Here is a 111,070-nt window from a genome sequence, read left to right as displayed (position 1 = left end):
CATGTGCCCAGCGCCATGCCGGCCAGCGCCGGCAGCAACATCAGCAGGGACGCGCCGGCGGCTTCGGGCGTGTAGCCGCCGGTGACGCCCAGGCCGATCGCCAACGCCACGGTGGACACCGTGAACGAGATGCCCATGGCCTGGATCAGGCCGTCCTTGCCCAGGTTCAGGGCTTGCAGATAAGGCACCGCGGGGATGACGAACACGCCGGTCGCCGCGGTGATGACCCCGGTAATGGCGCCGACCGATACGCCCACCAGCCCTTGATGGCGCTGCGGCGCCCTGGGCGGCGAGCCGAACAGGCCCCAGGCGGCATAGGCCACCAGGGCCAGCCCCAGGCACACGCTGGCCCAGTGTCCCGAAGGCGGACCCAGCCACAACGCGCCGCCTATCGTGCCCGCGCAGACGCCGGCCTGCATCGCGCCGATGCGGCGCAGCACCTGGGGCAGCGTGACCCAAGGCCGGGCCTGCCAGAGGTTGGTGATGAGGGACGGCACGATCAGCAATGCCGCGGCCTGGGCGGGAGCCATGACCAGCGCCAGCATGGCCATGGAGATGGTGGGCAGTCCCAGCCCTACGACGCCCTTGACCACGCCGGCCAGGATGAATACCGATACGGTGACGGCAAGCAGCACGGGCGTGCCGCCGGGAAACAGGTCCAGGAGGTTCATGCGGGCTCGCAGCGGACGGTGAGGCCGTCGCGCGGACGGCCGAACAGGGCGTAGGCGACGTCGTCCGCGCCCTTGCCGTCCTGGCGCGCGGCGCGCAGCAGCCACCGCCGTCCCTCGCACAGGTCGGCCCGCAGGGACTCACCGTAGAGCGTCGGGCCGCCCAGCAGGGCGATGCCCAGCATGCGCTGCGCGGGCGCGTGGCCGTCACTGGCGGCCGCGCGCAGCCACTGCGTCATGGCGGCATAGTCGCCCAGGGTCTGGGCTTCCAGCGCCAGCGCGTATTTCTGCGCTGGCGTGGTGTGAGGGTCCAGGCTGGCGGCTACGGCCAAACCTGAGCCTTGCAGGCTCAGGGCCAGCAGGGCAAGAGCGGGCCAATGGACCCGGGGGCGCCGCGATATGATGGTTTTCATGGGATTTCCCTGGATTGGAAGGGCGGGAGTTCATTGTCATCCGCAGCGCCTTGGATCTTGTATCGGGATCTCGCGTAGTTATCCTATGGCACAGCCTGAGGCTTGCCGTGCTACGCTTTTCGCATGCGATTCGACCTCACCGATCTGCGGCTGTTCCTCAACGTACAGGAAACCGGCTCCATCACCGCGGGGGCCAAGCGCTCCCACATGACGTTGGCATCGGCCAGCGAACGCATCCGCGGCATGGAGGACACGCTGGGCGTGCCGCTGCTGCTGCGCGAGCCGCGCGGGGTCGAGCCCACGCCGGCGGGCCGCACGCTGGCGCACCATGCGCGCGTGGTGCTGGCGCAGATGGATCGCATGCGCGGCGAGCTGGACCATTACGGCCTGGGGTTGAAAGGGTTGGTGCGCGTGCTGTGCAACACCACGGCCCTGAGCGAATACCTGCCGCCGGTGCTGGGCGCATTTCTCAAGGACCATCCCCGCGTCTCGGTGGACCTGGAAGAACGCTTGAGCCACGAGATCGCCGACGCGTTGCGGGCAGGCGCCTGCGACATCGGCGTGCTGGCCGATTCGGCCGATCTGCACGGCCTGCATACGCAGACCTTCCGGCATGATCCCCTGACGCTGATCGTGCCGCCGGACCACGCGCTGGCCGGCCGCCAGTCGGTGCTGCTGGCCGACGTGGCCGACCAGGAATTCGTCGGGCTGGTCGAGGGCAGCGCCTTGCAGGAACACATCGCCCATCACGCGCGGCGTGGCGGCAAGGCCTTGTCGTACCGCGTGCGGCTGCGCAGTTTCGATGCCGTGTGCCGGATGGTGGGGCAGGGCGTGGGCATTGCCATCGTGCCGCGCGTGGCGGCGGCGCGTTATGGCCGGGCCGCGGGTGTGCGGCGCGTGGCGTTGGCCGACGATTGGGCCGCGCGCGACCTGGTGCTATGCGTGCGCGACACGCTGCCGGCCTACGCGGCAGCGCTGGTGGAATACGCGCTGCGCGACGCGCCTGCGCGCCCGGACCGCTAGGAGCGCGCGAACAGCCGGCGCCAGCCCTGGACCGGGCGGTCGAACCAGGAGCCCGACGCGACGGCGCCCAGGATGACCAGGCCATAGACGCACATCGCCAGCGCCGCGATGGCGAAGAACAGGCTCAGCGATCCCGTCAGGCGCAAGGCAATGGCGCCGGCGCCGATGCCGAGCAGCAGACGCAGGAATCCCGCGATCAGCGGCCATTTCAGGCGGCCGGCGCCCTGCGAAGCGAAGTACATCGAGAAACCCAGGGCGAAGAAGCCGTAGACCGGGCCGACGGTGCGCAGATAGCTGGCGCCGGCTTCCAGCATATGGTCCTGCGCGCCGAACAGGCGCAGCCAGGCCTCGGGGAAGAACGCCGCCGCCAGTCCGATGGCCTCCGCCAGCACAAAGGCCATCGCGCCGCCGGTCAGGGCGATGCGCAGCGCGCGTTCGGGCTGGCCCGCGCCGATGTTGGACCCCACCATTGCCACCATGGGCGCGCCCAAGCCGAAGGCGATGGGCATCAGCAGGTACTCCAGGCGCACGGCGATGCCATAGCCGGCGACCGCTGCGGTGCCGGCATAGGCGCCGACCAGGGCCGCCGTCAGCGCCACCAGGGCGTTGGTCAGGAGGGGATTGATGGTGGCCAGGGCGCCCACGCTGAGGATATTGCGCATCAGGCCCGGATAGAGGCGGCTGGGCACCAGCCGCGCCGCGTTGCGTCCGCTGGCGCAGTACAGGCCCAGGATCAGCGCGCCCAGGGCGTAGTAGATCACCAGCGCCCAGCCGCCGCCGGCCACGCCCAGCGCGGGAAAAGGCCCCCAGCCGAAGATCAGGCACGGAGACAGCGGGATCAGCAGCAGGGCGCCGCCGCAGATCACGGCGCCAGGCACCAGCATGTTGCCCGTGCCGCGGATGGCGCTGGCGCACGCGTTCATCAGCCACATCAGGACGATGCCGCCGAAGATGACGTCGGAATAGGCCAGGGCGGCCTCTAGCGCCTCTCCCTCGGCGCCCAGCGCGCGGTAAAGCCACGGGCCGCCAAGCAGCAGCAGTGCGCAAAACGCCAGGCCCAGCAGGCCGTTGAGCACCACGGCGTGCAGCACCAACTGGTCCGCCTCGCGCTGCCGGCCGCCGCCCAGCGATCTTGCGACCGCGGCCGAGATGCCGCCGCCCATCGCGCCTTGCGACATGTTCTGCATCAGCATCAGCACCGGCACCACCAATGCCACGCCCGCCAGCACCGGCGTGCCCAAGCGCGCCAGGAACCAGGTCTCGATCAAGCCGGTGGAGGACTGCGCCAGCATCATCAGGATGTTCGGCCACGCCAGGCGCGCCAGCGTGGGGGCGATGGGCGCATGCAGCATGGCCTGCAGGCGCGCATTGGCGGGACGGGGCGGCGGTGGCGCGGACATGGGAAGGAACCCTTGGGTGGCGTTCGAATATTTACGTGCATATGCCAATAAAAGTCAAGATTGCGCTAGACTCGATTCCACGCCGGCGGTAGCGTTGAGTCCTCGCCGTCCTCCACTTCTTGCGCCTGCCATGCCCGACGAACAGCCTTCCGTTTCCGCCGCTTCCGTTGCACCCGATCCGCTCATCTGCAACGGCGCGGCGCTGCGCAAGGCGACCCGGCGCGTTTCGCAGCTGTACGACACGGTGCTGGCTCCCTGCGGCCTGAAGGTGTCGCAGCATTCCATCCTGGTGCATATCGCGCGCGCGGGCACGCCGTCGATGACCGACCTGGCGCGCAACATGGTGCTGGACCGCTCGGCGCTGGCGCACAATCTCAAGCCGCTGGAGCGCGACGGCTACGTGCAGATGTCGCGCGACCCGCTGGACGGGCGCAGCCGCCGCGTGGCGTTGACAGACGCGGGACGCGCCAAGCTGGCGGAGTCCAAGCGTCTGTGGAAAGACGCGCAGCGCCGCTTCGAGGCGGCCTACGGCGCCGAACGCGCCGCCGCGTTGCGGCGCTCGCTGGCCGATATTTTTTCCGACGAGTTTGCGCTGGCCTTCAGCCGCGGCTAGGGCCGCTGGGGGCGTCGTCGGCAGCGGCTGCGGGTCTGGCGGGTAGCAGCTGGCCGCGCGAGCGCAGCCCGGACCCGCCCAGCGCCAGCACCGCACCCAGCACGCAAGCCATGCCGGCCAACTGCGCGGGAGCCAAGGATTCGCCCAGCAGCCCGGCGGCCAGCGCTACCGCCGATACCGGCGCCAGCGCGGTGAACAAGGCGGCTTCGGCGCCGTTGACGCGGGCCGCGCCCGCATACCAGAGCAGGAAGCCGCCCACGGTGGGCACCAGCGCGTAGTAGGCCACCGCGGCCATCGCCGAAGCGGGCAAGTTCAGATCCCACGGCGCTTCCGCCACGCATGCCACGGCCGAGAATGCCAGGCCAAAGCCCGTCATGAGCGTCGATAGCGCCAGCGGCGCCACCGGCTGGCGCAGCCGCTTGTTCAACAGGATGAATAATCCTTCGCACAGCACCGCGCCCAGGATCAGCGCGTTGCCCGCCAGCGAGCGCGCGCCGCCTTGACCGGCCGAATGGCGCATCATCAGCCAGACGCCGAAGGCCGCGGCGACGATGGCGGCCAGCGTGGGCTTGCCCGGGCGTTCGCCCAGCAGCAGGATGGCGATGGCAGCCGAGACCAGCGGCAAGGTGCCCAGGATGATGCCGCCGTCCACCGCCGACGCACGCTGCAGCCCGGCGATCAGCAGCGCGGTGTAGCCGACGCTGCCGGCGATGGCCTGGACGGCCAGCAGCAGCCAGTCGCGCGGCGCCAGCCGCGGCAGGCGCGCGCCGGTCAACGCCATCAGCAGGGCGAAGCAGGGCAGTGCGATGGCGAAGCGCAAGGCCGTCGCGGTGAAGGGCGGCAAGCCCGTGCCGATGATCTTGCTGGCGGCTACCGTGCTGCCCACCAGCGCCATGGCGGCCGCCAGATAGCAATAGCCCTGCATCCGATTGTTCATTACCCGACCCACGCCTGTTCAGAGAGAGGCGCCCAGGCTAAGCGGCCGGGCGCGGCCGGGTCTTGAACGAAATTGCAGGGCTCAGCTTGCGGCCAGCGCGTAGCGGCGCGGCGATACGCCGTAGGCGCGCACGAACAGCCGGGTCATGTGGCTCTGGTCGGCAAAGCCGACCGCGGCCGCGGCATCGGCCAGGGCCGAGCCTTGCCGGATCAGGCTGCGCGCCAGCAGCAGGCGCCGCTGCACCTGGTAGGCGTGGGGCGTGAGGCCGGTGTCGCGGGCGAACGCCCGCAGCACCTGGTAGCGGCTCAGGCCGCTGGCCGCGGCCAGGTCGGCCAGCGACAGCGAGGCCGCCGGGTCGTCGTCGATCAGCGCGCGGGCATGGCGGATGGCGTCTGGGGCGGCGCGCGCGGGCCGGGCCAGACGCTCGGCATCGCGGTCGCGCGCCTGCGCCAGGATGCGCAGCAGCAGCGCATCGCAAGCCAGCGGCGCCGCGCCGGCAGTGGCCTGGGCATACAGCGCCAGCACGTCCCGCGCCAGCGCGGGGCGGTCCTGTGCTGGGTGCTCGAATTCGTAGCCGAGGCCGCTTGCGTCCAGTTCGGCTGCGGCCTGTGCCACCACCTCGGGGTCCAGATACAGCATCTGCCAGGCGCGTTCGCCATTGCCGATGGGGGCGCCGTCATGCACTTCGCCGGGGTTCACCGTGATGACGTGGCCGGGGCCGGCCTCGACCTGGCCACGGCCGCTATGCGAGACCTGGGCGCCCTGGCGCATGACGCCGATGCCGAACTGCTCGTGCATGTGGCGCGCGAACGCATGCCGGCTGTGCGCGGCCACGGCCTGCACGCCGGCGAGGGCGCTGCGCTGCATGACGAACTGGCCTGAGTTCATGGGGAGTCTGGGGCAAGGGGCTTGCAGGCAGTATCACCCGCCCGCCCCGGCGCGATCAAGAGGCCAGCGGCCCGGCGCTCAGGCTATTGCAGCCCGTTCCAGCGTGCCACCGCGGGCTCGGCCGCGGCCCACTTCCACTGACCGCCAGGCTGCTGGCAGATCATGCTGGAGTAGGCGGGCGCGGGTGCGTCCTTCTGCTCCACCGTGAACAGCACCTCGCGGCAATGGGTCAGCGGCGTGGCGATGTCGCGCACCACCTGGATGCCGCCGCGCTCGTTGCCTATGGACAGCGGTTGGCGGATTTCCCACTGGCGCACCTGGCCGATGGGCAGGGCGCCCGCCGCGTTGGCCATGACGTTCTGCTGGTCGTTCTTCCACTCGCGCAGCACGTATTTCACCGTGGCATCCACCGCCGCCTGGACCGTGACGCCAATGGCGTAGCCCGCCACCGGATTGGCGGTGGCTGCGCCGCTGACGGTGCCGACCACGGCGCCCGCCGCGCCGCCGATCGAGGAGCTCTGGCAGCCGGCCAGGCCCAGGCAGGCGGCCAGCGCCAGCAGGCTTGCGGCGCGCCTCACTGCAGCGAGCCCCAGCGGGCCGTGGCGGGCTCGGCGCTGGCCCAGCGCCAGTGCTCGCCGTCGCGGCACACGGTGGTGACGTAGAACTCGCGTTGCGGATCGGCGCCAGCCTTGTCGGCCGGCGTGTCTATGGAGAAGACCACTTCCTTGCATTCCAGGTTCACGCCGCCGATCAGCCGGCTGACCGTGACCTGGCCCTGCGCGTCGCTTTCGATGGGCAACTGGTGCTTGACCTGCCAGTTGGCCACCTTGCCCACCGCCAGCGGGCCGGCGGCCATGGCGATGGCGTCCTGTTCTTCGCCGCGCGTCTTGCGCTGGGCGTAGGCCAGCGCGGCCTTGGCGCCGGCCTGCACGCCCAGGCCGATGCCGGTGGCGACGGTGGCGTTGTCAGTGACCTTGTTGGCGATGGCGGTGCCGGCGATACCGGCCGCGGCGCCCGTGCCTTCGTTCAGCAGCGAATTGCAGCCGGACAATCCGGCAAGCGCGGCGATGGTGAGGAGGGCGATTGCGCCGCGGCCCGGGTTGATAGGCGGAAGTGTGAACAAACTGCGTGCCCTCCTGCTTGTTGCTTGGCGCGGGAAGTATAGGAGGGCGCGCCGCCGCGGCGCGAGCGTATTTGCATTTGTTGGCAATTTTCCTGGCGCGCGGATCAGGCGGGCAGGCGCGCGCCCTTGGTGTAGGCCTCGCGCAGCGCGGCGGCGAACAGCGCGTCGACGTTGCGGCGCAGGCCCTCGGCGCGCGTGAACAGCGCGATCGGCGGCAGGGTCCAGTCGAAGGAATACGGCACGATGGCGGCGCCGGCGATGCGCACCAGCTCGTCGGCGATGTCTGCGGGCAGGATGGCGACGGCGCGGTCGCTGGCCACGATCATTTCGCCGATCAGCTTGGACGAATCGCTTTGCACCGACGGAGTCGGGGGCGCCAGCCCGGCGCGCAGGAAGATCTCGGACACCTGTTCGCGGATCGGGCTGTCCGGCGTGCCCAGGATCCAGTCCAGGTCGGCCAGCCGGTTCCATTCCAGCCGCGAGCGGCCCAGGCGGGCCGCCAATCTGCGGCTGGCGATCAGGCGCGGCTGCTGGTGGTACAGCACCTCGAAGCCCAGGTTGTCCATGTCCACCGAGGGAGTGGCCCAGCCCACCACCATGTCCAGCGTATGGTCGCGCAGCTGGCGCAGCAGCGCCGGCCCCTGGCCTTCGTGGATGGTGGCGGTGATGCGGCGGCCTTGGGGCAGGGTGCGGCTGATGGCGGACGACAGCATCTGGCCGGACACGAAGGGGATGACGCCGATGTGCAAATGGGCGGCGTGGCCGGCCGCCACGGCCTCCATTTCCTGGACCAGATGCCCCAGGTCGTGGACCAGGGCGCGGGCGCGGGCCAGCACCACCGCGCCCAGCGGAGTGGGCGTCATGCCGCGCACCGAGCGTTCGAACAGGGGCACGTCGAACATGCTTTCCAGTTCGGCCAGGGCATTGGTCACGGCTGGCTGGCTGGTGGCCATGTGCTCGGCCACCCGGGTCAGCGAGCCGTGCTGCTCGATCTGCAGCAGCAGCACCAGGTGGCGCATCTTCAGCCGCGAGGTCAGTTTCCGGATAACCAGGTCCGGATCAAAGGCTGTCATAGGCGATGCATAAGGTAAAGATTATGGGACGATATTAAAGTTGAATGATCTGCTTATGTATTGGAGCCTAGAATTTTTCCTATATCAAGACTAGGAGGCTCAGCCCCATGAATACGCAATCGGATCGCCAGGCAGCACTGGACTATCACGAGTTCCCCACTCCGGGGAAGATCTCCGTCGTGGCGTCCAAGCCGCTGGTCAACCAGCGCGACCTGGCCCTGGCGTACTCGCCTGGCGTGGCGGCGGCCTGTGAAGAAATCGTGGCCGATCCGGCCAATGTGTACCGGTACACCGGCCGCGGCAACCTGGTGGGCGTGATCACCAACGGCACCGCGGTGCTGGGCCTGGGCAACATCGGCGCGCTGGCCTCCAAGCCGGTGATGGAAGGCAAGGCGGTGCTGTTCAAGAAGTTCGCCGGCCTGGACGTGTACGACATCGAAATCAACGAGACCGACCCGGACAAACTGGTCGAGATCATCGCGGGCCTGGAAGCCACCTTCGGCGGCATCAACCTCGAAGACATCAAGGCGCCGGAGTGCTTTACCGTCGAGCGCAAGCTGCGCGAGCGCATGAAGATCCCCGTCTTCCATGACGACCAGCACGGCACGGCCATCACCGTTTCGGCCGCCTTCATCAACGGCCTGAAGGTCGTGGGCAAGGACATCAAGCAGGTCAAGGTGGTGACCTCGGGCGCAGGCGCGGCCGCGCTGGCCTGCCTGGACCTGATGGTGGACCTGGGCCTGCCGCTGGAAAACGTCTGGGTCACCGACATCGAAGGCGTGGTCTATGAAGGCCGCACGGTGCTGATGGATCCGGACAAGGCGCGCTTCGCGCAAAAGACCGACGCCCGCAAGCTGGCCGAAGTGATCCAGGGCGCCGACGTGTTCCTGGGCCTGTCGGCGGGCGGCGTGCTCAAGCCCGAAATGGTCGCGGCCATGGGTCCGCGTCCGCTGATCCTGGCGCTGGCCAACCCCACGCCCGAGATCCTGCCGGAAGTGGCGCAGTCGGTGCGCGACGACGTGGTCATGGCGACCGGCCGTTCGGACTATCCGAACCAGGTCAACAACGTGCTGTGCTTCCCGTACATTTTCCGCGGCGCGCTGGATGTGGGCGCCACCACCATCACCCGTGAAATGGAAAAGGCGGCGGTGTACGCCATCGCCGAGCTGGCGGAAGAAGAGCAGAACGAAGTCGTGGCCGCGGCCTATGGCACCTACGACATTTCGTTCGGCCCTGAATACCTGATCCCCAAGCCCTTCGATCCGCGCCTGATCGTGCGCATCGCCCCGGCGGTGGCCAAGGCCGCGATGGAAGGCGGCGTGGCGACGCGTCCGCTGGCGGACCTGGAAGCCTACGAAGAGCAGCTGCAGCAGTTCGTGTACCACTCGGGCGCCTTCATGAAGCCGCTGTTCTCGGCGGCCAAGCGCATCGTGCGCGAAGGCGGCAAGTCTCGCATCGTGTTCACGGAAGGCGAAGACGAGCGCGTGCTGCGCGCGGTGCAGGTGATCGTCGATGAAGGCCTGGCCCGTCCCATCCTGGTGGGCCGTCCCGCGGTCCTGCTGTCGCGCATCGAGAAGTTCGGCCTGCGCCTGCGCCTGGGCGAGGACGTCGAAGTCACCAACCCGGAATATGACGAACGCTTCCACCAGTACTGGACCACGTACTGGGAACTGATGTGCCGTCGCGGCATCACCAAGGAAATGGCGCGCGTGGAAATGCGCCGCCGCCTGACCCTGATCGGCGCGATGATGGTGCATCTGGGCGACGCCGACGGCATGGTCTGCGGCACGGTGGGCGCGTACCACGACCACCTGCGCTTCGTGGACGAGGTCATCGGCCGCCGTCCCGGCCACAACGTGTATGCCGCCATGAACATCCTGCTGCTCAACGAGCGCACGGTGGTGCTGGTGGACACGCACGTCAACGATGAACCTTCGGCCGAGCAGATCGCCGAGTTCACGGTGATGGCGGCGCAGGAAATGGCCCGCATGAACCTGGCGCCCAAGGTCGCGCTGCTGTCGCGCTCGAATTTCGGTTCGGGCAGTTCGGCCTCGGGCGCGAAGATGCGCCGCGCGCTGGAACTGGTGCGCCAGGCCGCGCCGGAACTCGAGATCGACGGTGAAATGCACGGCGACTGCGCGCTGGACGAAGCGCTGCGCATGCGCATCCTGCCTTCGTCTTCGCTCAAGGGCGAGGCCAACCTGTTGGTGTGCCCGAACGTGGACTCGGGCAACATCGCATACAACCTGTTGAAGACCGCCGCTGGCGGCAACGTTGCAGTGGGTCCGTTCCTGCTGGGCGCCAACGCGCCGGTGCACATCCTGACCTCCAGCTCCACCGTGCGCCGCATCATCAACATGACCGCGATGACCGTGCTGGACGCCAACCGCGTCGAAGCCTCGGCCTGATCCTGCTTGCGCGCCGTTGCGGCGCGCAGACAAGGCGAGAAAAAACGCGCCGCTCCATCCCGGGATGGAGCGGCGCGTTTTTTATGCGCTCGGGCGCTGGAATCCGGCGCGCTTAGTTGCTGCTGGCCTTCCAGGTGCCGTCCGGCTGCTTGCAGAACCAGAACTGCCATTTTTCCGTGGTGGCGCCGCGGGCGAAATCTCCAACCAGGAAGCGGCAAACGCGGTCGTCCTTGACCTTGCTGGTTTGCGTGGGGGTCAGCTGCACCGTGATGGGAGGCGCCTTGCGCGGCTGGTGCGTGCTGCTCCACTGGGTGCGCTGGCCGTCGGCCGAGCTGTTCAGCGACTGTGCCACGGCTTCATGGAAGGAGGGCTGATCGGCCTTGGGGATCTGCGTGATGATGGCATTGTTCAGCATCACCGGAGGCGCGGCAAAGGCCGGCGCGGCGATGCCGCAAGCCACCAGCAAAGAGGCGAGAACGCGGGTGTGTTTCAAGATGGGCTCCCTGTTGAGTCGTAGTGTTATGCCTGATCTTGGGGCGATAGTACGCGAACGGATGGAACAGTGCTTTGCGGGGGGCGTTGAAACTCGCGGTTTTTACCCTGAGGCCACACTTGAGCCCGGAGCGTCCCGCCATATGAAGCGCGGCCGGCGCTTTCCGCACAGGCGAAAAAAAGCCGCCAGACACTGGCGGCCAAGGTACAACAAGGGGAGGGGTAAATCTGCGTGCGCTTAGTTGCCGTGGTAGACGCCTTGGAAGGGCACGTTGTTCGGTTCCACATCGGCCATCTGGCCGGCGGCGCGGGCGGCGGCCAGTTCGGCGCGCACTTCAGCGCGGGTCTTGCCGGTGTGGGGCGTGCCGTAGACGCCTTGGAAAGGCACGTTGTTCGGTTCCACTTCAGCCATCTGGCCGGCAGCCTTGGCGGCGGCCAGTTCAGCCTGCACCTGGGCGCGGGTCGGGCCTTCATAAGGGGTGCCGTAGACGCCTTGGAACGGGACGTTGTTGGGTTCGATGTTGGGCGAGGCGGCGTAGGCGCCGGCGCTTAGCGCGGCCAGGGACATCATCAAAGCGGTAGCGAGGGTCTTCATGGTAAATCTCCGATTTCAAGAGCTTTGGGAGCGAATCGGCGGCCTATCCGTCTGGTTCGTTGCTGTTTCCCGATGGCTCAATAGTGCGCTGAATCGGACTAGGGATAAACCCGTATATTGGTAAAAGATATTCCCATCAGTGGAAAGATAGCCAATTTCTTAGGATATATTTTCCATTGATGGAACTGGGGACGGACTATCCGGCGTGCGCAAGCCTGGAATCCGGCGATTCCATGCGGTTTGGGGGCTTGGAGAGAAGGGCAGCGTGGATGCGCCGCCAGTACCGCAGGCGCAGCGTCAGTAGTGCGGCGGTATTTCGTCGCGCAGGCTGCGGAAGGGCGCGCCGCCCTCTGGCGCCTGCTGTCGCAGGTCGGCCACTTCGCGCATCAGCCGGTCTATCTGCTGTTGCTGGCGCACGATGATCTGGTTGAGCTGTTCCAGCATGTCGTCCGAGAAGCTGGCCTTGACCTCCAGCTCCAGCAGGCGGCGTTCGATGTCTTGCAAGTTATCCATGGCGGGTATTAGAACCGATTCCCGCCGCGGCCCCTACAGGAGGCGTGTTTGACGCAGCGGCGATGGTGGCGTACGGGCGTGGGGCATTGGGCCGTGCATGGCCTGCTGGCGTCGTTTCCGGCCGGAACTGCCTGGGCCCAGGAGGCTGAGCCGCTCTTGCCTGCGGTAGTGGTGACCGGCACGCGCCTGGGCACCGCGGTGCTGGACACGCCCGCTTCGGTCAATGTGGTGGAGGGCGCGGCCATGCGCCTGCAGCAGCCGGGCATCAACCTGTCGGAGGGCCTGGCCGGCGTGCCCGGCCTGCAGATCCAGAACCGCCAGAACTACGCGCAGGATTTGCAGATCTCCAGCCGCGGCTTTGGCGCGCGTTCCACCTTCGGCGTGCGCGGCGTGCGGCTGTACGTGGACGGCATTCCGGCCACCATGCCGGACGGCCAGGGACAGACCTCGAACATCGACATAGGCTCCATCGGCAGCGTCGAAGTGCTGCGGGGGCCGTTTTCAGCGCTGTACGGCAATTCCTCGGGCGGCGTGATCCAGGTGTCGACCGAGGATGGCGTGGCGCCGCCGTCGCTCACGGCCAGCGGCTGGGGCGCCAGCTATGGCACCTGGCGCTACGGCGCCCGCGCCAATGGCGCCAGCGGCGGACTGGACTACGTGCTGGACCTGACCCGCTTCACCACCGACGGCTACCGCGACCACAGCGCCGCCCGCAAGAACCTGGCCAACGCCAAGCTTGGCCTGCAGCTGGACGACGCCAGCCGGCTGACCCTCGTGGCCAACAGCGTGGACCTCAAGGCGCAGGATCCGCTGGGCCTGACCTATCAACAGTTCCAGGACGACCCGCGCGCGGCGCCGCTGGCCGAGCAGTACGACACCCGCAAGACGGTCAGGCAGACCCAGGGCGGCGCGATCTACGAGCGCCAGGTCGATAGCCGCAATAGCTTGCGGGTGATGGTCTATTACGGCCAGCGCGATACCACGCAGTACCAGGCGATTCCCCCTGCCGCGCAGATGGCGCCCACCCAGGCCGGCGGGGTCATCGACCTGAAGCGCCAGTACGGCGGCGCGGATCTGCGCTGGACCTCCGAGCTGGCGGCGGCAGGCCGGCCGCTGACCCTGATCGGCGGCTTTGCCTACGATTCCATGCGCGAAGACCGCAAGGGCTACCAGAACTACACCGGCACGGGCGCCAGCCGCCAACTGGGCGTGCAGGGGGCGCTGCGGCGCGACGAAACCAATACCGTCTACAACGCTGATCCTTATCTGCAGGCTTCCTGGCAGGTGTCGCAACGCTGGACGCTGGATGCGGGCCTGCGCTATAGCACCGTCAGCTTCGATTCCAGCGACCACTACATCGCGCCGGGCAATGCCGACGACAGCGGCGACGCGCGCTATCGCAAGGCATTGCCGGTGGCGGCCATCCGCTATGCGCCGAACGCCGGCCTGAGCTTCTACGCTTCATATGGCCGGGGCTTCGAGACGCCGACGCTCAACGAGATCTCGTATCGACCCGGCGGCCAGCCCGGCCTGAATTTCGGGCTGGCGCCCGCGCTCAGCACCAACCTGGAAGCCGGCGTAAAGGCGAACCTGGCTGGCGGCCTGCTGACGGCCGCGGTGTTCCATACCGGCACCGACGATGAAATCGTGTCCGCGGGCAGCTCGGGCGGAAGGACCACGTACCAGAACGCCGGCCGCACGCGGCGCGACGGCGTGGAACTGGGTTGGTCCGGCGAATTCGCCCGTCACGGCCGTGCGCAGTTCGCCTATACATGGCTGAATGCGCGTTACGCCGATGACGGACCCGGCGACATCCGCGCCGGCAACAAGATCCCCGGCATCGCAGCCCAGGCCGCCTTCGCCTCGCTGGCCTGGGCGCCGCCCGAGGGCTGGCGGGCCACGGTGGAAGGGCGTTTCCTCAGCAAGATCTACGTGAACGACGCCAACGACGGCGATGCGCCCGCCTACTTCGTGGCCGCATTGAGCGCGGGCTATGTGTTCAAGGCGGGGGCCTGGGAACTGAACGCCTATGGGCGCGTGGACAACCTGTTCGACCGCCGCTACGCCGGCTCCGTGATCGTCAACGAGACCAATGGGCGCTACTACGAACCGGCGGCAGGGCGCAGCCTGGGAGCGGGCCTGGGCGCCACGTACCGGTTCTGAAGCCGGGCTTCAGTCGGGCATTTCCGGATAGCAGAAGCCATGGTCCTCGCAGGCCGGACAGCCCGGTGCGGCGGCCGGCGGCAGGCCCGCCTGTTCACAGGCGGAATAGGCCAGGAACTGCTTCCAGCGCAGGTTGCGCACATTGCGCACCACCAGTCCCGGATAGTGGCGCGCCAGCAGGAAAGTCACGTCCTCGCGGCCGGACAAACCCAGGTCCCGCCACAGATGGTCGGGCCGCAGACAGGCCTGGGTCAGCACGCTGCTGACCCAGGGCGTGGTCCCCGCGCCGGGAGCGGCCCAGGTGTCCAGCAGCGCGCGCAGCAGACGCGTGAATTCGGTTTGAGCCGCATCCATGGCGCGGGCCGGGTAGATGGCGGCTTGCTCGCGCAAGGCGGCGAGCGCGGGGTCATGGCCCGTCAGCGCGCCGGGAAAGAGGCGCGCGATCAGGCCTTCCAGTTCCCGGGATGACAGGCCGCAGCGTCCCAGGTCCCCGCAGGCCAGGCTCTTGCCGATGACCGTGGCGAAGAATCCCGCGTCGGGATGACCGGGCGGCGCATGGCGCAGCAGCGCGCCGGCGAACCGCAAGGTGGGACCGGCGCTGTCGGCCGGGGGGGCTGCGGTGGCGATGGAAACGACGTGCATGGTTGGGCCAGGAGCAGTAATTAAACTGTTAATTAAATCGTTATGGTGTTGAATATATAACGAAATGCCTCCGCAATCCTTGCCTGGCCGCAAGGCTGGCCCCACCGGCCGGCGCACAAAAAAAAACAGGCGCCCGCAGGCGCCTGTCTTTGCTTCAACGGCAAGCCGTCATTACATGGCGTGGCCCATGTTGACGTTCATGTTGTACAGCACCCATGCCGAACCGCCGACGATGATGGCGATGATCATTACGGTGAAGACAAACGTGGCCAGGTTGTCGCGGGCCGACTTCGATGCGCCCATGTGCAGGAAGTACACCAGTTGCACCAGCAACTGGAGCACGCACAGCGCAACCACGCCGGCGATGGTGATGGCGTGGGACAGTCCGCCGTTCATCACCAGGCCGAAGGAGCCGAAGGTGAGAAGCAGCGAAAGCACGAAACCGATGATGTAGGACTTCAGGCTGCCGTGGTCGGCGGCGTGATCGTCGTGGCCGTGTGCGGCCGCAGCGGAGTGCGACATCAGATGGCTCCCATGAGATAGACGAAGGTGAAGACGCAGATCCAGACGATGTCCAGGAAGTGCCAGAACAGGCTCAGGCACGCCAGACGACGCTTGTTGATCGAGTCCAGGCCATGGCGGCGGATCATGTCCAGCAGGACGATGATCCAGATCAGGCCGAAGGTGACGTGCAGGCCGTGCGTGCCGATCAGCGTGAAGAATGCCGACAGGTACGCGCTGCGGCCCGGGCCGGCGCCGATCGAGATCAGGTGATGGAATTCATAGACTTCCATCGCGATGAAGCCCGCGCCGAACAGGAACGTCACCATCAACCAGCCCATTGCGCGGCTCTTGTTGTTGGCGTGCACGTTCAGGTTGGCCATGCCGAAAGTGAAGCTGGAGAACAGCAGCAACAGCGTTTCGACCAGCACGAACTTCAGATCGAACAGTTCCTTGCCCGTCGGGCCGCCCGCGGTGGCGTTGAACAACACCGCGAACGTGGCGAACAGCACCGAGAAGATCAGCAAGTCGCTCATCAGATAGACCCAGAAACCGAATACGGTCTTGGATCCATCGTCATGATGCGCGTGATCGTCGTGACCCGCGTGGGGGTGAGTGGCTACGGCTTGAATCATGGCTCAGGCGGCCTTCTGCATTTTGTCAAAGTGAGCGTTTTCGATGCGTTCGACTTCCGCGGCCGGGACCCAGTAGTCGACGTCGCGGTCATAGGCGCGGACGATGAACGAACCGATCATGCCGACGAAACCGACGATGGACAGCCACCAGATGTGCCAGATCAGCGCGAAGCACATGACCAGGCCAAAGGCGCCGATGAATACGCCGGCGGCGGTGTTCTTCGGCATGTGGATGTCTTCGTACTTGGCCGGGCGCTTGTAGGCCTTGCCGTTCTGCTTGTCTTCCCAGAACTGGTCCAGCGAGTCAACGTGCGGCACGTGGGCGAAGTTGTAGAAAGGAGCGGGCGAAGAGATGGCCCATTCCAGCGTGCGGCCATCCCAGGGGTCGCCCGTGATGTCCTGGTTCTGCTTGCGCTGGCGGATCGAGACGAACACTTGCTGCAGCAGGAACCAGATGCCCAGCATGATCAGCGCGGCGCCAGCCAGGGCGACCAGCAGGTACGGCTGCCATTCGGGGTTGTCGTAGTGGTTCAGGCGACGCGTCATGCCCTTGAAGCCCAGGATGTACAGGGGCATGAAGGCCAGGAAGAAGCCGACGAACCAGCAGTAGAACGAGTAGCGGCCCAGGCGCTCATTCAGCTTGAAGCCGAAAGCCTTGGGGAACCAGTAGGTCATGCCGGCAATGCAGCCGAACACCACGCCACCGATGATGGTGTTGTGGAAGTGGGCGATCAGGAACAGGCTGTTGTGCAGCACGAAGGACACGCCGGGGATGGCCAGCATCACGCCGGTCATGCCGCCGATGACGAACACGATCATGAAGCCCAGCGTCCACAGCACCGGCGTGGTGATGCGCAGGCGGCCGCGGTAGATGGTGAACAGCCAGTTGAAGATCTTCGCGCCCGTCGGGATCGAGATGATCATTGTCGCTATGCCGAAGAAGGCATTGACGTTGGCTCCCGCGCCCATGGTGAAGAAGTGGTGCAGCCAGACCAGGAACGACAGCACGCCAATGGCGGCCGTGGCGTAGACCATGGACTTGTAGCCGAACAGGGTCTTGCGGGCGAAGGTGGCGACGATTTCCGAATACACGCCAAACGCCGGCAGCACCAGGATGTAGACCTCGGGGTGGCCCCAGATCCAGATCAGGTTCACGTACATCATGACGTTGCCGCCCATGTCGTTCGTGAAGAAGTGCGTGCCCAGGTAGCGGTCCATCGTCAGCAGCGCGAGCGTTGCAGCCAGCACGGGGAAGGCGGCGACGATCAGGACGTTGGTGACCAGCGAGGTCCAGGTGAAGATCGGCATCTTCATCAGGCTCATGCCCGGCGCGCGCATGCGCAGGATGGTCACGATGAAGTTGATGCCGCTAAGCGTGGTGCCCAGCCCGGATATCTGCAGTGCCCAGATGTAGTAGTCCACCCCCACGCTCGGGCTGTAGTCCAGTCCGGAGAGCGGCGGATAGGCGAGCCAGCCGGTCGCGGCGAATTCGCCCACGAACAGCGAGATCATCATCAGCGCGACGCCGGCGCCGAACAGCCAGAAGCTCAGCGAGTTCAGGAACGGGTACGCCACGTCGCGGGCGCCGATCTGCAGCGGCACCACGAGGTTCATCAGCCCGGTGATGAAGGGCATCGCCATGAAGAAAATCATGATGACGCCGTGGGCGGTGAAGATCTGGTCGTAGTGGTGCGGCGGCAGGAAGCCGGCCGAGTCGGCGGATGCGACCGCCAGCTGGGTACGCATCATGATGGCGTCGGCGAAGCCACGCAGCAGCATGATCAGGGCGACGATGATGTACATCACGCCAATGCGCTTGTGGTCGACGGTGGTCAGCCATTCCGTCCAGAGGTACTTCCACTTCTGGAAGTAGGTGATGGCGCCGAAGACCGCTAGGCCTCCCAGGCACACGGCGGCCAGCGTAACCATGACGATGGGTTCATGGTACGGAATGGCCTCGAGGGTGAGTTTCCCGAGCATTGTTAGTTAATTCCTGCGATCAGATTGTTCGACGTGGGGGTGCACGTGGCGGAGTCCACGCCGGCCATCTTGGTCATGGTGCTGCCAAGAATGAAATCAAACATGGCGGGGGGCGCCGAGGAGTACTTGACGACCGGGTTGTGCTCGCTGCGCTTGGTCAGCTCTGCATAGACCTCGGGGGTCAGCGCGGTCGGGGCAGCCTTGGCTTCCTTGACCCAGTTGTCGAACCCGTCCTGGGACATCGCGATGGCCTTGAAGCGCATGCCGGAGAAGCCGGCGCCGCTGTAGTTGGCCGAGATGCCGGCGTAGGTGCCGGCTTCGCGCGCGTTCAGGTGCAGCTTGGTCTCCATGCCGGCCATCGAGTAGATCTGGCTGCCCAGCTGGGGGATGAAGAACGAGTTCATGACCGTGGCCGAGGTGATCCGGAAATTGACCGGAACATCGACCGGGAAGGCGATCTCGTTGACCGTGGCGATGTCGTACTCGGGGTAGATGAACAGCCACTTCCAATCCAGCGAAACCACCTCGATGGTCACCGGCTTGTGTTCGGACACGAGCGGCTTGTAGGGATCCAGCGCGTGCGTCGAGCGCCAGGTGATCACGGCCAGGATGGCCACGATGATACAAGGGACGGTCCAGACCACGATTTCGATCGCCGTGGAGTGGGCCCACTTGGGCTGGTAGTCAGCTTTGGTGTTGGATGCGCGGTATTTCCAGGCAAAAACCAGGATCATGACGATGACCGGAATCACGACGATGAGCATGAGCCCGGTCGTCGTGAACAGCAAAGTCCTTTCCTGGATGCCAATATCTCCCTTGGGGGAGAGGATTTCCATGTTGCAGCCGCCAAGCAGCATGACCGCGCCGACGCTGAGAATGCGCGTAAGGGTCGCAAGGAGGGGGTGTTTCACGTACAGCCTTGGATGGAAGGTGGAAAATGCTGCATAGCAGCAGACTGGAATGCTGCTAGGCAGCAACGTCCATCCTATCGGCTTGATATGGGTCAAGCATGCGACGAATGGTCGCATTGCCTGGGAGGATTCCGCCCCAAGGGGAGCAGATACAGGGTTTTCCTAGGGGGGCAGGGGCTTGCTGCAAGGTTCCAGGGTGCGACGATATGTCGCACCCGCACATGCAGGGTATGCGACGATTTGTCGCATCTGCACAAATCAGTCGATGAGGACTTCGCGTTCCGGCCCCGGTTTTTTGGCCAGTTTACGCTGCAGGGAGCGCCGGTGCATGCCCAACAGGCGCGCCGCCGCCGAAACGTTGCCGCCGGTTTCGTGCAGGGCCTGGTGGATGTGCTCCCATTCCAGGCGGTGCAACGGCGTCATGGTGGTTTCGATCGTAACGTTTTCCGGCTTCACCAGGCCGAGGGTGCGCAGGATCATTGGCGCGGTGGCGGGCTTGGGCAGGTAGTCGTCCGCGCCGCGCTTGATGGCCTCGACCGCGGTGGCCACGCTGGCGTAGCCGGTGACCAGCAGGATCCGCATGTCGGCGCGCAGGGCGCGCAGCGGGCGGATCAGGGTCAGGCCGGAGTCTTCGCCCAGGCGCAGGTCCACCAGGGCGAAGGCGGGGCGGATTTCCTCGGCCACGCGCAGCGCCTCGGCGATGCCGGTGGCGGTTCGGGTTTCCAGGCCGCGACGCGACAGGCTGCGCTGCAAGGTGCGCACATACAACTCGTCGTCGTCGATCAGCAGGCCAAGATCGGTTGGGTTCATTGCACTCAAGTCCCGGTACTCCCCAGCGGGAGGTAAAAGCGGATACGCGTGCCGCCGTCTTCGGCGGCGGTCATGGTCATTTCGCCGCCCATCTGTTCCACCGTGGCGTGCGACAGCGCCAGGCCCACGCCCAGCCCTCCCGGCTTGCCGCTGTTGAACAGGCTGGTCGCTGGCAGCAGGGTCTGGTCGGGATCGAAACCCCGTCCGTAGTCCCTGACTTCGCCGCGCAGGGCGCCATAACCGTATTCCAGATGCAGGTCCACGCGCGGGACATCGGCGGCTTCGCCGGCGTCCGCCGCGTTGTTCAGCAGGGCCTGCAGCAGGTGGGCGATGGCCGGATCGACCCGCAGGCTGCCGGGCAGGGTGCCCGAGCGCTGCAGATCGATGGTCGGCCGGATCAGACGCCATTGCCCCACCACGCGGACCAGGTCCACCGCGGTTGGGACCGCCAGATTGCGGATACGTTCCCGGCACAGGGCCAACAGTTGGCTGAGCGTGGAAACGTCGGCGCGCAGGTCTTCGTCCTTGACTTCGGCGGCGATCTCGTCGGCCAGCAGGGTCATGGTCGCCAGCGGGGTGTTCAGTTCATGCGCCATCGCCGCCGCGTGGGTGGCCAGGGCGACGATGCCTTCGTTGCGGGTGAAGCGTTCGCGCAACCGTGCCAATTCGCGCTCGCGGTCGCGCAGGTCCGAGGCCAGGCGGGTCGAAAACACCAGCACCACCACCACCGAAATCAGGAAGTTGGCGCCCATGCCCCACAGCAGCAGGGTATGGGTGTCGACGTCGCCGCGCAGGGGCTGGCCGAAGATCGCGGCCGCCACGTAGCCCGAGATGCCTGCCACGGCCGCGGCCAGCGCCCAGTTGCGCGGCAGCGCCAGGGCCGCCAGCGCGGTCAGGATCAGGAACATCATGCCGAAGGGATTGCTGATGCCGCCGCTCCAGCCCACCATCCAGGCCAGCACCGCCATGTCCACGAACAGGTGGCCGAAGGCGGTGGCGTGGGACAGGTCGCGGCGGTGGCGCAGGCGCAGGCTGGCGTAGACGTTGAAGCCGATCAGGGCGCCTACGCCGATCCACAGCGGCTCCAGCGGCAGGGCCAGGCCCAGGACGCTGCTGGCCAGCAGGATGGTGGCGGCCTGGCCCGCGATGGCGAGCCAGCGCAGGCTGCAGAGGGTACGCAGGAATGAAAAGGCGGAACTACCGGGCATATCCAGACACAGAGGTGCCGGCAGGCTGCCGGCGGGTACGCGCCCGGCTGCGCGGAACGCTGGCATCCGGGGCGCGGCGCTGGGAGGCCGGCTGCCCCGCCGCGCCTTCAGGCTGGCCGGCGGTGGATGTGCAGGCATTGTATGGCGAATCAGGCGCCGCCGCCGGTCGGCGGGGAATTGGTGTGTCCCTGATATTTGGGCGCGACGCCCGGATCCGCCGCGGTTGCAGCCTCTGTATTAATGGATGTCAGAGGTGCCGCTGTGGGCCATCGCGGGAGGAGGGTAGTCTTCCTGGTCGGATGCCATCTGCCCCTGGATCTGCGCCTGCTGCAACTCCTGTTCAACCTGGGCGCGGGTTTCAGACTGGTGCGACATGACGGGGGGTGGATAGTCCTCGTCGCCGAACGTGTACTGGCCGTTGGCCTTGGCCTGGGCCAGTTCGGCGCTGACCTGGTCCGCCGTCTTGGCGGCGGGGGCGGCATAGGTGACGCGCCAGTCGCCATAGAGGTCGTGGGTGTACTGCGTGGTCTGGGCCTGGACGGCCCCGGCGGCTGCAATGCCGGCGCATAGCAATAAGGTCTTGCTGAGGGTCTTCATGAAACGCTCCTGGCAATCAAAGCTTGCGGCCATTGCGGGCCGCGCCTACGCCCGCGATGCTGTCCGCGGGCGATTCCTGGATGCAGGAAAGCCTGGCCCGGCGCGCCGCGATGGCGCGCGCCGGGCCTTTTCCAATTCGACCCGGCGCGCGGCGCGGCGTTGCACGCAGGACGGCCTTGTTGCAAGGAAGCTGTTTCAGGCGTGCAGCACAGCTGTCAAGCCACTTTCATGGGGACGCCGCGGGCTCAGTGGCCGTGGCCGGCGGCCGGGGCGGCTGCCGCGTTCAGCGGACGCGCCACCGCGTCCACCGGCACGCGCCGCTGGCGTTTGTCGGCATCCTCGACGATGAGCGTCAGGGCGACGTGCTCGCCGGGCGAGATCTGGCCGGCCAGGTCGATCAGCATCACGTGATAGCCACCGGGCTTGAGCTCCACGGCCTGGCCCGCGGGCAGGGCGATGCCCGGTACCTGGCGCATCTTCATGACGTTGTCCTGCATCGCCATTTCATGGATTTCCACGTGTTTGGCCGCCTGCGATTCCACGCCGACCAGGCGGCCGCCGGAGACGGAGGTCAGGCGCATGAAGACGCCGGTGGCGTGCTGGCTGGGCACGGTGGAGCGCACCCAGGCGTCGTCCACCTTCAGGGCGGCGTCCTGGGCCAATGCGGCGGGGCTGGCGCCGGCCAGGGCGCAGAAGGCCAAGGCGGCGGCCGCCAGGGATTTGATCGCGGTGTTTTTCATGAGGGTTGCCTCTCTATATATGGATTCAGGTCAGAGCACGGTGCGCAGGTCGTCCACGCATTCCTGCGCGCTTTGCTGATGGCGCAGGGCGATGCGCAGCTTGCCGCTGGCGTCGATGACGTAGGTCAGCGCGGTGTGGTCCATGGTGTAGGACGAACCGGTGGCGACCTTCTGGTAGAAGACCTTGAATGACTGTGCGGCGGCGCGCGTCTGTTCGGCATCGCCGCGCAGGCCGACGAAGTCCGGGTCGAAGGCCTGGGTATAGGCGCGCAGGATTTCCCGCGTGTCTCGCTCAGGATCGACGGTGATGAAAAGGACGCGCAGCTTCTTGGCGTCCGCGCCCAGCAGGCTCTTGATCTCGACGGCGCGGGTGAGCGCCGTGGGGCAGATGTCCGGGCATTGCGTGAAGCCGAAGAACAGCATGATCGGCTGGCCGGCGTAGTCGGCCAGCTTGCGTTCGCGGCCTTCGGTGTCCTGCAGCTGGAAGTCGCCGGACGGCATGCCGGAAAGATCCATGCCGTGCAGCTTGGGCGCATCGGGGCCGCAGCCTGCCAGGGCCAGCAGGGCGAAAGAGGACAGCAGCAGGCGGCGCCGCGGATCGGGCGCATGGGAGCGCGCCGCGCCGGCGGGCGCGCGCAGAAGGGGGGAATGCATGAAAACCTCGTCGCTTGACGGTTCGTCCAGGGGCGCGGCGGAGCCGCGCGTTGTGGCGGAGTCAGACGAGGCGTGGCGGGGCGCGCGAACCCAGCGGCGGACCCGCGGCGGCGGGCGCGGGCGGGGTGGCGCTGGCGGGCGCGGGCAGTGCGTGCCGGCCAGCGGCTAGCAGCAGGGGAGTGAGCGCGGGGGCGGGTGCGGGCGCCACGTGCGCCAGCAGGCCGAAGGGGCAGAGCGCACCGGCATCGGCGGTGTCGTGGCCGGCCTTGCCCTTGTCTTCGGGCGACAACGCCAGTGCCAGCGTCGAGACATCGCCGGCGGCCGAGCAGAACGTGACTTCAAGCCGGCCGTCGTGCAGCGCCCGGGCGTCGGGCATGTAGCCCGCCGGCACCAGCGCGCGCAGCGCCAGGGCCAGAAGCGCCAGCCACAGCACGCCCCGCGCGCGTGCGGCGCTGCCGAGGTGCTGGAGGCGGATCAGGCGGGTCATGGCGGCATTCTATCCCGCGCGACGGGCGCAAGCATCTGACGCCAGCGCCCATGGCGCGCCAAAATCTTGGTACCCTTGAACGCACTCAAATCCCCGACATCCCACTCAGTGCCCCAGGTTTCAGTGCTTTCCTCGTCCGCCCAGACCCTGCCTCTTCCCACGTTGCCCGCCGTCGTCCGCCAGGGCAGGCCGTCCTTCCGCCTGTGGATGTGCGTGCTGGCCGTGGCGCTGCTGGCCCTGCTGTCCGCCTGCGGCACCACCAAGGTCCAGCCCGGCTACTACCGCGTGCAATCGGGCGACACGCTGACCCAGATCGCGCGCAAGCAGGGCACCAGCGTGAGCAATCTGGTGCGCTGGAACAAGCTGTCGAATTCCAATTCCATCGAAGTCGGACAATTGCTGCGGGTCGAGCCGCCGGCCGGGCAGGCCAGCACGTCCACCGCGCCCAGCAAGGCGCGCGGCAAGCCTGCGCCTTCGCCCAAGTCGTCGACCTCGACCGCCAAGCGCCGCACCGCGCCGCCGGGCGCAATCTCGCTGGTCTGGCCCGCCCAGGGCAAGGTCACGCGCGGCTACGACGGATCGGGTTCCAACGGCATCGTCATCAGCAATTCCTCCGGCACGCCGGTGGTGGCCGCGGCACCGGGCACAGTGGCCTATTCCGGCAGCGGCCTGCGCGGCTATGGCCACCTGGTCATCGTCAAGCACAACGCCAGCTTCCTGAGCATCTACGCCCACAACAGCAAGCTGCTGGTCAAGGAAGGGCAGCGCGTCAGCCAGGGGCAGAAGATCGCTGAAATGGGCAATAGCGACAGCAAGCAGGTCGGGCTGTATTTCGAGCTGCGCTATGACGGCCAGGCGGTCGATCCGGCGGGGTCCCTGCCGCCGAAGTAGGCTGATCTACAGCGCGGCTTCCTGCGTCAACGTCGAGATGAACGCCGCCGTGCGCGGGTCGGCCGGCTGGCTGAACAGCGTGCGCGAATCGCCGGATTCGACCACCGTGCCGTCCAGCAGGAATACCACCTCGCGCGACACGCTGGCCGCCAGCCGCAGGTCGTGGGTGGCCATCAGCATGGTCATGCCTTCGGCGGCGAGCTGGCGCAGCACGTCCACCACTTCGGCGGCCAGGCCCGGATCCAGCGCCGAGGTCGGTTCGTCGCACAGCAGCACGCGCGGCGCGGGCGCCAGCGCGCGGGCGATGGCCACGCGCTGCTGCTGTCCGCCCGACAGGTTGGCGGGCCAGGCGTCGCGCTTTTCCAGCATGCCGACCTTGCGCAGCAGTTCCTCGGCGCGGGCGCGCGCGCGGTCCTGCGGCCACTTCTGCACGGTCAGCAGGCCTTCCATGACATTGCCGATCACGGTCTGATGCGGGAACAGCTGGAAGTTCTGGAACACCATGCCGGTCTGCTTGCGCACGCGCTGGACCTGATCGCGCGAGAGCTTGTGGCCGGGTTCGAAATGCACCGTTTCCGGGCCGATCTCCAGCGTGCCGCGGTCCGGCACTTCCAGCAGGTTCACACAGCGCAGCAAGGTGCTCTTGCCGCTGCCGGACGGGCCGATCAGGGCGGTGACGCTGCCTTCGGCGATGCTCACGTCCACCTGCTTGAGCACGGGATTGCCGCCGAACGCCTTTTCTATCTTTTCCAGGCGGATCATCGGTTTTTCTCGGTAAAGACCGCGTGCTGGCCGAAGCGCCGTTCCAGGCGCACCTGCGCGGCGGACAGGACGGAACTGAACACCAGGTAGATCAGCGCCGCCTCGGTGTACAGGATCAGCGGTTCATAGGTCACGGCGGCAATGCGCTGCGCCGCCTGGAATATCTCGGGCACGGTCAGCACCGCCGCCAGCGAAGTGTCCTTGACCAGCGCGATGAAGGAATTGGACAGGGGCGGCACCGCCACCCGCGCCGCTTGCGGCAGGATGGTCCGGCGCAGCGCCTGCGCCCGCGTCATGCTCAGCGAGTACGCCGCTTCCCACTGGCCCTTGGTGATGGACTCGATGGCGCCGCGGATCACTTCCGAGTTGTACGCGCCCACGTTGAGAGTGAAGCCGATGAGCGCGGCCGGCAGCGGATCCAGCACGATGCCGACGCTGGGCAGGCCGTAGAAGATCACGAACAGCTGCACCAGCAGCGGCGTGCCCCGGATCAGCCAGACGTAGAAACGCACCACGGCCACCAGCGGCGCCGGACCGAACAGCCTGATCAGCGCGACCACGAAGGCCAGCGCCAGGCCCAGCGCGAACGACATCAGCGTCAGCGGAACCGTGAACACCAGCCCCGCGTGCAGCAGCGGCCAGAACGAGTCCAGCATCAGCTGCACCCAGGCCGGCACCGCCCAATTGCCAAGTTGCGCCAGCAGCCAGTCGGGCAGGACGGATTGCAGCCAGGGGGGTAGCGTCATGTGCGCTCCGCTCGCTTATTGCGCCGACAGGTCCGTGCCGAAATACTTGACCGAGATGGTCTTGTAGGTGCCGTCCGCCTTGATGTCGGCCAGCGCCTTGTTGATGGCGGCCTGCAGTTCGGGGTTGCCCTTGCGGATCAGCACGCCCGAATTGCTGAACTCGGCGGTCTTGTCGGTGGCGGCAATCTTTACCTTGGCATTGGGCTTCTGCTTCTTGAAGTCCAGGAACGACAGGTTGTCGTTCACCGTGGCTTCGACGCGGCCCGAGGTCAGCAGGTCGATGGCTTCGTTGAAGCCCTGCACAGCAATCACTTCCGCGCCATGCTGTTGCGCCAGCTTGCCGAAGTTGCTGGTCAGCGTGTTGGCGGATTTCTTGCCCTTCAGGTCGTCGAAGGATTTGATGCTGGTGTTGTCGTCGCGCACGATCAGCACGGCGGCCGACGAGATGTAGGGATCCGAGAAGTCGTACTTGGCGCGGCGCGCGTCGGTGATGCCGACCTGGTTGATCACCGCGTCGTAGCGCTTGGCGTCCAGGCCGGCGATCAGGCCGTCCCATTTGCCTTCGACGAATTGCGCCTTGACGCCCAGGCGTTCGGCGATGGCGCGGCCGATGTCCACGTCAAACCCGGTAAGCTGGCCGGATGCGTCATGGAAAGTGAAGGGGGCGTAGGTGCCTTCGGTGCCGATCTTGAACACGCCGGCGGATTTGATCTGGTCCAGTCCGGATTGGGCATGGGCCGCGGACAACGCGGCGACCTGGACGAGGCCGGCGACGAACAGCGTACGGAAGAGTTTCATGGCGGTGCTCCACGGATGGCAGATATCTCGGGTGGAGAGCATCCGTGCCTGCAATGCCCTCCGGCGTAGCCGCACTCTAACAACGCGTCTATTTTTCCACAAAGCATAAGGAATAGTAAAAATATAGCGGCAAGTCATATGGCGATACCCTTGCTCCGGCGCTTGCCGCCGGGGTCCATCCAGGCAGGACTTCAGTGGAGATCGGTGTGGAACAGCAATGGAACAGGCGGGCTTTCATGATGGCGGCCGCCGGCGCGGCAGCAGCAAGTGCAATGCCTGCCCAGGCCGCGGACGGTACGCGGCTGATGCCGGGCAGCGGCAGCATCACGCAGGTGGCGGGCTTGCGGGTGGGGCACTACACCGATACGCGCCGGCCCACGGGCTGTACGGTCATCATCGCCGAGGCTGGCGCGACCGCCGGGGTCGACGTGCGCGGCGCGGCGCCGGGCACGCGCGAGACCGACCTGCTCAATCCCGTCAATATGGTGGAGAAAGTGCATGCCGTGGTGCTGTCCGGCGGCAGCGCCTTCGGCCTGGATGCGGCCTCGGGCGTCATGCGCTATCTGGAGGAAAAGAAGATCGGCTTCGACGTGGGCGTGGCGCACGTGCCCATCGTGCCTTCGGCCATCCTGTTCGACCTGGGCGTGGGCGACGCCTCGATCCGGCCTGACGCGGCCGCGGGCTACCAGGCCTGCAAGTCGGCCACGGACGCCGCGCCACAGGAAGGCAACGTGGGCGCGGGGGCGGGCGCGACGGTGGGCAAGCTGTACGGTCCCAAGCGCGCCATGAAGGGCGGCATCGGCAGCGCCTCGCTGACCGTGGCGGGCGTGACGGTGGGCGCCATCGTCGCGGTCAATGCGGTGGGCGACGTGGTGGACCCGGCCACCGGGCGCGTCCTGGCTGGCGCGCGCACTGCCGACGGCAAGATGTTGCTGGATACCCGCGCGGCGATCCTGGCGGGCGATCTGCCCAAGTCCATGCGCCCGGGCACCGCCACCACCATAGGACTGGTCGCCACCGACGCCAAGCTCACCAAGGCGCAGGCGCAGAAGATCGCCGGCATGGCGCACGATGGCCTGGCACGCACCATCAATCCCATCCACACCATGCTGGATGGCGACACCATCTTTGCGCTGGGCACGGGCACGTCCGGCAAGCCAGGCAACGTCATGCTGCTGGGCGTGATGGCGGCCGAGGCGATGGCGATCGCGGTGCAGCGCGCCATCCTGTCGGCGCGCGCGCTGGAGGGCTATCCGGCGGCGGTGGACTTCGTTTCCTGATGGCCGCGTGTCCTGACCTCGGCCTGTCACACAAGGGCGCCATCATGGATGGCGCCGGCGCGTGGCCGGCTGGCGGAGGGCGTGCATGTACAAGGGCGAACGATTCAACGGCGCGACGCACCTGGCCGGCCTGGCGCTGGCGGTGGCCGCATCGGGCGCCCTGATCGCCCGCGCCGCGGAACTCAAGGTGGATACGCGGCAGGTCATCGCCTGCGCCGTGTTCGCCGCTTCGATGATCGCCGTCTATGCCTCGTCGGTGCTGTTCCATTGCTCGCGCGGCCGCCGCAAGGCCTGGTGGGCCAAGGCCGACCATTGCGCGATCTACCTGCTTATCGCCGGCACCTACACGCCGCTGGCCTACGGGCCGGTGGAGCACGGCTGGGGCGCGGCCATGGGCGTGGCGATCTGGCTGTTGGCGGCGGTGGGCATCAGCCGCGAGCTGTGGTGGGCGCGCGGCGCGGCGCCGGCCCTGCCGTTGTATCTGGCGATGGGCTGGCTGGGCGTGATGTTCGCCGCGCCGATCGCGGGCGCCTTGTCCGCGGCCGGACTGGCCTGGCTGCTGGCGGGCGCGGCGGTCTACACCGCCGGCACGCTGTTCTACGCCAACGACCAGCGCTGGCCGCATGCCCATGGCATCTGGCACCTGTTCGTCATGGGCGGCACCGCCTGCCACTTCGTGACGGTGTTCGGGTTCCTGCGGCTGAGCCCGGCCTGAGCGGGGCTTCAGCGGGCCGCTAGCGCCAGCTTGCCAGCGGCAGCATGCCGCCGCGGTTCTTCACTTTGCGCATGACGATATGCGAGGACAGGTTCCGCACGCCCGGGATCTTGCTGAGCTTGTCTTCGACGAACTGCGAGAACGCCTTCAGGTTGCGCGTGCACACCGTCAGGATGTAGTTGGAGGCGCCAGTCACGATGCTGGCCTCGGTGATCTCGTCATGCAGGGCGATGCCGGCCAGGAATTCTTCATGCCAGCCCGGACGCGACTGGTCCAGCGACACGTGGACGATGGCCTCCAGCTCGAAACCCAGTTTTTCGGCGTCCAGCACGGCGCGATAGTTGCGGATCAGTCCGCTTTCTTCCAGCGCGCGCACCCGCCGCAGGCAGGCCGAGGGCGACAGCGCCACCTGCTCGGCCAGGTCCTGGTTGCTGAGGTGGCCGTTCTCTTGCAGCCGGTAAAGAATTCGCTGGTCTATGGCGTCGATCTGCATGGTGCAATCAAATTCCAAAAAAGTTGATTATGTGCAATTCAATGCGGAAACCTAGGGTAATCCGCGCCTGAATTTGCAATTTATCAGCCTGATCGCGCTGATAGTATGTATCCAGAATATAGCCCCCCGGAGCACAAAATGAACACCCGTGAAGCCTGCGTAAATGCCGACCGCCAGGACCCCCTGGCGCCCCTGAAGGACCGTTTCGACCTGCCGCCCGGCGTCCTCTACATGGACGGCAACTCCCTGGGCGTGCTGCCCAAGGAGGCCGCCGGCCGTGCCGCCGCCGTGATCGGCCAGGAATGGGGCGCGGGCCTGATCCGCAGTTGGAATACCGCGGGCTGGTTCGAACTGCCCACCCGCCTGGGCGACAAGCTGGGCCGCCTGCTGGGCGCGCGCGAAGGCGAACTGGTCGTGACCGACACGACCTCGCTGAACATCTTCAAGGCGCTGGCCGCCGCCCTGCGCATCCAGCAGCACCAGCACCCCAAGCGCCGCGTCATCCTGTCCGAACGCGACAACTTCCCCACCGATCTCTACATGATCCAGGGCATGATCGACCTGCTGCAGCAGGGCTATGAAATGCGCCTGATCGACGATGAACTGCCGCTGGAAAAGGCGCTGGACGAGTCCGTGGCGGTGATGCTGCTGTCGCACGTGAATTACCGCAGCGGCCAGATGCACGACATGGCCGCCGTGACCGCGCTGGCGCACGAGCGCGGCGCGCTGGCGATCTGGGACCTGGCGCACGCCGCGGGCGCGGTGCCGGTGGACCTGAACGGCGCCGACGCCGACTTCGCCGTGGGCTGCACCTATAAGTACCTGAACGGCGGCCCCGGTTCGCCCGCCTTCATCTGGGTGGCGCCGCGCCACACCAAGGACTTCTGGCAGCCGCTATCCGGCTGGTGGGGCCACACGCGGCCATTCGATATGACCGTGGCCTACGAGCCGGCCGGCGGCGTGCGCCGCTATCTGTGCGGCACCCAGCCCATCGTGTCGCTGTCGCTGGTGGAATGCGGCCTGGACGTGGCGCACGCCGCCGACATGGCCGAGGTGCGCAAGAAATCCCTGGCGCTGGGCGACCTGTTCATCGCGCTGGTCGAAGAGCGTTGCGCAGGCCATCCGCTCACGCTGGTGACGCCGCGCAAACACGCCGACCGCGGCAGCCATGTCAGTTTCCGCCACCCCAACGGCTTCGAAGTGATGCAGGCCCTGATCGCGCGCGGCGTGATCGGCGACTATCGCGAACCCGAGGTGCTGCGCTTCGGCCTGACGCCGCTGTACTTCGGCTACGCCGATGTCTGGGATGCCGTGGATATCCTGAAGGACGTGCTGGACACGCGTTCCTGGGACAAGCCGGAATTCAAGCACCGCGCCGCCGTGACCTGAGCGCCGCAACACAACCCCATTGCGCGGGCCAAACCGGCCCTACATCCACAAAGAGAGCGCAGGACCTGGAGGAGACAATGCAACAACAAAAAGGATTCGGCCAGATCGCCGAACGCGAGCAGGGCCTGAAGCGGCGGCTGACGTCGGGGCAGATGAGCATGATCGCCATCGGCGGCGCCATCGGCACGGGCCTGTTCCTGGGCAGCAAGTTCGCCATCGGCTTTGCCGGACCCAGCGTGATCATCAGCTACGCCATCGGCGGCCTGATCACGCTGCTGCTGATGGGCTGCCTGGCGGAAATGACGGTGGCGCATTCCACCTCGGGTTCCTTCGGCGCCTATGCCGAGCACTACGTCGGCCCGCTGGCGGGGTTTCTGGTGCGCTACGCGTACTGGTCCTGCGTGGTGCTGGCGGTAGGCACCGAAGTTACCGCCGTGGCCGAGTACATGAAGTTCTGGTTTCCGGACGTGCCCGGCTGGCAGTGGGTCTGCCTGTTCTCGGCCGTGCTGATCTTCATCAACGCCATGAGCGTCAAGACTTTCGGCACGGTCGAGTACTGGTTCTCCACGATCAAGATCACCGCCATCGTCGCCTTCATCATCCTGGGCGCCTACGTGGTCTGGGGCAATCCGCAGTACGGCACCGCCCTGTACACCTCGCACGGCGGGTTCTTCCCGAACGGCGTCTGGGGCATGTGGATCGCCGTGGTCATTTCGATCTTCAGCTACCTCAGCGTGGAGATGATTGCGGTGGCCGCGGGCGAGGCCGAAGACCCCGAACGCGCGGTCAAGCAGGCGTTCCGCGCCACCATCGTCCGGCTGGTGGTGTTCTACCTGCTGACGCTGGCGCTGATCCTGGCCATCGTGCCCTGGGACGAGGCCGGCAAGGGCGGCAGTCCCTTCGTCAAGGTGATGCAGGCGCTGGAGATTCCGGGGGCGGCGGGCGTCATCAACTTCATCGTGCTGGTGGCGGCGCTGTCGGCCATGAACAGCCAGCTTTACATCACCACGCGCATGATGTTCAGCCTGTCGCGCGCCGGCCATGCGCCGTCCGCGTTCGGCAAGCTGACGCGCAGCGGCACGCCGCTGAACGCGCTGCTGCTGTCGACCAGCGGCATTGCCATCGCCGCGGTGCTGAACGTGCTGTACCCCGAGACCTCGTTCACGCTGATGATGGCGATTTCGATGTTCGGCGCGCTGTTTACGTGGATGATGATCTTCGTCACCCACTACTGCTTCCGCCGCCGCTGGGCGCGCGAAGGGGGCGGCAAGCTGTCGTTCCGCATGCCGGGCTTTCCGGTGCTGACCCTGCTGGGCGCGGGCGCGATGCTGGCGATCCTGGCCACCACCTACTTCACCAGCGTCTTCAAGATGACGCTGGTGTTCGGTGTGCCTTTCCTGCTGGTGCTGGCCGTGCTTTATCAGCTGCTGTTCCGTCGGCGCGGCGAAGCCGTTGCGCTGACCCCGCGCGGCCAGCGTTCCTGACATAGCTGCGCCCGGTTCAGACGCGGGCCTGAGGCGCAAGCCTCAGGCCCGTATTTCATGGCCGGGCTTCAGGCGCTGGCCAAGGCGGGCGCAGGCTGCTGCGCAGCCTGTTCCTGCGGCGCCGGCGCGAACACGCGCAGCCGGTGGCCGTCGGGATCCAGCGCCACGAAGGTGCGACCGAAATCCATATCGGTGGGCGCCTGCAGGATGGGCAGGCCGCGCAGGCTCCAGTCCAGGTGGCGGCGGTCCAGCGCCTGCGCGTCCGAAACGGTAAAGGCGAGTTCGGTCGCGCCGCCGCGGCCGGCAGCGGCCGGCTCCACGGTATAGCGCGACCACAGGCCCAGCATCAGGCCGGAATCCAGCCTGAACAGTGCGAAGGTGGGGGAGCTTTCGAGGGGCGGACGCTGCAGCAGGGCGCTGTAGAACGCGGCGCTGGCGGCGGGCTTTTCGACATAGAAAATCACGAAATTGGTGTCTGACATGATGCGCTCCGGGTGGTAGACGCGCTCATCTTAGACAGGGGTGCTGTCAGTTTTTGGCAGTAGCTTTTATCTGCATTTTCATCCGCATTGCTTGGGCGATCGGTCGATCGCGCGCCACTCCTTCAGCAGCGCATGGCGGCGCTTGGGATAACGCTCACCGGGCGTCAGCGTGGCGATGCGATCGGTGCGGAAATGGCGGAAGTCCTGGCGCAGTTCGCACCAGGCCATGACGATGCGCACGCTGTCGAAAAACCCCAGCGCGAACGGCCAGATCACCCGCGCGGAATCGGCGCCCTTGTCGTCGCGGTACGTGATGTCGATCTTCTGTTCGCAGCGTATGGCGTGGCGGATCAGCGACAGGTCCACGCGGTCCACCACCTGCATCGCGCTGGGCCCGACCAGCAGCGGTATCGCATCCAGCCCGTCGCGCATTTCCGCCGGCAGCACTGCGCCGATCTTGGCCAGCGCGTTGCTCGCGGCCTGCGCCAGGCGCGGGTCGGCCCGGTCCGCGACCCAGCGCGTGCCCAGCACCAGCGCCTCGATCTCCTCGGTGCTGAACATCAGCGGCGGCAGCATGAAACCGGGCCGCAGCACGTAGCCCAGGCCCGGTTCGCCCTCGATCTCGGCGCCCTGCGATTGCAGGGTGGCGATGTCGCGGTAGAGCGTGCGTATGCTGACGCCGAGGTCGGCGGCCAGTTGGCGGCCGCTGACGGGGCGGCGATGGCAGCGCAAGGTCTGCATCAGGCCCAGGAGGCGTTCGGTGCGGGACATGGGGGCGGGCGGGGATGGAGGATCCATAATGCTGCCACGAAATGGCAGCAGGCGGGGCTCCGTCCGCAACGGGATTTCAGGCCGGCGGCAGGGCCATCAGCCACTCGTGCACGCGCGCGGCCAGGTCCAGGCTGTTGCGGTCCATCATCAGCATGTGCGAATTGCCGGCGATGCCCAGCTCGGGCAGCGACAGCAAGGTGACGCAGGGATGCCGCCGCGCGAAATCGCGCACCCGCTCGCGCATGCGCGGCCAGCGCGGGTCCGTGTCCATGTTGTCGCCCATGAGGACCAGCGTGGGCGTGCGGTAGCCGGCGTCCAGTTGCGGGATGCTGGCCGGCTCCAGCGCCACCACGGCGCGCACCAGATCGGGCCGGGCGGCGGCCGCGCGGATGCCGAATACGCCCGCCTGCGAATGGCAGATGACGATCATGCGGCCGACCCGCTCCAGCAAGGCCAGATAGCCGCGCAGGACGGCGGCGTCGGTATGCACCCAGCGCGGCACCATCTGCGCGGCCAGCTCGCCGAAGGCTTGCACCGGGAACTGCGTGTTGCCATAGGCGCTGCCGGGGCCGGGGCGCGTGCCCGGGCGGCCGATGCGAAAGCGCGTGTAGCAGTCTTCCTGCGCCTGCACGATGGGCCCTTCCGGCCAGATCTCGGGGACCGGCGCGTAGCCTGAGCGGCCGCGTTCCACGGCATCGCACAGATAGGCGTCCCAGCCGCGGCGCAGGAAGGCATGGAGCCAGCCCTGGCGGCCATCGGGCGTGGTCTCCCACGCCGCGCCGGTCATGCCGCCGCCATGCCAGAAGGCCAGCGGCGGGCGGCCACTGGCCGGCTCGGCCAGGAAGTACTGCGCATACATCTGCTCGACGCGGTAGGTGCCGTTGGGGTCCAGCGCGACGGGCTGGCCGCCTTCGGCCATCACCACCTCGCGCCGCAGCAGGCCCGACAGGCTGACCTCGCGTCCGCCCACGTGGAAGGCGCCCATGTCGCGCAGCCGGATCGGCGCGAGCGCGTCCGATGCGTCGCGGCCGGGTTCGTCCGTCATCATTCGGCCCGGATGCGGTTGGCCTGGATCACGTCTTTCCAGCGCGCGGTCTCGGCCACCACAAAGTCGCCCAGCGCCTGGCGCGGCCCGGCGGCAGTCTCCACGCCCAATTCGCGCATCTTGGCGGCGACCTCCGGCGCCTGCAAGGCGTCGTTGAAGGCTTGGTGCAGCGCGGCCAGCGTGGCGTCCGGCGTGCCGGCCGGCGCCATGATGCCGAACCAGGGCGTGATCAGGAAATCGGCCACGCCGGCTTCGGCGAAGGTCGGCACGTCTGGAATGGCCGGCGCGCGCTTGGCGCTGGCCACGGCCAGCGCCCGCAGCTTGCCCGCGCGGATGTTCGCCAGCGAAGCCGGCAGGTTGTCGAAATACATGTCGACCTGGCCGCCCAGCAGGTCGGCCGCGACCTGCCCGGCGCCCTTGTAGGGAATGTGCGCCACATCGATGCCGGTGCGCAGCTTCAGCAATTCGGTGGCCAGGTGGGCCGAGCCGCCCACGCCCGACGAGGCCGAGTTCAGCTTGCCCGGATGGGCGCGGGCGTAGGCCAGCAGCTCGGCCACGGTCTGAGCTGGCACCTTGGGATTGACGACCAGCACGCTGGGCACCGTCCCGACCATGGCGACGGGCGCGAAGTCCTTGACGATGTCGTAGGGAGCGGGTTGGTAGAGCGAGGGCGCGACCGTGCAGCCGAAGGCGCACATCAGCAATGTGTAGCCGTCGGGCGCGGCGCGCGCCACCGCCTGCGCGCCGATATTGCCGCCGGCGCCGGCGCGGTTTTCCACGATCAGAGGCTGGCCCAGACGCTTGGCCAGGCTGTCGCTGAGGATGCGGGCCAGGATGTCGGGCGTGCCGCCGGCGGGGAAGGGCACCACCAGCGTCACGGGACGTTCGGGAAAGCCCGCCGCAGCGGCCGGCTGTGCGGCGCCCAGTAGCAGCGCAGCTCCGGTGAGCGCGGCCGCCATCCAGCGGCGGGGGGAAGCGCGCCAGCGCGCGGCGGTCAGGCCCAGGGGGATCATTGCGGCAGTCTCCGGAAAGTCGGGTCGGGTGCGGAAGGCCCCGATCTGCGCGGACTGTAGCCAAGGCTGACCGCCTTGCCCAATGCTGGCTGCGCAAGCTGTATATGTCGAAAACGGTATGGAATTTTCAATGCATGCATTTCAGGCATAGTATGGGCGGCATGAGCGACGCCCAATCCCTGCCCTATCTGCGCCGGCTGGACATGAACCTGCTGCTGACGTTCGACGTCCTGATGCGCACTCGCAGCGCCACCGCCAGTTCAGCCCTGCTGCATAAGACGCAGCCCGCCATCAGCCGTGACCTGGCGCGCCTGCGCCGCCGGCTGGAAGATCCCTTGCTGGTGGTGGTGAAGGGCCGATTCATTCCGACGGAGCGCGCGCTGGAACTGCATTCGGCGGTGCATGACGCGCTGGCGCAGATCGAAGCGGCGCTGCGTCCGGCGGAGGCTTTCGACCCGGCCAAGGCCAGCGGCGTGGTCAATATCGGCACGGGCGCGCATAGCGAGATCCTGCTGGCAGCGCCGCTGATCGAACGTCTGCACCGCGCCGCGCCAGGCATCACACTGCGCTTCCAGTCGGTGCACGGAGACTTCGTGCCGGACGATCTGGACGCGGAGCGGTTGGACATGGCCATCGGCCTGTTCGGCAAGGTGCCGGCGCGTTTTCATCGGGATACGCTGCTGAAGGACCGGCGCGTGTGCGTGGTGTCGGCGCGGCATCCCTGGGCAGGCAAGCGCGCGCTGGCGCTGGCGGATCTGCCGTCCATCAAGTGGTTCGCCTTCGCGCACATGTATGGCCGGGAAACCAACTTCGACCGCGCGCTTAAGCCGGATGCCAGCCGGCTGGAATTTTCGGCCTACCTGTCCGGCTTCGGCATCACGCCCTATGTGCTGCTGGACACTGATTACGCCACCACCATGCCGGCCAGCGTGGCGCAGGTGCATGGCCGGCATTTCCCGCTGGCGACGCTGGAACTGCCTGCCAGCCTGCGCAAGATCGAACTGGTGATGGTGTGGCCGCGGCGCCTGCATACGTCGCCGTTGCAGGCCTGGCTGCGCGGGCAGATCCGCGAGGTGCTGCGGGAACGCGTGGACGCTCCCGCAGCCAGTGCGGCTTAGGAACCGACCTTCTTGCCAGTCGCCACGTCGATGGCCGAGCCGTCTTCCAGGCTGACGCGGTAGATCTCGCGCACCACGTTGCCGGCGAAGCCGATCTCGACGATGGACACGTCCTTGAAGGTGGTGTTGATGCCGTCCGGCAGCACGGCGTTGAACTTGTCGGACTCCTGCTTCATGGCGTCCTGCAGGCGCGTGTCGTACATCGCCATGCTGTAGACCAGGGTGGTGTGCGGATTGTGCGCGCGCACTTCCTTGCCGTCCTGCATGATGTTCACGCCGCTCACGCCCATGGTCTTGACCAGGTCTTTCCCGGCGTCGCCCATCTTGGCGTAGACCGGGCCGGTGACGCGCGGCAAGGGGCCGTCGCGCAGCGGCGCCAGGGCGGCGGTGGCGACGGTGTTGTAGCGCATCATGTCCTCGAAGCCCTGGCCGCTCTTGACCACGCCCAGGTCCAGCCACCACGGATGGCCCGCGCCCTTGGCGGCTTCGGTGGGATAGAAATTCTTCAGCGTGACCTGCAGCGGGGCCGGCGGCTTGGGCAGGGCCTTGAGCATGCGGGCGGGCGTTTGCGGGTCGGCGCTGTGAATGTGCACCACCGTCACGTGCGGCATGTTGGGCGTTTCGGCCTCGGTCTTAAGGCCCAGCTTGAGCAGGTCGGCTTTCAGCGTGCCATTGATCTTGGCGTCCAGGATGGCGTTGACGTCCTGTGGCAGACGGTAGACCACGCCATAAGTTGCCTTGTGTTCTCGAAACCCGGTCTGGTCCAGGGCGCTGTTGTCGATGGGGGCGGCGGCATGCGCGCCCGAGGCGGATACGAACAGGCCGAGGGCGGCCAGCTGGAAGACACGCTTGATCATGGAGATTCCTTTTGTTTGTGTAGGCCCGCGAGAGTCATCCGCAGTGTGGCCAGCGCGGATGTAATGCGTATTGCACCAAGCAAAAGAATTCCGATACCAGCCTGCGCATGCCCGATAGCTGGCGGGCGCCGGCTGATATCCGCCTACGCAAAAAAGACGATGGCCACGATGGCGATGCCCAGCAGCAGGTTGATGCCGACCCAGCGGCGTATGCCGCCCATGGCCTGGCCGCCCTGGGGCCAGTCGGATGCGGCGACCGCCGCTCGCAACTGCGGGTAGAGCACGAAGCGGATGTAGGCGTAGATGGCCGTCATGACCAGGCCGCCCGAGGCCATGAGGGTCCAGCTGCGCGGCATGAAGAAGGAGCCGCCCGTCTGCGCGGCCTGGCTCGCTTCCTGGCCGATCATGAGCGCGCCCGAAAACAGGATCAGCACGATGGCCGCCAGCACGGCATTCAGGAATGGCCCCAGCACCGACGCCATCAGCCGCAGCCGGACCGGCGGTTCCAGTTGCGCGGCCGCCGGCCGCAGGAAACAGTGCGCGAACAGCATGCCCCCGACCCAGAGGATCACGGCCATCAGGTGGATGAATTTGAGCGCGGCATAGAGCATGGGGCAGGCCTGTAGGGAGGAATCCGTCCCCATCATATCGCCGTCAAGCGCGGCGCGCGGACTTGACCGGAATCATGGTTTTGCATTTAGAATGAGATTGATTTCTATTTGTGATTGAAAGTTCAGGGAGCCACCCGTGCCGAATCCCGCGGTCGCCGCCAGCGACAACGTCCAACTGCTGTACCGCGCTCATCACGGATGGCTGCATGGCTGGCTGCGCGCCAAGCTGGGCAACAGCTTCGACGCGGCCGATCTGGCGCAGGACACCTTCGTGCGGGTGCTGCGCCACCGCCATGAACTGGACGCCCTGCGCGAACCGCGCGCCTATCTCACCACCATCGCCAAGCGCCTGCTGCTGAACCACCACCGGCGGCGCTCGGTGGAGCAGGCCTATCTGGAAGCCCTGGCCCTGATGCCAGAGGCGCTGGCGCCCTCGGCCGAACAGCGCCTGATCATCCTGGAAACGCTGCAGGAAATCGACGAGATGCTGGCTGGCCTGTCCCTGCCGGCCCGCCAGGCCTTCCTGATGGCGCAGCTGGAAGGACTGAGCCATGGCGAAATCGCCGCCCGCCTCAACGTGTCGCTGCGCACCGTGCACCGTTACATCGCCAAGGGATTCGAACAATGCATCATGGCGTCGATCTGAGCGCCCAGGCCGAGGCGGCGTCCGAACTGCCCGCCGTCGAACGCAGCGTGGCGCGCGAGGCCGCGCGCTGGCTGCTGCGGCTGAGTTCGGGCCGCGCCACCGACGCCGACCAGCGGGCCTGTGAACTGTGGCGCGCCAGCAAGGCCGAGCACGAGCACGCCTGGCAGCGCGCGCAGCGCGTGAACGAACGCTTCGGCCTGATCCCGGCGGCGCTGGGTATGGCGACCTTGAACCGGCCCGAGCTCAGAAGCCGCCGCGCCGCGCTCAAGACACTGATTGCGCTGGTGGTGGCCGGTCCTGTCGGCTGGGCCGCCTGGCGCGCCGATCCGCTCGACTGGACCGCGGACTACCGCAGCGCGCCGGGCGAGCGGCGCGAAGTGGCGCTGGCGGATGGGTCCACGCTGCTGCTGAACACAGCCAGCGCCGTCGACGTGATGTACAGCTCCACGGCCCGGCTGGTGCGCCTGCGCGCCGGCGAGATCGCGGTGCATGCCGTGGCCGACACGGCGCCTGCGCCGCGGCCCTTCGTGGTGCGCACGAGCCAGGGAGACATCGAGGCGCAGTCCTCGCGTTTCTGCGTGCGCCAGGAAGGCGGCCTGTGCCGCGTCAGCGTGCAGGAAGGGCGGGTCCGCGTCGGCAGCGCCGCGCATCCGCGCAGCCTGATCAGCCTGGAAGCTGGCCAACAGAGCAGCCTGACGGACGAGGGCGCATCGCCGCCATCCCCCGCGGACCCGCATGCCAGCGACTGGCAGCGCGGCGTGCTGTACGCCAACCGCATGCGGTTGGACGCCTTTGCCGCCGAACTGGGCCGCTACCGTTCCGGCATGCTGCGTTGCGATCCCGAGGCGGCGCATTTGCGCATCTCGGGCGCGTTCCAGGTGCGCGACACCGATGCGGTCCTGGCGGCACTGCCCGCGACCTTGCCGGTGCAGGTGCGCTACCGCACGCCGTACTGGGTGACGATCACCTTGCGCGCGGCAGCCGAGGCCTGAACCCGCGCTGTTACAAAAAAGTGGAGGGCCAGCTGTCCGATTCGGATTTCACGAGGGTCATGGTCTGTAGAGGCAAACGAATGCCGACACCTTTTGGATCGAAAGGACGACCATGGCTTATCTCCCCGCCGGCCGCGCAAGCGGCTCCCGACCAGCCCGAGGCCTGCAATGCCGCATGACGCATCTAGCCGCCGCCGTGCAGGCCGCCCTGGCGCTGTCCGCGCTGTCCGCCGCCTTGCTGCCCGCAAGCGCCGCGTGGGCGCAATCCGCGCAGCAGACGCAGGCGCGCGGCTATCGCATTCCCGCGGGCACGCTGGCCGAGGCGTTGCCGCGCTTTGCCGACAGCGCGGGCGTGACGGTGCTGTTCGACGCGGCGCTGGTGGGCCAGCGCCGCACGGCGGGGCTCGATGGGGTCTATTCCGTGAATGAGGGCTTTGCGCGCTTGCTGGCGGGCAGCGGCCTAGGCGTGCAGGAGCGCGGCGCCCGCGTCTACGTGTTGCAGGCATTGCCCGCGGATGTGACGCAGTTGGCGCCCGTCCAGGTGGAAGGCGAGGGCGCGCCGGTCGCGCCGGCCTGGGAAACCAGCACCGACCGCAAGCGCCTGGACGAACTTCAAGTCAAGAACTGGAGCGATTTCGGCAAGCGCGCCGAGCCCGGCGTGAGCTTCAACCGCACGACCAACAGCATCAACATCCGCGGCCTGGATCAGGATCGCGTGCTGACGCGCGTGGACGGCATCCGCCTGCCGTGGCTGGACGACGGCGCGCGCGGCCTGAAGGGCGGGCTGGAAGCGGTGGATTTCAACAGCCTGTCGCGGCTGGACATCGTGCGCGGCGCCGACGCCAGCGGCGGCGGTTCCGGCGCGATTTCCGGCACTGCCGACCTGTACACGCTGCAACCGTCGGACCTGCTGACAGACGGCAAGACCTTCGGCGCGCTGGCCAAGACCGACTACGACACGGCCGACAGCAGCTGGGGCGCCAACGCCGCCCTGGCGGGCCAGATCCACAGCAATACGTTCTGGCTGGTGCAGGCGGGCGTACGCAACGGCCATGCCCTGGACAACCGCGGCGACGTGGGCGGCTACGGACCCAAGCGCAGCGAACCCAGCCCGGAAGACTACGACCAGCGCAGCTTCCTGCTGAAGCTGCAGCAGCGCGTCGAAGGCGGCCACCGCTTCGGCCTGACCGGCGAATACTTCAAGCGCAACGCCGACATCGACAATATGTTCGAGCAGGGCGCGGGCACCAGCTATCTGTACGGCGAGAACAGCACCCGCAAGGAAACCGAGCGCCAACGGGTGTCGCTCGATTACTCGTACAAGGCGCCCGGTGCGGACAGCCTGATCGACACGGCCACCGCGGTCGTCTACTGGCAGCGCCTGCAGCTGGACAGCTCGCTGAGCGGCGTGCGCAGCGTCGATTCCCGGGCCTACGCCATACCGGGCGATCCGTTCCGTTACGGCTATCCCAGCGGGCCTTATGGCCGCAGCAACTCCATCCGGCAGACCATGTTCGGCGCCAATGCCGAAGTCACCAAGCGCCTGGCGGGCGCCTCGGTGTCGCAGTTGTGGACCGTAGGCGGGGAGTGGTATGGCAACAAGACCGAGCAGTATTCCGGGGGCTACGACAATTGTCCCGTGATCCCTCCCGGCGCACCGCGGCCGATTTTCGGCCCGCGCCTGTGCGACATGCTGCACACCAACCAGGCCGATGTGCCGCAATCCAAGGGCAATCAATGGGCCCTGTGGGTGCAGGACGAATTCAGCTTCGCCGACGGCCGCTACACCATCATACCGGCGCTGCGCTACGACCACTACGAACAGAAGCCGCAGTCCACGGCCAGCTACGAAAGCAACCCGAACGCAGGCGCGCTGCCGCCGTCCAACAGCGGCAGCCGTTTCTCGCCCAAGCTGCTGGCCACCTGGAAGGCCGCGGATGAGCTGAGCCTCTACGCGCAATACGCCTACGGCTTCAAGGCGCCCAGCCCGACCCAGCTCTACACCAACTACGGCGGCCCCGGCACCTACCTGCGCGTGGGCAATCCCTATCTGAAGCCCGAAACCAGCAAGGGCTGGGAGCTGGGCGCCAAGATCGGTTCCGATTCCCTGGGCGGCGCGGTATCGTTGTTCGACAACCGTTACCAGAACTTCATCGATGGCGACGTACCGCTGAACGCGTCCTCGCCCCAGTGGCAGCCGGGCTGGGCCGGACAGTATCCCTTGGGCGTGACCGGCAACGTCAACCGCGCCAAGGTGCGCATCTATGGCGCCGAAGCCAGCGCGCACTGGAAGTTTTCGCCAGGCTGGCGCACCTGGGGCTCGCTGGCGTGGGCCGTGGGCAAGGACGAGAGCACGGGGCAGTACCTGAACTCGGTGGCGCCGCTGAAGGCGGTGCTGGGCCTGGGCTACGGCCGCGACGTGTGGGGCGTGGACGCCATGCTGACCACCGCCCTGAAGCGCGACAAGGTCGAGTATCCCGAGGCCACGGCCACGGCGCGCAATCCCGATTTCCAGGCGCCCGGCTACGGCGTGGTGGACCTGATGGGCTATTGGCGTCCGGCCGCGGTGAAGGGGCTGCAGGTGCAGGCAGGCGTTTTCAATCTGTTCGACAAGAAGTATTGGGAGGCCATCAACGTGCCGACCGCCGGCGCCATCGCCATTCCGCGGCCGGTCGATTGGTACACGGAACCGGGACGCAGCCTGCGCGTCTCACTGACATACCAGTATTGATCCTGACCCGCCGCCGGTCCGGGCAATGCCGGGACGGCGGCGGTCTACGCAAACCTTAGCAACGGCCGGAGGGCCCACGATGAGCAACACCGATTTCATGTCCCGCGCCCAGGAACTGCGCGCTCGCAACGAGGCGCTGGCCGCCTCGCAACCCAAGCTGCGCGCCCGCAACCTGGCGCAATCGCTGGGAGTGTCCGAAGCCGAGTGGGTCGCGGCCGAATGCAGCGGCCTGAAGGCCACCGCCCTGCACGGCACGCCCCAGGAGATCTTCCGCGAACTGGGCACGCTGGGCCCGGTCATGGCGCTGACGCGCAACGACTGGTGTGTGCACGAGCGTCACGGCGTGTATGAGGACATCCAGGCCGACGGTCCGGTAGGCCTGGTGCTGGGGCCGGACATCGACCTGCGCGTCTTCTTCACGGCCTGGAAGTCGGCCTGGGCGGTCGAGCAGGACGGCCGCCAGAGCCTGCAGTTCTTCGACGGCGCGGGCGTGGCGGTGCACAAGGTCTACCGTACCGACGCCACCGACGCCACCGCCTACGATGCCCTGGTCGCCAAGTTCGCGGGCGAGGCGCAATGGCCCGAGACCCAGCCCTATGCGCCCGCCGCCGACGCCGACCGGGTCGAGGACGGCGCGCAGTGGCGCGAGGCCTGGCTGGGCATGCAGGACACGCACGAATTCTTCCCCCTGCTGCGCAAGTTCAAGGTGTCGCGCCTGGCCGCCCTGGCGGCCGCGGGCGAGGACCTGGCGCAGCTGGTGCCGGCCGATGCCGTCGAACGCATGCTGGAATCCGCGGCGCAGTCCGGGCTGTCCATCATGTGCTTCGTGGGCAACCGCGGCATGATCCAGATCCATACCGGCCCGGTGCAGCAATTGCGCCGCACCGGCCCCTGGTACAACGTGCTGGACCCCAAGTTCAACCTGCACCTGGACACGACCGCCATCGCGTCCGCCTGGGTGGTGAACAAGCCGACCACGGACGGCTGGGTCACCTCGCTGGAGCTGTATTCCGCCACCGGCGACCTGATCGCGCAGTTCTTCGGCGAGCGCAAGCCCGGCAAGCCGGAGCTGGCGCAATGGCGCGAACTGATGATCAGCCTGTGCAGCGTGCCGCTGGCCGCCTGAGCCCATAAGGACGTAGCGATGAAAAAATGGTTGGCAATGGCGGCGGGCTGGGCAATCGCGCTCGGCGCGTACGCGGCGCCGCCCGCCCGGGTGGTGACCCTGGGCGGCACCGTGACCGAGATCGTGTATCAGCTGGGGCAGGGCGACAAGCTGGTGGGAGACGATCTCTCCAGCCTCTATCCCGAGGCCGCGACCAAGCTGCCGCGCGTCGGCTACTACCGTTCGGTACCGGTGGAAGGCGTCTTGTCGCTCAAGCCCGATCTGGTGCTGGCTTCCGAGCAGGCCGGACCGCCGGACGCGCTCAAGCGCCTGGCGGACGTCGGCGTGCGCGTCGTCACCGTGTCGGACGCGCCGTCGGTGGATTCGCTCAAGTCGCGCATCCGCGGCATTGCCGACGCGCTGGGCGTGGCGCCGGCGGGCGAACGCATGGTGGAAGACGTCACGCGCGAGCTCGCGCGCGCCGAGGCGGTACCCGCGACGCGCGCGCGGGCGCTGCTGCTGATCAATCGCACAGGCTCGCCGCAAGGCGCCGGCCGCGACACCGCCGCCAACGAAGTCATGCACCTGGCGGGGCTGGTGAACGTGCTGCAAGACCAGCATGGCTACAAGCCCTTGTCGGCCGAGGCCATGGGGGCGCTGGCGCCCGACCTGATCATCGTGACGCAGGCATCGCTGGACGCCGGCGGCGGCATGGACGCCCTCCTGCGCATGCCGGGCATCGCATCCACCCAGGCGGCCGCGAAGCGGCGCGTCGTCGTGATGGACGACCTGCTCATCCTGGGCATGGGACCGCGCCTGCCGCTGGCGCTGACCCAGCTCAAGCAGGAGGTTGCGCATGTCATGGCGCGTTAGCGCGCCGCTGGCGTTGGGCCTGCTGGCAGCGGCCCTGATGCTGGCCGTGGTGGCCGCCACCGCCAACGGCGCGGTGGCGATCCCCTTGCGCGAGCTGCCGTCCCTGCTGTGGGGCGCGCCCACGCCGGAGACTGCCCTGTGGCGCAATGTGCTGATCGACATCCGCTTGCCGCGCGTGCTGTTCGCGCTGGTGGCGGGCGCGGGCCTGGCGGTGTCCGGCGCGGCCATGCAGGCGCTGTTCCGCAATCCGCTGGCCGAACCCGGCCTGATCGGCATCTCGGCGGGCGGCGCGCTGGGGGCGGTGGCCGCCATCGTGCTGACGTCCGGCGGCTTCTGGATCACCGCGCCTGCCGCCTTCGCCGGCAGCCTGCTGGCCACGCTTTGCGCCTACGCGGTGGGCCGGCGCGTGCCGGGCGTGGCGGGCCTGTTGCTGGCAGGCGTGGCCATCACGGCCATGGCGTTCAGCCTGATCGGCCTGTTCACCTTCGTCGCCACCGACGCGCAGCTGCGCGACCTGACGTTCTGGAACATGGGCAGCCTGGGCGGCGCGAACTGGAAGGTGCTGGCCTTCCTGGGACCCTGGGTGCTGCTGGTGAGCCTGTGGCTGATGAGCCAGTGGCGCGTCATGAACGCGCTGCTGCTGGGCGAGCGCGAGGCCCAGCATCTGGGCTACACGCTCAAGCGCGTGCGGGCCAGGCTGGTGCTGGCCAGCGCGCTCATCGTCGGGCCCCTGGTCGCCGCCACGGGCACCATTGTCTTCGTCGGCCTGGTGGTGCCGCACCTGGTGCGCATGACACTGGGCGCCAATCACCGCTGGCTGCTGCCTGCGACCATCCTGGCCGGCGGCCTGGCGCTGATCCTCGCGGATTGGCTGGCGCGTACCGTGGTGGTGCCGGCGGAGCTGCCTATCGGCCTGGTGACGGGCCTGGTGGGCGGGCCGTTCTTTCTGTGGCTGCTGGCGCGCGGACGGAGGATAGGATGACGCTAACCGCGCAAAACGTGACGGTGAATCGCGGCGCAGCGCGCATTCTCACCGATGTATCGCTGGACATTCGTCCGGGAGAAGTCGTGGGCCTGCTGGGGGCCAACGGCGCCGGCAAATCCACCTTGCTGGGCGTGTTGTCAGCGGAATTGCCTGCCGATGCGGGCCAGCTGAGTCTGGGCGAAACCTCGCTTGCCGCCATGCCGCACCGGCAGCAGGCGCGCCGCCGCGCCGTGCTGCCGCAAAAGCCGGGGCTGACCTTCGACCTGAGCGTGCGCGAGGTGGTCGCCATGGGCGCCTATCCGTTCCCGGAGTTGGCGCCATCCGTGGTGGACGCGCTGGTGACGCAAACGCTGGGCGAGGCCGACGCCGCGCATCTTGCCGGGCGGCGCTATCCCGAGCTGTCCGGCGGCGAACAGCAGCGCGTCCAGTTCGCCCGCGTACTGGTTCAATGCCATGCCGCGCGCGAACGCGACGAGCCGCGCTACCTCTTGCTGGACGAACCCACCGCCAGCCTGGATCCCAAGCACCAGGGCGACCTGCTGCGGCGCTCCTGGGAGCTGGCCCATGCCGGCAATACGGGTGTACTGGTGATCCTGCACGACATGAATCTGGCCGCCCGCTGGTGCGACCGCCTGCTGCTGCTCAGCGGCGGACGCGGCATCGCCCAGGGGACGCCGGCAGAGGTCCTGACGCCGGCCAATCTGTATCTGGCCTACGGTATCGACGCGCAGGTGATCGCGCATCCCCTGCAGGCCGGCCGCCTGCTGGTGCTGATGGCGTGACTCGGGCTGTGGGGCCGGTAAAATAGGCGTTACGCTGGTATTCGCCTTTTTCAACATTTACCCAACAGGACCCCGTGTCATGCCTACTTTTGACGTCGTCTCCGAAGTCGACAAACACGAACTCTCCAACGCTGTCGATCAAGCCAACCGCGAACTGGCCACCCGCTTCGATTTCAAGGGCACCGACGCCAAGTTCGAGCTCGACGAATTTGTCGTGACCCAGGTCGCTTCCAGCGCCTTCCAGCTCAAGCAGATGCTGGACATCCTGCGCGGCCGCCTGTCGGCCCGCGGCATCGATGTGCGCTGCCTGGACGTGGCCGATCCCCTTGAAAACCTGGGTGGCGCCCGCCAGAAGGTCACCATCAAGCAAGGCATCGAGCAGCCGGTGGCCAAGAAGCTCATCGCCGCCATCAAGAACGCCAAGCTCAAGGTGGAATCGCAGATCAACGGCGACAAGCTGCGCATCAGCGGCAAGAAGCGCGACGACCTGCAGACCGCCATCGCGCTGCTGAAGAAGACCGACGTCGACCTGCCGCTGCAGTTCGAAAACTTCCGCGACTGATCCGCCCCGCGCCAGGGTGCCGCGCACCCTGCGGACCTGGAGGGGCCATGGGACATTCCAACGAGTTGCAGCTGGTCGTCGAACTGGTGCGCGCCGGCGGCATGTCCGCCGCCGCCCGCGAGCTGGGCGTCACGCCGGCCGCGGTCAGCAAGCGGCTGGCCCAGATCGAGGCGCGGCTGGGCGTGCGGCTGGTCAATCGCAGCACGCGACGCCTGAGCCTGACCGCGGAAGGCGAGGTCTACCTGGAGAACGCCCGCCGCATCCTGGGCGAGATCGAAGACCTGGACCAGTTGATCGCCAGCCGCCAGGACAGTCCGCGCGGCCTGCTCAAGATCAACGCGCCGCTGGGTTTCGGCCGCAGCTACATCGCGCCCGCGATTGCGGAGTTCGCTCGGAAATATCCCGAGGTGTCGCTGCAATTGCAACTGACCGACAGCCCGGCCGACTTCGTGCAGGACGCCGTCGATGTGGCCGTGCGCTTCGGCGACCTGCCCGACACCCGCCTCATCGCCCGCAAGATCGCGCCTAACCGGCGCCTGGTCTGCGCGTCGCCGGGCTACCTGAAGGCCCACGGAGTGCCTGCCACGCCGCACGACCTGGCGCGGCACCAGTGCATCGTGCTGCGGCAGAATGAAGCTGCGTACGGCCTGTGGCGTTTCACCAAGGGACGCCGCAGCGAGACCGTGAAGGTGCGCGGCAACCTCAGCAGCAATGACGGCGAAGTGACGCTGACCTGGGGCCTGGCCGGCCTGGGCATCCTGCAGCGCGCCGAATGGGATCTGGCGCGCTATCTGCGCAGCGGCAGGCTGGTGCAGGTGCTGGAAGACTACGCCTTGCCGCAAGCCGACATCTACGCTGTCTTTCCGGAACGGCACCACCTGTCGGCCAAGGTGCGCGTGTTCGTGGACTTCCTGGTGGCGTATTTCCGCAAGGGCGCGGAAGACCAGTGGTGAACCCGGGCCGCGCTCAGGCCGTCCACAGGTGCTGCGCCGCGTAGGCGCGCCAAGGCCGCCAGGTTTCGGCGCGGGCCAGCAATTGCGCCGGGGTATAGGTCCGCGCTTCCAGTCTTTCGAGTCCGCGGATCAGGCCGATGTCGGCGGACGGAAACGCGTCCGGCTCGCGCAACTGGCGCAGCGCGATGTATTGCGCCGTCCATTCGCCCACGCCGCGTATCGTGCGCAGCCGGCGCACTGCGTCTTCCAGGCCGCCGGCGGCATCGAACAGATGCTTGTCCGCCACTGCCGCCGCGGCGACCGCCGACAAGGTGGCCGCGCGGCTGCGCGGCATGCCCAGCGACGCAAGCTCGGCCGCCGCCACGGCTTCAGGCAAGGGGAACACATGCGTCAGCGCGCCTTCGGGACGGGTCATGGCGGCGCCGTGCGCGGCCACCAGCTTGCCGGCCAGGCGTATGGCCGCAGCCACCGTGATCTGCTGCCCGAGCACGGCGCGCATGGCCAGCTCGAAGCCGTCCCAGGCGCCAGGCACGCGCAGGCCGGGCCGCGCGCGGATCAGTTCGGTCATGACGGGATCGCTGGCGAACTGCGCGGCGATGGCGACCGGATCGCTGGCCAGATCGAAGACGCGGCGCAGGCGCGCGATGATGGCCGGCAGCGCTTGCAGCCGGGGAAAGCGCACCGTGGCCTCGAGCGCATCGCCGCGGCCCGGGCGCACCGTCACCGTGCCCTGGCAGCCGTCCAGCAGGACAGTGCGCGCATAGCTGTCGTCCGTGACGTGTTCGATGCCGGGAATAGCGCGCAGCCGCAGGAAAGCCAGCATGGCGTCCCAGTCGTAGGGCGGACGGTAGCGCAGCAGCAACTTGATCTCGCCCTCCTGCGCCGCGGAAACTTCCGGCTTGCCGGAGCGCCGCAGTTCGCCCGGGGCGCGCGCGAACAGGTCATGGAAGATCTCGTTGAAGCGGCGGATGCTGCCAAAGCCCGACGCGAAAGCGATCTCCGCCATCGGCAGCCGGGTTTCGTGGATCAGCTGCTTGGCCAGCAGCACGCGCCGCGTCTGGGCCACGGCCACGGGCGAGGCGCCCAGGTGCTGGCGGAACTGGCGCCGCAACTGGCGTTCGCCCACGCCCAGGCGCTGCGCCAGCGCGTCCACCCCGTCCTCGTCCAGCGCGCCCAGTTCGATCAGTTGCAGCGCGCGCGCCACGCTGTCGGGCAGTTCATGCCCGGGTCCGACTTCCGGCGCGGTCTCCGGTCGGCAGCGCAGGCAGGGGTGATAGCCGGCTTCCTGCGCCGCCGCCGCGGTGGCGTAGAACGTGACGTTCTTCGACAATGGCGTGCGCGCGGGGCAGACCGGGCGGCAATAGATGCGCGTGGTCTTCACTGCCGTGAAGAAGCGGCCGTCGTAACGGGAGTCGCGCACTTGGATGGCGCTGTAGCAGGCGTCGTGGTTCAGGTCCATGGAATCATGCTAACGCCGCGGCGGGCGTCGGATCTAGCGGTTTTCGGACAGTGTTGTGGATGCGGCATTCCTGTCCGAAAACCGCCAGCGCATGGCTCGCTCCCCCGCCTATATTGTTTGCGTCGATCATCGCAGGAGGCCATTCCATGCCAGCCCGTACCCAGACATTTCTGCTTGAACGCGTACCCACGCCCATCGGCCTGATGCTGGTCCTGAGCGACGAGCAGCGGCGCCTGCGGGCGGTCGACTGGGAAGACTACGAAGCGCGCATGCATCTGTTGCTGCGCAGGCAGTACCGCCATCAGAACGTGGCGCTGCGCGATGCGGCCCAGGCCTCGCCCGCGCGGCGCGCGCTGCTGGATTACTTCGACGGCGACGTGCGCGCCATCGACGCGCTGGATGTGGCCACGGGCGGCACGGACTTCCAGCGGGAAGTGTGGCGGGCGTTGCGCGAAGTGTCGGGCGGCCAGTCGATCAGCTATGGCGCGCTGGCGCATCGCATCGCGCGTCCCGCAGCCGTGCGAGCGGTGGGCGCGGCCAATGGGGCGAATCCCATAGGCATCGTCGTGCCTTGCCACCGCATCGTGGGCGCTGACGCCGCCCTGACCGGTTACGGCGGCGGACTGCACCGCAAGCGCTGGCTGCTGGATCACGAGCAGAGATGGCTTGAAAATTCTTGTGACAGGGTTGAATAGATTTGTAGCTTGTTAAGCATCTGATGGGCATATCATGCGTCCCCTTCAGAGCAACCCGCAACAGGAAACAAAGATGTTTATGCCGCGCCCCTTGCGCATGTCCGCAGTTCTGGCCGTCACGCTGGCGCTCGCCGCGTGCGGCGACGATAGCGCCAAGAAGGAAGCGAAAGCGCCCGAGGCGGCCACCGCCCAGGCCGAGATCACCAAGTACAACCAGTACGTCGACACCGCCAACAGCATTTCCACGACTTTCGAGCAGGCGCTGGAACGCTACGAGGCCTATGCCGTCCCGGCGCTGAAGGAAGGCAAGCCGCTCAAGGATTTTGTCATCAGCAATGATTCGACGATCCAGCGCACCAAGGAGAAGCTCGACCGCGCGCTGGCGATGACGACGTCCATCGCCGAGATCGACGGGCCGGCCAAGGAATTCTCGGATGCGTTGGGCAAGCTGGCGCCGCTGAGCCACGAACTGCAGAACTATGCCGCAGCCAAGACCTTCCTGTCCGACAACGGCGCGCTGGCGCGCGAGAAGAGTCCGGCCTATGTCGCGGCGCTGACCGAAGTCGTGAAGGCGGAGAACGGCTTTTACCGCGGCATCTCCATCAAGGACACGGCCAACACCAAGGAAGCCTTCGAGAAAGCCAAGAAGGACACGGTCGCCTACTACCGCGCCGGCATGGTCTATTACGGCAAGGCCACGATGGACAAGGCCTCGGGCGTATTTGAGGGCAAGGGCCTGGGCGCCGACCAGGACGCGTTCAAGCAGGAGCTGGACAAGATGAACGAAATGGCGCTGGGCTTCGACAAGAAGACGCGTGAAGCCGACGCCAAGGGCTGCTCCGGCATGATGATGAACGTCAACGGCTTCCTGGCCTCCGGCCGCAAGATCCTGGAACACACCAACAATGGCCGCTACAAGGAAGACGCCGCGCGCACCGGCGCGTTCAAGATGATGCGTCCCACCATCGAAGACGACGCCAACAGCCTGCGCCAGAACTTCAACAACCTGATCTCCGACCTGAACATCGGCCGCTGCTGATCGCAGCGCGCCCGCGGCTGGTTCATGGCCGCAACCTGACACAGCGCCCCATGCGGGCGCTGTTTTTTCATGTGCGTCCGGTTTCTCCGTCTGCCACCTTCAACTCCAGGTAAAAGATGTTGTGAATTCCACGGCGCCCGCAGGCCGCGGGCCTCAGTACAGTGCCGACAGCATCTCACCAGCAAGGAGCCCAGTCGGCACATGAAGACCTATCGCATCGCAACCATCCCCGGCGACGGCATCGGCAAGGAAGTAATACCCGCCGGACAGCGCATCATGCAGGAACTGGCCCGGGACGGCGGCCTGAGTTTCGAGTTCGAGGATTTCGACTGGGGCGGCGACTACTACCGCAAGCACGGCGTGATGATGCCGGCCGACGGCCTGGATGCGCTGCGCGGCAAGGACGCCATCCTGTTCGGCTCTGCCGGTGATCCGCACATTCCCGACCACATCACCCTGTGGGGCTTGCGGCTGAAGATCTGCCAGGGCTTCGACCAGTACGCCAACGTGCGTCCGACGCGCATCCTGCCCGGCATCGACGCGCCGCTCAAGCGCTGCGCGCCGGGACAGCTGGATTGGGTCATCGTGCGCGAGAACTCCGAAGGCGAATACTCCGGCGTGGGCGGCCGGGTCCACCAGGGCCATCCGCTGGAAGCCGCGACCGACGTGTCCATCATGACCCGCGCGGGCGTCCAACGCATTCTGCGCTTCGCCTTCAAGCTGGCGCAATCCCGTCCGCGCAAGTTGCTGACGGTAGTCACCAAGTCCAATGCGCAGCGCCACGCCATGGTCATGTGGGATGAGATCGCCATGGAGGTGAGCCGCGAGTTTCCGGACGTGACCTGGGACAAGGAGCTGGTCGACGCGGCCACCGCCCGCATGGTGAACCGCCCCGCCTCGCTGGACACCATCGTCGCCACCAACCTGCACGCCGACATCCTGAGCGACCTGGCGGCGGCGCTGGCCGGCAGCCTGGGTATCGCGCCCACCGGCAACATCGACCCGGAACGCCGCTATCCCTCCATGTTCGAACCCATCCACGGATCGGCTTTCGACATCATGGGCAAGGGCCTGGCGAACCCGGTCGGCACCTTCTGGTCCGTGGTCATGCTGCTGGAGCACCTGGGCGAAACGCAGGCCGCCGCGCGGCTGATGCAGGCGATCGAAAGCGTGACTGCCGATCCTTCTCTGCACACGGGCGACCTGGGCGGAACCGCCACCACGGAGCAAGTCACGGCGGCCGTGTGCGCGAAGCTGGCGGCTGCGGACAGGGCCAAGGCCGCATAGGCGAAGCAAACCCGAAGCGGGATCGGGGCGCAAGACCCCAGGCCCGCTGCGGGATCCACGAGAACAAGCGAATTCCATTCGTACCGAGGAGACAAGCATGCACAAGAGAACGATACCTGCGCGCATCCTGGCGCTGGCCTGCCTGGCGGGCCTGTCCTTCGCAGGCGGCGCGCAGGCGCAGGGCTATCCGGTCCGGCCCGTGAACCTGGTCGTGCCGTTTCCGGCCGGCGGCACCACCGACGTGCTGGCGCGCGCGCTGGGCCAGGAGCTGGCCAAGAGCCTGGGCCAGCCGGTGGTGGTGGAGAACAAGCCAGGCGCGGGCTCGACCCTGGGCGCGGACTACGTGGCCAAGGCCGCGCCCGACGGCTACACGCTGCTGATGGGCGCCGTGCACCACACCATCGCGACCAGCGTCTACAAGAGCCTGCATTACGACTTCCAGAAGGATTTCGCGCCGGTGACCACGGTGGCCTTGGTGCCCAACGTGCTGGTGGTCAATCCCAAGCTGCCGGCGCAGGACGTGAAGTCCTTGCTGAAGCTGGCGCAAGGCCAGCCGGGCAAGCTGACCTATGGCTCGAACGGCATGGGCACGGGGCAACACCTGATTGGCGCGCAGTTCGAAAAGGAAGGGCATGTGCAGTTGCTGCACGTGCCCTACAAGGGCAGCGGGCCGCTCACCACCGACCTGCTGGGCGGCCAGATCGACATGTCCTTCGACACGGTGACGCCGGTGCTGGCACACATCCAGAGCGGCAAGCTGCGCGCGCTGGCTGTCACCACCAATCAGCGTTCGGCCGCGTTGCCCGATGTGCCGACCATGGAGGAGGCCGGTCTGAAGCCCTTCAACATGGGGACCTGGTTTGGCGTGCTGGCGCCGGCGGCCACGCCTGCGGACGTGGTCGGGCGCCTGAATGCCGAGATGGTCAAGATCATCCGTTCGCCCGACTTCTCGCGGCGGATGGCCGAGATCGGCGCTGTGCCTATCGGCGATACGCCAGCCGAGATGAAGGCGCGCATCGGCACGGATACCGAGAACTACGCCAAGCTGGTCAAGGACGCCAAGGTCGCGATCAACTGAGCGCGGCGTTCGTTCAGGCGCGGATCCAGCCGCGCGCGATCGGCAGGGCCAGGACCTTGCGGTACAGCCCCTGCGTGAGGCCCGTTAGCGGTTCGCCGCAGCGGCGCCACGCCATTGCGGTCAGCGCGGCGGCCACCGGCGCCAGCAGGAGTCCGCCCAGGATGTCCAGCGGGAAATGCACGCCCAGGTAGACGCGGGAAGCGCCCACCAGCACGGCCGCGGCCAGCGCCAGCCAGCCCCAGCCGGCCCAGCGCCGGTCATAGATCAGCGCGAACGCCAGCGTGGCGATGATGATGGTGTGGTTGCTGGGAAACGACGACGTCGCCTTGTGCGGGAAGAAGGCGTGTCCCAGGCCGATGACGAAGGGCCGCGCATGCGGCCACAGCGCGCCGCACAGGTAGCTTGCGAACAGCGCCACGGCGATGCTGGCCAGCGCCTTCAGCGCGACCTCGCGCTGCGGCCGGCCGCCCCACAGCCACAGGGCGGCCAACACGACCGGCACCAGCAGGATCAGCCGGTTCGCCACCAGCATGGCGGCGTGGATCTGCCAAACCGGAGTGGCCGGGTCGGCGTTGATCGAGAGAAAAAGGGACTGGTTGAGGCTTTCAAGGGAATTCATGACTTGTCATCGCGGCGTAATGAAACGATTGCCGCGATGGTAATGATCCCAGCCGTCAGTCCGCTTACAAAAGGCCGCGGACTGCGTCCTTTTACTTCTGGATGCGTTTGCCCTGCGCGTCGATCACGGCTTCGCCGTCTTCCTTGGCGAAGGCGCCTTGCTGCGGGGCGGGCAGGATGTCCAGCACCAGTTCCGACGGGCGGCACAGGCGCGCGCCCAGCGGCGTAGCGACAAAGGGGCGGTTCAGCAGGATGGGGTGCTGCTCGATCGCGTCCAGCAGCGCGTCGTCCGAGAGGGAAGCGTCGTCCAGGCCCAGTTCCAGGTAAGGCGTGCCTTTCTCGCGCAGGGCCTCGCGCACGCTGACGCCGGCCTTCTTGAAGAGTGCCTTCAAGGTGGCGCGCGAGGGCGGCGTTTCCAGGTAAAGCACGACCTCCGGTTCGATGCCGGCGTTGCGGATCATGGCCAGGGTGTTGCGCGAGGTGCCGCACTTGGGGTTGTGATAGATGGTTACGTCGGACATGGAAGCTCCTCTTTCCGGTAGATCGTCATGCAAGGCTGTGAGCATAGTGCATCCGCGCCGGCGCTTCAGGCCCGCAGCTTCTTGCCCAGCCGCCGCCAGCCTATCACCGCGCCGGTCAGGCTGAGCGCCGCGCCGCCCAGGCTCAGGAACACCAGGAGGGCGTCCCACAGCGGACGGCGCGACAAGAGGCCGGTCCAGTCCCAGCTATGCAGAAAGGCAAACAGCCAGCGGCTGGTGCGCGAACCGCTGTCCTGCCGGCTCACGATCTGTCCCGTGCGCGGGTCCAGATAGACCCAGGTCGCCTGCGGATCGTCATAGGTCAGCCGCCATACGGGTAGCGGCTTCTCGACATGGCCAAGCATCGCGTGCTCGTCGCGGGCGTAGTAATAGAAGTCGTAGGCCTGCAGCGTTTCGGCGCTGGCGAGCCGGGCGCCGGGGACCAGCCGGGCGGCGGCGGCGCGCAGGGCCGCCGGGTCGAACGTGTAGGGCTGCGCGTTGCCGGCCGACAGCACCAGCGGGGCGCCTGCGGCGCTGCGCGCCAGCACCACGTCCTGGCCGTCGGCGCGGGCCCAGCGCAATTCGCGCGGGGCGGCGGGCAGGGCTGCGATCAGTTCCCCGGGCGTGGCCAGCGTGTTCCCCGGCGCGCCGGCATAGGCTCCCTGGGCCAAGGGCGGCGCTCCGCTGCTGAACAGCTTCCACGGATTCATCGACATCAGTCCGCTGAAGATCCAGGTGATGGTGATGGCCGCGAACAGCAGGCCGCTCAGGTGGTGCCAGCGCATCATGTTTTCGCGGTAGGGCGAACGGCTGCCGCTGGCATAGGGCCGCGAAAAGCGCCAGCGCAGGATGCCGACCACCGTGCCCGTCACGGCCAGCAGCACGCCTGCGACCGACAGCCACACCACGATGTCGTGCCACCAACCGTCCAGCGCATTGCCGCGGAACGGATACAGCCAGTGGATCCAGGCGCCCGCGTAGTTCCAGACGCGTTCGGCGCGGGTGGCGTCCAGCACCACCATGCCCGTGGCGGACGAGATGTAGAGCCGCGTATGCGCGGGATCGTCCAGGTCCACCCGGTGCAGCGGCCGGTCGGGGCCGAGCACGCGTGAATGGGTGTAGGCGTCTTCGTCCACGGTACCCAGGTAGCGGGCGGCATACTGGCCTGCCGACCAGGCACGGGCCGTGGCCAGCGCGGTCGCGGCATCGGCCGGGGGCAACAGAGCGCCGCTGGCGGCGTCCACCATCCTGGGCGCGCGGCGCGCCTCGCCGGGAATCACGTAGACCGGCGCGCCGCCGCGGGCGGCGGCCAGCGCCATGCCGGCGGCGTCCTTGGCTCCCGCCGCCGCCAGCGCCTGCGCGGGTGTGACACTGATCGCCCCGGAATCCAGCGCGGGCAAGTGCGTCAGGCGTTCCTGCGGCGTGAGCTTGGGATAGCCCACGTACATCATCACCACGCCGGAGATGAACCACATGGCGAAGAACAGGCACAGCACGATGCCCGCCCAGCGATGGATCAGGTACAGCCAGCGCTTGGCGCGCGCCGACAGCGGCGGCCCGGCGCGATGGCGGGCGGAGGAGGGTAGCGTCGTGTTCATGGCGGTCTGTCCTGGCGCGCCGCTCAGAAGCGGGCCTGCAAGGTGAGCTCGAACGAGCGGGGCGCGCCCAGGTAGTACATGGTCGGCGTTGCGTTCGCGGCATAGACCTTGTCGGTCAGGTTGCGCACGCGCGCCGTCACGCTGAGGTTGCGGTTGATCCGGTGCGACAGCGCCGCGTCGAACACGGTGTAGGACGGCGTCCAGACGCTGTTGGCGGCGTCCGCGTACATGCGGCCCACGTAGCGCGCGGCCATGCTGGCGGTCCAGTCGGGCAGGAAGGCATAGTCCAGCCAGACGTTGGCCAGGCGGCGCGGAGTGTTGGTGGGCACGTTGCCGTTGCGCGAGACCGCCACGCCGCCCACGGACTGCGAGAAGTCGTCGTACTTGGGATCGACGAAGGCGACATTGCCCTGCAGGGATAGCTGGGAGGTCAGCTGCAGGCCGCCGGCCAGCTCGATGCCGCGCGCCGATTGCGCGCCCACGGGCACGCTGACGCCGGGATTGTTAGGGTCCGAGGTCGCCATGTTCTTGCGCTTGATCTCGTAGAGCGCCACGGTGGCTGAACCGCGGCCGTCCCAGAAGTTGAACTTGCCGCCCACCTCGGCCTGCCTGCCGGTGGTGAGCTTGTCATTGTTCAGCACGTCGGCGAACGAGGCGGTGGCCAGGATGCCCGAGGGAGGATCGGCCGCGGTGGCGTACTGCGCGTACAGCGAGGCCTCCGGACTCAGCTCCCAGTTCACGCCCAGCCGTCCGGTCAGCGGCGAGTAGCTGCGCTGCGCGCTGGCGGGCGAGGCGGCGGTGACGGGGCGGCGATTGGTCAGGTCCATGTCGATGAAGTCCTTGCGCAATGCCGACACGATGGCCACGCCCGGCAGCACCGTGGTGCGGTTCTCCATCGTCAGCGCCAGCGTGCGGATGCGGTTGTCGCGGTCGGCGACGTGGCCGCGCTTCATGCCGGGGATGTCGTAGAAATCGCCGGCCGAAAAGTCGTAGGGATCCACTGCGTCGACCTGGCCGGGCAGGCTGGTCGGATAGCGCGTGATCTTGTTCTGGCTGACGTCCACGCCGAAGGACCAGTCGCTGGGCAGGCCGGCCAGGGTGGAGCGGTACAGGCCCTCGACGCGGTTGCCTATCAGGCTTTGTTCGTGCCGTTGCAACAGCGCTCCGGAACGCAGCACCAGGCTGTTGCCCGCGTTCAGGCGGTAGTTCTCCAGATTGCGGTAATCGCGCTCGGCGCGATAGTAGTAGAGCGTGTTCTTGAAGGTCAGATTGGAGCCGGCGCGCCATTCGGTCAGGGACCGCGCCCACAGCACCGACTGCTCGTACAGGCCATCGTTGACGTTGTAGTTCTTGAAGCGCGTGCCATCCAGGATGCGGCCCGTGCCTTGCACCACGCCGTTGGCGTCGGTTTTCAGCGGCGTGCCCCAGTAGGGCCGGTCCACCTGTTCGCGCTGGTACTCGAAGGCAAAGGTCTGGGTCACGTCGGCGCCCAGATCGGACAGTAGCGAGGCGGCCACCTGGCTGGCGCGGGAATGGTTGCCGTCGACCCAGCCGTGGCTGGAGCCGGTGTTGGCATCGATGCGCAGATAGTGGCCGCGGCCGCCGGGCTCGCCCGCCAGTTGCTGGTTCAGCCCCACCGACAGTTGGCGGCTGTCGAACGAACCCACGCGCAGCTGGCCGTCGTAGAAGGTGTCGCGTTCGGGCAGCTTGGTGACGTAGTTGATGGCGCCGCCGACCGCGCCCGCGCCGAACAGGAAGGTGGAGGGACCGCCGATCGCTTCGACCCGGTCGTAGATCCAGCTATCCACCGGCCGCGCCGCGATCGAGTCGTACTGCACGGAAATGCCGTTAAACAGTTGCGAGACCTGGCCGCCGGAGAAGCCGCGGTAGCTGACCGCGCCCGCGTTGCCCGGCGGCGAGGCGTTGTCCACGCCGGGGATGCCGCGGGCGATCTCCTGCGTGTTCAAGGATCCGCGCGCCTCGATCTGTTCGCGCGAGATCACGGTGACGCTGGCTGGCGTTTCACGCAGGGTCAGGCCCAGGCGGCTGCCCGTGCTGTCGCGCACGTTCAGGTCGATGGGGCCGTTGGGCGCGGGCTCTTCGGAGGCGGCGCCGTGCACGGTGGTGGGCGCCAGGGTGGGCACGGCGGGTTCCGTGGTCAGGGCCTGGGCGGAGCCGCTGGCGAGCGCGCCCAGCAGCAGGGTGTAGGTCGTGGTCTTCTTCATGTCTGGAACCGGTGGTCCGGCCCGCGCGCTCGGCGGCCCTCGCAAAGCGGGCGGGGCTGGCCGGGACGCATGAGCCTGAATGACGGCACGCATCCGGGCGCGCCGGGAGGCGCGGACGGAACGTGGCGGCGGGATAACAGCGGTGGACGCAAACCGGCCGCCGTCAGGCGGCGGGGCGCGCCGGCTCAGACCGCGGGCGGTGCGCGCGGCTGGGCCGCGCTCCAGGCATGAAGAGGATGGGCCGCGAGGAAGAACAGCGGCGGATACGTGATGGCGCGGCCGAGAGGGGCTGGCACGACGGGAACGGGCGCGGGCAGAATGCCCACGTCAGCGTTGGGGTTGCGGCAAAGCGGGCAATGATGGCTGTCGCCGTGATCGTCCGCCTGGGTGCCGTCATTGCTGCCGCCCGGCACCTCCAGGGTCAGGGATGCTTGCCCCGCGCCTTCGCTGGTGCAGAAGTCGACGCTGATGCGATGGGCGTTGTGGCTGGCCGGAGACAGGCTCAGTGCATGCGCCAGCGACGGCGCCAACGACGCCCACAGGATCGCGACGAGCGCAATCCACACGGCGGGGCGGGTCAGGTAGGCAGCGGAGCACATGGCGCCCGATTATATCGGAGCAGATGGGGCTGCCGTCCAGCGTTTGCCAGGAATAATCGAGGTCCGGCGCGGACCCTAAACCGACAGATGCCGCCGCACATCCTCGCCGTCGATGGCGTCGCGGTCGCCGCGCGCCACCACGACGCCGCGCGACAGCACCACGAACTGATCCGCCAGTTCGCGAGCGAAGTCGAAGTACTGTTCGCACAGCAGGATGGCGATGTCGCCGCGCTGGCGCAGCATGTGGATGACTCGGGCGATGTCCTTGATGATGGACGGCTGTATGCCTTCGGTGGGCTCGTCCAGGATGATGAGCTTGGGCTCGGCCACCAGAGCGCGGGCGATGGCCAGCTGTTGCTGCTGTCCGCCGGACAGGTCGCCGCCGCGGCGCGACAGCATGGTCCGCAGCACGGGGAACAGCTCGTACACCTCTTCCTTGATGCGGCGCGCGCGCGCCGCCGGCTTGGTCGCCATGCCCATCAGGATGTTCTCTTCCACCGTCAAGCGGGCGAAGATGTCACGGCCCTGGGGTACATAGGCCATGCCGCACGCCGCGCGCTGGTGCGGCGCCAGGCGCGTGACGTCCGCGCCGTCGAAGGCGATGTCGCCGCGCGCCACCGGCAGCACGCCCATCACGCATTTGAGCAATGTGGTCTTGCCCACGCCGTTGCGTCCCAAGAGCGCCAGGCATTCGCCCTGGCGCACGGACAGCGACACGCCGCGCAGCGTATGGCTGCCGCCGTAGTATTGGTCGATCGTGTTTACGTCCAGCATCTCAGCGCCCCAGATAGACTTCGATGACCCGCGGATCGGCCTGCACCTTGCTCATCGGCCCTTCGGCCAGCACCGAGCCTTCGTGCAGCACCGTGACCTTGCCGTCGCCCGCGATCTGATTGACGAAATCCATGTCGTGCTCCACCACCATCAGCGAATGGCGTCCGCGCAATTCGTTGAGCAGCTCGCCGGTGCGTTCGGTCTCGGCATCGGTCATGCCCGCCACCGGCTCGTCCAGCAGCAGCAATTGCGGCTCCTGCATCAGCAGCATGCCGATCTCCAGCCACTGCTTCTGGCCGTGCGACAGCAGCCCCGCGGGCAACGCCGCTTCGGGCCGCAACCGGATCAGGTCCAGCGTCTCGCCGATCTTGTCGGCCTGTTCGCCGCTCAATCGCGCGAACAGCGTGGGCCGCACGCGCTTGTCGGTCTTCATCGCCAGCTCCAGGTTTTCGAACACGCTGTGCTGCTCGAACACCGTGGGCCGCTGGAACTTGCGGCCGATGCCGGCATGCGCGATCTGCGCTTCGTTCAGCGTGGTGAGGTCTATGCTCTGGCCGAAGTAGGCCGTGCCCGAAGTGGGCCGGGTCTTGCCGGTGATGACGTCCATCATGGTGGTCTTGCCAGCGCCGTTGGGGCCGATGATGCAGCGCAGTTCGCCCACGCCTATGTCCAGCGTCAGGTCGTTCAAGGCCTTGAAGCCGTCGAAGCTGACCGTGATGCCTTCCAGGTAAAGGATGGCGCCGTGGCTGGTGTCCAGGCCCTTGGGGCTGACGCGGCCGTAGCCGGCATCGCCGCTGGGGCCGCCGTCGAGCGCGGCGGATTCGATGTGCGTGCTGCTCATGCCTTGTTCCCCTGGATGCGGGCGCAGATGCGGCGCGCCAGGCCGACGATGCCGGTGGGCAGGAACAGCGTCACCAGCACGAAGATCAAGCCCAGCGCGTACAGCCAGAATTCCGGCAGCACGCTGGTGAACCAGGTCTTCAGGCCGTTGACGGCGCCCGCGCCGATGATGGGGCCGACCAGCGTGCCGCGTCCGCCGGTGGCGACCCAGATCACCATTTCAATCGAGGTCTCTGTGGACATCTCGCTGGGGTTGATGATGCCGACCTGCGGCACGTAGAGCGCGCCAGCGATGCCGCAGAGCACCGCGGACAGGGTCCAGACGAAGAGCTTGAAGCCCAGCGGGTCGTAGCCGATGAAGCGCAGGCGGCTCTCGGCATCGCGCACGGCGGTGAGCACGCGGCCCAGTTTGCTCTGCGTGACCGCGCGCGCAAGGACCAGCGCGCCTGCCAGCGCGGCCAGCGTGATCCAGTACAGCGCGGCGCGCGTGCCGGGCGCGGTGATGTCGAAACCCAGGATGCGCTTGAAGTCGGTGAAACCGTTGTTGCCGCCGAAGCCCGTGTCGTTGCGGAAAAAGAGCAGCATCGCGGCGAAGGTCAGCGCCTGCGTGATGATGGAAAAGTACACGCCCTTGATGCGCGAGCGGAAGGCGAAGTAGCCGAACACGAAGGCCAGCACGCCCGGCACCAGCACGACCAGCAGCATGGCGTACCAGAAGTGCTCGGTAAAGGACCAGTACCAGGGGTAGCTCTTCCAGTCCAGGAACACCATGAAGTCGGGCAGGTCGCTCTGGTAGACGCCGTCGCGGCCGATGGCGCGCATCAGGTACATGCCGTGCGCATAGCCGCCCAGCGCGAAGAACAGGCCATGGCCCAAGGACAGGATGCCGGCATAGCCCCACACCAGGTCCAGCGCCAGCGCCGCCATGGCGTAGCACATGAACTTGCCCAGCAGCGCCACGGCATAGGCCGACACATGCAGCGCATGGCCGGGAGGGAAAGCGAGATTCAGCAAGGGCAGCAGCGCCAGGAGCGCCACTGCCGCTGCCAGGGCGGCCCACACCCGCCCCGAGTACAGCGGGCGGCGGGTCAGCAGATTCAGGTCAGTCAGCGCGTTCTGTTTCATTCGACGCTCCGGCCGCGAGGGGCGAACAGGCCTTGCGGCCGCTTTTGGACGAACAGCACGATGAGCGCCAGGATGGTGATCTTGGCCATGACGGCTCCGGCATAGGGCTCCAGGAATTTGTTGACGCCGCCCAGGCCCAGCGCGGCGATGACGGTGCCGGCGAGCTGGCCCACGCCGCCCAGCACCACCACCATGAACGAATCGACGATGTAGCCGCGGCCCAGGTCCGGCCCCACGTTGCCCAGCTGCGACAGCGCCACCCCAGCCAGCCCGGCGATGCCGGAGCCCAGGCCGAAGGCCAGCATGTCGACGCGGCCGGTGGGCACGCCCACGCAGTCGGCCATGCGGCGGTTCTGCGTGATGGCGCGCACGAACAGGCCCAGGCGGGTATGGTTCAGCAGCGCCCAGACCAGGAACACCACGAAGAAGGCGAAGCCGATGATGACCAGGCGGTTGTAGCTCAGCACCAGTCCGCCCAGTACCGTGACGCCGCCGGACATCCAGCCGGGATTGCTCACCTCCACGTTCTGCGCGCCGAACAGCGTGCGCACGCCCTGCATCAGGATCAGGCTGATGCCCCAGGTGGCCAGCAGCGTTTCCAGCGGCCGGCCATAGAGCCAGCGTATGACGGTGCGTTCCAGCGCCATGCCGACCAGCGCCGTCACGGCGAAGGCCAGCGGCAACGCGGCCAGCACATACCAGTCCAGCCAGCCCGGCAGCCAGGCGCGGAACGCCGTCTGCACTACGTAGGTCACATAGGCGCCTATCATCAGCAGTTCGCCATGCGCCATGTTGATGACGCCCATCAGCCCGAAGGTGATGGCCAGGCCCAGCGCCGCCAGCAGCAGCACGCTGCCCAGGCTGATGCCGTAGAACAGGTTGCCGGCCCATTCGATGGTGGCCAGGTGGCGGTCGATCTGCTTGAGCGCGTGGCCCGCGGCCTCACGCACGCCGGCGTCGGGTTCCGCATAGGCGCCGTCGCGCTCCTCGGCCAGCGCGGCCAGGGTGGGACGGAATGCGGCGTTGCGGGTGGCGCCCAGCACCTCGACCGCATGGCGCCGCTTGACGGGATCGCCGCTTTTCAATTCCAGGTTGGCCTGCGCGATCAGCAGCGCGTCGCGCACGGCTTCGTTCTTTTCGGACGCCAATGCCTTTTCCAGCATGGGCAGGCGCGCCGGGTCTCCGGTCTGCTGCAGACGGCGCGCCGCAGCCAGGCGCTCGGCGGGCTGCTCGGAATACAGGCGCGAACCCGCCAGCGCCGCCTCGATGGCGCGCCGCAGGCGGTTATTGATGCCGATGGCGCCTGCGCCTGGGGGCAGCTCGGCGGCGGCGCCCGTCGCCGCATCGATGGCGCGCGCACCGCCGTTGCCGATCAGCACGCGGCCGTCATCGGCGGCGTAGAGCCGGTCCTCGCCCAGCGCCTGCAGCACCGCTGCCGCCTCGGGTTCGGGCAGCTGGCCCAGCGCGGCAATCGCCTGGAGCCTGGCGTCCGTGTCGTCGCCGGCCAGCGGCGCAAGCAAGGCCGGGTCCACGCCGCTTGCCGCCGCCGGGGCGGCCGCGAGCGGCAGGGACACCAGCCATGCCAGCAGGAAACGACGCAAGTAGAGTGCGATTGCCGCGATGCGCATGGCTGCTTGTTCCCGGTGCGTTAGAGACCTTGCTTGCCTTCGTTGCCCGGGATGTACGGGCTCCAGGGCTGGGCGCGGATCGGACCCTTGCTCTTCCACACCACGCTGAACTGGCCATCCGCCTTGATTTCGCCGATGTAGACCGGCTTGTGCAGGTGGTGGTTGGTCTTGTCCATCTCGATGGTGTAGCCGTCGGGCGCGTTGAATTTCTGGCCGCCCATGGCTGCGATCACCTTGTCCACGTCAGTAGTCTTGGCCTGCTCCACCGCCTGCTTCCACATGTGGATGCCGATGTAGGTGGCTTCCATCGGGTCGTTGGTCACCACCGTATTCGCGTTGGGCAGGTTCTTGGCCTTGGCATAGGCCTTCCATTTCTGGATGAAGGCGTCGTTCACCGGGTTCTTGACCGACTGGAAGTAGTTCCACGCGGCCAGGTGGCCCACCAGCGGCTTGGTATCCACGCCGCGCAATTCCTCTTCGCCCACCGAGAACGCCACCACCGGCACGTCGGTGGCCTTCAGGCCGGCATTGCCCAGCTCCTTGTAGAAGGGCACGTTGGAGTCGCCATTGATGGTGGAGATGACGGCTGTCTTGCCGCCCGTGGCGAACTTCTTGATGTTGGCGACGATGGTCTGGTAGTCGGAATGGCCGAAAGGCGTGTAGACCTCGTCGATGTCGCTGTCCTTGACGCCCTTGGAATGCAGGAAGGCGCGCAGGATCTTGTTGGTGGTGCGCGGGTAGACGTAGTCGGTGCCCAGCAGCACGAAGCGCTTGGCGCCGCCGCCGTCTTCGCTCATCAGGTATTCGACGGCGGGTATGGCCTGCTGGTTGGGCGCTGCGCCGGTGTAGAACACGTTCTTCTCGAGCTCCTCGCCCTCGTATTGCACGGGGTAGAAGAGCAGGCCGTTGAGTTCCTTGAACACCGGCAGCACGGACTTGCGCGACACCGAGGTCCAGCAGCCGAAGACAACCGCCACCTTGTCCTGGGACAGCAGCTGGCGCGACTTCTCGGCAAACAGCGGCCAGTTCGACGCCGGGTCCACCACCACGGCTTCGAGCTTCTTGCCCATCACGCCGCCATTGGCGTTGATCTCGTCGATGGTCATCAGGGCCACGTCCTTGAGCGACGTTTCCGAGATCGCCATCGTGCCCGACAGCGAATGCAGGATGCCGACCTTGATGGTCTCCTCGGCGGCGAGTACCTGCGGCATCCATCCGGACATGGCCAACAGGCTCACGGCGGTCAGTTGCTTAAGGGCTAGTCTGCGTTTCATGGTGACTCCTGATTGGAATGTGCCGGCCGTGCCGGCGAGAACGATCTGAAAACACACGACAACGAGGACCTAAAAGCAAAAGGCATGCCAACCGCGCGGGCACGCGCAGTCCGCTATATGAAAGGGGGTAGACGAAGGGCGCGCCACGGATGGCGGCGCGCCAGGCGGCACGGGCCGATCTGGTGCCGCGTGCACAACATGGGTGCGCGCGCCGCCCGCTGGCGGTGCGCGCATGTGGCGCCGCGGCGATGGCTTCGTGCCGCAGGCGGCCCCTTGCCGCAGGGAATCGGGGCAGGCGCGGGGCGGCGTCCGACATGGCACGCCGATTGCTTGGGAATCCGTACTTGTATACAAGAAAGGATTCCAGCATGAACGCCGTAGCAACGCACAAAGGCCCCGTCGCCTGCACGATCGCGCAGTGGCAGGCCGCCTATCGCAATGAGGGCGCCACGCCCGAGACCTTGTTGGCCGCCTGGGCCGAACGCGGCAACGCGCCAGACAATGCCTGGATCAAGCGCGTGGACGGCGCCATGCTGGCGCGGCAGCTCGACGCTCTGCAAGGGCTGCTGGAAGCGGCCAACGGCGACCTGACGCGGCTGCCGCTTTATGGCGTGCCGTTCGCCATCAAGGACAATATCGACGCCGCCGGCTGGCCCACCACGGCGGCCTGCCCGGAATTCGCATATACGCCCGAGGAAGATGCGACCGTGGTCGCCCGCCTGCGCGCGGCCGGCGCCATCCTGGTGGGCAAGACCAACCTGGACCAGTTCGCCACCGGACTGGTGGGCACGCGTTCGCCGCTGGGCGCGGTGCCCAATACGTTCAATCCGGACTACGTCAGCGGCGGCTCCAGTTCGGGTTCGGCTTCCGTGGTGGCGCGCGGCCTGGCCGCTTTCTCGTTGGGCACCGACACGGCGGGCTCGGGCCGCGTGCCGGCGGGGTTCAACAACATCGTGGGCCTCAAGCCCACCAAGGGGCGGCTCAGCGCGGCAGGCGTGGTGCCGGCATGCCGCACGCAGGACTGCGTGTCGGTGTTCGCGCTGACGGTGGACGACGCCGAACTGGTAGCCGACATTGCAGCGGGTTGGGACGCGCGCGACCCCTATTCGCGCGCTCAGCCTGTAGGGAGCGCAAATCCTTGGCCGGCGCAACCCAGGCTGGCGATTCCCGCGCAGCTGGAATTTTTCGGCGATGCGCAGGCCGCGGCGGCGTTCGATCAGGCCGTGAGCGACCTGAAGGCCAGCGGCGCAACGGTCGAACCCATCGACTTCACGCCATTCAGCGAGCTGGCGGCGCTGCTGTACCAAGGGCCCTGGGTGGCCGAGCGCTTTGCCGCCGTGGAAGCGTTGTGGAAGCAGAACCCCGAGGCCATCCATCCGGTGGTGCGCGGCATCGTCGAACAAGCCGCCAACTACAGCGCGCTGGACGCGTTCAAAGCCGAGTACCGGCGCGCCGAGCTGACGCGCGGCATCCATCAGACGTTGGCGGGCTTTGATGCGCTGGTGGTGCCGACTACGCCCACGATCTACACCATCGCCCAGCTCGAAGCCGATCCGGTGACGCTGAACTCGAGATTGGGGATCTACACCAACTTCACGAACCTGGCCGACCTGTCGGCGCTGGCGCTGCCGGCGGGCATGCGCGGCGACGGCCTGCCCGCGGGCATCACGCTGATCGGCATGGCTTGGCAGGACCATGCGCTGGCGCAGTTCGGACGCCAGTGGCAGGCGCGTCTGGCGCTGCCGCTGGGCGCCACCGGTGCGCCGCTGCCCGCAGCCGAGCATGCGGTCCTCCCCGCGCGTGACACGGTGCGCGTGTCGGTCGTGGGGGCGCACCTGCGCGGCATGCCGCTGAACCACCAACTGACCTCGCGCCGCGCCGTGTTCGTCGAAGCGGCGCGCACGGCCGGCGATTACCGCCTGTACGCCCTGGCCAACACCACGCCGCCCAAGCCCGGACTGGTGAAGTCCGCGAGCGGCGCGCCCATCGAGGTCGAACTCTGGGACGTACCGCTGGCCGCCTTCGGCGCCTTCGTGGCCGAGATCCCCGCGCCGCTGGGCATCGGCACGCTGGAGCTGGCGGACGGCCGCCAGGTCAAGGGATTCATCTGCGAGCCGCGCGGCCTGGAGGGCGCGCGCGACATCACGGAGTTCGGCGGCTGGCGCGCCTACCTGGCCAGCCTGGCCTGATCTCCGCTTTCGATAACCCGCAAGACACCAGGGAGTCGCACCGTGTTCGATACCGTTCTGATTGCCAACCGCGGCGAGATCGCCGTCCGCGCCATCCGCACCCTCAAGCGGCTGGGCATCCGCAGCGTGGCCGTTTACTCCGACCCGGACCGCAATGCCGCGCACGTGCGCGCGGCCGACGTGGCCGTAGCTCTGGGCGGCGAAAAGGCCGCCGACAGCTACCTGCGCATGGACCTGCTGCTGGCCGCCGCGCGCGAGCATGGCGCGCAAGCCATCTATCCCGGCTACGGCTTCCTGTCCGAAAGCGCCGAGTTCGCGCAAGCCTGCGAAGACGCGGGCATTGCGTTCGTCGGCCCTACGCCCTTGCAGATCCGCGAGTTCGGCCTGAAGCACCGTTCCCGCGAACTGGCGGCCGAGGCCGGCGTGCCGATGACGCCGGGAACGGGCCTGCTGGACAGTCTGGGCGCCGCGCTGTCGCAGGCCGAGCGCATCGGCTATCCGGTGATGCTAAAGAGCACGGCGGGAGGCGGCGGCATCGGCCTTTCGCGCTGCGACAACGAGGCCGAGCTGACTGCGGCCTTCGATAGCGTACAGCGCATGGGCGAGCACTTCTTCAGCGACGGCGGCGCCTTCATCGAGCGCTACGTCGACAATGCGCGCCATGTCGAGGTGCAGATCTTCGGCGACGGCGCCGGCCGTGTGCTGGCCCTGGGCGAGCGCGATTGCTCGGTGCAGCGCCGCAACCAGAAGGTCATCGAAGAGACGCCCGCGCCGCTTTTGCCCGCCGCCACGCGCCAGGCGCTGCACGCTGCCGCCGTGCGGCTGGGCGAGTCGGTCAACTACCGTTCCGCCGGCACCGTTGAATTCATCTACGACCCGGCGCGCGACAGCTTCTATTTCCTGGAGGTCAATACCCGCTTGCAGGTAGAGCATCCCGTGACGGAAGCCGTCACCGGGCTGGACCTGGTGGAATGCATGCTGCGCGTGGCCGCGGGCGAAGCGCTGGATTACGCCGCCATGTCGCGCGCGCCGCAAGGCGCATCCATCGAGGTGCGCCTGTATGCCGAGGATCCGCTGCGCCAGTTCCAGCCGTCGCCTGGCGTGTTGACCGACGTGTTCTTTCCGGAAGGCCTGCGGGTGGACGGCTGGGTCGCGACCGGCACCGAGGTGCCGGCGTTCTACGACCCCATGCTGGCCAAGCTGATCGTGCATGCCGGCACGCGCGAGGCCGCGCTGGACAAGCTGGCGCACGCGCTGGCCCGCACGCGCCTGCACGGCATCGCCACCAACCTGGACTATCTGCGGCAGATCGTGGACGACGCGCGTTTTCGCGCAGGCGAGCTGTCCACGCGCTTCCTTGAAACCTTTGCCTACCGGCCCGCGGCGATCGAGGTGCTGGCGGCAGGCACCTACACCAGCGTGCAGGACTACCCTGGGCGGGTGGGCTACTGGGACATCGGCGTGCCGCCCTCGGGCCCGATGGACGACTATGCCTTCCGCATGGCCAACCGCATCGTCGGCAACGCGTCCGACGCAGCGGGCATCGAGGCCACGCTGGTCGGCCCGACCTTGCGCTTTCACGGCGATGCCGTCGTGGCGCTGACGGGAGCGGCCTGCGCCGCCACCCTGGATGGCGAGCCCGTGCCCATGTGGACGCCGGTGGCCGTGCGTTCCGGCCAGGTGCTGACGACCGGCCGCGTGCTGTCGGGCTGCCGCAGCTATCTGGCGGTGCGCGGCGGCCTGGACGTGCCGGTCTACCTGGGCAGCCGCTCCACCTTCGTGTTGGGCCAGTTTGGAGGGCATGCCGGCCGCACCTTGCGCGTGGGCGACATGCTGCCGCGGATCCGTCCTGAGCGGGACTGCGGTGCCACCGCACCTGTGTCCGAACCGCAGGCCGCGCCCGCCGGCTTGATTCCGGCCTATGGCAACACCTGGCAAATCGGCGTGCTCTACGGCCCGCACGGCGCGCCGGATTTCTTCCGGCCCGAAGCCATTGAGGCCTTCTTCGCCGCGGACTGGGAAGTGCACTACAACTCCAACCGGCTGGGCGTGCGCCTGATCGGCCCCAAGCCAACTTGGGCGCGCGAGGACGGCGGCGAGGCGGGCCTGCATCCGTCCAATATCCACGATTGCGAATACGCCATCGGCAGTATCAACTTCACCGGCGACAGCCCCGTGATCCTGACGCGCGACGGCCCCAGCCTGGGCGGCTTCGTCTGCCCCGTCACCATCGCCCGCGCCGAACTGTGGAAGGTCGGGCAGGTCAAACCGGGCGACCGGATCCGCTTCGTGCGCATCGACTATCAGCAGGCGGTGGCGCTGGAGGCGGCGCAGGACCGTTGCGTGGCCGAACTGGCGGCGCCCGCGCAGACAGAGCGGGCTGTGGCGCCGGCCACCGTGGCGGAACCCATCATCGCGGCGCTGCCGGCCGAGGGCGCACGCCCTTCGGTTTCCTACCGCCAGGCGGGCGATGGCTACCTGCTGTTGGAGTACGGCGACAACGTGCTGGACCTCGCGCTGCGCATGCGCATCCATCTGCTGATGGAGGCGCTCAACGCCGAGCCCATCGCCGGCGTGCTGGAGCTGTCGCCGGGCGTGCGCTCGCTGCAGATCCGCTACGACAGCCGCGTCATCCTGCAGGGCGCGCTGATAGAACGCCTGTTGCGGATCGAGGCGGGCCTGGCCGACGTGGCCACGCTCAAGGTGCCTACCCGCGTGGTCTACCTGCCCATGGCGTTCGAGGACTCGGCCACGCTGGGCGCGGTGCAGCGCTATCAGGAAACCGTGCGCGCCAGCGCGCCGTGGCTGCCCAACAACGTGGACTTCATCCAGCGCATCAATGGCCTGGCCAGCCGCAGGCAGGTCCGCGACATCGTGTTCGACGCCAGCTATCTGATCATGGGCCTGGGCGACGTTTACCTGGGCGCGCCCTGCGCGGTGCCGATAGATCCGCGCCACCGCCTGCTGACCTCCAAGTACAACCCGGCTCGCACCTACACCGCCGAAGGAACGGTAGGCATAGGCGGGGTCTACATGTGTATCTACGGCATGGATTCGCCCGGCGGCTATCAGCTGGTCGGACGCACCTTGCCCATCTGGAACAAGTTTCTGAAGAACCCTGTGTTCCAGGACGGCAAGCCTTGGTTGCTGCGCTTTTTCGATCAGGTGCGCTTCTATCCGGTGACGGAAGCTGAACTCGATGTGCTGCGCGAAGACTTCCGCGAAGGCCGGGCCACGGTCCGCATCGAGGAAGAGGTGTTCGATTTCGCGGCGCACCAGCGCTTCCTGGAGGAAGAAGCCGACAGCATCGCCGCGTTCCAGACACGCCAGAAGAGCGCCTTCGACGCCGAGGTGGCCTTGTGGAAAACAGAAGATGCCGCGGTGGAGCAAGCGGCGGCCGGACCCGAGCCCGAAGCCGAAGCGGCCTTGCGCGAAGGCGAAAGCCTGGTCAGCGCCGACATGTGCGGCAACGTCTGGAAGATCCCGGTGCAGGTGGGTCAGAGCGTATCGGCGGGGGACACGCTGGTGGTGGTCGAGGCCATGAAGATGGAGCTGTCCGTCATCGCGCCGGCGTCGGGGACCGTGGTCGCGATCCGCTGCGTGCCGGGCAAACCGGTGAACGCGGGCGACCCGCTCATCGTTCTGGTCGAAGACGCGACCTGCCCCGTAGCCTGACCATGCGCCTGGAATCCGCGCTGGCCGCTCCCGCCATCCGCCAGACGCCGGCCTTGGCCGGTTCGCTGGCCGACCAGGTCTATCAGCGGCTGAAAGACGACCTGTTCGACTTCCGCGTGCTGCCGGGCGAGCGCTTCACCGAGGCCGAGGTGGCGGCGCGGCTGGGCGTCAGCCGCACGCCGGTGCGGCTGGGACTGGCGCGGCTGGAGCGCGAAGGCTACGTACTGCCCCGTCCGCGCAGCGGCTGGCAGGTGCGGCCTTTCGACTTCGAACGCTTCGAGGCGCTGTACGACGTGCGCGTGGTGCTGGAGCAGGCCGCGGTGGAACGGCTGTGCGCGCGCGAGCACATGGACGAGGCAGGCATGCTGGGCGCGCTGAAGGACGTGTGGCTGGCGCCGCCGCGCCAGCGCATTCTGGACGGGCGGCTGGTGGCGCAACTGGACGAGGCTTTTCATTGTTCGCTGGTGGCCGCTGCCGGCAATCCCGAAATGGCGCAGATCCATCGCGACGTGACCGAGAAGATACGCATCGTGCGGCGGCTGGACTTCACCAAGGATTTCCGCGTGGACGCCACTTATGATGAGCACGCCGCCATCCTGCGCGCGGTGCTGGCGCGGCGGGCCGACGAGGCCACGCGCATGCTGCGTTCGCATATCGGCATGAGCCGCGCCGAGGTGCGCAAGATTACGCTGCACATGCTGCACCAGGCGCGCGAGCACGCGGGCGGCCGGGGCCTGGCGCTCCCCGACTAGCCCTGCAGCTGCTGGTAGACCTCCTGCGACACGCGCAGCAGCTCGTCGCGGCTGACTGCGCCGGACAGCGCATAGCCGAACTGTCCTTCGACCCAGTAGAACACCCGCACCGGACCTTCCTGGGTGAACTGGAATGCCGTCTGCCCGCCCGCGGCTTCGCGGGTGACGTACAGCGTCAGGCGCTGGCCGTCGGCCGCCCCGTACATGAACAGCGCGACCGGTCCCGCGCCGCCGGGCAGCAGGCGGCCTCCCACCAGTTCATAGCCGGCCTGCGACAGGGACGGCGGGCGCATGGTCGCGCCCATGCGCTTGGTCAGCCAGGTCACCAGGCCTTTTTCGTTATCGGCGCCGACCTCCACGGGCCGTCCCATGTCGGGCGCGTAGACCGCGTGGGCGATGGCGGCGCGCTGGGCATAGCCGCCCGCAATGCGTTCGGGCGCGGCGGTCGCCAGTGCGGCCTGCAGCTGGCGGGCGTCCATGGCGCCGCGCGTGATCCAGGCGGCGCTGGCGCTGATGGCGGCGATCGCCACGCCGGCGGCCAGGGCCCGCCAGGGCCAGGGGTTCGAGGGCCGCGCCAGGGGCAGGCGCAGCGGCAGCGGCTCGTCCAGCACCGGGTCCAGCATGGCGTGCAGCAGGCGCCGTTGGTCGCGCCATTCGTCGACGCGGGCCTGGTCTTGCGGATGGGAGGCCAGGAATGCTTCGACCTCGGCGCGGCGCGTGGGCGGCAACTGGCCGTCCGCATAGGCATGCAGGTCGGCTTCGGTAATCGGGGTGCCCGCGCCGGGCACCGCATGGAGGCGTTTCTCGTTCATGTCATTTCACGCGATGGAGCTTGCTGACGGTGTCGCGCGCCTGCATCAGCGCGCCCAGTTTTTCGCGGGCGCGCGACAGGCGCGACATGACCGTGCCCATCGGCACGTCCAGTATCCGGGCGGTGTCCTGATAGGACAGGTCTTCCACGCATATCAGCAACAGCACTTCCCGCTGTTCGGCGGGCAGGGCTTGCAGGCAGCGGTCCAGGTCGCGCACCTCCAGGTGGTCTGTCTGCGTGGCGCGCACCGGGGCGTCGGGCAGTTCGCCCGGGGCGGTCTGTTCGGCCCGCCGGTTGCTGGCGCGCACGCCGTCGATGAAATGGTTATGCATGATGCCGAACATCCAGGCGCGCAGCTCGCCGCGCCGCTGCCAGCGCGAATAGCGGCTCCATGCGCGCTCCAGCGTGTCCTGGACCAGGTCGTCGGCCCGGTGGGGGTCGCCCGTCAGCCCGCGGGCATAGCGCCGCAGGCTGGGGATGCAGGCCAGGATCAGGGCTTCGTCTTCGGCGCGCATGGGTTGCTGCGTGTGATGGCGGACACCGTATCAGGGCTTGGCAACGTGCCAGACTTCCTTGAAGTTGTCGCCGGTCTTGTCGCCCGCCTTGGCGTCCTTGGCATAGGTGTACAGCGGCTTGCCCTTGCTGGCCCATTGCTTGCTGCCGTCGTCGCGGGTGATGACGGTCAGGTCGCCCATGGGCTTGGCGTCGGCGCTGGCCATGACGGGCGGCCAGATCTTGGCGCACTGGTCGTTGCAGGCGCTCTTGCCGCCGGCATCCTTGTCGAAGGTGTAAAGCGTCATGCCGGCGCTGTTGACCAGCATGCCGTCCTGGGTCTTGACGGCCTGGGCCTGGGCGCCGGCCGAAAACAGGGCGGCGGCGGAGATGGCCAGGGCTGCGGCGATGTGTTTGCGCATGGTGTGCCTCGTACGTAGATAGGGAAAGTGGGAGACTGCCCCCTACAGACGCTGCCGGTCCCGGCTTTATTCCAGCCGGGCTGAAAGAAGTTGCAAAGGGTCAGCCGGCCGGCCGGACCGCGCCGGGTTCGTGACGCATTTCATATTCCAGGTCGGTTTCCTCCACGGGGATGAAGCCCAGCGCTTCATAGAGGCGCCGGGCAGGGTTGCCCTTGAGCACGCTCAGGGTGACGGGGACGCCCTCGGCGTCGGCCTCGTCCAGCACGCCCTCCAGCAGGCGGCGGCCCAGCCCGCGGCCCTGGAAGGCGGGATCGATCTGGATCTGCACGATGCGCCAGCCTGCCGGGTCCCGGCCGTGCTTGAACAGGCCGGCGGGCCGGCCGTCCAGCCAGACGATGCGGGCGTCCTCGAAACGGTAACGGATGCGGGCCAGATGGTGGTCGTCATCCAGGGGCGCGCCCGCGCGCTGCAGGTGTTCCTGCATGGTGGTCTTGCGCAGGGTGAGCAGGAAGGGCAGGTCGTCTTCGGTGGCGGGTTGCAGCGCCAGGGAGCAGGTCTGGGTCATGGATGCGGGGGAAGTGGGGGCGGCCGGCTGACGCGCCGGCGCGATTATCAGGTTATAGAGCGGTTGCGCCGCGGACGCCAGTCCGCCGCCTGGCGCTTTCAGCCCGCTCCTTGACGCCGTTGCGTCAACCCGCGCTGCCGTTGCGCGCGCACTCCCATCCCAGCTCTGCCAGCGGTTCCACCTTGGCGCCCATGGACCGGGCGTCGTCGGCTGTGGCATTGCCGCCCGAGGCGCGCGCGGCAACCCCTTGCAGGATGGCGGCCATGCGGAAGAAGCTGTAGGCGAGATAAAAGCCCCAATCGGACACCCCCGCAAGCCCGCGCGCCCGGCAATACGCGGCCACGACTTCGTCCTCGCTGGGGATGCCCAGCGCGGCGAGGTCGGAGCCGGCCACGCCGCGCCACAGCTGCGGCGATACGCGCCAGCACATGCTGTAGTAGGCCAGGTCCGCCAGCGGGTGCCCCAGCGTCGAAAGCTCCCAGTCCAGCAGGGCCAGCGCGCGGGGTTCGGTGGGATGGAAGATCAGGTTGTCCAGCCTGAAATCGCCATGCACCAGGCGCGTTTCGTCGCTGGCGGGAATGTTGCGCGGCAGCCAGTCGATCAGCGCTTCCATGGCGGGCAGGTCGGCCGCCGGCCGGCTTTCGCGGTATTGCCGCGTCCAGCGTGATATCTGGCGCGCGTAGTAGTTGCCTGGACGGCCATAGCTTTCCAGGCCCAGGGCCGCGTAGTCCAGTTGATGCAGGGCCGCGAGCACGCGGCTGGTTTCCGCGTAGATGGCGGCGCGCTCGGCGGGCGCGAGGCCCGGCAGGGCGGGGTCGACGAAGCTGCGTCCCTGCACGTAGTCCATCAGATAAAAGGGCGTGCCGAGCAGGCTGTCATCGGCGCAATAGTCCAGCATGCGCGGCACGGGCACGTCGCTGCGCTGCAGCGCCCGCATCACCTGGAATTCCCGGTCGATGGCGTGCGCCGAGGGCAGCAGCTTGCCCGCGGGCTGCTTGCGCAGCACGTACTGGCCTTTGTCCGTGGTCACGACGTAGGTCGGATTCGATTGGCCGCCGGCCAGGCGGCGCAGCGCCACTTCCTCCGCCCGTCCCGCATACCCTGCGCGCACCAGGTAGGCGGCCAGCGCGTCCTGGCCGTCGATGGCGTCCGCCGCCGCGCCCGTCACGATTGCGCCCCGGCCGAGTCCTGCGCCTGCCAACGCCAGAAGTCGTCGCCTTCGTCCATCAGGTACCGAGCCAGCACCATCTTGTGCACTTCCGAGGCGCCGTCGACCAGCCGGGCCTGACGCGCGTAGCGGTAGATCCAGGCCAGCGCCGTATCGCGTGAATAGCCGCGCGCGCCGGTCAGCTGGATGGCGGTGTCGACCGCCTTGTGCAGCGTTTCGGAGACGACGATCTTCGCCATCGAGACTTCCTTGCGCGCGTAGCTGCCCTGGTCCAGGGCGACCGCGGCGCGCATCGTCAGCAGGCGGCCGATTTCGATCGCCATGGCGCATTCGCCCAGCATCCATTGCACGCCTTCGCGTTCGGCCAGCGCGGTGCCGAAGCTCTGCCGGGTCGCCACGTACTCGCGCGCGATCGCCAGCGAGCGGCGGGCCAGCCCCAGCCAGCGCATGCAATGCGTCAGCCGCGCGGGCCCCAGGCGGATCTGCGTGACCTTCAGACCGTCGCCCACGCCGAGCAGGCGGTTTTCGTCAGGAATCTCCAGTCCGTCGAATACCAGTTCGCAATGGCCGCCGTGTTCCTCCGGGCCCATGATGGGAATGCGCCGCTCGATGCGCCAGCCGGGCTGGTCCGCGTCGAACAGAAAGGCCGTCAGGCCCTTGCGCGGATCGTCCGAGGTCTTGGCCATCAGGATGAAGTGCTGCGCCACGCCGGCGCCGGTGATGAACCATTTCTTGCCATGCACCCGCCACTTGCCGTCCTGCAGCGTGGCGGTGGTGCGCATCATGGAAGGGTCGGAGCCGCTGCCGGGATGCGGTTCGGTCATGGCGAACGAGGAGCGCACCTTGCCGTCCACGATGGGTTGCAGCCAGCGCGCCTTCTGCGCCTCGGTGGCGACCTTTTCCAGCACCATCATGTTGCCGTCGTCGGGCGCCGCGCTGTTGAACACCACGGGTCCGAAGATCGACACGTTCATTTCCTCGTAGCAGGCCGCCATGCCGACGCGCGACAGGCCCTGGCCGCCGCGTTCGCGCGGCATCTGCAGGGCCCACAGACCGGCTTCGCGCGCGCGGCGGCGCAGCGGCTGCAGGACTTCCTCGCGGATGTTCTCGTGTTCGTCGTAGGAGGACGGATCCGCCTCCACCGGCAGGATGTGCGTCTCGACAAAGTCCTTGATGCGCAGGCGATAGCTTTCGATTTCTGGCGTGAGGCTGAAGTCCATATTGCGTCCCGGAGTCAAAGCGTGGAAATGAGGTGTCCGCCGTCCACCACCAGGACCGATCCGGTCATGAAGGAAGAGGCGTCGGAAGCCAGCAGCAGCAGGGGAGCCGACAGCTCCCGCGCCTGCCCGAGCCGGCGCTGCGGCACGCGCCGGATCAGCGCCTGCCCCGCGTCGCTGGCGAAGAATTCGCGGTTCAGGTCGGTTTCTATGTAGCCTGGCGCCAGCGCATTGACGCGGATGCCGTGGCGCGCCCATTCCAGCGCCAGGGCCTGCGTCAGCTGGATCAGCGCGGCCTTGGAGGCGGCGTAGGCGGGAACCTGCTGGGCCACCCGCAGCCCCAGGATGGAAGCGATGTTGATGATGCTGCCGCCGCCGTGCGCCTGCATGTGGCGTCCGGCTGCCTGCGCCACCCGCCAGGTGCCGTTGAGGTTGACGTCGATCACGTCCATCCAGTCGGCTTCGCTGTGTTCCAGCGCAGGGCGCGCGGTGGTAATGCCGGCGTTGTTGACCAGGATGTCGATGGCGCCGCCCAGGCGCTCGGATGCGGCATCGAACAGACCCGCGACGCTGTCGGGCTGGGTCACGTCCAGCGCGATGGCGCAGGCCTGCCGGTCGGCGGCGGCCAGTTCCGCGGCCAGCTGCTCGCCGGCCTGCAGCCTGCGCCCGGCCAGCGCCACATGCGCGCCCGCGGCGGACAGGGTGCGCGCGAATTCCGCGCCCAGTCCGCCAAAGGCGCCGGTCACCAGGGCCCGCTTGTTGCGTAGGTCCTCGAACATGCTCATCCTCCTTCCGGCGATGCCGCCGCGCGGGTCATGCAGGCTTGTACGCCGACGCTTCCACTTCGATCAGCCACTCGGGCCGCGCCAGGGCGCGCACCACGACCAGCGTCGCGGCGGGACGGGCCTCGCCCAGATAGGCCAGCCTGACGGGGCCGAGCAGCGGCAACTGGCTTTCATCCGTGATGTAGGTCACGACCTTGACCAGATCGCCCGCATTCATCCCCGCAGCCTCCAGCATGGCCTGGATGTTGCGCCAGGCGGCATGGGCCTGGGCTTCGAAGCCTTGGGCGAGCGCGCCCTCCGACGATACTCCCACCTGGCCGGCAATGTGCAGCCAGCGTCCGGGGCCTTCGGTCAGCACGCCCTGGCTGTAGGGGCCCAGCGGAGCGCAGACGCCCGCGGGATTGAGTGGTTGGCCTGCCATAGGGACTCCTCGTGAAAGATCAGGCCCGGCCCGCGCCGGGCAGCAGCAGATCGAGCGTCTTGTTGAACAGCGGATAGCTTCCGCCCGCGAAATCGGTCAGCAGATCGAAATGGTTGCGCTGCGGCACCACCAGGTTCTCCACCTCGTGGCCATGGCTGGCGCAATGCTGCGAGAAATCCCGGCTCTGGCCGCGAAAGCCCTCGGTTTCCAGCGCGCCGGCGGCGAACACCATGGGCACTTCGTACAACGCGACGCGTTGGTACAGCCCCAGGCTGCGGGCTTCGGCCGCGCTCATGTGGAGATCGCGGTTGATGGAAGTGCGCAGCAGCGGCTCCAGATCGAACAGTCCGCTCAAGCCCACGTAGCCGCGTATCCTGCCCGCCAGGGCGGGCACCAGGTCCCGGCACAGCGCGCGGGCGGCCATGTGCCCGCCTGCGGAATGGCCGGACAGCACGATGCGGCTGGCGTCGTAGCCGTGGCGCTCTCCCTGCGCGGTCAGCCAGGAGACGGCCGTACAGGCTTCGTCGACGATCTCGGAGACGCTCGCGTGCGGCGCCAGCGTGTAGTTGGGCAGCGCCACCGCGACGCCGCGCGCCAGGTACTCGTCGGCGATGAACGAAAAGCCGTGCTTGTCCAGGGCGCGCCAATAGCCGCCATGGATGAAGACCAGCAACGGCGGCGCTGGCACGTGGTCGGGAACGAACAGGTCCAGCACGCTCGAGGGCCGCTCGCCGAAGCGCAGGTCCAGGCGCGCCTCGCGCCGGCTGCGCGTGTCGGCGCTGCGGCGCGCATAGGTAAAGTAGATTTCCTCGCGTTCGGGGTGCCGGGCGCGCAGGTTGTACTGCGCTTCCTGCTCCGGATCGATCGCCTGCTCCTGGGAAGAACACGTCATCGCTTCACCTGTCTCCTGTCAGGCGCCCAGATAGGCGGCCTGTACCCGTGTATCGTCGCGCAGCGCCTGGGCGCTGCCCGAATACGCCACCCGGCCTTCCTGCAGCACGTAGCCGTAGTCCGCGGCGCTCAAGGTCAGCCTGGCGTTCTGTTCGGCGATGAACAGCGTCAGTCCTTCCTGCTTGAGCCGCCGCAGCGACAGGAAGATGTCCTTCACGACCAGGGGCGCCAGGCCCATGGACGGTTCGTCCAGCATCAGCAGGCGCGGGCTGCTCATCAGGGCCCGGCCGATCGCGACCATCTGCTGTTCGCCGCCGGACAGCGTTCCCGCAGCCTGGCGGGCGCGCTCGGACAGCCGCGGGAACAGGTCCAGGACGAAGTCGAGGTTGCGGCGGAACTCGGATTGGCGGCGTTGCTTGAGCAGTTTGTAGCCGCCCATTTCCAGGTTTTCGCTGACCGACAGCGGTGCGAAAACGCGCCGGCCTTCGGGCACCAGCACGATGCCGCGGTCGACGATGCGGTCGGCGGGTAGCGCCTCTATCGCTTCGCCCTCGAAGCGCACGCTGCCGCGCAGGGGGCGCAGCAGGCCGCTCAGGCTGCGCATGACCGTGGTCTTGCCGGCGCCGTTGGCGCCTAGCAGGCAGCCTATCTGCCCGGCGGGAATCTCCAGGCTGGTTTCCCGCAGGACGTCGCCGGCCCCATAAGAGGCGCACAGATTGGTGATTTCAAGCATCGGGCATGTCCTCCCCGAGATAGGCCTTCAGGACCAGGGGATCGACGCGCACCGCGTCGGCCTGGCCTTCGGCGATCTTGCGGCCGTAGTTCAGGACCAGGATGTCGTCGCACAGCTGCATGACGAAGCTCATGTTGTGCTCGACCAGCAGCACGGTTACCCCGCTGGCGTTCACTTCGCGTATGACCTGGGCCACCTGCGCCACTTCGGCATGCGGCACGCCCGCGACGGGTTCGTCCAGCAGCAGCAAGGTGGGATCGGCGGCCAGGGCGCGGGCGATTTCCAGGATCTTGGCCTGGCCGAAGCTCAGGTCCGCAGCCAGCACATCAGCCTGGCGGGCCAGATGCAGCTGCTCCAGCCGTTGCATCGCGATGTCGCGCATCTGCCGCTCGTCGCGGCGCTGGCGGGGCGTGCGCAGCATGCAGGCCCACAGGCCGGAGCCGAAGCGCGCATGGCAGCCCACCATGACGTTCTCCAGCACCGTCAGGTTCTTGAAGATCTGCAGGTTCTGGAAGGTCCGGGCGATGCCCAGCCTGACGCGCTGGTGCGGCGGCAGGCCCCGCACCGAGCGGCCGCGAAAGCAAACGTCGCCGTTGCCGGGCTGCAGCAGCCCCGCGACGATGTTGAACAAGGTGCTCTTGCCCGCGCCATTGGGACCGATGAGCCCCTTGATCTGCCCTTGCTTCAGATCGAAGGACAGGTCGGCAAGCGCGGCCAGTCCGCCAAAATTGATGCCCAGGTCCCGCACCGACAGGAAATCGTGATCAGCCATGGCGCACCTTTCCCTTCGTTGCCGCCACCGGGGATGCGGGCAGGCTTGCGGAACGCCGGCACAGCCGCTGCGCCAGTCCCGCCAGCCCGCCCGGGAAGAACATCAGGACCAGGATCATGCCCAGCCCGAACAGCAGCAGCTCCACGTCGTGGAAGGCGCGCAGCAGTTCGGGCGCGGCGGTGTAGACCAGCGCGCCGAACAAGGGCCCCCAGTACTTGCCCCAGCCTCCGACCGCGACCATGACCAGCAGCAGCACCGATGCGGAGAAGCTGAAGGTTTCCGGCGATGCGAACTGGTTGAAGTGGACATAGAACGTACCCGCCAGGGCCGCCACCGCGGCGCAAAGCACGAACACCGCCACCTTGAGCGCATAGGTGTTGATGCCCAGGCTGGCCGCGCCGACCTCGCTGCCGGCCACGCTGATCATGGCGCGGCCGATGCGCGAGCGGGTCAGGTTGAGGAAGCCCCACATCAGCAGGAGGCCCGCGGCCCAGGCCAGGTAGAAGAAGCGCCGGTCGGTATCGAAGGCATAGCCCGCGATGGTGATGGGCTCGACTCCCGACAGGCCGTTGGGGCCGCCGGTGTAGTCCACCAGTTCGACGAACAGCACCGACAGGATGGCGTTGAATCCCAGCGTTGCCATCGCCAGGTAGTGACCGCGCAGCCGCAGCACGGGCAGGGCGATCAATAGCGCCGCCGTGCTTGCGACCGCCAGCGCGGCCGGGATGGAGGCGAGTGCGGGGAGGCCGTACTTGGCCGACAAGGCGCCGCTGACATAGGCGCCCAGGCCGAAGAAGCCGGCCTGGCACATGGATATCTGCCCGCAGTAGCCCATCAGCAGGTTGAGACTGGCGATCAGCATCAGGTTGATGCTGAACGTCACCGCCAGGCCTACGGCATAGCTGTTCGGCGCCACCAGCGGAAACAGGAGGAACAGGCCCCACAGCGCCAGCAGGATGCGCAGGTCGTGGCGCGCGCCGTCCCCGGGCGGATGGATTTCGGATTTCATCGTCACCCCCTTCAGACCTTGTTGATTTCGGCTTTGCCCAGCAAGCCCTGGGGACGGTAGAACAGCACCAGCAACAGCACGATGAAGGACAGCGCGTCCTTGTATTGCGAGGAAATCAAGCCGCCTCCCAGCGCCTCGATCACGCCCAGCAGCACGCCGCCAAGCAAGGCGCCCTGCAAACTGCCCAGCCCGCCCAGCATGGCCGCGCTGAAGCCCTTGAAGCCGAGCATGGTGCCGTGGTCATAGGAGGTGAAGGTCAGCGGCGCGATGATCACGCCCGCGATGCCGCCGGCCAGAGCCGCGAGCACGAAGGCCACCGTCACCGAGCGCCGCACGTTGATGCCGACCAACGCGGCGGCGTCTCGGTCGATGGCGGTCGCGCGCAGGGTCTTGCCCAGCAGGGTGCGCTCGAAGAAGAAATGCGTGCCCAGCATGAAGAGCAGCGCCACCCCCATCACCCAGAAGCTCTGCGGCGGAATCTGCGCGCCCGCCAGCGGCACCGGCGTGTCGCCCGAGAATGCGGGATAGCCCATCGGCGTTTTGCCCAGCCCCAGCATCACCAGGCTTTTGGTACAGATGGCCAGGCCGATGCTGAGCAGCGTCACCAGCAGGGGCGCGGGCTTTTTCAGCGGATGGATCACCAGGCGTTCGGACAGGCCGCCCGCCAAGGCCACCAGGGCCACCGCCGCCAGACAGGACAGCCAGAGCGGCAGTTCGGCGACCGCATAACAGGCGGCCGCCACCATGCCGCCCATCATGACCCATTCGCCCTGGGCGAAGTTGATGGCGTCGGTGCTCTTGAATATGACGTTGAATCCCACCGCCACGATGGCGTAGATGCTGCCGGTGGTGATGCCGGCGACCAGCAGTTGGATGATTTGCGCGGACATGTCCATGGCGAAGCCCCGGCGCCGCTCAGTTGGGACGGCGCGAGGTGAGCGCGATGCCGGGCAGTTCGACGCCGAACTCGGCCAGGCGCCGCGTCACCGTCTCCAGGTACGACCACACGACCTCATACTCCCGGTCTGCGGACGCAGCGCCCAGGCCCGCTTCGGCCGTCAGCGCGTTGGCACGGCTTTCGGCGCCGTCGGGCTCTGCCAGCCAGGGGCAGTGGTAGCCGCGCAGTTCGACCTCGTTCAGATAGCCCGACACGGCCTGCGCCACGGCGGCGCGGTCGGCGTCGGACCAGGCCGCGGCGCGTTCGGCCACATAGAGCCAGCCGAAGGTGGCGTGACGCTCCTTGGCCTGCACGCACTGTTCCAGGATGCGGCGGGCAACGGGTTCCCGGGCGTTCTCCAGGTAGGCCCGGAACAGTTCCAGCTCCAGGCCGTCTTCCACCGCGGCGTGCGTGGTGAAGAAGGCGTCGGCATGGCAGGCGGCATCCAGTACCTGGCGGTGCCGGCATTGGTTGAAGATGGCTTCCTGCTGCGGGCTGGGCGGGCGGTTCAGGTAGCCGCCCAGCAAGGTGGCGTAGCGGTGGAAGCACTCGATCTGCCAGGCTTCCTCGGTGTTGCGCACGGTGAGAAAGTACTTGGGGTCGGACTCGCGGCCGCTCTCCAGGCACAGGCGCACCAGCAGCGCCGGCGTTTCGCTCAAGCCGGCGTATTCCACCCAGGCGCGGCGGCTCCAGGTCAGGCGCGCCGCATCGCGGACTTGCGCGTCGAGGGCGCCTGGATCCAGGCTGGCCCAGGGAATATCGGTCTCCGGCGCCCAGCGCTGCTGCTTGCCGGTTTCGTAAAGTTCGCGGATCGAGGTGATGGACTGCTTGAGCGTCAGCGGGAAGCGGCGCTCAACGGGAATTCTGGTCGTGGCTGCGTTCATGTCGGGTTTCCTCGCGTTCAGAATTCGCCGATCTTCGGGTGGTGCAGCAGGGGCAGATGCACCCCCCAAGGCTCCATCTGGCGGCGCACGCGCTGCACGGTTTCAACGAACAGGGGCTTCTCCAGTTCTTCGACCGTGGAACCCAGGCCGGCTTCCCAGGTGAGCCGGTCCACTTCCATTTCGGCGCGAGAAGCCGGATTGTCGGGCGCCAGCCATGCGCTGTGATAGCCGTTGAGCTCGACCTTTTCCATCATGTTGATCACGGCGTTTTCCACTACCTTGATTTCGGCGGCGGACATCTGCGGAATGCGGTGGTCGAGAAAGCGCCAGCCGAACGCGCAGTGCCGCACCTCGTCGCGCATGATGCGGGCGCAGATCTGCTTGGCGACGGGATCGCGGGTGATTTCGACCAGGTGGCGGAAGACGTCGAATGCGATTTCCTCGGCGGCGCAGACCAGCGCCGCGAGAATGGCCTCGACCGACACCTCGGGATCCAGCGCCATCTTGCGCACGCCATGGGTGGCGACGGAGCCCTGGTAGGCGGCCTGGGCCGGCTGCTCCATGTAGCCGCCCAGCGCCTCGGCCATGCGGTAGCAGGCTTCGGCGTGGCGGCTTTCCTCTTGTGAGCGGATGGTGAAGAACAGCCGCAGGTCGGGTTCGCACTTGTCGTGGCAGAAGCGGATCTGCAGGGCGGGGCTTTCCGAGATGGCGCCGTATTCGCTCCAGGCCCGGCGGCTCCAGTACTGGCGGGCCGCGTAGCGCTGCTCGGGCGTGTACTGCGAGGCGTCGAACAGATGCCAGTCGATGTCGGTGCGCGGGTCCCACTGCTTGACCGTTGCCAGGTGGTAGAGGTCGCGGATCTTGGGGATCCGGGTGTCCAGGTCCAGCGGAAAGATGCTTTCCGGATCGTCCAGGATCGTACGCGGCTCGGCGCTTGCTACGTTCATGACTGCACTCCCTGGTTTGCAGCGCCCGCGGCGCGCGTGAGTGGAGGTTGCGGAGATGGAACTGCTTTACTTGTAGTCGGCCAGCCGGAACTGCCCGTCGCGGTAGCCCAGCATGACGATGTCGTCCTTATCCAGGCCCGAGTGGCGCTGGGGCGAGAAATTGAAGACCCCGCCCACGCCCTGGTAGCCGGTGATGGCGGTCAGCTGTTCACGGGTCTTTTCCTTGTCGCCGCCGCTCTTGTCCAGGGCGGCGCGTGCCAGCATGATGGCGTCGTAGGTCTGGGCCACGAACTGGTTGGGCTTGCGCTTGTAGCGGGCCTCGAAGCGCTTGCTGAGGTCCACGATGCGCGTCTTGATCGGGTCGGCGTCGGGCAGGTCCTGGCCCACCGGGAACTTGACGCTGACCAGCAGCAGGTCCTTGACCGAGTCGCCGGCCAGCTTCATGTAGCGCTGGTCGACGAAACCGTAGCTGTGCACCAGGGTGAGCTTGTCCAGGCCCAGCTGCTGCGCCTGCTTGATGAACACCACGCCAGCCGGGGTGACGGTCCAGCAGATGATGGCCTGCACCGACGCATTCTTGATGCGCGTGAGCTGCGGGGTCAGGTCGGTGTCGGCGGGGTTGAAGGATTCATACGTGATGTCGATGCCGCGCTTGGCGGCAAGCCGCTTCATCTGTTCGACGGCGCTCTGGCCGAAGCCGCTGTTGTCGGCCAGCAGGGCGGCGCGCTTGATGCCTTTCTTGTCGAAGTAGTCCAGCACCCGGTCGATCACCTGGTCGTCGTCCACGGTGCTCTTGAACACGTACTTGCGTTCGGCCACCGGCATCACGATCTGCATCGAGCCTTCGGTGGAAATGAAGGGCGTGGCGGCCTTGTCCACCATCGGCACCATGGCCATGGCGATGCCGCTCATGTTGCCGCCGCCGACGATGATGTCCACCTTGTCCTGGGACAGCAGCCGCTTGGTGGCGTTGATGGCCTTGGCGGTCTGGCTTTCGGCGTCGTAGAACACCCATTCGACTTTCTTGCCGCCGATGCCGCCGGCGGCATTGATGTCGTCGATGGCCATTTCCATGCCGGCCTTCATGTCTTCGCCGAGGAAGGCGGCGGGACCGGTCACGGACAGGATGGATCCTATCCGCACCGTATCCTGCGCGCTGGCGGCGTGCATGCCCAGCATCAGCGCGGCGGCCGGCAGCGCGATGGCCGCGCGGCGCGAGAACTCCAGAAACGTCTTTAAGCAAGTCATGGTGCTACTCCTGTGCCTGATGCGGGATTTAAGGGGGTGCAGCAACTTCCACGAACAGCGAAAACGTAGTCGGCTAGGCCTCCGCCACGCCGGGTGGGTTGCGGAACTCGAGCGAGTCCGACACCTGGTCCGTCTTGCCTGCGCCGTTCTGCAGCGGTACGCGCACCGAGTACCGGACCTGGTCCGCGCGGTAATGCGACAGGCCGGACATGACCGGCCGGTCCTGCTTGTCGAAATACACCAGGTGCCGCGTCAGGACGGGATCGCCGGGCAGGAGGCTGAGGTAATCGGCATGTTCGGCCTGCACCGCGCCGCCCTCGATCTTGAGGTTGCCGTAGGCCAGCTCGACCTGGCGGCCGATCAGCTCCAGCAGGGAGCCCGCCTCGGCCTGGCGGGCGTCGATGTGCGGGATGCGGTCGGTGCGCACATAGCGGTAGTCGATCGAGATCGGCACCTGCTGGACCGTGCGCAGGCGCAGGATGCTCCAGACCGGGGTGCCGGGCGCCACGTCCAGTTCGCGCGCCACGACGGCCGAGGCCGGTTCCTGCGCGCAGTGCAGCACCCGCAGGCTGAGGGGACGGCCGTGTGCGGACCACTGGTCGATGAAGTCCATGGCCGGGCTGAACTGTTCGTCGATCTTGGGGGCGCAGACGAAGGTGCCGGAACCGCGGACCCGCCGCAGATAGCCTTCGTCCACCAGTTCCTGGATGGCCTGGCGCACCGTCATGCGGCTGACGTTGAATTGTTCGCTCAGCTCGTGGTCGGTGTGGAAGCGGTCGCTTTCCTGCTGCCAGTTCAGGATCATCATCAGCACGCGCCGCTTGATCTGCACATAGAGCGGCAGAGGGGAGTCGCGGTCCAGCGCCACGGGGCTGCTGGAGACGGGGGACTCGCTGCGGACGTTCGTAAGAGTGGACATGACAGCTGGTTTCCGGAATATGTATATAGGATTTGTATATTTGTCTAGTTAACTAGACTTTATGATATATTGATTTCGAAAGTCAAGTACGGATTAGCGATATGAATATTTCTACGCTCGACCTTGCGCTGGCGCTCCCGCCCCACAGCCTGGATGCCGTTCTGTCCTTTGATCAGCCCGCCTCGCTGGACCGGGCGGACGTGCTCATATGGAATCCCGCCGGCCTGTACCCCGCGCTGGAGGCGGCCTGCGAACGCACCGATCCGCCGGTGCTGGGGGTGGGCGCGTCGGAATGGCTGCTGGCCACCAGCCGCCATTGGCGCGAACAATTCAAGCGCCTGCTGGCCGCGGGCGGCACCCTGGTGGCGTTGGTGCCCGCGCCGCGCACGGTGGGCGTGCATACCTTGCAGGACATTCTTCCTTACGACTGGTCCGATCCGCTCTGGCCGCGGCGGGTGCGCAGCCAGCCGATCGACGGCGCTGCGCTGCCGCGCCAGGCGGGCGAGCCTTTCCGCACGCTCTTCACCGAAGCCGCGCGCTGTTTCCAGCCCTGCGCGACTCTCGCCGAGGCGCCGGGCGCGGGCATACTCGAGGACGGCCAGGGCATGACGCTGGCAAGCTACGCCAGTGAGCCGCCGGGCCGCCTGCTGCTGCTTCCGGCGCTGGCGCCGGATCTGGCGCAGGACGAAGCGGGCGCGGCGCTGTTTCTGCAGGAGCTGCGCCGCTGCATCGAACGCCTGGGCCAGCGCAGCGGCGTGCGTCTGGCGGGGTGGCTGGATCTGCAGCGCGGCCCGGCAGACGAGCAATTGCACGCCCGTCGCGCGCAATGCCTGCGCGAGCGCCATGCGCTCGACCTGGAATTGCAGGAACTGGACCGCGCCATGGCCGAGCGCGACTTTTTCAAGCAGCTGCTAGCTGGCGAAGGCCTGGGAGCGGGGCTGGCGGCCGCGGAAGTCTTCCGCCGCAAGAGCGCGCCAGTGCATGCGGACTGGGTCGAGAAAGACCTGCACATCGTTGAACTCGATCAACGCAACCTGCTGCTCAAAGTGCGGCTGGCGGATGAACCTCTGGATGCCGCGGCGCTACGCCGGCTGGAAGAGGCCCGCGTGCGGGTGGCGGATTACTTTTCCAGGCCGACTTCCATCCTCGTCGCGGACTGCGCCGACAATGCCTTGCCGCCGTCCGCGCGCGCGCCGCGCCAGCATGCCGTGCTGGAAGGCCTGGACGATGCCTATGTGCTGAACGGGCTGCACCTGTATGGCTGGCATCTGGAGACTCCCGGCGACAGCCCTGACCGCCTGCTGCAGCGTTTGATGCAGGCGGATGCGGACCTGAGCGATTCCCTGCTGCGCGCGACGCTGCGCGGCCTGACCCCGCCAGCCGACGCCTGAAGGGCGTGGTGAGCGTTTCGCTACTGTGAGACTCCGATGCCCGCCGACACCCCCGACCTGCAAGTCCTGGATATCGAACGCAACAGCGCCAACCATCTGGCGCTTTCGCCGCTGACCTTCATCGAGCGCGCGGCGAAGGTCTATCCGGAACGCACTGCCATCGTCCATGGCGCGCTGCGCCAGAGCTGGCGCGAAACCTATGCACGCTGCCGCCGGCTGGCCAGCGGGCTGGCGCGCCTGGGGGTGCGGCCCGGCGATACGGTGGCCGTGATGGCGCCCAATATCCCGGCGCTGTACGAGGCCCATTTCGGGGTCGCCATGGCGGGCGCGGTGCTCAACGCCCTGAACACCCGGCTGGACGCCGAAACACTGTCCTTCATCCTGGATCATGGCGCCGCGGTGGTGCTGCTGACGGACCGGGAGTACGCTCCCGTCATGGCGCAGGCCTTGGCCAAGACCCGCAGGCGCATCCGCGTGGTGGACATCGACGATCCCGAATACGGCGGGCCGGGCGAACTGCTCGGGGAAATGAACTACGAAGCCCTGCTGGAGACGGGCGACGCGGCGGCCGGGTTCCCCTGGCCGGCGGACGAATGGCAGTCGCTGTGCCTGAACTACACCTCCGGCACCACCGGCAGCCCCAAGGGCGTGCTGTACCACCATCGCGGCGCCTATCTGAATGCGATGGGCAACGCCCTGGCCTGCGATATGCGCCAGCATGCGGTGTATCTCTGGACCTTGCCGATGTTCCACTGCAATGGCTGGAGCTTTCCCTGGACCATCGCACTGCTGGCGGGAACCAATGTCTGCCTGCGGCGGGTCGAGGCCGGCGCCATTTTCGACGCCATCCAGGCGAATGGGGTCGATTATTTCTGCGCCGCGCCGGTGGTGCTGGGCATGCTCATCAACAGCCCGCCCGAAATCAAGCGGCGCGCGATCCGGCCGGTGCAGGCGCTCACCGGCGGCTCTCCGCCTCCGGCCGCCGTCATCGCGGCGATGGACGAACTGGGCATAGACGTCACGCATCTGTACGGCCTGACGGAGAGCTACGGTCCGTCGATCAGCTGTGCCTGGCACGAGGCCTGGAGCGATCTGCCGCTGGATGAGCAGGCTGCGCTGAAGGCCCGCATCGGCGTGCGCAAGCACACGATGGAACAGGTCCGCGTGCTGGATCCCGCCACGCTGGCGCCCGTGCCGCCGGACGGCGTCACCGTGGGCGAAATTATGATGCGCGGCAACACGCTCATGAAGGGCTATCTGAAGAACCCGCAGGCCACGGCGGAAGCCTTCGCCGGAGGCTGGTTCCATACCGGCGATCTGGCCGTGGTGCATCCCGACGGCTATCTGCAGGTCAAGGACCGCGCCAAGGACATCGTGATATCAGGCGGAGAGAACATCTCGACCGTCGAGGTCGAGGATGCGTTGTACGGGCATCCCGCCGTATTGGAAGCCGCCGTGGTGGCGCGGCCGGACGCCAAGTGGGGCGAGACGCCTTGCGCCTTCGTCACGCTGAAGGATGGCAGCGCCGCGACGGCGGAAGAACTGACCAGCTTCTGCCGGGGCCGCCTGGCGGGTTTCAAGGTGCCGCGCACTTTCGTGTTCGGCCCGTTGCCCAAAACCGCCACGGGCAAGATCCAGAAGTATCTGCTGCGCGAACAGGCGCGGCAGCTGTGAATTCGCCGCCGCCGGCGCGGCCCTAAGCGCGCGGCAGCAGGTCCAGCGCCTGCGCATCAAAGCGCCGCAGATTGGGGAACACCAGCCCCAGATCCTCGCGGCTGGCGCCGAACCAGCCGCCCAGGGACGCGCCCAGCTGATCCACGGCCAGGGTCGGCAAGAGGCGGCCGTTGTCGACGAAGCCGGGGCCGTCCAGGGCGATTTCCGGATGGCTGCCGTAGTAGCGGCCGCCCTTGACCGCGCCGCCCAGTACAAAGTGATGCGAGCCCCAGCCGTGGTCGGAGCCGTTGCCGTTGGAGCCCAGGGTGCGGCCGAATTCGGATGCCGTGAACGTGGTCACCTGGTCCGCCACGCCTATCGCGGACAGCGCCTGCTGGAACGCGGCCAGCGCCTGGCCCAGTTCCTTGAGCAGGGCGGGGTGGGTGTCGTTCAGTCCGGCGTGGTTGTCATAGCCGTTCTGCGAGACGAAGAAAACCTGGCGGCGTGCGCCCAGCGCCTGGCGCGCCGCGATGATGCGGGCGACGATTTTCAGCTGCTGCGCCAGGGGGGACGAGAACTCGCCCGGCACGGCCACGTCCGCGAGGGCTGCGCGCAGGCGTCCGTCGGCGTCGATGGACTGCGCGGCGATGCGCGACATCTCGCGTTCCATCAGGTGCTCGCGCGGCTGCGTGATGAGCTGGCGCAGCAAGGCCGTGCAGGCGCTGGAGCCATACATGTCGCGGCCCAGCAGGTCTATCTGCGTGGAGCCGTGGATGCCCACGCGGTATCCGGCGATCTTGCGTCCGGCCAGCAGCACGCTGCTGCCGCCCGCAGTGATGCCCGTGAAGGTGCGCTGCGCGTTGGCGTCCGCGAACAGGTCCGTCAGCCTCCCGGCCCAGCCCGACGCCGCGCCTTCCGGCGCCAGCGCCTGCCAGTACGACTGCTGGTCGTTGTGGGAAAACAGCTTGGGCGGCAGTGGCACGCGCGCGCCTATGTATTCCTGCTTGGAGGTGGGCGCAACCAGCGGACCGATGTTCAGCAGCACTGCCATGTCGCCGCTTTCATACAAGGGCTTGAGCGGAGCCAGCGATGGGGCCAGCGCAAACTGGGCGCCGCCGGAGGCGGGTTCCTTGCCGCGCAGCGCCGTGGCCTGCAGGGCGTTGCGCGGCAGGGCGATGTCGGTGCGCGCCTGGGCATAGGCCTTGTAGGCGGCCGTGTCGTAGGGAACCAGCGAGTTGTAGGGGTCGTTGCCGCCGTACAGGAACACGCAGACCAGCGCCTTGTACGAGGAGGCTGGCGCTGATTGCGCCGCGGCCGCGCCCAGGGCCGCCAGGTTCAGCGCCAGTGGCGCGGCGGCGCCCGTGGCGCCCAAAGCGCAGGCGCGCAGCAGGAATTCGCGGCGGCTGGTTTGCGCGGCGTGGCGGGAATTCTTCATTTCTGCACCAGGTATTCGGGGCTGGCGGCCACCAGCATGATGGCGGCGCGCACGCGGTCGCGCGGCCGGCCCGCCGGTATCGTGGCCACGGCGCGCGCGATGCTGCCGGCGGTCTCGGCGGAATAGGCATCGCCCGCCAGCAGCAGCGCCACCCGCGCCACCAGCGCGGACGGATCCTGCGCCAGCGCGATCTCGGCGGCGTAGGGCGTCTGCAGATCCTCCCACCCCCGGTCCACATAGATGGCCAGGAAGTTCAGGTAGCCGGCAATGCTGGTCTCATCGGTGATCTGCAGTTCCGGCGCCACCAGGTTCCTGCGCGCCAGCTCGGTCACCGGCGGCACGTAGCGCGGACGGAAGAAATTGAAGACGCTGGCGGATCGCATCGGGCTCTGGGCCAGCCGGATCGTGTTGTCAGTGGTGTCCGGCATGGCCCAGGCGCCGTTGTTGGAGGTCGCCCCGAAAGCCCGCGCCCAGGCCGCGAAGCGCACGATGGGTTCGCGCACCTTGCCCCAGCCGGGCGCGGCCAGGTCGGGGTTGCGCGCCTCCGGGTCCAGCAGGACGGCGCGCACCACGGCCTTCAGGTTGCCGCGCTTGCCGCTGCCGTCGTCGTTGAAGGCGGCCGACACGCGCGCGACATAGGCGCGGCTGGGATTGCTGGTGACCAGCCGCTGGATCAGCTGCGTGCCGATGAAGGGGCCCACGTTGGGATGGGCGCAGATCACTTCCATGGCGCGCTTGAGCGACAAATGACCGTCGGTGCCTGCCGGCACCACCGCGCCCAGAAAGCGCTTCTCGGCCAGCGAGTGCAGCGCATTGTTCAAGGCCATGGGGCGGCGGTGGAATTCGACGTCGGTTTCGGGGCCGTTGATGTCCCAGCCGGTGAAGACCTTGGCCAGCCCCTGCACGTCCGCGTTGGTATACGTTTCCACGGGCGCGCCGTTGACCATTCTTTTGGCGCCGTCCGGTTCCAGCTCCAACAGTCCGATGCTGAACAATTGCATGACTTCGCGGGCATAGTTCTCGTCGGGATGGCGGCCGGTCTTGGGATCTTCCTTGCGGTTGCCGCGATAGGTCAGCATGCAGCCCATGGACAGGTTGCGCGTGACGGCCGTCAGCAGTTGCTGGTAGTTGCCCAGGGCATGCTCGGCCAGCAGGTCCATGAAACCCGCGGCGCCGAACAATGGCCAGGACGCGGTGATGGACGATACGCCCACCACGAAGATCTCCGACAGGGCAAACGCGACCCGCGTGCGGACCTGATCCGGGGCCGAGATGAACTTGCGCCACAGCGTGGATTCCAGGGGCGCGTTGATGCCGTTGCCCTTGAACTCCTCGGTGTTCTTGCGCTGCTGCAGCAGCCAGTCGAAATGGGTCTGCGACGGCGGCATGGCCAGCTGCGCGTCCAGCCAGGCCGCGTAGCCGTCGCGCACCACGGCGTCGATCTCGGCGGGCGTGGGGCCGAACGTGGCCTGCGCCAGGAAACGCGAGGCCTGGCCCGGGGTCGGTTTTGCGTGGGAAGTATCGGCGGACTGCGGCGCAGCCGCTGACGGCGTAGCGGACATGCGCGGCACCTCGTCGAATGCGAAAACCTACGGTACTGAAGCCCCGGGCAGGCTTCAATACCGTCATTCGGACGAGAGACTAGTCCTAAAGCATGAGCTTCAGACCGAACGCGTGATGCCGCCGTCGATGCGGATGTTCTGGCCGGTGATGTAGGAAGAAGCGTCGGATGCGAGGAATGCGATCAGGTCGGCGACTTCTTCGGCGGTGCCGTAGCGGCCCATCGGAATGCGCGTGCGGCGGTCTTCCTTTTCAGGCAGGCTGTCGATGAAGCCCGGCAGCACGTTGTTCATCCGTACGTTGTGTTCGGCGTACTCGTCGGCGAACACCTTGGTGAAGGCGGCCAGCCCGGCGCGGAACACGCCCGAGGTCGGGAACAGCGCTTCGGGTTCGAAGGTGGCGTAGGTCGAGATATTGACGATGGCGCCGGACTTCTGCTGCTTCATCACCGGCGCGACCAGGCGCGCGATGCGCACCACGTTCAGCAGGTAGAACTCCATGCCCAGGTGCCAGTCCTCGTCGCTGATCTCCAGCAGCGGGCCCTTGGGGCCGTGGCCGGCGCTGTTGACCACGGCATCTATCCTGCCCCATTTTTGCTGCGTGGCGTCCACCAGCCTCGCCAGGTCTTCGGGCGAGCGGTTGGATCCCGTGACGCCCAGGCCGCCCAGTTCCTGCGCCAGCGCCTCGCCCTTGCCGGAGGAGGACAGGATGGCTACGCGCCAGCCGTCAGCCGCCAGTTTGCGCGCCGCCGCCGCGCCCATGCCGCTGCCGCCGGCGGTGACGATTGCCACTTTTTCCGTGCTCATGCTCACTCCTGGTCTTGAATTATTTGGGAGCGGCCATTGTAGAAGCGGGAGCGACCCGCCACACCACATTGCCGACGTCGTCGGCCGTCAGCAGGCCGCCCTGGCGGTCTATCGCCACCCCTACCGGCCGTCCCTGGGCTTCGCCGCTTTCGTTCAGAAAGCCCGTCAGCACGTCGCGCGCCGGCCCGTCGGGCTTGCCGTCGCGAAACGGCACGAAGATGACCTTGTAGCCGCTGCGCGGATCGCGGTTCCACGAACCATGCTGGCCCACGAACATGCCGTCCGTGTAGGGCGCGGGCAGGCGCGACCCGCCCGACCAGGCCAGCCCCAGCGAGGCGGTGTGCGGGCCCAGCGCGTAGTCGGGCACGATGGCGCGCGCTACCAGGTCCGGACGCGGCGGCTGGACCCGGCTGTCGACGTGCTGGCCGAAGTAGCTGTAGGGCCAGCCGTAAAAACCGCCATCCCGCACCGAGGTCATGTAGTCGGGCACCAGGTCGCTGCCCAGTTCGTCGCGCTCGTTGACGGCCGTCCACAGCGTTTTGCCGTCGGGCGCCCAGGCCATGCCCACGGGGTTGCGCAGGCCGGTCGCGTACAGGCGTTTGTTGCCGCTGGCCACGTCGATTTCCCAGATGGCGGCGCGGCCCTCTTCGATGTCCATGCCGTTTTCGCCGACATTGCTGTTGGAGCCGACAGAGGCGTACAGCTTGCTGCCGTCGGGGCTGGCCAGCAGGTTCTTGGTCCAGTGGTGGTTCAGGCCCGCAGGCAGGTCGGTGACCTTCACGCCGGGGGCGGTGATCCGCTCCTGGCCGGTTTCGTAGGGAAAGCGCAGCACGGCGTCGGCGTTGGCGACGTATAACTGATTGCCGATCAAGGCCATGCCGAAGGGCGAGTTCAGGCCGTCGAGCAATACGCTGCGCGTTTCGGCGATGCCGTCGTGGTCGGCATCGCGCAGCAGGGTGATGCGGTTTGCGCTGGGGGTCCTGGCGCCGGCGCGTTTCATCACCAGGCCGGCGACCCAGGCCTTGAAGCCGCCGGAAGCCGACTCGGGCTTGGGCGGCGCGTTGGTCTCGGCCACCAGCACGTCGCCGTTGGGCAGCACGTACAGCCAGCGCGGATGATCCAGGCCGCTGGCGTACGCCGTTACCGACAGCCCGTTGGCTGCGACGGGCTGTGCGCCCGCGGGCCAGCCCACGGCCTTGGCCGTCTTCACGGTGGGTATGGTGGTGGGATTGGGGGCGGGCAGTTGAGGCGACGGGCCCATGCCGGCTTCGACCGGCAAGGTGGCCATTTCGCCGCAGGCGTTGAGAGTGGCGGCGGCCATCACGGCGGCCAGCAGAATGCGGGGGGTGGGCATGACGCATGCTCCGGGGGCGGTGAGGTCCATCATACGCTTGGACCTCCGTAGCCCCGGCGCGCTCAACGCATCTGGAACGCTTCCTGATGCCAGCGCACGGGCTTGGCGCCCAGCTTGCGCAGGCCGCGCCTGAGCGCGTCGGCCAGGCCGGCGGGTCCGCAGAACCAGACGTCGGCGACACGGCCCGCGGCCACCTCGCCCTGCGCCAGTGCTCCAGCCGTCAGCGTATCGCCGTCGTGCGCGCTATGGATGGCGAGCGTCACGCCGTCCAGCGCGGCGCAGCGTTCCTTGAGCAGCGGCACGAAAGGATCTGCCGAGGCATCGCGCACGCAATAGTGCAGCCACACGCGCGGCGTTGGCGCTTGTCCTTCCTGCAGGGCTTCCAGCCATGCGAGGAAAGGGGTGACGCCTATGCCGCCCGCCACCCAGACCTGCGATGCTGCGGCAGCGTCCGGCTCCAGTTGAAAGCGCCCATAGGGGCCTTCGACGGCGACCGGCTGGCCGATGTGCAGCGTGCGCGCCAGGCCGCGGGTGTAGTCGCCCAGCGCCTTGATCTGGAACGTGACGCGAGATTCGCCCGCCACGGGGGCGCTGGCGATGGTGTAGGGATGGGCGCCTTCCTTGCGGTCGAACGTGACGAAGGCGAACTGTCCCGCCTGATGCTCCCGCCAATTGGCGTCGAGTTCGCAGCTGACCTCCAGGATATCGCCTGGCTGGTGCGCCAGCGACACGATCCTGCCTTGCGCGCGGCGGCCGCTGCCCACGCGTCCCAGCAGCGCCACCAGCGCGGCATAAGAACCGGCGGCCAGCAGCGGAATCAACAGCAGGCCGACCGGACCGCTCCAGTAGCGCGCGGGAGCCAGCGCTGCCGTGTGGAACGCCAGCGCCAGGAACAGCACAGGCATCGCGCGGTGCAGGAGACGCCAGCCCCGGTAGGGAAAGCGCCGCCACAAGGTGATTGCGAGCATCGCCAGCAGCAGGTAGATCGACCACTCGCCCAGGTCCTTGGCCAGGCCGCGCGAGCTTTCGAACAGCGTCAGCACGACGTCGCGGGCGGGGCGGTTGCCCGCGTCCGCCAGGCTCTTCAAGGGGCCGCTGGCCAGCTTCAGCAACCAATGGGCGGCGCCGGCTGATACTGCGAGGATTCCGGCCCATTTGTGCAACCGGTATATCTTGTCCATGCCGCCCAGCGGGCGTTCCAGCCACGAGGGCCGCAGCGCCAGCAGCATGATCAATGCCATCAGTCCGATGGACCAGACGCCGGTGAGGTAGAGGCCTTGCTGGCGCGCCACCCAGTACCAGGCGCCGGTGGCCGGCGGCTGCAGGATGAACGCGTCCAGGCCCCAGGCCAGGGTCAGGACTAGCAAAAAGCCGCCTATGGCGGCGCCGGTTCCTATCGGTTTCATGATGGTGTCCATGTCGGGACGCTCGGCCCGCCGGATGCGGGCGGAGCGGGGTAGGCGCGTAGGCGCCGGCGCTTCAGTCCTTGATGCGGCTGCGCAGGACGGCGCCGCTCTGGGCGTCGACCCGCAGCTTCACGCGCTGGCCTTGCGCGTTGTCGGCCTTGACGTCGTAGCGGCCGTGCTCGAGCTCGATCTCGGTGATGTTGCGATAGCCCGCGGCGGTCAGCGTGTCGTAGATCTGGCGCACTGTCAGCGTCGCGTTGGCGGGGGCAGTGGCGGCGGGCTGGGCCGGCGCCGGGGCGGTCGTCTGGGCGTGCACGGCGGCGGTGCCGGTCAGGGTTGCGGCGCCAAGCGCCAGGGCGGCCAGGGTGTTGCGGATTGCGGTCATGGAATGGCTCCTAGGTTGTTGCGGGTTGCCGGAATGGCGACCATGACCGCATTATTCGGGTGTGCGGATGAACCAATTCTGAAGCTGCCGTTCACGTGCCGTTCATTTTTCCGGCGCTATAACTGGGCGGACAATCGCCTCTTATGGCGGACCCCGAATGCGAAAGAAACCATGACCCGAGGAACCCGTACCCGAATCTGGCTGTCCTGCGGCGCGCTGATGCTCGCGCTGGCCGCGGGCCCCAACGCGGGCCTGGCCGATGAAAGCGACCACGAACAAGCGCGCCAGGCCTTGCAGGCCGGCAAGGTGCTGCCCCTGCGTTCGGTGCTGGACATCGTCGAACGCGACTATCCTGGGCAGGTGGTCAAGGTCGAGTTCGAAGAGGACGACGGCGAGTTCATCTACGAGATCCGGCTGCTGCAAAGCGGCGGCCGGCTGGTCAAGCTGAAGATCGACGCGCGCGACGGCAAGGTGCTGGGCGTGAAGGGGCGCGACATCCAATTCCGGGACAAGCACTGATGCGCATACTCGTGGTTGAAGACGAGCCGACCCTGGCCACGCAGTTGGCCGATGCCTTGCGCCAAGCGGGCTATACCGTCGACACCGCCGCGGACGGCGGAACGGCCCAGTACATGGGCGCGGTCGAGACCTACGACGTGGTGGTGCTGGACCTGGGCCTGCCGGTCATGGACGGCCTCACCGTGCTCAAGCAGTGGCGCGCGGGCGGCCAGGGCATGCCGGTGCTGATCCTCACGGCGCGCGACAACTGGCACGAGAAGGTCGCCGGCATCGATGCCGGCGCCGACGATTACCTGACCAAGCCCTTCCACATGGAAGAGCTGCTGGCGCGGGTGCGGGCGCTCTTGCGCCGCTCCAGCAACCACGCCAGCGCGCAATGGCGCTGCGGTCCGCTGATGCTGGACACGCGGCAGGCCAAGGTCACGGTGGACGGCCAGGCGCTGTCCCTGACCAGCCATGAATTCAAGGTGCTGGCCGTGCTGATGCAACGCGCGGGCGAAGTGATTTCGCGCAGCGAGCTGACCGAGCACGTCTACGCCCAGGACAATGACCGTGACTCCAACACCATCGATGTGTTCATCGCGCGGCTGCGCAAGAAACTGCCGCCCGATACCATCGAAACCGTGCGCGGCCTGGGTTACCGCCTGGCCTGCGCCGCATGATGCCGAAGCGCGCGCGCGCGCCGGGCTCGCTGCGCTGGCGCCTGCTGGCCGGCACGCTGGCCTGGATCCTGGTCACGGTGGTGCTGGCCGGCTGGGGCTTGGGCAGCTTGTTCCGCCAGCACATCACCGAGCAGCTGCGCGCCGAGCTGACCCTGCACCTGAACCAGCTGACGGCCGCGGTGAACACGGCTCCGGACGGTCGCCTGGTGGTCTCGCCGCCCCTGAGCGATCCACGCCTGGAGCAACCGCTATCAGGCCTGTATTGGCAAATCGACCGGCTCGACGAACAGGGCCGTCCGGCGGCCGTGGGCGCGGCGCGCTCGCGTTCGCTCTGGGATCAGGTGCTGGAGTTGCCCGCCGCGGACAGCGCCGACGGGGTGTATGAAATCGCGGGGCCGGAAAAGCACAGGCTGACCGCCTTGACGCGCACGCTGGAACCGGCCGAGACCGAGGCAGCGCCGTTGCGCCTGATCGTGGCGGCCGACAGCCAGGTGCTGGCGGAGCCGATCGAGCGCTTCAATCACATGCTGTTGATTTCGCTGGGCGCGCTGGCGGCAGGCTTGACGCTGGCGGCCGTGGTCCAGGTCCTGGTCGGGTTGCGGCCGCTGGCCAGGCTCAGGCGGCAGCTCGCCGGGCAGCACGGGGGCGCCAGCGTGCGCATCGAAGGCCGCTTTCCCAGCGAAATCCAGCCGCTCGTCGACGACTTCAATCGCGTCCTGGACGTCAATGCCGACATGGTGCAGCGCGCGCGCACGCAGGCCGGCAATCTGGCGCATGCGGTGAAGACGCCGCTGACGATTCTGGGCAATGCCGCGGCGCGCGAGGAAGGGCCGCTGGCGGCGCTGGTACAGGAGCAGGTCGGCATGGCGCGCCGCCAGATCGACTATCACCTGGCGCGCGCCCGCGCCGCCGCCGCGTCTGGCGCGGCCGACAGCCGCACACCGCTGCGCAAGCCCATCGAGGGGCTGCTGCGCGTCATGCAGCGCTTGTATGCGCAGCGCGGACTGCTGCTGGAAATGCCGGAATTTGCCGAGGGCCTGGTATTCCGCGGCGAAGAACAGGATCTGCAGGAGATGGTCGGCAACCTGCTGGACAACGCCTGCAAATGGGCCGAGCGCCAGGTGCAGGTCAGCGCAAGCGCCGCCGGCCAGGGCCAGTTGCTCATCCAGATCGACGATGACGGCCCGGGCATCGCCGACGAGGAACGCGAGCGCATCTTCCTGCGCGGCGTGCGCATGGACGAGCAGCGTCCCGGATCGGGCCTGGGCCTGGACATCGTGCGCGACCTGGCCAGCACCTATGGCGGCCAGGCGCAAGCCGAGCGTTCGCCGCTGGGCGGCTTGAGGGTGTCGTTGTGGCTGCCGGCCGCCTGAGGCCGGCGCCCGGGGTTCACTTGACCAGCGTCACCGGCGCTTCGGCCAGTTGCAGCACCTGATTGGCGACCGAGCCGATCAGGATGTTCGTCAGCGAGCCGTTGCCGCGCGTGCCCATGACGATGCGGGCGCAGCCGTGGTCCTGGGCGTAGCCGGCGATTTCCGTGGCCGCGTGGCCAAACGCCACGTGGCTGGTGTAGTCGGCGCCGGTCACGTCCAGCAGTTTGCGCGCCTCGTCCGCGGCCTCCTGGCCTTCGCGCAGGTAGAACTCGTCGATCATGTCCTGCGTGATCAGGCGTGACAGCCCCGCGCGGCCTTGCACGGGCGTCTGGACGTTGAGCAGATGGATGCGGGCGGCGCCGGCGCCTTGGGCGAGCTGGCGGGCGTACAGGACGGCGCGGTTGGCGTTGTCGGAGCCGTCGACAGGGACCAGGATGTTCAGCATGGATGCTCCTTGACGGTTACTTGACCAGGGTGACGGGCAACTCCGTCAGATGCAGGACGCGGGTCGCGACCGAACCCAGGAACCAGGACGACACCGAGCCCAACCCGCGCGAGCCCATGTAGATTTCGTCTGCGCCGGATTCGCCGGCTACGCGCACGATGGTTTCGGCGGCGGCGCCTATTTCGATGTGGGTCTGGAAGGGCACGCCGGCCTGGGTCAGCAGTTCGCTGGCGGCCTGCAGCGCGTTGCGGCCTTCTTCCTCGTGATAGGCGTCGATCTCGGCCTGCGACAGGCCGCGGCCGATCTTGCCGGCTTTCAGGGGGATCTGGACCGTGAGGAGCTCCACGCGTTCGATGGGGTCGTAGCTGCGGGCGTCGAGCAGGGCTTGGACCGCATGGACGGCGGGCTGCGAGCCGTCCACGGGGATCAGGATGCGTTTCATGAGCGTCTCCTTGTGCGCGCCGCGGGCGGCGTTGTAGTCCACTGTATCCGAATTATTCGCCGAATCGGACAGGCGCGTCATGCGCAGGATCAAACCGGGCGCAATCAGCGCGCGCCGCCGGGCGGCGGACTCGGCGCGGGATCAGCGCCAGCGCGGCTCCAGGACGTGCGCGGCCGGTGCCTGCCCGAGCAGCCGTGCGGCGAGAGTGCTCAATGCCTCGGCCGAGCCGCTGGTCTCCAGGCGCAATCCGCCCGGACCGTCGGCGCGCAACAGGCCGCGTTCCTGCAACTGGTGGCGCAGCCGGCGCGCCACGGGCGCGCCCGTCTCCAGCAGCGGCACGTCGGCGCCAGCGGCCGCCTGGATCGCGTCGCGCAGGAAGGGAAAGTGGGTGCAGCCCAGCACCAGCACGTCGGCGCCGGCCTCGCGTAGCTCAGCCACGGGAGCGCGCACCGCGGCTTCGGCCTCGTGGCCGCTGAGCACGCCATGCTCCACCAGCCGTACCCACTCGGGGCAGGGCCTGAACAGGATGCGGACTTCGGGCGCCTCGCGCCGGACCAGCGCGGCGAATTTGGGGCTGGCCAGAGTGCCGGTGGTGGCGAATACGCCGACCACGCCGCTCGTGGTCAGGTGCGCGGCGGGCTTGATGGCCGGCTCCACGCCGATGATGATCAGTTGCGGATGGCGCAGGCGCAGCTGGGCGATGGCGGCCGCGGTGGCGGTATTGCAGGCCACCACCATGGCCTTGGCCTGGCGCGACACGAAGTAATCGGCAATCGTGCTGGCGCGCTGCTCGACGTAGCCCTGCGTTTTTTCGCCATAGGGCACGTGGGCGGAGTCGGCCACGTACAGCAGGAATTCGTGGGGCAGGGCGTCGCGGATGGCGCGCAGCACGCTCAGCCCGCCGACGCCGGAGTCGTAGATGCCTATGGGTGAATCTGGGATCATGGCTGCAATGCGGAGTGCGGGGTGCCAGGCAGTGTAGCGCTGCGCGCTCAGGCCGGCGATTCCTCGCGCTGCCGCCGCGCCTCGCCGATCAGCTTGCGGGCCGCGCCGGAGAGCGCTTCGTCGCGCCAGATCAGGTTCAGCGGCGCGCGCAGTTCCGCGGGCTGGGCCAGGTTGACGTAGACCACGCCTTCGATGTTCACGCGGCGCAGCGACGCCGGCACCAGCGACACGCCCAGGCCGGCGGCCACCAGGCTCAGGGTGGACAGCATGCGCGGCGCTTCCTGGGCCACGCGCGGGCTGAAACCGGCGGCGCCGCAGGCCGCAATGATGGCGTCGTACAGGCCTGGCCCGCTGTGGCGGCGGTAGAGGATCAGCGATTCGTCGGCCAGTTCCGACAGCGCGATGCGCTTGCGCGGCCGGCCCTTGACGGTTGGGTGGTCGGCGGGAAACGCGGCCAGCATGGGCTCTTCCAGCACGGTTTCCACTACCACGCCCGGGCCCAGGCCATAGGGACCGCGGATGAATGCTACGTCCACGCGGCCCGCGCCCACGGCCTCCATGAGTTCGCCGGTGCTGCTTTCCTCCAGCACCAGCCGCACATTGGGCGCCGTTTCGCGGAAGCGGCGGATGACGGACGGCACGAAGGGATGGAACGCCGCGGACCCGGTGAAGCCCACGGTCAGGCGCCCGGCTTCGCCCTGCGACACGCGCCGCACGCCTTCCACGGCCTGGTCCACCAGGGCCACGATATTGCGCGCATCGTCCAGCAGCGCGCGGCCGCTTTCGGTCAGCTCCATGCCGCGCGGCAGGCGGTGGAACAGCGTCACGCCCAGTTCCTGCTCCAGCACGCGGATCTGCTGGCTGAGCGGCGGCTGGCGTATGCCCAGCCGCGCCGCGGCCTTGGTCAGATGGGATTCCTCGGCCACGGCCAGGAAGTAGCGCAACAGCCTCAAGTCTACGGATGCCATATTCAATCGATATGAATATATAGATAGTCATATATTAGACATTATCCAAGGCGAAGAGTAGGCTGCAATCTCGTTGTCCTTCCCTGGTTCCACTCCGCGCCGCTTCGGCGGCGCCGGCATGAAAATGATGAACGCAGCACCTTCCACCGCCGAGGCCGATCTGCGGCCTCCGCCCACGTGCGGGCAATTGTTCTATGGCTTCCTGATGCTCGGCCTGACGGCCTTCGGCGGCGCCTTGCCGCTGGCGCGCCGCATGGTCGTCGAAAAGCACCGCTGGCTCAGCGGCGCCGAGTTCACCGATCTGCTGGGCCTGTGCCAGTTCCTGCCCGGCGGCAACATCATCAACCTGTCGGTGGCGCTGGGCATGAAGTTCCGCGGGCCGCGCGGCGCGTTCGCGGCGCTGATGGGCCTGATCCTGGCGCCGTCCGCCATCGTGGTGCTGCTGGGCATGGTGTACGACCGCTTCCAGAACGATCCGCACATCCAGCACCTGTTTGCCGGTCTGGCGGCCGCGGCCGCGGGTCTGTTGATTTCCATGGCGGTGAAGATCGGGGTGCCGGTGGTGAAGCGCCGCGACTGGCTGGCCGGCGTGGTGGCCACGGCCTGCTTCATTGCCATCGCCGTGCTGCGCATTCCGCTGCTGCCCACCATGGCGGTGCTGACGCCGCTGAGCATCCTGATGGTCTGGAGGCAACGTCGATGATCCACACACTGATCGCCCTGGCCCTGATCTTTTCCGAACTGTCCGTGCTGGCGTTCGGCGGCGGCAACACCATCCTGCCCGAGATGCAGCGGCAGGTGGTGGACGTGCATGGCTGGATGACGGCGGCGGACTTTTCCGCGCTGTTCGCCCTGGGGCAGGCCGCCCCGGGTCCCAATTTGATGGTGGTCACGCTGGTGGGCTGGCATGTGGCGGGCGGCCTGGGCATGCTCGTCACCACCATCGCCAAGTTCGGCCCGTCGTCCATCATCACTGTGATCGCGCTGGGCCTGTGGGAACGCTTCAAGGACCGGCCCTGGCGCGGCGTCATCCAGGCGGGCATCTTCCCGATGACGGTGGGATTGGTCGCGGCCAGCGCGGCGCTCATCACCGAAGCCTCGGTGCATACCTGGCTGTTGGGCGCCATTACCGCTGTGGTGGCGCTGCTGGGCAGCTTCACCCGCATCCATCCGTTGTGGCTGCTGTTTGGCGGCGCGCTGGTCGGTTTGCTCGGCATCGGTTAGCGTTAGGGCTGCTCACACCAAAAGGAGCAGCCGCATGCCGCCGCTCAAGGATTTCGAGCCCGAGGATGACTCCGCCGCTGGCGCCGCCCTGCCGTTTTTCCATGCGCATCGTCGCCTGGTCGGATGCGCTGGTTTGCTGCTGGTGACGGCGGGCGGCCTGTATGCCCTGGGCGTGCCCTGGGTGCTGTCGCTGCTGCTGGGATTCGATGCGGGGGCGCTTGTGTTTCTGTTGATGACGGCGCGGGTGTTCGGCCGCACCAGCGCGGCGGCCATGCGCCAGCATGCGCAGCAGCAGGACGTGGGGCGCACCGGCGTGCTGTGGAGCAGCGTGGCGCTGTCCTGCATGGTGATGATGGCGTTGTGGGTCGAACTGCGGGGGGAAGGCGGCGCGGGCGACGTGCTTGCCATGTTGGCCGCCGCCGTCACCATCATCCTGTCATGGCTCTACATGAACATGATCTTCGCGCTGCACTACGCGCATGGCTATTACGGCCACCGCAACGCCATGCACAAAGGGCTGGATTTCCCGGGTACCGATGAACCCGACTACTGGGACTTCGCCTATTTCGCGCTGGTGCTGGGCATGACGTTCCAGGTGTCGGACGTGCAGATCGTGAACCGGCGAGTGCGCCGCACAGCCCTGACGCACAGCGTCATCGCCTTTTTCTTCAACGTCTTCATCATCGCGATCAGCGTGAACGTCGCGGCGGGGCGGGCCTGAAGCCGCGCCCCGGGGGCTTGCGCCAGGCCGGGCCGCGTCAGGCCGGGCCGCGTCAGGCCGGGCCGCGTCAGGCTGCGCCCAGGCGCCACAAGGACGTGACTTCCTTCGAACGGGCGGCATGCAGCGGGTCGCTCGCGTCCTGCGCGCGGCCGTGCGTGGGACGGGTGTCGATGCGCTCGATCACGCGCAGGCCGGCCTGGCCGATCATTTCCAGCAGCGCTTCGCGGCTGCGCAGGCCCAGGTGTTCGGCCAGGTCCGACAGGATCAGCCAGCCCTCGCCATTGGGCGTCAGATGCGCCGCCAGCCCATTCAGGAAACCGCGCAGCATGCGGCTGTCAGGGTCGTAGACCGCATGCTCGACGGGCGAGCTGGGGCGGGCGGGCAGCCACGGCGGGTTGCACACGATCAGGGAGACCCGGCCTTCGGGGAACAGGTCCGTTTCTTCGACGTCGACCTGCTTGGACAGGCCCAGCCGCTCCAGGTTTTCGCGGGCGCAGGCCAGGGCGCGCGGATCGGTGTCGGTCGCGATGACACGCTTGCCGCCGCGGCGCGCAATCACGGCGGCCAGCACGCCTGTGCCGGTGCCGATGTCGAAGGCCACGCTGCCGCGCGGCATCGGGGTGCGCGCCACCAGGTCGACGTACTCGCCGCGCAGCGGCGAGAACACGCCGTAGTGCGGATGGATGCGGGCATTCAGGGCGGGAATTTCCACGCCCTTCTTGCGCCATTCGAAGGCGCCGATCAGGCCCAGCAGCTCGCGCAGCGACGCGACGTAGGGCTCCTCGGCGGGGCCATGGGCCTCTTCGCAGGCGAGCCGGGCGTCGGGTGCGCGGCGCAGCGGAATGCCGTGGCCGGCGTCGAACGGAATCAGCAGCATGCCCAGGATGCGGGCGCGCTGGGACTGGATCTGGCGGTGCTGGTTGAAGGCGTCCAGCAGGCTGTCCACGGGCTTGCGGGGCCGCTTGTCGACCCGCCGCGTGATGGCCTGCAGCAGTTGCCGCGCGTTCTGGAAGTCGCCGCGCCACAGCAGGCCGACACCTTCGCAGGCCTGGCGGTAGGCCATGTCGGCGGTCATGGTGTCGTCCGCCACCACTACGCGCTTGGGCGGCGCGGCGCCGGATTCGGAGCGCCAGCGGGCGGCGTGCGGGGTCTGGTTTTCTTCCCAGCGGATTTCAGGGACGGTCAACGTGTCGCTCCAGCAAGGCGGGGCGCGCGGGGCAGGGTGGTCATGGATAAAGCAAAAAAGAAGGGGCGCGGGCTGCCAATGTAGCAGCTTCGCGCCCCGTCGCGGCGTCCGCTTGGGCTCAGTGGAACAGCACCACCGCCTTCTGCAGAGTGATCCAGATGCCCCAGGCCAGGGGGATGCCGACGCAAGCCCAGGCAAACACCACCAGCGCCGCCGGCGTGCGGAACGCGGATGTTCCGACCCCGTGCGTTTCCGTGGCGACGGCGCGTTCGTGGGCCAGCGCCTTCTCGCGCGCCAGTTCCTCGTCATTCATGAAGTACTTGGGGTTCACGGGCCGGATCGCCAGGTTGCACAGAAAGCCCAGCACCAGCATCCCGGCCAGGATGTACATGGTGATGTCGTACACCTGGGCGCGCGGCACGCCGATGGACAGCTGGTATTCGCGGATGTAGTTCACCAGCACCGGTCCGAAGATGCCCGCCGCCGACCAGGCCGTCAGCAGCCGTCCATGGATGGCGCCGACCATCTGCGTGCCGAACAGGTCGGCCAGGTACGCCGGCACGGTGGAGAAGCCGCCGCCGTACATGGACAGGATGATGCAGAAGGCGGCCACGAACAGGGCCAGCGCGCCGATGTGCGCGGTCCAGGGGATGGCCGAATACAGCGCGAAGCCCAGCACGAAGAAGATGAAGTAGGTGGTCTTGCGGCCCAGCTTGTCGGACAGGCTGGCCCAGAAGAAGCGGCCGCCGATGTTGAACAGGCTGAGCAGGCCGGTGAAGCCGGCGGCGATGGCGGCGATGGCCGCCAACTGGCTCTTGTCCAGTTGCGAGTAGCCCAGTTCAGGCTGGTTGATCAGGCCGCCGCCGAACACTTCCTGCAGCAGCGGCGAGGCCATGCCCAGGATGCCGATGCCCGCCGTGACGTTCAGGCACAGCGCCCACCACACCAGCCAGAACTGCGGCACGCCCCAGACGCGCTGCACATGGACATGGCCCTTCGTGATCATGGCGTTGCCGGCATGCTTGGCCGGGGCGGTCCAGCCCTCGGGCTTCCAGCCGGTCGGCGGCACGCGGTAGCCCAGCGCACCCGACATCATGAAGACGAAGTACACCGCGGCCATGGTCAGGAAGGTCTGCCAGACGCCCGGCGATTCAGGCGTGGCGAAGTGGCGCATCAGCAGGTCGGCCAGCGGCGCGCCTATCATGGCGCCGCCGCCAAAGCCCATGATGGCCATGCCCGTGGCCATGCCGCGGCGGTCGGGGAACCACTTGATCAGCGTGCTCACGGGCGAGATGTAGCCCAGTCCCAGGCCGATGCCGCCGATGACGCCCGAGCCCAGCCACAGCATCCACATCTGGTGCAGGTACACGCCGATGGCCGAAATGACCAGGCCGCCACACCAGCACAGGGCCGACACCACGCCCGCCTTGCGCGGGCCCGCGCGTTCCAGCCAGCCGCCCCACAGCGCGGCCGAGCAGCCCAGCAGCACGAAGAACAGGGTGTACATCCACCCCATGGTCGAGATCTTCCAGTCGCAGTTGGTGGCGAACAGCTCGGCTGCGAGGCTCATGTCCGCGGGGCAGGCCAGCGGCTTGGCGCCGCCCACGACCTTGGACAACGGCAGCCAGAACACCGAGAAACCGTAGGCCATGCCGATGCACAGGTGGATGGCCAGGGCGGCCGGGGGAACAAGCCAGCGCGAGAAGCCTGGTCCGGCGATGGTGCGTTCCTTATCGAAAAAACCCGGCTTCGAACCGGGCAGGTCCAGCGTGGCAGTGCTTTGCATGTTGTCTCCTCTTTGGGGGCCGCTCGTTGGCGCGCGTGGTCCGGCATCCGGCCGGTCCCGCCGCCTTTTCTTGTGATTGTTCCTGCCGTCTTGCCTGCCGCCGACGCGTTACGCCACGCGGGCCAGCGGTGTGAGGCGCTGGCGGTTCTGGGTGACCGCTTCCAGCACCAGCGGGTGCAGTCGTTCCCCGCCGGCGTCGCCGTCGGGGTTTTGTTCGAGAAAGTTCAGGAGCTCATTGCGCATGCGCGGCTCCCAGAACTTGTGGATATGGTTGGCCACGCCCTCCAGGGCCTCGGGCCGGTCGGGCATGGCTTCGAAGAATTGGCCGATGCGGTTGGCCATGCGGATCAGGTTGCCGATTTCCATGCTTGCGTGAAGTCCGGTTCAGGAGATGATGCGTTGGGGGTGTGAGTACAGTGTGGCGTCGTCGTCGCGTAGAAAACCTAGCAGGCTGACGTTGGCTTCATCGGCCAGGCGGATGGCGAGCGCGGTGGGTGCGGAGACGGATGCCAGCACCGCGACGCCGGCGGCGGCGGTCTTCTGCACCATTTCGAAGCTGGCGCGGCTGGACACCACCACGATGCCGTCGCCAGCATGCATGGCCTGGCGTGCCAGTGCACCTATCAGTTTGTCCAGCGCGTTGTGGCGGCCCACGTCCTCGCGCACCAGCGCGACGGCGCCATCGGCGCCCGCCCAGCCGGCGGCGTGGGTGGCGCCCGTGATGTCGTGCAGCGCCTGGCGCGCCCGCATGTCGCGCATGGCGGCCAGCACGGCCTGGATGCGCACGGGCGAGCCGTTGGTGACGGGCGCGACAGGCCGCAGCACTTCGGGCAGCGTTTCCACGCCGCACAGGCCGCAGCCGGTGCGCCCGGCCATGGCGCGGCGGCGGGACTTCAGCCGCACTTCACAGGCAGTGGAAATTTCCAGCTGGACCACGATGCCGTCGCATTGCGGCAGCAGGTCGATGCCGCGCACGTCGCTGATGCCGTCGATGATGCCTTCGGACAGCGCGAAGCCGACCGCGAAGTCTTCCAGGTCGGCCGGCGTGGCCAGCATGGTGGCGTGGCTGATGCCGTTGAACTCCAGCGCCACCGGGGTTTCCTCGGCCACGGAGTCGGTTTCGATCTTGGGGACCAGGACACCGCCCCGCACGCGGGTGACCTGTACCTGCGTGCAATCGGGGCGGGAAGGCGGTGGCGTGGGCATGTCGGCGTCCTGGCGTTTCGGGCTGGCGGTTATTTCCCGGTCAGCGCCGCCTCGCTTTCTCGCGAACGCTCGCGCAGCAGCTTTTGCTGGATGTCCGCAAAGCGCGACCACTGGCGTTGCCACTCCGAAGGCTGCGACACGCGCGTGACCTGCACGGCCGTCACCTTGTACTCGGGGCAGTTGGTGGCCCAGTCGGAGCTGTCGGTGGTGACGACGTTGGCGCCGGACTCGGGAAAATGGAAGGTGGTGTATACCACGCCCGGCTGCACCCTGTCGGTCAGCGTGGCCCGCAACACGGTCTCGCCCGCGCGGCTCTGGATGCCGACCCAGTCGCCGTCCTTCACGCCGCGGTCCTCGGCGTCCTGCGGATGCAGTTCCAGCAGGTCCTCGCCATGCCACATGACGTTGGGGGTGCGCCGGGTCTGCGCGCCCACGTTGTATTGCGACAGGATGCGGCCCGTGGTCAGCAGCAGCGGGAAGCGGCGCGTGCTGCGCTCGTCCGTGGGCACGTACTTGGTGATCATGAACTTGCCCTTGCCGCGCACGAACTCGTCGATGTGCATGATGGGCGTGCCATCGGGCGCTTCTTCGTTGCAGGGCCATTGCAGGCTGCCCTGCTTGTCCAGCTTTTCGTAGCTGACGCCGGTGAAAGTGGGCGTCAGGCGCGCGATCTCGTCCATGATCTCGCTGGGATGCTTGTAGTTCATGGGGTAGCCCAGCGCGTTGGACAGCGCCACCGTCACTTCCCAGTCGGACTTGCCGTTCTTGGGTTCCATGACCTTGCGCACGCGCGAGATGCGGCGCTCGGCGTTGGTGAAGGTGCCGTCCTTTTCGAGGAACGAGGAGCCGGGCAGGAACACGTGGGCGTACTTGGCCGTCTCGTTCAGGAACAGGTCCTGCACCACGATGCATTCCATGGCAGCGAGGGACGCCGCCACGTGCTGCGTGTTGGGATCCGACTGCACGATGTCCTCGCCCTGGCAATACAGGCCCTTGAACGAACCGCCCAGCGCAGCCTCGAACATGTTGGGGATGCGCAGGCCGGGTTCCGGCTGCAGGGTCACGCCCCAGTCCTGCTCGAACTGCGCGCGTACCGTGTTGTCGGAGATGTGGCGGTAGCCCGGCAGCTCATGCGGGAACGAGCCCATGTCGCACGAACCCTGCACGTTGTTCTGCCCGCGCAGCGGATTCACGCCCACGCCTTCGCGGCCGATGTTGCCGGTGGCCATGGCCAGGTTGGCGATGGCCATGACGGTGGTGGAGCCCTGGCTGTGTTCGGTTACGCCCAGGCCGTAGTAGATCGAGCCGTTGCCGCCGGTGGCGTACAGGCGCGCCGCGCCGCGCACGGCCTGCGCCGGCACGCCGGTGATCTCTTCCATGGCTTCCGGCGAATTCTCTGGCAGCGAGACGAAGTCGCGCCATTCCTTGAAGGCCTTGGCTTCGCAGCGCTCGGCCACGAAGTCCTCGGCGATCAGGTTTTCGGTGGCGATCACGTGGGCCAACGAGGACAGCAGGGCGGTGTTGGTGCCGGGGCGCACCTGCAGGTGGAAGTCGGCCTTGATGTGCGGCGAACTGACCAGTTCGATGCGGCGCGGATCGATCACGATCAGGCGCGCGCCCTGGCGCAGGCGGCGCTTCAGGCGCGAGGCGAACACAGGATGGCCGCTGCTGGGGTTGGCGCCCATCACGATGACCACGTCGGTGTGCATGACGGAATCGAAGGTCTGGGTGCCGGCGGATTCGCCCAGCGTCTGCTTCAGGCCGTAGCCCGTGGGCGAGTGGCAGACCCGCGCGCAGGTGTCGACGTTGTTGGTGCCGAAGGCGGCGCGTACCAGCTTTTGCACCAGCCAGGTTTCTTCGTTGGTGCAGCGCGAGGAGGTGATGCCGCCGACCGCATCGCGGCCGTACTGACCCTGGATGCGGCGGAATTCGGAGGCCGCATAGTTGATCGCCTCGTCCCAGGACACTTCCTTCCAGGAGTCGGTGATGTGCTTGCGGATCATGGGCTTGAGCACGCGTTCCTTGTGCGTGGCATAGCCCCAGGCGAAGCGGCCCTTGACGCAGGAATGGCCGCGGTTGGCCTGGCCGTCCTTCCAGGGCACCATGCGCACCACTTCCTGGCCCTTCATCTCGGCCTTGAAGCCGCAGCCCACGCCGCAATAGGCGCAGGTGGTCACGACCGAGTGCTCGGCCTGGCCCATCATGATGACGGTCTTTTCCTGCAGGGTGGAGGTCGGACAGGCCTGTACGCAGGCGCCGCAGGACACACATTCGCTATCCAGGAAGGGCTGGTCCTGCCCCGGCGACACGCGCGATTCGAAGCCCTTGCCGGAGATCGTCAGGGCGAAGGTGCCCTGGGTTTCCTCGCAGGCGCGCACGCAGCGGTTGCAGACGATGCACTTGGAGGCGTCATAGGTGAAGTACGGATTGGACTCGTCCTTTTCGCTCTTCAGGTGGTTGGCGCCGTCGTAGCCGTAGCGCACGTTGCGCAGGCCCACCACGCCGGCCATGTCCTGCAGTTCGCAGTCGCCGTTGGCCGGGCAGGTCAGGCAGTCCAGCGGGTGGTCGGAGATGTACAGCTCCATCACGCCGCGGCGCAGGTCGTGCAGCTTGGGGGTTTCGGTGTAGACCACCATGCCGTTCTCGGCGGGGGTGGTGCACGAGGCCGGATAGCCGCGGCGGCCTTCGATCTGCACCAGGCACAGCCGGCACGAACCGAAGGGCTCCAGGCTGTCGGTGGCGCACAGCTTGGGAATGTTGATGCCGGCCTCGGCGGCCGCGCGCATCAGCGAGGTGCCTTCGGGCACCGTGATTTCCTGGCCGTCTATGGTCAGGGTGACGGTTACGGCGGACTCGCGCGCCGGCGTGCCCAGGTCGCGATCGCGCTTGATGACGGTTTCTAGCATGTCGGTCTCGGGTTCAGGCCGCGTGCGCGGCAGACTGGGAGGACTCGATGCCGAAGTCCTGCGGGAAGTGGTTCAGCGCCGACAGCACCGGGTAGGGCGCCATGCCCCCCAGGGCGCACAGCGAGCCGCCCAGCATCGTGTCGCACAGGTCGCGCAGCAGATGCACCTGCTGCTCGCGGCCGGGGCCGCCCGCGACGATCTTGTCTATGGTTTCCACGCCGCGGGTGGAGCCGATGCGGCAGGGCGTGCATTTGCCGCAGGATTCGATGGCGCAGAACTCCATCGCATAGCGCGCCATGCGCGCCATGTCGACGGTGTCGTCGAAGGCCACCAAGCCGCCATGGCCGACCATGGCGGATATCTGGATATAGGCCTCGTAGTCCAGCGGCACGTCCCATTGCGATTCCGGCAGGTAGGCGCCCAGCGGGCCGCCCACCTGCACCGCGCGCAGCGGCCGGCCGGAGGCGCTGCCGCCGCCGAAACCGTACAGCAGGTCGCGCAGGCTCAGGCCGAAGGCCTTTTCGACCAGGCCGCCGTGCTTGAGGTTGCCGGCCAGCTGGAACGGCAGCGTGCCGTGCGAGCGGCCCACGCCGTAGTCGCGGTAATAGGCCGCGCCCTTGGCCAGGATGATGGGTACGGTGGCCAGAGAAATCACGTTGTTGATGACCGTGGGCTTGCCGAACAGGCCGGAGATCGCCGGCAGCGGCGGCTTGGCGCGGACCACGCCGCGCTTGCCCTCGATGCTTTCCAGCAGCGAGGTTTCCTCGCCGCAGATGTAGGCGCCCGCGCCCTTGCGCACTTCCATGTCGAAGCGGCGGCCGCTGCCGTGCACGTCATCGCCCAGCCAGCCCACGCTGCGCGCCCGCGCGATGGCGGCTTCCAGCGTGTCGATCGCTTGCGGATATTCCGAACGCACGTAGATGTAGCCGTAGGTGGCGCCCACCGCCAGGCCGGCGATGGTCATGCCTTCGATCAGCACATAGGGGTCGCCTTCCATCAGCAGGCGGTCGGCGAAGGTGCCGGAGTCGCCTTCGTCGGCGTTGCAGACGATGTACTTCTGGTCGCCGGGGGTGCCTGCGACCGTCTTCCATTTGATGCCGGTCGGAAACGCCGCGCCGCCGCGGCCGCGCAGGCCCGAAGCCACCATTTCGTCGACGATCTGCCCGGGCTCCATGGCCAGGGCGCGTTGCAGGCCCTGCAGGCCGCCATGGGCGGCGTAGTCCTGCAGGGACAGCGGATCGGTCACGCCGACGCGGGCGAAGGTCAGGCGTTCCTGGTGCTTCAGATAGGGGATTTCTTCGGTCAGGCCCAGGCGCAGCGGGTGCTCGCCGCCACTTAGCCAGCCGGCGTCGAACAGCGCGGCGACGTCTTCGGGCTGCACCGGCCCGTAGGCGATGCGGCCTTGCGGGGTAGTGATTTCGACCATGGGTTCCAGCCACAGCAGGCCGCGCGAGCCGTTGCGCACGATCTGCACGGACAGACCGCGGGCGTCGGCGGCGCGTTCGATGTCGCGCGCCACCGTGTCGGCGTCCATGGCCAGCGCCG

The 111,070-nt window shown here is 67.7% G+C and carries 110 protein-coding genes (2 of these 110 only partly in view); 34 read left to right on the top strand and 76 right to left on the bottom strand.

Annotation, left to right across the window (positions count from 1 at the left end):
* Together IB259_RS12895 and IB259_RS12890 are read right to left on the bottom strand one after the other, a co-directional pair.
* Window positions 1-671, bottom strand: partial view of a sulfite exporter TauE/SafE family protein gene (locus tag IB259_RS12895; protein WP_192329196.1) — the 5' portion only. It extends 100 nt beyond the left edge of the window; only the first 671 of its 771 coding nucleotides appear in the window; the start codon lies at window positions 669-671; its stop codon lies off the left edge, out of view.
* Complete coding sequence (locus tag IB259_RS12890) at window positions 668-1,081, bottom strand: sel1 repeat family protein (protein ID WP_175160173.1); 414 nt, start codon at window positions 1,079-1,081, stop codon at window positions 668-670. Before IB259_RS12890 ends, IB259_RS12895 begins: the two co-directional genes overlap by 4 nt.
* 123 nt (window positions 1,082-1,204) lie before the next feature.
* Here IB259_RS12890 and IB259_RS12885 point away from each other — a divergent pair, with 123 nt between their 5' ends.
* On the top strand, window positions 1,205-2,104 hold the full coding sequence (locus IB259_RS12885) for a LysR family transcriptional regulator (protein ID WP_054451672.1): 900 nt from the start codon (window positions 1,205-1,207) through the stop codon (window positions 2,102-2,104).
* Here the strand turns inward: IB259_RS12885 and IB259_RS12880 are convergent.
* The gene (locus IB259_RS12880; RefSeq protein ID WP_192329194.1) at window positions 2,101-3,504 is read right to left on the bottom strand and encodes an MATE family efflux transporter; all 1,404 of its coding nucleotides are present in this window, start codon (window positions 3,502-3,504) and stop codon (window positions 2,101-2,103) included. The two genes, IB259_RS12885 and IB259_RS12880, sit on opposite strands and share 4 nt — an antisense overlap.
* Before the next feature lie 130 nt (window positions 3,505-3,634).
* On the opposite strand from IB259_RS12880, the gene IB259_RS12875 reads away from it, so the two are divergent.
* Window positions 3,635-4,117 (top strand): MarR family winged helix-turn-helix transcriptional regulator, encoded by a 483-nt coding sequence (locus tag IB259_RS12875; RefSeq protein ID WP_054451670.1) that lies wholly within the window; start codon window positions 3,635-3,637, stop codon window positions 4,115-4,117.
* Here the strand turns inward: IB259_RS12875 and IB259_RS12870 are convergent.
* The 5 genes from IB259_RS12870 to IB259_RS12850 form a co-directional block, all read right to left on the bottom strand.
* Window positions 4,104-5,054: a DMT family transporter gene (locus IB259_RS12870; RefSeq protein WP_192329192.1), complete on the bottom strand. Its 951-nt coding sequence runs from the start codon at window positions 5,052-5,054 to the stop codon at window positions 4,104-4,106. The two genes, IB259_RS12875 and IB259_RS12870, sit on opposite strands and share 14 nt — an antisense overlap.
* 81 nt (window positions 5,055-5,135) lie before the next feature.
* On the bottom strand, window positions 5,136-5,942 hold the full coding sequence (locus IB259_RS12865; protein ID WP_192329190.1) for an AraC family transcriptional regulator: 807 nt from the start codon (window positions 5,940-5,942) through the stop codon (window positions 5,136-5,138).
* Between the two features lie 83 nt (window positions 5,943-6,025).
* Window positions 6,026-6,520 (bottom strand): hypothetical protein, encoded by a 495-nt coding sequence (locus tag IB259_RS12860; RefSeq protein WP_119451074.1) that lies wholly within the window; start codon window positions 6,518-6,520, stop codon window positions 6,026-6,028.
* The gene (locus IB259_RS12855) at window positions 6,517-7,065 is read right to left on the bottom strand and encodes a hypothetical protein (RefSeq protein WP_054451667.1); all 549 of its coding nucleotides are present in this window, start codon (window positions 7,063-7,065) and stop codon (window positions 6,517-6,519) included. Before IB259_RS12855 ends, IB259_RS12860 begins: the two co-directional genes overlap by 4 nt.
* 104 nt (window positions 7,066-7,169) lie before the next feature.
* Window positions 7,170-8,138, bottom strand: coding sequence for a LysR substrate-binding domain-containing protein (locus IB259_RS12850; RefSeq protein WP_054451666.1), 969 nt, complete (start codon window positions 8,136-8,138; stop codon window positions 7,170-7,172).
* 107 nt (window positions 8,139-8,245) lie between these two features.
* Between IB259_RS12850 and IB259_RS12845 the strand changes: the two genes are divergently transcribed.
* Window positions 8,246-10,546 (top strand): NADP-dependent malic enzyme, encoded by a 2,301-nt coding sequence (locus IB259_RS12845; protein WP_054451665.1) that lies wholly within the window; start codon window positions 8,246-8,248, stop codon window positions 10,544-10,546.
* Window positions 10,547-10,658: 112 nt separating this feature from the next.
* On the opposite strand, the gene IB259_RS12840 is transcribed toward IB259_RS12845, so the two are convergent.
* The 3 genes from IB259_RS12840 to IB259_RS12830 form a co-directional block, all read right to left on the bottom strand.
* Window positions 10,659-11,039, bottom strand: coding sequence for a hypothetical protein (locus IB259_RS12840; RefSeq protein ID WP_054451664.1), 381 nt, complete (start codon window positions 11,037-11,039; stop codon window positions 10,659-10,661).
* A gap of 237 nt (window positions 11,040-11,276) precedes the next feature.
* Window positions 11,277-11,633, bottom strand: a complete 357-nt coding sequence (locus tag IB259_RS12835; RefSeq protein WP_054451663.1) for a DUF4148 domain-containing protein — start codon at window positions 11,631-11,633, stop codon at window positions 11,277-11,279.
* Window positions 11,634-11,930: 297 nt separating this feature from the next.
* Window positions 11,931-12,146, bottom strand: a complete 216-nt coding sequence (locus IB259_RS12830; RefSeq protein WP_059377677.1) for a SlyX family protein — start codon at window positions 12,144-12,146, stop codon at window positions 11,931-11,933.
* A gap of 78 nt (window positions 12,147-12,224) precedes the next feature.
* Between IB259_RS12830 and IB259_RS12825 the strand changes: the two genes are divergently transcribed.
* Complete coding sequence (locus tag IB259_RS12825; protein WP_192329626.1) at window positions 12,225-14,309, top strand: TonB-dependent receptor; 2,085 nt, start codon at window positions 12,225-12,227, stop codon at window positions 14,307-14,309.
* Between the two features lie 9 nt (window positions 14,310-14,318).
* Here the strand turns inward: IB259_RS12825 and IB259_RS12820 are convergent, their stop codons facing one another.
* From IB259_RS12820 to IB259_RS12770, 11 genes are all read right to left on the bottom strand, one after another.
* Complete coding sequence (locus IB259_RS12820) at window positions 14,319-14,951, bottom strand: nitrogen fixation protein NifQ (RefSeq protein ID WP_192329188.1); 633 nt, start codon at window positions 14,949-14,951, stop codon at window positions 14,319-14,321.
* Between the two features lie 171 nt (window positions 14,952-15,122).
* Window positions 15,123-15,473 (bottom strand): cytochrome o ubiquinol oxidase subunit IV, encoded by a 351-nt coding sequence (gene cyoD / locus IB259_RS12815; RefSeq protein ID WP_054451659.1) that lies wholly within the window; start codon window positions 15,471-15,473, stop codon window positions 15,123-15,125.
* Window positions 15,473-16,087, bottom strand: coding sequence for a cytochrome o ubiquinol oxidase subunit III (gene cyoC, locus IB259_RS12810; RefSeq protein ID WP_042794897.1), 615 nt, complete (start codon window positions 16,085-16,087; stop codon window positions 15,473-15,475). The genes cyoD and cyoC overlap by 1 nt, the downstream gene beginning before the upstream one ends.
* 3 nt (window positions 16,088-16,090) lie before the next feature.
* Window positions 16,091-18,067 (bottom strand): cytochrome o ubiquinol oxidase subunit I, encoded by a 1,977-nt coding sequence (gene cyoB / locus IB259_RS12805; RefSeq protein ID WP_054451658.1) that lies wholly within the window; start codon window positions 18,065-18,067, stop codon window positions 16,091-16,093.
* A 2-nt stretch (window positions 18,068-18,069) separates the two neighbouring features.
* The gene (gene cyoA, locus IB259_RS12800; protein ID WP_054451657.1) at window positions 18,070-18,978 is read right to left on the bottom strand and encodes a ubiquinol oxidase subunit II; all 909 of its coding nucleotides are present in this window, start codon (window positions 18,976-18,978) and stop codon (window positions 18,070-18,072) included.
* Between the two features lie 258 nt (window positions 18,979-19,236).
* Window positions 19,237-19,788 (bottom strand): response regulator transcription factor, encoded by a 552-nt coding sequence (locus IB259_RS12795; RefSeq protein WP_042794894.1) that lies wholly within the window; start codon window positions 19,786-19,788, stop codon window positions 19,237-19,239.
* Between the two features lie 5 nt (window positions 19,789-19,793).
* Window positions 19,794-20,996 (bottom strand): ATP-binding protein, encoded by a 1,203-nt coding sequence (locus tag IB259_RS12790; RefSeq protein WP_054451656.1) that lies wholly within the window; start codon window positions 20,994-20,996, stop codon window positions 19,794-19,796.
* 237 nt (window positions 20,997-21,233) lie between these two features.
* Entirely contained in the window at window positions 21,234-21,593 is a 360-nt protein-coding gene (locus IB259_RS12785; protein ID WP_054451655.1) for a DUF4148 domain-containing protein, read from the bottom strand.
* A gap of 245 nt (window positions 21,594-21,838) precedes the next feature.
* Window positions 21,839-22,333 carry a copper chaperone PCu(A)C gene (locus tag IB259_RS12780; protein ID WP_054451654.1) on the bottom strand — a complete coding sequence of 165 codons (495 nt, stop codon included), beginning with the start codon at window positions 22,331-22,333 and terminating at the stop codon, window positions 21,839-21,841.
* A 30-nt stretch (window positions 22,334-22,363) separates the two neighbouring features.
* Window positions 22,364-22,987: an SCO family protein gene (locus tag IB259_RS12775; protein ID WP_192329186.1), complete on the bottom strand. Its 624-nt coding sequence runs from the start codon at window positions 22,985-22,987 to the stop codon at window positions 22,364-22,366.
* A 61-nt stretch (window positions 22,988-23,048) separates the two neighbouring features.
* A complete protein-coding gene (locus IB259_RS12770; RefSeq protein WP_370528700.1) occupies window positions 23,049-23,420 on the bottom strand; it encodes a DUF2946 family protein in 372 nt (123 codons plus the stop codon).
* A gap of 261 nt (window positions 23,421-23,681) precedes the next feature.
* Here IB259_RS12770 and IB259_RS12765 point away from each other — a divergent pair, with 261 nt between their 5' ends.
* Window positions 23,682-24,365, top strand: a complete 684-nt coding sequence (locus tag IB259_RS12765; protein ID WP_054451651.1) for a murein hydrolase activator EnvC — start codon at window positions 23,682-23,684, stop codon at window positions 24,363-24,365.
* 6 nt (window positions 24,366-24,371) lie between these two features.
* On the opposite strand, the gene IB259_RS12760 is transcribed toward IB259_RS12765, so the two are convergent.
* The 3 genes from IB259_RS12760 to IB259_RS12750 all read right to left on the bottom strand — a co-directional run bounded on the left by IB259_RS12760 (window position 24,372) and on the right by IB259_RS12750 (window position 26,671).
* Window positions 24,372-25,127 (bottom strand): amino acid ABC transporter ATP-binding protein, encoded by a 756-nt coding sequence (locus IB259_RS12760; protein WP_054451650.1) that lies wholly within the window; start codon window positions 25,125-25,127, stop codon window positions 24,372-24,374.
* Window positions 25,124-25,804, bottom strand: coding sequence for an ABC transporter permease subunit (locus IB259_RS12755; RefSeq protein ID WP_119451785.1), 681 nt, complete (start codon window positions 25,802-25,804; stop codon window positions 25,124-25,126). Before IB259_RS12755 ends, IB259_RS12760 begins: the two co-directional genes overlap by 4 nt.
* Before the next feature lie 84 nt (window positions 25,805-25,888).
* The gene (locus IB259_RS12750) at window positions 25,889-26,671 is read right to left on the bottom strand and encodes an amino acid ABC transporter substrate-binding protein (protein ID WP_013395870.1); all 783 of its coding nucleotides are present in this window, start codon (window positions 26,669-26,671) and stop codon (window positions 25,889-25,891) included.
* A 194-nt stretch (window positions 26,672-26,865) separates the two neighbouring features.
* On the opposite strand from IB259_RS12750, the gene IB259_RS12745 reads away from it, so the two are divergent.
* Together IB259_RS12745 and IB259_RS12740 are read left to right on the top strand one after the other, a co-directional pair.
* A complete protein-coding gene (locus IB259_RS12745) occupies window positions 26,866-27,951 on the top strand; it encodes a P1 family peptidase (RefSeq protein ID WP_217472147.1) in 1,086 nt (361 codons plus the stop codon).
* Between the two features lie 85 nt (window positions 27,952-28,036).
* The gene (locus tag IB259_RS12740) at window positions 28,037-28,666 is read left to right on the top strand and encodes a hemolysin III family protein (RefSeq protein ID WP_054451648.1); all 630 of its coding nucleotides are present in this window, start codon (window positions 28,037-28,039) and stop codon (window positions 28,664-28,666) included.
* Between the two features lie 19 nt (window positions 28,667-28,685).
* Here the strand turns inward: IB259_RS12740 and IB259_RS12735 are convergent, their stop codons facing one another.
* Window positions 28,686-29,159 carry an Lrp/AsnC family transcriptional regulator gene (locus tag IB259_RS12735; protein ID WP_054452258.1) on the bottom strand — a complete coding sequence of 158 codons (474 nt, stop codon included), beginning with the start codon at window positions 29,157-29,159 and terminating at the stop codon, window positions 28,686-28,688.
* Between the two features lie 138 nt (window positions 29,160-29,297).
* Between IB259_RS12735 and kynU the strand changes: the two genes are divergently transcribed.
* The gene (kynU, locus tag IB259_RS12730) at window positions 29,298-30,548 is read left to right on the top strand and encodes a kynureninase (RefSeq protein WP_054451647.1); all 1,251 of its coding nucleotides are present in this window, start codon (window positions 29,298-29,300) and stop codon (window positions 30,546-30,548) included.
* Window positions 30,549-30,625: 77 nt separating this feature from the next.
* Window positions 30,626-32,032, top strand: coding sequence for an amino acid permease (locus IB259_RS12725; protein WP_054451646.1), 1,407 nt, complete (start codon window positions 30,626-30,628; stop codon window positions 32,030-32,032).
* Between the two features lie 68 nt (window positions 32,033-32,100).
* Here the strand turns inward: IB259_RS12725 and IB259_RS12720 are convergent, their stop codons facing one another.
* From IB259_RS12720 to IB259_RS12705, 4 genes are all read right to left on the bottom strand, one after another.
* The gene (locus tag IB259_RS12720) at window positions 32,101-32,514 is read right to left on the bottom strand and encodes a VOC family protein (protein WP_054451645.1); all 414 of its coding nucleotides are present in this window, start codon (window positions 32,512-32,514) and stop codon (window positions 32,101-32,103) included.
* A gap of 78 nt (window positions 32,515-32,592) precedes the next feature.
* A complete protein-coding gene (locus IB259_RS12715; RefSeq protein WP_192329185.1) occupies window positions 32,593-33,285 on the bottom strand; it encodes a YafY family protein in 693 nt (230 codons plus the stop codon).
* A gap of 76 nt (window positions 33,286-33,361) precedes the next feature.
* Window positions 33,362-34,333: a hypothetical protein gene (locus tag IB259_RS12710; RefSeq protein ID WP_192329183.1), complete on the bottom strand. Its 972-nt coding sequence runs from the start codon at window positions 34,331-34,333 to the stop codon at window positions 33,362-33,364.
* Window positions 34,330-35,343, bottom strand: a complete 1,014-nt coding sequence (locus IB259_RS12705) for a tripartite tricarboxylate transporter substrate binding protein (protein ID WP_119451776.1) — start codon at window positions 35,341-35,343, stop codon at window positions 34,330-34,332. The genes IB259_RS12710 and IB259_RS12705 overlap by 4 nt, the downstream gene beginning before the upstream one ends.
* Window positions 35,344-35,504: 161 nt before the next feature.
* Between IB259_RS12705 and IB259_RS12700 the strand changes: the two genes are divergently transcribed.
* On the top strand, window positions 35,505-36,461 hold the full coding sequence (locus IB259_RS12700) for a LysR family transcriptional regulator (RefSeq protein ID WP_054452252.1): 957 nt from the start codon (window positions 35,505-35,507) through the stop codon (window positions 36,459-36,461).
* On the opposite strand, the gene IB259_RS12695 is transcribed toward IB259_RS12700, so the two are convergent.
* Both IB259_RS12695 and IB259_RS12690 read right to left on the bottom strand, forming a co-directional pair.
* Entirely contained in the window at window positions 36,458-37,318 is an 861-nt protein-coding gene (locus IB259_RS12695; protein ID WP_119451777.1) for a hypothetical protein, read from the bottom strand. The genes IB259_RS12700 and IB259_RS12695 overlap by 4 nt on opposite strands.
* Window positions 37,319-37,461: 143 nt before the next feature.
* Complete coding sequence (locus tag IB259_RS12690) at window positions 37,462-37,929, bottom strand: CopD family protein (protein WP_054451642.1); 468 nt, start codon at window positions 37,927-37,929, stop codon at window positions 37,462-37,464.
* Between the two features lie 136 nt (window positions 37,930-38,065).
* On the opposite strand from IB259_RS12690, the gene IB259_RS12685 reads away from it, so the two are divergent.
* The 9 genes from IB259_RS12685 to IB259_RS12645 all read left to right on the top strand — a co-directional run bounded on the left by IB259_RS12685 (window position 38,066) and on the right by IB259_RS12645 (window position 47,558).
* The gene (locus IB259_RS12685; RefSeq protein ID WP_054451641.1) at window positions 38,066-38,575 is read left to right on the top strand and encodes a sigma-70 family RNA polymerase sigma factor; all 510 of its coding nucleotides are present in this window, start codon (window positions 38,066-38,068) and stop codon (window positions 38,573-38,575) included.
* On the top strand, window positions 38,554-39,567 hold the full coding sequence (locus tag IB259_RS12680) for a FecR domain-containing protein (protein ID WP_192329181.1): 1,014 nt from the start codon (window positions 38,554-38,556) through the stop codon (window positions 39,565-39,567). Before IB259_RS12685 ends, IB259_RS12680 begins: the two co-directional genes overlap by 22 nt.
* A 175-nt stretch (window positions 39,568-39,742) precedes the next feature.
* On the top strand, window positions 39,743-42,298 hold the full coding sequence (locus IB259_RS12675) for a TonB-dependent receptor (protein ID WP_225596849.1): 2,556 nt from the start codon (window positions 39,743-39,745) through the stop codon (window positions 42,296-42,298).
* A gap of 79 nt (window positions 42,299-42,377) precedes the next feature.
* Window positions 42,378-43,424, top strand: coding sequence for a hemin-degrading factor (locus IB259_RS12670; protein ID WP_192329177.1), 1,047 nt, complete (start codon window positions 42,378-42,380; stop codon window positions 43,422-43,424).
* 18 nt (window positions 43,425-43,442) lie between these two features.
* Window positions 43,443-44,276, top strand: coding sequence for a hemin ABC transporter substrate-binding protein (locus IB259_RS12665; RefSeq protein ID WP_192329175.1), 834 nt, complete (start codon window positions 43,443-43,445; stop codon window positions 44,274-44,276).
* Window positions 44,277-44,313: 37 nt separating this feature from the next.
* Window positions 44,314-45,258: an iron ABC transporter permease gene (locus tag IB259_RS12660; protein ID WP_119451788.1), complete on the top strand. Its 945-nt coding sequence runs from the start codon at window positions 44,314-44,316 to the stop codon at window positions 45,256-45,258.
* Entirely contained in the window at window positions 45,255-46,043 is a 789-nt protein-coding gene (locus IB259_RS12655) for a heme ABC transporter ATP-binding protein (protein ID WP_119451781.1), read from the top strand. Before IB259_RS12660 ends, IB259_RS12655 begins: the two co-directional genes overlap by 4 nt.
* Window positions 46,044-46,122: 79 nt before the next feature.
* Window positions 46,123-46,605 (top strand): YajQ family cyclic di-GMP-binding protein, encoded by a 483-nt coding sequence (locus IB259_RS12650; RefSeq protein ID WP_054451634.1) that lies wholly within the window; start codon window positions 46,123-46,125, stop codon window positions 46,603-46,605.
* A 47-nt stretch (window positions 46,606-46,652) separates the two neighbouring features.
* Window positions 46,653-47,558: a LysR family transcriptional regulator gene (locus IB259_RS12645; protein WP_054451633.1), complete on the top strand. Its 906-nt coding sequence runs from the start codon at window positions 46,653-46,655 to the stop codon at window positions 47,556-47,558.
* A 13-nt stretch (window positions 47,559-47,571) separates the two neighbouring features.
* Here IB259_RS12645 and IB259_RS12640 read toward each other — a convergent pair whose 3' ends face one another.
* A complete protein-coding gene (locus IB259_RS12640) occupies window positions 47,572-49,017 on the bottom strand; it encodes an AlkA N-terminal domain-containing protein (protein WP_175212492.1) in 1,446 nt (481 codons plus the stop codon).
* Between the two features lie 146 nt (window positions 49,018-49,163).
* Here IB259_RS12640 and ogt point away from each other — a divergent pair, with 146 nt between their 5' ends.
* The 4 genes from ogt (at window position 49,164) to IB259_RS12620 (ending at window position 53,116) form a co-directional block, all read left to right on the top strand.
* Window positions 49,164-49,712: a methylated-DNA--[protein]-cysteine S-methyltransferase gene (gene ogt / locus IB259_RS12635; protein WP_082400780.1), complete on the top strand. Its 549-nt coding sequence runs from the start codon at window positions 49,164-49,166 to the stop codon at window positions 49,710-49,712.
* Between the two features lie 73 nt (window positions 49,713-49,785).
* The gene (locus IB259_RS12630) at window positions 49,786-50,751 is read left to right on the top strand and encodes a DUF3829 domain-containing protein (RefSeq protein WP_192329174.1); all 966 of its coding nucleotides are present in this window, start codon (window positions 49,786-49,788) and stop codon (window positions 50,749-50,751) included.
* A 201-nt stretch (window positions 50,752-50,952) separates the two neighbouring features.
* Entirely contained in the window at window positions 50,953-52,038 is a 1,086-nt protein-coding gene (locus IB259_RS12625; RefSeq protein ID WP_192329173.1) for a tartrate dehydrogenase, read from the top strand.
* A gap of 97 nt (window positions 52,039-52,135) precedes the next feature.
* On the top strand, window positions 52,136-53,116 hold the full coding sequence (locus IB259_RS12620) for a tripartite tricarboxylate transporter substrate binding protein (protein ID WP_192329172.1): 981 nt from the start codon (window positions 52,136-52,138) through the stop codon (window positions 53,114-53,116).
* A gap of 13 nt (window positions 53,117-53,129) precedes the next feature.
* Here IB259_RS12620 and IB259_RS12615 read toward each other — a convergent pair whose 3' ends face one another.
* The 10 genes from IB259_RS12615 to urtA all read right to left on the bottom strand — a co-directional run bounded on the left by IB259_RS12615 (window position 53,130) and on the right by urtA (window position 64,315).
* Entirely contained in the window at window positions 53,130-53,735 is a 606-nt protein-coding gene (locus IB259_RS12615) for a phosphatase PAP2 family protein (protein ID WP_054451628.1), read from the bottom strand.
* 91 nt (window positions 53,736-53,826) lie between these two features.
* A complete protein-coding gene (gene arsC, locus IB259_RS12610; protein WP_054451627.1) occupies window positions 53,827-54,255 on the bottom strand; it encodes an arsenate reductase (glutaredoxin) in 429 nt (142 codons plus the stop codon).
* Window positions 54,256-54,320: 65 nt separating this feature from the next.
* On the bottom strand, window positions 54,321-55,850 hold the full coding sequence (locus tag IB259_RS12605; protein WP_192329169.1) for a PepSY-associated TM helix domain-containing protein: 1,530 nt from the start codon (window positions 55,848-55,850) through the stop codon (window positions 54,321-54,323).
* Between the two features lie 23 nt (window positions 55,851-55,873).
* Entirely contained in the window at window positions 55,874-58,075 is a 2,202-nt protein-coding gene (locus IB259_RS12600; RefSeq protein ID WP_192329167.1) for a TonB-dependent siderophore receptor, read from the bottom strand.
* Window positions 58,076-58,260: 185 nt separating this feature from the next.
* Complete coding sequence (locus IB259_RS12595) at window positions 58,261-58,674, bottom strand: DUF2946 domain-containing protein (protein ID WP_119449222.1); 414 nt, start codon at window positions 58,672-58,674, stop codon at window positions 58,261-58,263.
* A 75-nt stretch (window positions 58,675-58,749) separates the two neighbouring features.
* Entirely contained in the window at window positions 58,750-59,448 is a 699-nt protein-coding gene (gene urtE, locus IB259_RS12590) for an urea ABC transporter ATP-binding subunit UrtE (protein ID WP_192329165.1), read from the bottom strand.
* 1 nt (window position 59,449) lies between these two features.
* Window positions 59,450-60,289, bottom strand: coding sequence for an urea ABC transporter ATP-binding protein UrtD (urtD, locus tag IB259_RS12585; protein ID WP_054451622.1), 840 nt, complete (start codon window positions 60,287-60,289; stop codon window positions 59,450-59,452).
* Window positions 60,286-61,413, bottom strand: a complete 1,128-nt coding sequence (urtC, locus tag IB259_RS12580; protein ID WP_175164444.1) for an urea ABC transporter permease subunit UrtC — start codon at window positions 61,411-61,413, stop codon at window positions 60,286-60,288. Before urtC ends, urtD begins: the two co-directional genes overlap by 4 nt.
* Complete coding sequence (urtB, locus tag IB259_RS12575) at window positions 61,410-63,041, bottom strand: urea ABC transporter permease subunit UrtB (RefSeq protein WP_054451620.1); 1,632 nt, start codon at window positions 63,039-63,041, stop codon at window positions 61,410-61,412. The genes urtC and urtB overlap by 4 nt, the downstream gene beginning before the upstream one ends.
* A 20-nt stretch (window positions 63,042-63,061) precedes the next feature.
* Window positions 63,062-64,315: an urea ABC transporter substrate-binding protein gene (urtA, locus tag IB259_RS12570; protein ID WP_192329163.1), complete on the bottom strand. Its 1,254-nt coding sequence runs from the start codon at window positions 64,313-64,315 to the stop codon at window positions 63,062-63,064.
* A 368-nt stretch (window positions 64,316-64,683) separates the two neighbouring features.
* Here urtA and atzF point away from each other — a divergent pair, with 368 nt between their 5' ends.
* The 3 genes from atzF to IB259_RS12555 are packed head-to-tail and all read left to right on the top strand — an operon-like array spanning window position 64,684 to window position 70,931.
* A complete protein-coding gene (gene atzF, locus IB259_RS12565) occupies window positions 64,684-66,504 on the top strand; it encodes an allophanate hydrolase (RefSeq protein WP_192329162.1) in 1,821 nt (606 codons plus the stop codon).
* A gap of 42 nt (window positions 66,505-66,546) precedes the next feature.
* Window positions 66,547-70,179: an urea carboxylase gene (gene uca / locus IB259_RS12560; RefSeq protein WP_192329160.1), complete on the top strand. Its 3,633-nt coding sequence runs from the start codon at window positions 66,547-66,549 to the stop codon at window positions 70,177-70,179.
* A 2-nt stretch (window positions 70,180-70,181) separates the two neighbouring features.
* Window positions 70,182-70,931 (top strand): GntR family transcriptional regulator, encoded by a 750-nt coding sequence (locus IB259_RS12555; protein ID WP_119449228.1) that lies wholly within the window; start codon window positions 70,182-70,184, stop codon window positions 70,929-70,931.
* Here IB259_RS12555 and IB259_RS12550 read toward each other — a convergent pair.
* The 17 genes from IB259_RS12550 to IB259_RS12470 form a co-directional block, all read right to left on the bottom strand.
* Window positions 70,928-71,743: an anti-sigma factor gene (locus tag IB259_RS12550; protein ID WP_175212484.1), complete on the bottom strand. Its 816-nt coding sequence runs from the start codon at window positions 71,741-71,743 to the stop codon at window positions 70,928-70,930. The genes IB259_RS12555 and IB259_RS12550 overlap by 4 nt on opposite strands.
* Before the next feature lies 1 nt (window position 71,744).
* The gene (locus tag IB259_RS12545) at window positions 71,745-72,257 is read right to left on the bottom strand and encodes an RNA polymerase sigma factor (protein ID WP_054451614.1); all 513 of its coding nucleotides are present in this window, start codon (window positions 72,255-72,257) and stop codon (window positions 71,745-71,747) included.
* 30 nt (window positions 72,258-72,287) lie between these two features.
* A complete protein-coding gene (locus IB259_RS12540) occupies window positions 72,288-72,656 on the bottom strand; it encodes a hypothetical protein (protein WP_054451613.1) in 369 nt (122 codons plus the stop codon).
* A gap of 100 nt (window positions 72,657-72,756) precedes the next feature.
* Window positions 72,757-73,221, bottom strand: coding sequence for a GNAT family N-acetyltransferase (locus IB259_RS12535; protein WP_054451612.1), 465 nt, complete (start codon window positions 73,219-73,221; stop codon window positions 72,757-72,759).
* Between the two features lie 124 nt (window positions 73,222-73,345).
* Entirely contained in the window at window positions 73,346-74,389 is a 1,044-nt protein-coding gene (locus IB259_RS12530; protein WP_192329158.1) for a phosphotransferase, read from the bottom strand.
* A complete protein-coding gene (locus IB259_RS12525; RefSeq protein ID WP_192329157.1) occupies window positions 74,386-75,609 on the bottom strand; it encodes an acyl-CoA dehydrogenase family protein in 1,224 nt (407 codons plus the stop codon). The genes IB259_RS12530 and IB259_RS12525 overlap by 4 nt, the downstream gene beginning before the upstream one ends.
* A 14-nt stretch (window positions 75,610-75,623) precedes the next feature.
* Window positions 75,624-76,385, bottom strand: a complete 762-nt coding sequence (locus IB259_RS12520; RefSeq protein ID WP_054452248.1) for an SDR family NAD(P)-dependent oxidoreductase — start codon at window positions 76,383-76,385, stop codon at window positions 75,624-75,626.
* A 34-nt stretch (window positions 76,386-76,419) separates the two neighbouring features.
* Window positions 76,420-76,812: a RidA family protein gene (locus tag IB259_RS12515; RefSeq protein ID WP_119449231.1), complete on the bottom strand. Its 393-nt coding sequence runs from the start codon at window positions 76,810-76,812 to the stop codon at window positions 76,420-76,422.
* Between the two features lie 19 nt (window positions 76,813-76,831).
* Complete coding sequence (locus IB259_RS12510) at window positions 76,832-77,704, bottom strand: alpha/beta hydrolase (RefSeq protein ID WP_054451609.1); 873 nt, start codon at window positions 77,702-77,704, stop codon at window positions 76,832-76,834.
* Between the two features lie 18 nt (window positions 77,705-77,722).
* Complete coding sequence (locus IB259_RS12505) at window positions 77,723-78,436, bottom strand: ABC transporter ATP-binding protein (RefSeq protein WP_054451608.1); 714 nt, start codon at window positions 78,434-78,436, stop codon at window positions 77,723-77,725.
* On the bottom strand, window positions 78,429-79,208 hold the full coding sequence (locus IB259_RS12500) for an ABC transporter ATP-binding protein (protein ID WP_192329155.1): 780 nt from the start codon (window positions 79,206-79,208) through the stop codon (window positions 78,429-78,431). Before IB259_RS12500 ends, IB259_RS12505 begins: the two co-directional genes overlap by 8 nt.
* A complete protein-coding gene (locus tag IB259_RS12495; RefSeq protein ID WP_054451606.1) occupies window positions 79,201-80,217 on the bottom strand; it encodes a branched-chain amino acid ABC transporter permease in 1,017 nt (338 codons plus the stop codon). Before IB259_RS12495 ends, IB259_RS12500 begins: the two co-directional genes overlap by 8 nt.
* 11 nt (window positions 80,218-80,228) lie before the next feature.
* A complete protein-coding gene (locus IB259_RS12490; RefSeq protein WP_225588902.1) occupies window positions 80,229-81,107 on the bottom strand; it encodes a branched-chain amino acid ABC transporter permease in 879 nt (292 codons plus the stop codon).
* Window positions 81,108-81,132: 25 nt separating this feature from the next.
* A complete protein-coding gene (locus IB259_RS12485; RefSeq protein ID WP_192329153.1) occupies window positions 81,133-82,038 on the bottom strand; it encodes a hypothetical protein in 906 nt (301 codons plus the stop codon).
* A gap of 17 nt (window positions 82,039-82,055) precedes the next feature.
* Window positions 82,056-82,985, bottom strand: coding sequence for a ferritin-like domain-containing protein (locus IB259_RS12480; RefSeq protein WP_119449233.1), 930 nt, complete (start codon window positions 82,983-82,985; stop codon window positions 82,056-82,058).
* Window positions 82,986-83,051: 66 nt separating this feature from the next.
* A complete protein-coding gene (locus tag IB259_RS12475; protein ID WP_054451602.1) occupies window positions 83,052-84,233 on the bottom strand; it encodes an ABC transporter substrate-binding protein in 1,182 nt (393 codons plus the stop codon).
* Between the two features lie 73 nt (window positions 84,234-84,306).
* Window positions 84,307-85,152 (bottom strand): GntR family transcriptional regulator, encoded by an 846-nt coding sequence (locus IB259_RS12470; RefSeq protein ID WP_054451601.1) that lies wholly within the window; start codon window positions 85,150-85,152, stop codon window positions 84,307-84,309.
* 101 nt (window positions 85,153-85,253) lie between these two features.
* On the opposite strand from IB259_RS12470, the gene IB259_RS12465 reads away from it, so the two are divergent.
* Together IB259_RS12465 and IB259_RS12460 are read left to right on the top strand one after the other, a co-directional pair.
* On the top strand, window positions 85,254-86,543 hold the full coding sequence (locus IB259_RS12465) for a hypothetical protein (protein WP_192329151.1): 1,290 nt from the start codon (window positions 85,254-85,256) through the stop codon (window positions 86,541-86,543).
* Window positions 86,544-86,579: 36 nt separating this feature from the next.
* The gene (locus tag IB259_RS12460) at window positions 86,580-88,217 is read left to right on the top strand and encodes an acyl-CoA synthetase (RefSeq protein ID WP_119449237.1); all 1,638 of its coding nucleotides are present in this window, start codon (window positions 86,580-86,582) and stop codon (window positions 88,215-88,217) included.
* Between the two features lie 22 nt (window positions 88,218-88,239).
* On the opposite strand, the gene IB259_RS12455 is transcribed toward IB259_RS12460, so the two are convergent.
* From IB259_RS12455 to IB259_RS12430, 6 genes are all read right to left on the bottom strand, one after another.
* Window positions 88,240-89,631, bottom strand: a complete 1,392-nt coding sequence (locus tag IB259_RS12455) for a DUF1501 domain-containing protein (protein WP_192329149.1) — start codon at window positions 89,629-89,631, stop codon at window positions 88,240-88,242.
* Window positions 89,628-91,193: a DUF1800 family protein gene (locus IB259_RS12450; RefSeq protein WP_175163728.1), complete on the bottom strand. Its 1,566-nt coding sequence runs from the start codon at window positions 91,191-91,193 to the stop codon at window positions 89,628-89,630. Before IB259_RS12450 ends, IB259_RS12455 begins: the two co-directional genes overlap by 4 nt.
* A 99-nt stretch (window positions 91,194-91,292) precedes the next feature.
* A complete protein-coding gene (locus IB259_RS12445; RefSeq protein WP_119449239.1) occupies window positions 91,293-91,997 on the bottom strand; it encodes an SDR family oxidoreductase in 705 nt (234 codons plus the stop codon).
* Window positions 91,998-92,016: 19 nt separating this feature from the next.
* Window positions 92,017-93,351, bottom strand: a complete 1,335-nt coding sequence (locus IB259_RS12440) for a sorbosone dehydrogenase family protein (protein ID WP_175163727.1) — start codon at window positions 93,349-93,351, stop codon at window positions 92,017-92,019.
* Between the two features lie 62 nt (window positions 93,352-93,413).
* Entirely contained in the window at window positions 93,414-94,757 is a 1,344-nt protein-coding gene (locus tag IB259_RS12435; protein ID WP_225596848.1) for a ferric reductase-like transmembrane domain-containing protein, read from the bottom strand.
* Window positions 94,758-94,830: 73 nt separating this feature from the next.
* A complete protein-coding gene (locus IB259_RS12430; RefSeq protein ID WP_192329145.1) occupies window positions 94,831-95,142 on the bottom strand; it encodes a PepSY domain-containing protein in 312 nt (103 codons plus the stop codon).
* A gap of 219 nt (window positions 95,143-95,361) precedes the next feature.
* Here IB259_RS12430 and IB259_RS12425 point away from each other — a divergent pair, with 219 nt between their 5' ends.
* The 3 genes from IB259_RS12425 to IB259_RS12415 are packed head-to-tail and all read left to right on the top strand — an operon-like array spanning window position 95,362 to window position 97,696.
* Window positions 95,362-95,661 (top strand): PepSY domain-containing protein, encoded by a 300-nt coding sequence (locus IB259_RS12425; protein ID WP_223283490.1) that lies wholly within the window; start codon window positions 95,362-95,364, stop codon window positions 95,659-95,661.
* Window positions 95,661-96,323 (top strand): response regulator transcription factor, encoded by a 663-nt coding sequence (locus tag IB259_RS12420; protein WP_054451592.1) that lies wholly within the window; start codon window positions 95,661-95,663, stop codon window positions 96,321-96,323. The genes IB259_RS12425 and IB259_RS12420 overlap by 1 nt, the downstream gene beginning before the upstream one ends.
* Entirely contained in the window at window positions 96,320-97,696 is a 1,377-nt protein-coding gene (locus tag IB259_RS12415) for a sensor histidine kinase (protein ID WP_119449243.1), read from the top strand. The genes IB259_RS12420 and IB259_RS12415 overlap by 4 nt, the downstream gene beginning before the upstream one ends.
* Window positions 97,697-97,712: 16 nt before the next feature.
* On the opposite strand, the gene IB259_RS12410 is transcribed toward IB259_RS12415, so the two are convergent.
* The 4 genes from IB259_RS12410 to IB259_RS12395 form a co-directional block, all read right to left on the bottom strand.
* Window positions 97,713-98,141: a universal stress protein gene (locus IB259_RS12410; protein WP_119449244.1), complete on the bottom strand. Its 429-nt coding sequence runs from the start codon at window positions 98,139-98,141 to the stop codon at window positions 97,713-97,715.
* Between the two features lie 16 nt (window positions 98,142-98,157).
* Window positions 98,158-98,583: a universal stress protein gene (locus IB259_RS12405; protein WP_054452244.1), complete on the bottom strand. Its 426-nt coding sequence runs from the start codon at window positions 98,581-98,583 to the stop codon at window positions 98,158-98,160.
* A gap of 141 nt (window positions 98,584-98,724) precedes the next feature.
* Window positions 98,725-99,528, bottom strand: coding sequence for a glutamate racemase (gene murI, locus IB259_RS12400; RefSeq protein WP_192329143.1), 804 nt, complete (start codon window positions 99,526-99,528; stop codon window positions 98,725-98,727).
* Window positions 99,529-99,575: 47 nt separating this feature from the next.
* On the bottom strand, window positions 99,576-100,496 hold the full coding sequence (locus tag IB259_RS12395; RefSeq protein ID WP_119449246.1) for a LysR substrate-binding domain-containing protein: 921 nt from the start codon (window positions 100,494-100,496) through the stop codon (window positions 99,576-99,578).
* A 124-nt stretch (window positions 100,497-100,620) separates the two neighbouring features.
* Between IB259_RS12395 and IB259_RS12390 the strand changes: the two genes are divergently transcribed.
* Genes IB259_RS12390 through IB259_RS12380 form a run of 3 tightly spaced genes read left to right on the top strand, consistent with a single transcriptional unit; the run spans window position 100,621 to window position 102,441 of the window.
* Window positions 100,621-101,199 carry a chromate transporter gene (locus IB259_RS12390; protein WP_370528705.1) on the top strand — a complete coding sequence of 193 codons (579 nt, stop codon included), beginning with the start codon at window positions 100,621-100,623 and terminating at the stop codon, window positions 101,197-101,199.
* Complete coding sequence (locus tag IB259_RS12385; protein WP_054451587.1) at window positions 101,196-101,720, top strand: chromate transporter; 525 nt, start codon at window positions 101,196-101,198, stop codon at window positions 101,718-101,720. Before IB259_RS12390 ends, IB259_RS12385 begins: the two co-directional genes overlap by 4 nt.
* A gap of 34 nt (window positions 101,721-101,754) precedes the next feature.
* Complete coding sequence (locus IB259_RS12380; protein WP_125473546.1) at window positions 101,755-102,441, top strand: DUF1345 domain-containing protein; 687 nt, start codon at window positions 101,755-101,757, stop codon at window positions 102,439-102,441.
* 67 nt (window positions 102,442-102,508) lie between these two features.
* Here the strand turns inward: IB259_RS12380 and IB259_RS12375 are convergent, their stop codons facing one another.
* The 6 genes from IB259_RS12375 to IB259_RS12350 form a co-directional block, all read right to left on the bottom strand.
* Window positions 102,509-103,627 (bottom strand): class I SAM-dependent methyltransferase, encoded by a 1,119-nt coding sequence (locus tag IB259_RS12375; protein WP_192329139.1) that lies wholly within the window; start codon window positions 103,625-103,627, stop codon window positions 102,509-102,511.
* A 118-nt stretch (window positions 103,628-103,745) separates the two neighbouring features.
* Window positions 103,746-105,413, bottom strand: a complete 1,668-nt coding sequence (locus IB259_RS12370; RefSeq protein WP_054451584.1) for an OFA family MFS transporter — start codon at window positions 105,411-105,413, stop codon at window positions 103,746-103,748.
* A gap of 108 nt (window positions 105,414-105,521) precedes the next feature.
* A complete protein-coding gene (locus IB259_RS12365; RefSeq protein ID WP_054451583.1) occupies window positions 105,522-105,779 on the bottom strand; it encodes a formate dehydrogenase subunit delta in 258 nt (85 codons plus the stop codon).
* A gap of 18 nt (window positions 105,780-105,797) precedes the next feature.
* On the bottom strand, window positions 105,798-106,619 hold the full coding sequence (gene fdhD / locus IB259_RS12360) for a formate dehydrogenase accessory sulfurtransferase FdhD (RefSeq protein ID WP_192329137.1): 822 nt from the start codon (window positions 106,617-106,619) through the stop codon (window positions 105,798-105,800).
* Between the two features lie 29 nt (window positions 106,620-106,648).
* A complete protein-coding gene (fdhF, locus tag IB259_RS12355; RefSeq protein ID WP_192329135.1) occupies window positions 106,649-109,525 on the bottom strand; it encodes a formate dehydrogenase subunit alpha in 2,877 nt (958 codons plus the stop codon).
* A gap of 13 nt (window positions 109,526-109,538) precedes the next feature.
* Window positions 109,539-111,070, bottom strand: partial view of an NADH-quinone oxidoreductase subunit NuoF gene (locus tag IB259_RS12350; RefSeq protein ID WP_054451580.1) — the 3' portion only. The gene runs 40 nt beyond the window's last position; only the last 1,532 of its 1,572 coding nucleotides appear in the window; its start codon lies off the right edge, out of view; its stop codon occupies window positions 109,539-109,541.

It is taken from the genome of Achromobacter sp. ACM04 (assembly GCF_014851465.1).
Lineage (GTDB): Bacteria > Pseudomonadota > Gammaproteobacteria > Burkholderiales > Burkholderiaceae_B > Achromobacter > Achromobacter aegrifaciens.
Note: the sequence above shows the minus strand (reverse complement) of the source record. Positions and strands in the feature narration are given on the sequence as shown.

Bases quoted from the DNA above. Each gene is read 5' to 3' on its own strand.
- IB259_RS12640 (WP_175212492.1), bottom strand. From the start codon at position 49,017: ATGGACCTGAACCACGACGCCTGCTACAGCGCCATCCAAGTGCGCGAC.
- IB259_RS12875 (WP_054451670.1), top strand. From the start codon at position 3,635: ATGCCCGACGAACAGCCTTCCGTTTCCGCCGCTTCCGTTGCACCCGAT.
- IB259_RS12785 (WP_054451655.1), bottom strand. From the start codon at position 21,593: ATGAAGACCCTCAGCAAGACCTTATTGCTATGCGCCGGCATTGCAGCC.
- IB259_RS12680 (WP_192329181.1), top strand. From the start codon at position 38,554: ATGCATCATGGCGTCGATCTGAGCGCCCAGGCCGAGGCGGCGTCCGAA.
- IB259_RS12820 (WP_192329188.1), bottom strand. From the start codon at position 14,951: ATGCACGTCGTTTCCATCGCCACCGCAGCCCCCCCGGCCGACAGCGCC.
- IB259_RS12520 (WP_054452248.1), bottom strand. From the start codon at position 76,385: ATGTTCGAGGACCTACGCAACAAGCGGGCCCTGGTGACCGGCGCCTTT.
- IB259_RS12700 (WP_054452252.1), top strand. From the start codon at position 35,505: ATGAGCGACGCCCAATCCCTGCCCTATCTGCGCCGGCTGGACATGAAC.
- urtD (WP_054451622.1), bottom strand. From the start codon at position 60,289: ATGAGCAGCACGCACATCGAATCCGCCGCGCTCGACGGCGGCCCCAGC.
- IB259_RS12550 (WP_175212484.1), bottom strand. From the start codon at position 71,743: ATGAACGAGAAACGCCTCCATGCGGTGCCCGGCGCGGGCACCCCGATT.
- IB259_RS12865 (WP_192329190.1), bottom strand. From the start codon at position 5,942: ATGAACTCAGGCCAGTTCGTCATGCAGCGCAGCGCCCTCGCCGGCGTG.
- IB259_RS12750 (WP_013395870.1), bottom strand. From the start codon at position 26,671: ATGAAACTCTTCCGTACGCTGTTCGTCGCCGGCCTCGTCCAGGTCGCC.
- ogt (WP_082400780.1), top strand. From the start codon at position 49,164: ATGCCAGCCCGTACCCAGACATTTCTGCTTGAACGCGTACCCACGCCC.
- IB259_RS12510 (WP_054451609.1), bottom strand. From the start codon at position 77,704: ATGACGTGTTCTTCCCAGGAGCAGGCGATCGATCCGGAGCAGGAAGCG.
- IB259_RS12775 (WP_192329186.1), bottom strand. From the start codon at position 22,987: ATGCATTCCCCCCTTCTGCGCGCGCCCGCCGGCGCGGCGCGCTCCCAT.
- IB259_RS12395 (WP_119449246.1), bottom strand. From the start codon at position 100,496: ATGGCATCCGTAGACTTGAGGCTGTTGCGCTACTTCCTGGCCGTGGCC.
- IB259_RS12595 (WP_119449222.1), bottom strand. From the start codon at position 58,674: ATGTGCTCCGCTGCCTACCTGACCCGCCCCGCCGTGTGGATTGCGCTC.
- IB259_RS12690 (WP_054451642.1), bottom strand. From the start codon at position 37,929: ATGCTCTATGCCGCGCTCAAATTCATCCACCTGATGGCCGTGATCCTC.
- IB259_RS12715 (WP_192329185.1), bottom strand. From the start codon at position 33,285: ATGTCCCGCACCGAACGCCTCCTGGGCCTGATGCAGACCTTGCGCTGC.
- IB259_RS12605 (WP_192329169.1), bottom strand. From the start codon at position 55,850: ATGAACACGACGCTACCCTCCTCCGCCCGCCATCGCGCCGGGCCGCCG.
- IB259_RS12765 (WP_054451651.1), top strand. From the start codon at position 23,682: ATGTGCGTGCTGGCCGTGGCGCTGCTGGCCCTGCTGTCCGCCTGCGGC.
- IB259_RS12505 (WP_054451608.1), bottom strand. From the start codon at position 78,436: ATGCTTGAAATCACCAATCTGTGCGCCTCTTATGGGGCCGGCGACGTC.
- IB259_RS12535 (WP_054451612.1), bottom strand. From the start codon at position 73,221: ATGACCCAGACCTGCTCCCTGGCGCTGCAACCCGCCACCGAAGACGAC.
- IB259_RS12735 (WP_054452258.1), bottom strand. From the start codon at position 29,159: ATGCAGATCGACGCCATAGACCAGCGAATTCTTTACCGGCTGCAAGAG.
- urtC (WP_175164444.1), bottom strand. From the start codon at position 61,413: ATGAAACAGAACGCGCTGACTGACCTGAATCTGCTGACCCGCCGCCCG.
- IB259_RS12490 (WP_225588902.1), bottom strand. From the start codon at position 81,107: ATGTCCGCGCAAATCATCCAACTGCTGGTCGCCGGCATCACCACCGGC.
- IB259_RS12655 (WP_119451781.1), top strand. From the start codon at position 45,255: ATGACGCTAACCGCGCAAAACGTGACGGTGAATCGCGGCGCAGCGCGC.
- atzF (WP_192329162.1), top strand. From the start codon at position 64,684: ATGAACGCCGTAGCAACGCACAAAGGCCCCGTCGCCTGCACGATCGCG.
- IB259_RS12450 (WP_175163728.1), bottom strand. From the start codon at position 91,193: ATGTCCGCTACGCCGTCAGCGGCTGCGCCGCAGTCCGCCGATACTTCC.
- IB259_RS12630 (WP_192329174.1), top strand. From the start codon at position 49,786: ATGTTTATGCCGCGCCCCTTGCGCATGTCCGCAGTTCTGGCCGTCACG.
- IB259_RS12625 (WP_192329173.1), top strand. From the start codon at position 50,953: ATGAAGACCTATCGCATCGCAACCATCCCCGGCGACGGCATCGGCAAG.
- IB259_RS12420 (WP_054451592.1), top strand. From the start codon at position 95,661: ATGCGCATACTCGTGGTTGAAGACGAGCCGACCCTGGCCACGCAGTTG.
- IB259_RS12705 (WP_119451776.1), bottom strand. From the start codon at position 35,343: ATGATCCCCCTGGGCCTGACCGCCGCGCGCTGGCGCGCTTCCCCCCGC.
- IB259_RS12740 (WP_054451648.1), top strand. From the start codon at position 28,037: ATGTACAAGGGCGAACGATTCAACGGCGCGACGCACCTGGCCGGCCTG.
- urtA (WP_192329163.1), bottom strand. From the start codon at position 64,315: ATGAAACGCAGACTAGCCCTTAAGCAACTGACCGCCGTGAGCCTGTTG.
- IB259_RS12665 (WP_192329175.1), top strand. From the start codon at position 43,443: ATGAAAAAATGGTTGGCAATGGCGGCGGGCTGGGCAATCGCGCTCGGC.
- IB259_RS12515 (WP_119449231.1), bottom strand. From the start codon at position 76,812: ATGGCAGGCCAACCACTCAATCCCGCGGGCGTCTGCGCTCCGCTGGGC.
- IB259_RS12455 (WP_192329149.1), bottom strand. From the start codon at position 89,631: ATGAAGAATTCCCGCCACGCCGCGCAAACCAGCCGCCGCGAATTCCTG.
- IB259_RS12795 (WP_042794894.1), bottom strand. From the start codon at position 19,788: ATGAACCCAACCGATCTTGGCCTGCTGATCGACGACGACGAGTTGTAT.
- IB259_RS12890 (WP_175160173.1), bottom strand. From the start codon at position 1,081: ATGAAAACCATCATATCGCGGCGCCCCCGGGTCCATTGGCCCGCTCTT.
- IB259_RS12780 (WP_054451654.1), bottom strand. From the start codon at position 22,333: ATGAAAAACACCGCGATCAAATCCCTGGCGGCCGCCGCCTTGGCCTTC.
- IB259_RS12390 (WP_370528705.1), top strand. From the start codon at position 100,621: ATGATGAACGCAGCACCTTCCACCGCCGAGGCCGATCTGCGGCCTCCG.
- IB259_RS12885 (WP_054451672.1), top strand. From the start codon at position 1,205: ATGCGATTCGACCTCACCGATCTGCGGCTGTTCCTCAACGTACAGGAA.
- IB259_RS12710 (WP_192329183.1), bottom strand. From the start codon at position 34,333: ATGATGACGGACGAACCCGGCCGCGACGCATCGGACGCGCTCGCGCCG.
- IB259_RS12475 (WP_054451602.1), bottom strand. From the start codon at position 84,233: ATGACTTGCTTAAAGACGTTTCTGGAGTTCTCGCGCCGCGCGGCCATC.
- IB259_RS12540 (WP_054451613.1), bottom strand. From the start codon at position 72,656: ATGCGCAAACACATCGCCGCAGCCCTGGCCATCTCCGCCGCCGCCCTG.
- IB259_RS12675 (WP_225596849.1), top strand. From the start codon at position 39,743: ATGACGCATCTAGCCGCCGCCGTGCAGGCCGCCCTGGCGCTGTCCGCG.
- arsC (WP_054451627.1), bottom strand. From the start codon at position 54,255: ATGTCCGACGTAACCATCTATCACAACCCCAAGTGCGGCACCTCGCGC.
- kynU (WP_054451647.1), top strand. From the start codon at position 29,298: ATGAACACCCGTGAAGCCTGCGTAAATGCCGACCGCCAGGACCCCCTG.
- IB259_RS12495 (WP_054451606.1), bottom strand. From the start codon at position 80,217: ATGAAATCCGAAATCCATCCGCCCGGGGACGGCGCGCGCCACGACCTG.
- IB259_RS12465 (WP_192329151.1), top strand. From the start codon at position 85,254: ATGAATATTTCTACGCTCGACCTTGCGCTGGCGCTCCCGCCCCACAGC.
- IB259_RS12880 (WP_192329194.1), bottom strand. From the start codon at position 3,504: ATGTCCGCGCCACCGCCGCCCCGTCCCGCCAATGCGCGCCTGCAGGCC.
- cyoC (WP_042794897.1), bottom strand. From the start codon at position 16,087: ATGATTCAAGCCGTAGCCACTCACCCCCACGCGGGTCACGACGATCAC.
- fdhD (WP_192329137.1), bottom strand. From the start codon at position 106,619: ATGCCCACGCCACCGCCTTCCCGCCCCGATTGCACGCAGGTACAGGTC.
- IB259_RS12645 (WP_054451633.1), top strand. From the start codon at position 46,653: ATGGGACATTCCAACGAGTTGCAGCTGGTCGTCGAACTGGTGCGCGCC.
- IB259_RS12725 (WP_054451646.1), top strand. From the start codon at position 30,626: ATGCAACAACAAAAAGGATTCGGCCAGATCGCCGAACGCGAGCAGGGC.
- IB259_RS12545 (WP_054451614.1), bottom strand. From the start codon at position 72,257: ATGCGCGCCGAAGACGAAGCCCTGATCCTGGCCTGCATCCCCAGCCTG.
- IB259_RS12850 (WP_054451666.1), bottom strand. From the start codon at position 8,138: ATGACAGCCTTTGATCCGGACCTGGTTATCCGGAAACTGACCTCGCGG.
- IB259_RS12650 (WP_054451634.1), top strand. From the start codon at position 46,123: ATGCCTACTTTTGACGTCGTCTCCGAAGTCGACAAACACGAACTCTCC.
- IB259_RS12555 (WP_119449228.1), top strand. From the start codon at position 70,182: ATGCGCCTGGAATCCGCGCTGGCCGCTCCCGCCATCCGCCAGACGCCG.
- IB259_RS12670 (WP_192329177.1), top strand. From the start codon at position 42,378: ATGAGCAACACCGATTTCATGTCCCGCGCCCAGGAACTGCGCGCTCGC.
- urtB (WP_054451620.1), bottom strand. From the start codon at position 63,041: ATGCGCATCGCGGCAATCGCACTCTACTTGCGTCGTTTCCTGCTGGCA.
- IB259_RS12380 (WP_125473546.1), top strand. From the start codon at position 101,755: ATGCCGCCGCTCAAGGATTTCGAGCCCGAGGATGACTCCGCCGCTGGC.
- IB259_RS12500 (WP_192329155.1), bottom strand. From the start codon at position 79,208: ATGGCTGATCACGATTTCCTGTCGGTGCGGGACCTGGGCATCAATTTT.
- IB259_RS12425 (WP_223283490.1), top strand. From the start codon at position 95,362: ATGCTCGCGCTGGCCGCGGGCCCCAACGCGGGCCTGGCCGATGAAAGC.
- IB259_RS12385 (WP_054451587.1), top strand. From the start codon at position 101,196: ATGATCCACACACTGATCGCCCTGGCCCTGATCTTTTCCGAACTGTCC.
- cyoD (WP_054451659.1), bottom strand. From the start codon at position 15,473: ATGTCGCACTCCGCTGCGGCCGCACACGGCCACGACGATCACGCCGCC.
- IB259_RS12480 (WP_119449233.1), bottom strand. From the start codon at position 82,985: ATGAACGTAGCAAGCGCCGAGCCGCGTACGATCCTGGACGATCCGGAA.
- IB259_RS12485 (WP_192329153.1), bottom strand. From the start codon at position 82,038: ATGAACGCAGCCACGACCAGAATTCCCGTTGAGCGCCGCTTCCCGCTG.
- IB259_RS12845 (WP_054451665.1), top strand. From the start codon at position 8,246: ATGAATACGCAATCGGATCGCCAGGCAGCACTGGACTATCACGAGTTC.
- IB259_RS12720 (WP_054451645.1), bottom strand. From the start codon at position 32,514: ATGTCAGACACCAATTTCGTGATTTTCTATGTCGAAAAGCCCGCCGCC.
- fdhF (WP_192329135.1), bottom strand. From the start codon at position 109,525: ATGCTAGAAACCGTCATCAAGCGCGATCGCGACCTGGGCACGCCGGCG.
- IB259_RS12760 (WP_054451650.1), bottom strand. From the start codon at position 25,127: ATGATCCGCCTGGAAAAGATAGAAAAGGCGTTCGGCGGCAATCCCGTG.
- IB259_RS12470 (WP_054451601.1), bottom strand. From the start codon at position 85,152: ATGTCCACTCTTACGAACGTCCGCAGCGAGTCCCCCGTCTCCAGCAGC.
- IB259_RS12525 (WP_192329157.1), bottom strand. From the start codon at position 75,609: ATGGACTTCAGCCTCACGCCAGAAATCGAAAGCTATCGCCTGCGCATC.
- IB259_RS12410 (WP_119449244.1), bottom strand. From the start codon at position 98,141: ATGCTGAACATCCTGGTCCCTGTCGACGGCTCCGACAACGCCAACCGC.
- IB259_RS12440 (WP_175163727.1), bottom strand. From the start codon at position 93,351: ATGCCCACCCCCCGCATTCTGCTGGCCGCCGTGATGGCCGCCGCCACT.
- IB259_RS12430 (WP_192329145.1), bottom strand. From the start codon at position 95,142: ATGACCGCAATCCGCAACACCCTGGCCGCCCTGGCGCTTGGCGCCGCA.
- IB259_RS12660 (WP_119451788.1), top strand. From the start codon at position 44,314: ATGCTGGCCGTGGTGGCCGCCACCGCCAACGGCGCGGTGGCGATCCCC.
- IB259_RS12830 (WP_059377677.1), bottom strand. From the start codon at position 12,146: ATGGATAACTTGCAAGACATCGAACGCCGCCTGCTGGAGCTGGAGGTC.
- IB259_RS12405 (WP_054452244.1), bottom strand. From the start codon at position 98,583: ATGAAACGCATCCTGATCCCCGTGGACGGCTCGCAGCCCGCCGTCCAT.
- IB259_RS12460 (WP_119449237.1), top strand. From the start codon at position 86,580: ATGCCCGCCGACACCCCCGACCTGCAAGTCCTGGATATCGAACGCAAC.
- urtE (WP_192329165.1), bottom strand. From the start codon at position 59,448: ATGCTGGACGTAAACACGATCGACCAATACTACGGCGGCAGCCATACG.
- murI (WP_192329143.1), bottom strand. From the start codon at position 99,528: ATGATCCCAGATTCACCCATAGGCATCTACGACTCCGGCGTCGGCGGG.
- IB259_RS12445 (WP_119449239.1), bottom strand. From the start codon at position 91,997: ATGAGCACGGAAAAAGTGGCAATCGTCACCGCCGGCGGCAGCGGCATG.
- IB259_RS12620 (WP_192329172.1), top strand. From the start codon at position 52,136: ATGCACAAGAGAACGATACCTGCGCGCATCCTGGCGCTGGCCTGCCTG.
- IB259_RS12695 (WP_119451777.1), bottom strand. From the start codon at position 37,318: ATGATCAAGCGTGTCTTCCAGCTGGCCGCCCTCGGCCTGTTCGTATCC.
- IB259_RS12600 (WP_192329167.1), bottom strand. From the start codon at position 58,075: ATGAAGAAGACCACGACCTACACCCTGCTGCTGGGCGCGCTCGCCAGC.
- IB259_RS12835 (WP_054451663.1), bottom strand. From the start codon at position 11,633: ATGAAGACCCTCGCTACCGCTTTGATGATGTCCCTGGCCGCGCTAAGC.
- IB259_RS12615 (WP_054451628.1), bottom strand. From the start codon at position 53,735: ATGAATTCCCTTGAAAGCCTCAACCAGTCCCTTTTTCTCTCGATCAAC.
- IB259_RS12415 (WP_119449243.1), top strand. From the start codon at position 96,320: ATGATGCCGAAGCGCGCGCGCGCGCCGGGCTCGCTGCGCTGGCGCCTG.
- IB259_RS12435 (WP_225596848.1), bottom strand. From the start codon at position 94,757: ATGAAACCGATAGGAACCGGCGCCGCCATAGGCGGCTTTTTGCTAGTC.
- IB259_RS12790 (WP_054451656.1), bottom strand. From the start codon at position 20,996: ATGCCCGGTAGTTCCGCCTTTTCATTCCTGCGTACCCTCTGCAGCCTG.
- IB259_RS12870 (WP_192329192.1), bottom strand. From the start codon at position 5,054: ATGAACAATCGGATGCAGGGCTATTGCTATCTGGCGGCCGCCATGGCG.
- IB259_RS12370 (WP_054451584.1), bottom strand. From the start codon at position 105,413: ATGCAAAGCACTGCCACGCTGGACCTGCCCGGTTCGAAGCCGGGTTTT.
- cyoB (WP_054451658.1), bottom strand. From the start codon at position 18,067: ATGCTCGGGAAACTCACCCTCGAGGCCATTCCGTACCATGAACCCATC.
- IB259_RS12365 (WP_054451583.1), bottom strand. From the start codon at position 105,779: ATGGAAATCGGCAACCTGATCCGCATGGCCAACCGCATCGGCCAATTC.